Below are 113,570 nucleotides of genomic sequence, written 5' to 3'. Positions count from 1 at the left end.
AGTGCGCTGAACTCCACACCTGAAACTCCACACGAACCAAACCGCAACCCCAGGAGCCACTATGAACACCACTTCCACGTCTCTTTCCGTCGACTGGCAGGGCCGGGCCGATGCCCTGTTGATTGACGGACGGGCCTTCATCGAGGGGCGTCGAACGTCCGCGCATGAACAACTCACGCGTCCGACCGTCAGCCCCATCGATGGCCGCGTGCTGACTGCGCTGTCAGCGTGCGGGCCGTCCGACGTCGATACCGCCGTTGCCGCTGCGCGGAGCGCCTTCCCGGCCTGGTCCCGTCTCGGTGCCGAAAAGCGGAAGGGCGTGCTCCTGGCGTTGGCTGCCCTCATGGAACGGCATGCCGATGAATTGGCGCTGCTGGAAACCCTGGACAGCGGCAAGCCAATCCTGCAAACCACCACCGTGGACGTACCCGGAGCCATTTCCACGCTGCGCTGGTATGCGGAAGCGGCCGACAAACAAAGCGGCGAACTGCCTGCTGTCCCGCCCGGTGCAACAGCGCTGGTCACCCGCGAACCCCTGGGCGTCGTTGCCGCAATCGTGCCGTGGAACTTCCCCCTGGAGATCGCCGTCTGGAAACTGGCACCTGCGCTCGCCGCCGGTAACACGTTGGTACTCAAGCCCGCCGAACAGACCTCATTGAGCATTTTGAGGCTTGCCGAGTTGGCAGTTGAAGCGGGGCTTCCTGATGGCGTGCTCAACATCGTTACTGGAACCGGGCGGGAGGTGGGCGCCGCCTTGGCGCGACACATGGACGTGGATGCGTTGGCATTCACCGGCTCCACGGCCGTTTCCCGGACCCTGCTGGAAGCCTCGGGGCGCAGCAACCTCAAGCGCCTCAGCCTTGAGGCCGGCGGCAAGAGTTCCAACATTGTTTTTGCGGACACTGCGGACCTGCCCACGGCGGCGGCCAAGGCCGCCTTCGGGGCTTTCTATAACCAGGGCCAGGTGTGTTCGGCCAACTCGCGGATCCTCGTCCAGCGCGCGGTTCATGACGAGTTCGCCGGGTTGCTGGCTGAAGCTGCCGCGGACTACCGGCCTGCCGATCCTCTGGCGGGTTTGGGCGGCAATGGTGCGTTGATCAGCCGGGCGCACACTGACGACGTCGAACGCTGGATCGTGCGTGGACGCGCCGAAGGGGAGGTACTTTTCGGTGGTGACCGGCGGGAAATCCGGGGCTCCGATGCCTATCTGGAGCCAACGCTGCTCGGCGGCCTCGGGGCCGGTCACGACGTCCACCGGGAGGAGATCTTCGGGCCCGTCGCGGTCCTGCAGGCTTTCGACACAGAGGACGAAGCGGTGTTCCTTGCCAACAATACGGACTACGGCCTGGCAGCGTCCGTGTGGACCTCGGACCTGTCGCGGGCACACCGGGTAGCGGGCGACTTGCTGGCCGGAACAGTATCCGTGAACACCGTGGATGCCTTGGGGAACACCACGCCCTTCGGGGGTTTCAAGCAGTCCGGGTTCGGCCGCGATTTGTCATTGCACGCTTTCGACAACTACACGGCGCCGAAGACCACGTGGATCCAGTTCGGCTGAGCCGGTGCATCAAAAAATCCGTTGAAGCACATCAGGATTCCCTACTTTACGTGATGCAGTTCACAAGCCTACGCTGAGCCTGACAGCAGACCGGGTCCACGACCCGATGGAATGTGGGGAATTCCACCAGCCTGCCGGCATCTTCAACCGTCATAAGGACACCTCAATGAAACCGATGCTCCGCTCCCGCATCTTCGAAATCGAACAAGAGTCCATCGCTCCGATCCCCGCCGAGGCGCGGCATGGGCGGTCCCGGGAACTCTTCACCATCTGGTTCGGCATGAACATGACTCCCCTCACGGTGGTCACCGGCGCCACTGCCACCACGCTCCTGGGCCTTCCCATGGTCAGCTCAATCATCGCGATCCTCATCGGACACGCCGTCGGCGGCATTGGGATGGCTTTGCATGCAGCCCAGGGTCCGCAGCTCGGCGTCCCCCAGATGCTCCAGGCCCGTGGGCAATTCGGCTCCCGGGGTGCCAGTCTGATTGTCCTCGTGGCGATCCTGATGTTCGTGGGGTACTTCTCCTCCAACCTGATTGTTTCGTCCGATTCCATTACTGCGCTGTTGCCGGACGCAAGCGGAACGGCCATGATCATCGGCTGCGCAGTCCTCAGCTTTGTTATCGCGGCCTTCGGCTACAACCTGGTCCGCAAGGTGACAGCCATTGGCGCGTACGTGGTGGGGGCGCTGGTTCTGGTGTCCTTCGTCGCGCTCCTTGCCACGGGTGACTTTTGGGCACAGTTGAACCATGGGGAGTTCACTTGGACCGGCTTCCTGGCGATGGTGGCCATCGGCATTGTTTGGCAGTTGACCTACGCGCCTTACGTTTCGGACTACTCCCGCTACATGCCCGCAAAGTCGGGGACAAAGGGAGCGTTTTGGGGAACGTACCTGGGCTGCGTGCTTTCCAGTGCACTGCTGATGGTGCTTGGCGCAGGAGTCGGAACTGCCGTGGCCGGAGTGGACACTATGACCGGCCTCCACGGGATCCTCGGGCCCGGGCTTGGTGCCGCCGTCCTCGTGGGGTTCGCGTTGGTGGCAGCTGCCGGAAATTCCGTGAACGCCTACTGCAGCGCCCTCTGCGCACTGACCCTGGTGGAAACGTTCTTCAGCGGCTGGCGGCCCGCAGTCAAGGCGCGTTTGGTGACGTCAGTGGTGCTGCACGTGCTGGGCGTGACCCTGGCCTTGGCCGCAGCTACCAGCTTCGCGTCCTCCTACTTCAGCTTCCTGAGCGTGCTCCTCTACGTGTTGATCCCGTGGTCCGCCGTGAATTTGGTGGATTACTACGTGATCCGGCACGGTTCCTACGCCGTGGACGAGTTCTACGCGGCGGACGGCGGGCGCTATGGTCGCTGGAACGCCGGTTCCTTGATCGTCTTCGCCATCGGCGTCCTTGCCCAGATCCCCTTCATGGCCACCCCCTTCTATACGGGTGCAGCGGCTGAGGCCATGGGCGGGATCGACATCGCCTGGCTTGTGGGTCTCGGGGTCAGCTCGCTCATCTACATCGTGATCGCCAAAGCCGCTCCGGCGCTTGTGCGGCTCAACACCGGATCCGCCGAACCCCATTTCCTTGGAAAGTGATGACATGACCCACGCAGACTGGATTTTTCACGGCGGGCCCGTCCACACGATGGATCCCGCCCAGCCCCTCAGCGATGCGGTGGCCGTAGCCGGAGGCAGGATAGTGGCTGTCGGAGCCGATGCTGCACAGTGGAGGGGCCCGGCCACCGAGCATGTAGACCTCGATGGTAAAGCCTTGCTTCCAGGTTTTCAGGATGCCCACGTCCACCCCGTCGCCGGTAGGTTGCAGATGCTCGGCTGTGACCTCTCAGGCGTCCATTCGCTGGACGAGTACCGCTCGGTGATTGGCGACTTTGCCAGGGCCAACCCGGCTGCGGACTGGATAGCAGGCGCGGGTTGGTACGGTGACGTTTTCGACGGCGGATTCCCGCACCGCTCGCTGCTGGATGAACTGGTTCCGGACCGCCCGGTCTTCCTGATCAGCCATGACGGGCACGGTGCTTGGGTAAATTCCCGGGCGCTGGACCTCGCCGGAATCACGGATAACACTCCCAACCCGGACGGTGGCATCATTACCCGGGATGGTGCGGGGAAAGCCACCGGAATGCTCATAGAGCACGCTGCAGACCTGGTCTCCTCGCTGATTCCTGAACCTGACGAACGGCACATCCGCCGAGCCCTTCTGACCGCCCAGACCTACCTGCATTCCCTCGGCGTGACCGCGTGGCAGGACGCAGCTGTGGGCCAGGCCCTTGGAATGCCTGATTCCTTCGAGCACTACCTCGCCCTGGAATCAGAGGGGTTGCTGACGGCCGCAGTGACCGGCGCCCTCTGGTGGCAGAGGGACCGTGGCCTTGAACAGATCGAGCTGTTCAAGGCCCGCAGGGAGCGGGCGCAGGGTCGCTTCCGGGCCACGGCGGTCAAGGTCATGGTGGACGGTGTCTGCGAAAACCTCACGGCCGCGCTGACAAGGCCGTACCAGGGGCATCCCCATGAGCTGGGAATGTCGCTGATCTCCCCGGAGGAGCTCGCCCGGATCACTCGAGCGGTGGATGCCGAGGGTTTCGACCTTCACCTGCATGCCGTGGGTGACCAAGCCGTGCGCGACTGCATCGCCGCGCTGCAGTTGCCGGAACGCGAGGGATGGGACCCGCGCCATCAGATCGCGCACCTGGACCTCGTGGACCCGGCCGACGTCTCCCGGTTTGCCGACACCGGAGCAATCGCCAACATCCAACCCCTCTGGGCGCGCCTGGATCCGGTGCTGGTGGAGACCAAGCTGCCGTACCTGGACGAAGCCCACCAGCAAGTGCACTTTGCCTTCGAAACTTTGCGCCGCGCCGGCGTCGAACTTGCCATCGGCAGTGACTGGCCCGTCTCCAGCCCGGACCCGATGTGGGGCATTCACACCGCTGTGAACCGCACCGCGCCATCGGGCGACCCCCACGCCCGCGACCGCCGCTCACAATCCGAGCCGCTGCTGCCCGCGGAGGCGATCACCCTAGGTGCTGCCCTCGCCGCCCAGACCACCGGGGCCGCGCGCGCCAACCGGCTCGACGGCGGACGTGGTGCCATCCGCGTGGGCATGGCGGCCGACCTGGTGGTGCTCAACGCGGACCCGTTTGCCGTCGAAGCCACAGCCCTGGGGGACATCAGCGTCGAGTCCACCTTCGCCGACGGCAAGCCTGTCTACAGCCGCGCCCACAACGTCGCACTTCCCACCGTTCTTGCTCAATAGCAGACTTAAGCCGTAGCAAAGGATCGATCATGGATCAGCCAGTAGCCCCAACGCGCCCATCCCAAGCCCAATCAGCCCAAACTCAATTAGCGCAGGAGCAAAGCAAGCATCTGCAGAAATCCCTCGGCCGCTTCGACATCCTGTTGTTGGTGGTTGCCGCCGTCATCTCGGTGGAGGTCCTGGGGCAGGTTTCGGGCTTCGGCGGGGAGACCTTTACCTGGACCCTCATCCTCGCCGTTACTTTCATGGTGCCTTACGGGCTCATTTTCGCAGAGACCGGCGGCGCCTTCACCGAAGAGGGCGGCGTCTACGTCTGGACGAAGATGGCGTTTGGCCGCGTGGTTGCTGCCATCACGTCCCTCTTCACCTGGGTGACACAGCCCGTCTGGGTTGGCGGTGCCATGGCATTCGTGGCCGTGGAAACCTGGTCCGAATACGTGGGCCATGTGGAAGCCGGCAGCGTGGGCGACTACATTTTCAAGCTGCTGTTCATTTGGATCACCGTGACCTCAGCCATTGTCAGCCTGAAGCACGGAAAATGGTTGCCCTCGCTTGGGGCCATCCTCAAAGTGGTGTTCCTGACCTTCTTTATCATCGTCACACTGGTCTACGGATTGCAGCACGGCTTCAACGGATTGGACCTCGGCTTCTTCTCGCCCACTCTGGCAGGCTTCCTCGGAGTTACTCCGCTGCTGCTCTTCTCGTTCCTCGGCTTCGAATCCGGAAACAGTGCGGCGGGCGAGATGAAGAACCCGGCGAAGGACGTTCCCATTTCCGTGGCCCGTTCCTCGATGATTGCGGCCGCAAGCTACCTCCTCCCGGTTTTGGCGATCCTGTTGGTGGTCCCGCTCGACCAGATCACCGGCATTGGCGGGTTGTTCGGCGCCGTCGCCACCGTGTACACGGTGTTCGGACCCGCGGCCGAGGCCATGCTGGCCGTGTCAGCCATTGTGTTCTGCTTTGTCTTGGTTTCCCAAGGCGCTGCGTGGATGATCATCAGCGACCGCATGCAGGCCATGGCGGCAGCCGACGGTTCCTTCTTCGGCGGCTTCTTTGGACGCTTCCATCCGAAGCTGGGCACGCCGATCCGCGTCAACACGCTCTCCGGCATTGTGGCCACGCTCTTCATGCTCGCGGCAATGCAGCTCAGCGGCACCAGCAGTGCACTGTTCGGCGTGGTCCTCTCCATCGCCATCTCCACGTTCCTGCTGAGCTACCTCTTCGCCATCCCGGCTGCGGTCAGGCTACGGAGCAAGTACCCGAGTGTTGAGCGGCCGTTCAAGGTCCCGGTTTCCGATGCCGGCTTCCGCATCCTCGGCGTCATTTGCTTCGTGTGGATCCTCATCGGCTCATGGGTAGCCATCTTCCCGGGCACCCTGGATGTGTTGTTCGGCCTTGAGTACGACTTCGAAGCAACCTGGGGCGTCTCCCAGTTCACATTCGAAGCCTTCGCGCTGGGTACGCTCGGCTGCATTCTTGCCCTGGGCCTTGTTGGCTATGCGCGCGGCAAGAAGGTCCGCGACGTCGTGGCGCCCGTGAACGCGACGGCTGAACTGATCAACGACTAACGCTACGGAAAGCACGACGGCGGCAGGTCGCCCGGGTTCCGATGGAGCCTTGGGCGACCTGCGCTTTCTTTGTTGACAACCGCCGGAGGTAGGCGTTTCCTGACTCTTGAAAGCTGCTGTTCGGAACTGCAGCCACTCCGGGTTACTTCAGCCGGAGCCTTTGAAGGAACGCGCCATGAAGAAGACCATCGCAAAGATTCAAACCACTGCTGTCGGGGTGGCCCTCCTGTTGGCCTTGAGCGCCTGTAGCGGACCTGCGACCGGCGGTCAGGCCACAGACATCCCGAAGACACAAAACACCGCTGACATCTCAGAGGGCGTCCAGCCCGACCAGGCTGCGGTGGACCTGTTGCCGCAGTCCTACAAGGACAAAGGTGAACTGATTGTTGCCATGGACCTGCACAGTCCGCCCACAACGTTCCTTGCCGAGGACAACGTCACTCCGATCGGCGTTAACCCGGACATCGCCCGCCTTGTTGCGAGGAAGTTGGGGCTGAAACTCAAATTCGAAAACACCGCATTTGACACGATCATCCCTGGCATTGACGGTGGCCGCTATGACTTCACCGCCACCACCATGGCCGCCACTCCCGAGAGGCTCAAGGTCCTCGATATGATCGATTACCTCAAGGGCGGCTCGTCCGTGGCCGTTGCCGCGGGCAATCCGCTCAAGCTGAGCAACGACACGCTGTGCGGTAGGAATATTGCCGTAACCCAGGGTTCCACCCAGCAGTTGAGACACCTGCCGAACGTGTCCGAGTGGACGTGCACATCCCAAGGCAAACCCGCCATCAACGGTGTGACCCTTCCAAATGTGCAGGACGCTCTCACGCAGTTGGCGTCGAAAAGGGTCGACGGTGTCTTTTATGACGCCGGTGCATTGGCTTGGGCGCAGATCCAGCAGCCCAACGCCTTCACTGTTTTGGAACCACGGGTAGACACCCGCACGAACACCACTGTCGCCATCGGCCTGAAGAAGGGCTCTGCCTTGACGCCGGCTTTGCAGAAGGCCATTCAGTCGGTCCTTGACGGCCCTGAGTACAAGAAGTCGCTCGAATACTGGGGGTTGGGGGAATCAGCCATTACCGAGGCGAAGATCCGCGAGTAGCAGGGAGTGAACATGTCAGGCAGCAATCCCGACCCCTACGAGGACAAGATCACGGGCCTGGAGCCCGGCGGGGGAGTGCCTCCGGGGGAAACTCCTCCGGGCGAAGCTTCCACCGCCGGGCCGCAGGGGCACGACGAAGGCGGCCCGAGGAAAGGCACCCAGGTTCTCTGGATGGCGATCATCGCAGTCTTCGTCCTGCTGTCCTTGCTGTTCTTCGTTGGCTACATCGTGGGCTTCTTTGACTAGGACCACGACGGGCGAGCGACGTAGTTACAACACGTCAATGAACACCGGGTTCGCGTAGAACCACGTGTCGGCCCATGGATCGGCGTCGCCCAGGTTGTTGCCGTGGCGGATCGGGCCTGCCGGGTCCACGGACGCACCGTAGTAGCCTGCCCCGTGACGGTTGCCGTCGCTGCCGCGGAGCCGGAAGTAGCAGGATTCCTGGACGTCCTTGATGACGTGTTTTACCGTGAACGTTCCGGTCCGGCCCGACACGTCAATCTGCTCCCACACCTTCGTTTCGGGCGCGCGCAGGGCATCGCGATCAGCAGCCGCTCCGGTGACCGGGCCGCCGATGACGTCCACGTGTGCCAGCTTGGGGAGGATGCCCGCGAAGTTGCGGTAGCCCGTCGTCGTAATGCTGATGGAAATTTCGACGTCGGCGCCTCGCCTGACGCTGAGTCGCGAACCCAAGGTGACGCCGTTACGGCCGTTGCCGTCGCCGCGCTGCTCGCGGACACGCACCTCCAAGCCCTGTAGCAGGTGTCCGTGGTCAACCCACATACGGCCGTTTCGCATAGCTTCGAGCACGCCGGTGTATGAGTGTTCCGTGACGCCCGTGTGCAGGCGGCTGAACTGCCCCGGCCAGTAGTCGCTGCCGCCTTGGAGTTCGCCGGTGTTGAACGGGTCGGGGCGCTTGCCGGTGACGGACCAGCGGTCGAACTCGTTGGGCAGGCTGAGGTAGGGCTCCTCAGCAGGGTAAGGGCCGGTCTTCCACGTGTCTTTGACCGTCAGGTGGTTGTCGGAGTTGGACGTGATCCAGAACGGCAATCCCTCAGCCAGCATGGAATCCCATACCCCGCCCACCGTGGCCGTGGCCCAGTCGAAGCCGCCGTAGGGGCGGAACGCGTCGGCAGGGTAGCCGGGGAAGCTGTACTGGGTGGGGTTGTTGGTGTATTCGCCGCGCTGATCGCCGGCCCGCGCAAAGGTGCTGACGCCCGAGCCCTGTGCCCCCGGCGCGCCTTCCATGCCGATCATGATCTCGCGGGCGGCATCGCGCCAGGCCCGGAGTTCATGGGGTGAATCAATGCCAAGGCGCATCGGATGGTTGGCGAGGGCCACGACGTCGTCGATGTAGCCGGTGTTCCGCTGCTGGGCGAGCCAGGCAATGGCTTCCACTGCCTTGCGCTCGAAGGTCTCAACCTGGGCTGTTCCGGGCGTCGGCTTTTCCCACTGGTTCAGCTTCCCATCCCACACGAGTTCAAAGGTCCGCAGGAGGTTCACTTCATTGGGCCCGGGGGCCACGAGCACGGTTGCGTGTTCTGCGCCCGGGATGTACCACTCAAGCCCTTGGAAAATCAGGAGATCCGGGCGCGCGGCGCGCTGCGCCTGGATCTCCTTGTTCGAGTTCACGGCACCGCCGTTGTTGGCGTGGCCGAAGTTGCTGTGTTCCGTCAGCGCGAGCCAATCCACCCCGTAGGAACGGGCCGCGTCCAGTTGCTGCTTGATCAGGTACTTCGCATCATGGCTGTACTGGGTGTGAACGTGGTGGTCCCCAACGAGCCATGAGAGTTGCGGGTCGTTGCCACCCGGGTTGGCCACTGCGGGCCGCGCCATTGCTGCTGAAGTTGCTGTGCCTGCGGCGAGGATGCCGGCTGACTGCAGGATGCGTCGCCGACTCAAACCCATGGTCTTCAGCTCAGCGTCAGCCAGCTTCACGCTTTGGCTGTGGGTGCTCGTGGTGTCTTCTCCGGTGCACATGGCGCCTCCCTTTATAGATATCGATCCCCCAGCCGGACCACCGTAGGGAAGCGGAATGGCAGGGAGGTTAACCGTGCGGGAACGATTGGGTGAGGCGGCACGTCGCCCGGGGTTCCGGCCTGGAACCATCGAGCAGAATCGGAGAAGCCCTGCGCAGCGGCGGCGTCCTATCGTTGGAGCATCCGCAAAATATCCAGCAGCGAGAGGGGCCTGCCATGGCTGAAACTGAAACCACCGCTAAGACCAAGTCCTACGACGGATTCACGGATGATGAACGCGCTGCGATGAAGGAACGGGCCCAGGAGCTGAAGAAAACCAGCCGCAAGAAGACCTCCAAGGCGGACGGCGAGGCCGACGTTCTCGCCAAAATCGCCGAAATGCCCGACGCTGACCGCGCCATGGCCGAGCGCATCCACGCAATCGTGAAGGAATACGCGCCGGAACTCGCTCCGAAAACCTGGTACGGCATGCCCGCCTACGCCCGGAACGGCAAGAACATCCTCTTCTTCCAGAGTTCGCACAAGTTCAAGGCCCGGTACGCCACGCTCGGTTTCGAAGAGAACGCGAACCTCGACGACGGCACCATGTGGCCTACGTCCTTCGCCCTCACGGAACTCACGCCCGAGGCCGAGGCGCGGATTATCCACCTCCTGAAGAAGGCAATCGCCTGACTTCCTGGAACGTTCGACGGCGGTGCGTTGCCTACGCGAGGCAACGCACCGCCGTCGGGCTTCAAGTTCTAGGTGGGCTGGCTGTTGGGCGGCGGCAGGTCCGGATTCATGGGCTCGAGGTCCGGATCCTCGGCTGTCCACACCTGGACAATGGCCCACGCGACTGCTGCCAGCGGTACTGCTAGAACCGCGCCGATGATTCCGGCGAGGATGGTTCCGGCCGTCAACGCCATCAAGATCACAAGGGCGTGCAATTGCAGGGACTTGCCCATGACGATCGGTTGGAGGAGGTCGCCCTCCAGTTGATTCACGGCGATCACGACGGCCACCACAATCAAGGCCACGATGGGCCCGTTGGCCACCAAGGCGACCAAGGCCGCCAATACACCGGCAACTGTTGCGCCAACAAGCGGAATGAAGGCGCCGATGAAGACGATGATGGCCAAGGGAATGGCGAGCGGAACCTGCAGAATGAGGAGGACAGCGCCAATGGCCACTGTGTCCACCAGCGCAACGACGGCTGTGCCGCGGACGTAGCCGCCCAGTACTTCCATGGTCCGCTTGCCGACGCGGCGGAGCTTCTGTTCCCGGGGGCCTTTGAACGGCCGGAGGAAGAAATCCCAGATTTTCGCGCCGTCCTTGAGGAAAAAGAAGAGGATGACGATCATCAGGCTGGCTCCGGCCAGGAACTCAGCCACCACGGAAAGGCCTGTCACCGCGCCCGAGCGCACCTGGCTGCTCTGGGCGAACTCCACCACCGAAGCCCTGGCTTGGTCGAGTTGTTCACGGTCCAGGGGGAAGGGACCGGTGAGCAGGAAGTTCTCAAGCTCGTCCAGGCCTGCTGCTGCCTGGCCGATGAGCTCGTCCCATTGGCTGCGCACCGACACGACGATGATGGTGATGACACCGGCCAGTAGGACGAGCAGGGCAAGGAAGGCCACGCCGGTGGCGAGCCCGCCGCGCCAGCCGCGCCGGCGCAGCATATTCACGAAAGGCCCGATCGCCGCGGCGAGAATCAAGGCAATAAGGACCGGAATCACGAGTAGCCGGATCTGCAGCAGCGCATAGATAACCACAACCGCCACCGTGAGGATCAGAAGGACCTGGGCCGAGCGGATCGCGGTCCGGCCCAGGGAGTCGGCCCAGATGTTGCCTTTGTATTTGTATTGCCTGCGTAGGCCTACTGCCGTTGTGTCTTCACGTGGCGCCATGTCAAGCTCCTGTTCGTTCGCATCGGACAGCCGAGGTGATCAAACATAAGCCTACTGACTATTTCCTTTGGCGGCAGGAACCGCTCAGCGGCGGGGACCGTTCAGCGGCGGGGGTCGGAGCTAGCTGGGCGGTTGATCGGGATTGTGCGTGGGATCCGGGTGCGGCGGCGGAACCGGCCCGGGATCGGGAACCGGTAATGGTCCGGGCGTCGGATTGGGGTCCGGGATGGGGCTGGGCGGAAAAGGCGTCGTCGGATCGGGCGGCGGCTGCACCGGGCCTGGCTCCGGCGGGAAGGGCTCAGGTTCGTGAGTTGGAGGAAGCGTCATGATCTCTCCTTTTGTCCACTGGTTTGGTGGTAACTCGGACGTCGTGGTTTCAGCCTAACGACTATCGCCAAGCAGTAAAGGGGCTCAGTCGGATGGGTTACTCATCACGGTGGTGGGCTACAACCCGGACCGTTTCCATCGCGGGGTCGGCAGGATCCGGGAGGACCATGCCGGCTTCCGCGCCGCTGCGCAGGTACTTCAGGACCGCTGCGTTGATCTTCTCCCCGGGCAGGATGGCAGGCACTCCAGGCGGGTAGGGCGTGATCTGCTCCGCGGCAATTCGGCCCGCAGCCTCCGCGATGGGGACGTTTTCCACCGGACCGAAAAACGCATCGCGGGGAAGCATGACGGTTTCCATCTCCAGATCCTCGGGCGTCGGCAGGTGGACCGGCTTGGGCGCCGGCATGTCCGGGGCGGCCTCCACCAGTTGGCGAAGGCTTGCGAGGAGGCGCTCGCTGCTTTCTTCGTCGTCTGACTGCGAGAGCGTCGCTTCAATCCTTCGGTGATCGTTCAACCCCACATCGACCAGGCAATTGCTGCGCAGCCAGTCGGCCGCTTGATAGCCGCTGATTCCAAGTTGCTCGACATCGATGAGGACATGCAGGGGATCGAAGTCGTGGGATGCTTCGGCGCGGATGAGTTCCTTGCCAAGGACGTGCAACCCGTCCATGTCGTCGATCTCTCCGCGCACGCCGTCCGCGAGATTGAGCACCTTGTCCAACAGTTCATGGCCGTCCCGGACCATCTGCCGGCGCCAGCCGTCAATGGCAGCGTAGATCATGACATTGGCACTGGTGGTGGACAGCAGGTCCGCGCACTGGCTGAGCCTGACCGGGTCCACCAGATTGCCCTGGAGGTGGTAGATGGAACCCTGTTCAAAGCCCATGCCCATCTTGTGGACGCTCACCACGCAAATGTCTGCTCCGGCGTCCATGGCCCACGTGGGCAGGCGGTCGTGGAACGGCAGGTGGGCTCCCCAGGCTTCGTCGATGATCAACGGCTTGCCCCGCGAATGGCAGATTTCCGCGATCTTTTCGATGTCGGCGCAGGTTCCGTAGGGCGTCGGGCTGGTGATGAGAGCCGCCGCGGCGTCCGGGTATCGCTGCCACATCTTCTCCACCTCGTCAGGGGATGGGGGATGGGCAATATGGAGGTCCCGGTCCCATTGCGGTCGAATCCATCGTGGCTGCAGCCCGGACAGGATGATGCCTGCCACCACTGACTTATGTGCGTCGCGGCCTATCAGCAAGTCGCCGCTTCCGCGGGTGACGGCCAGAATGGATGCCTTGACGGACAGGGAGCTGCCACACGTGGAGAAGAAGGCCTTGTCGGCACCGACTGCATCGGCCATGAGTTCCTCCGCGCTGCTGAGATAGCCTGCGGAGGATTTTCGGTCGTCAAGGCCGGCGGTCGAGAGCACGTCCGATCGAAAGGTGTCCGCGCCGAGCACATCCACCGCCAGGGAGTCGGCACCGCGTCCTTGGCGATGCCCGGGAGGCGTGAAGCCGTAGCGATTGAGCCGGTGGTATTCGGCAAGGGCATCAAGCAGGGGCGCTTCATTCTGATCCATGACGACCTCCTCGGGGAGCTCTAAAAGTAAGTAGACTTATAATTTCTTTCATTGAACTCTTCTTCCCTGTACCCATCAAGAATCCAGGTGAACCGCACATGGAGCTTCCGGCAAGGCTGCATCAGGCAAACATTGAGGCGATCACCGCGGCCGTCGATCAAGAACTCGGTGAGCACCTTGATATCCTTGCCCGGCTGGTCGCCGTGCCGGGAGTGGCGTGGCCCGAGTACGACCAACAGCCGCTGGAGCATGGTACGGAGATCGTCCGCGAGCTGTTGGTGGCTTCCGGATTTCCCGGCCCGGCAATCATCCGTCCCTCGGTCAACCCTGATGTGGCGGGCTCCCCAGGTGTGCTCGCGAGCCGGCCCGCGGCCGAGGGGTCATCCACCGTGCTGCTGTACGCCCACCATGACGTACAACCGGGCGGCCCGCGGGAAGCCTGGGATAGAGAGCCCTTCTCCGCGGTCGTGAAGGGGGAGCGCCTCTTCGGGAGGGGCGTTGCCGACGACAAAGCCGGAATCGTCATGCACTTGGCCGCCATCCGGGCGTTGGATCGCGTCCTGGGGCCCGGCCACGGTTTGGGCCTGACGGTCTTCATCGAAGGAGAAGAGGAATCCGGGTCTCCGAACCTGGCGGCCCTCTTCAATCAGTTTGGACAGGAACTTCGTGCCGACGCGGCCATCGTTGCGGACTCCGGGAGCTGGACAGTGGGGACTCCCGGTCTGACCACCAGCCTCCGCGGACTGGTGGACGGGACCCTTCACGTTCGCGTGCTGGAACACGCCCTGCATTCGGGAACCTTTGGAGGGCCGGTCCTGGACGCGCTCACCGCCCTGGCCCGGCTCATGGCTACGTTCCACCACGACGACGGCTCCGTTGCGGTGGAAGGGCTGGTCGAGGCACGCGCGTCAGGCCTGGCCATCGACGAAGACACCTTCAGGGCCGACGCGGGAGTGCCCGATGGAGTACGACTAGCCGGCACGGGAACCTTGGCGTCCCGGCTGTGGAGCAAACCTGCACTGTCCTTCATCGGCCTGGACGCCCAACCCATCGCGACCGCAGCCAACGCGCTGCTGCCGGAAGCGACCGTGAAGTTCAGCCCGCAGCAAGCCCTTCACTGCCACTGCGAATGACCCGGTCATAGCCGCAGGGCTCTGGTCCTTGGAAACGGCATGGGGTGCCAAGGCCGTCACCATGGGCGCCGGGGGTTCCATACCGTTTGTCGCCGCGCTCGGGGAAGCCCACCCACAGTGCTCCATCCTGATCACAGGCGCGGAGGACCCGGATTCCCGGGCGCATGGAGCCAACGAATCCGTGCACGTCGGCGAACTCCGCAACGCCATCGTGGCCGAAGCCCTCTTCCTGGCCACCCAAGCACAGACGACCCAAGCGCGGACGACCCAAGCGCGGACCGAAACCTAAACCGCCGTCACCTCAAGGCCTCGCGACCACCTCGAAATCCAACGAAAACGTATTCAGATTCCCCGGCAGCCGTCGCTCAGGTGCAAGGCGGTGCGGGTCCATGAGCTGAAAATCGTGGTCCTTTAAAAGGCGAGCCAGCATTGCGCTCGTCAGGAGCAGCACAAGTTGGCGGCCGGGGCAGCGTGCGGGCCCTTCACTGAAGGGGACGAGGCCCCAGTCATCCACGGCCTCCGGGTCGTCGCGCAGCCATAGCTCCGGGTTGAAGGCGTCGGCCTCCCGGAGGCGGCTGCCATCACGATGGAAGTACGGCGCAAAGACCAGCACGCCGCACCCGGGCGGCATCACGCCGTCGGGCCATTGAACCTGTTGGGTCGACTGCCGCAAGATCATCGGCGTCGTGGGCCACAACCGCAGGGACTCCAGGACGCAAGAGCGCAAGTAGGGGAGGTGCTTTCCGTCTGACGTGTCCCCGGCGATCTCAAGGCGGGCTTTGCGCTGCTCGTCCGGGTGGGTGGAGAGAACGGCCAAAGCGCGGAAAGTGGCCATGCCTGCGGGCTCGAACGCGAAAAGCCACTGGGGGATCTGGTCGGTCGGCGCGGCGTTCGCGGATGGTTCGTGGGCTCGCATCGTATACGCGAGGCTGCCGGGCCCGGCTGCCAGCATTCGCCGGTGGACCCGGTCCAGGAACGCCGCCCGTGTCCTGCTCCTTACAGGCTTCAGGGCGGACCAGTTGGCGTCCTTGCGGAGCCGGGCGAGCATGTCCGTCAACTGAACGTCGTCCCTGGCGCCGTCGCCGAAAACCACGCGGCGGACGGCGCGGTGCCAGGCGGCCGTGAAACGGCTCCAATCCAGTTGGCCGACGGCCCGGACTTCTGCGAGGAGAGCATCGGTTTCCTCAGCGATGATGGGGAGGAAGTGCCCGGAAAAACGATGTACAGGGCTGTCCGTGTCGAGCGCCTGTTCCTGCAGTGCACGCCGGGCGGACCGCTCCAGGCCGGTGGAGATCAGCACATTGCGGGGCTCAAAGTGCGCCAGGGCGCCGCGTTTTTCGCTGCTTGCGGGGGAGAAAGGCTCCGGCGTGTTCCGGAGGACAAAGTGGAGCTCCGATGGTCGCAGCACCACGGCTTGGTTGCGGAGCGGCAAGCGGAGGAGCAGGGGACCCTGGGGGTACTTGTGGTCAAGCTTTCGCATCCGGGCAAGCGCCCGTTCGTCCAGCCGAAGACGTTCGGCCAACTCCTCAACGCGCGGACGTCTCTTGATGGGCCCTTTTGCCACGGTAGGCACGAAAACGTCGAGGAGGAAAGTGATGCTGTCCAGCGCCGAAGCTGTGGGGAGTGCGGCATGCGTGGTCATTTCCTCAGCATACTGATTTGATGCATGGGAGCCGAGGCCCTCTGCGCCCGCAGCTAACCTTGACTCAACCTCTCGACTCAACCACGCCCACGGCAGGAGTCCCGCAGTGCCCAACCTCGCCCCCACCCAGGCCCAACTCGACTGGCAGCATCTCGAATTCGGCATTTTCATCCACTTCGGCATCAACACCTTTGCGGGTAAGGAGTGGAGCGACGGCACCATCCCGGCAGCCACTTTCAACCCGATAGAGCTCGACGCCGACAGCTGGGTCGGCATCGCCAAGGAAGCGGGCGCGAGGTACTTGGTCCTCACGGCCAAACACCACGACGGCTTCTGCCTCTGGCCTACGGCAACCACGGACTACTCGGTGGCCGGCTCTGCGTGGCAGGGTGGTGGTGGAGACGTGGTGCGGGAGGTAGCGGACGCGTGTGCCCGGCAAGGGATCGGTCTTGGACTCTACCTTTCGCCTTGGGACCGCAACGCCGCCTGCTACAGCGACCCTGCGGCTTACGATGACTTCTACATCCAGCAACTCACGGAGCTTTGCACGGGCTACGGTCCGCTCATGGAATTGTGGTTTGACGGTGCAGGTTCCGTAGGCCGTAAGTACGACTGGGGCCGGATCATGTCCGTAGTCCGGGAGCACCAGCCCGACGCCATGATCTTCAATATGGGGCACCCCACCATCCGCTGGGTGGGCAACGAGAACGGGCTCGCTGAAGACCCGGTCAACTACGTCGTGGATCGCACGGCCGATACCCAATACACGGAATCGAGCTCGGAACTCGGAGCCGCCGCCTACCTGCCGCCCGAGTGCGATGTCTCCATTCGCCGCGGATGGTTCTGGCACCCAGCGGATGAGCCGAAGACCACAGAGCACCTCCTTGCCATCTACTACCAATCAGTGGGCATGGGGGCGAACCTCCTGCTGAACCTTCCACCGGACTACCGCGGACTCATTCCGGATGAGGACCAGGAGAGGCTCCGCGAATGGAAACGGGAACTTGACGGTCGCCTTTCCGGCCGGGTTGAGGCATCGCTGGAACATCACGACGGCGGAGCCACTTTGAGCTTTCCGGCGGCGGTCACGTTCAACCACGTAGAACTCGTTGAGGATTTAGGGGCCGGCCAGCGGATTGTCCGGCATAGAATCGCGGCCTCCACGACCGCGGATGGCGGTACCGAGATTGCTTCAGGACTGACAGTCGGCAGCCGGCGCCTCCACCAGGTTCCCGTCACCACAGCGGAAAGGCTGACGGTGGATTTGGCAGGCGATGGTGCCCGGCTGGCCGCTGCCTGCGTCTACACGGGCGCTTTGGATGCTGGAGTTCCGCGGGTTCCCGCGGGATACGAGGCTCCCACCGATGCCCCGGAGTAGCCCGGAAACCGTCCGCGGCGAGGCCCGACAAAAAAGTTCTCAAAAAATCCGTACCTCGCGTAACCCTTTGCCGTACCCGGACGATTACGTCATTGAAAGGGCCGAGCTGGAATTTGTCCCCCATCATGTTCCAGCTCGGCCCTTCCTTGTCCCACGGAGATTTCCACGGGACATGGCGGGCTGTCCTTGGGACAGCCCTGCAGAGCAGATACCCTTGGTGGGGTCGCCCGTCGAGCAAAGGCGGATGACCTTGGCTCCCAGCCACGGACCTGCCGCCGATCGAAAGTCTCTTCTGTGACCGACGCATTGACCGACGAAGCGCTTCTAGCACTCAAGGGCAATAACGCGGAACTGTTCAGTGCCGTCTATCAGGCCTACGCGGGTCCGGTTCTCGGCTACCTGACGGCCAAAGGCGTGTCAGATCCGGAAGCTGTGACCCAGGATGTGTTCCTGGCAGTCCTGCCCCGCATTGATGACCTCAGCGGCGGCACGGCCGGACTCCGGACTTTCGTCTTCTCGGTGGCGCACGCCCGCATGGTGGATGAGCATCGAAAGCAAAGCAGGGCACCGGAACACCACGAGTACGAGCCCGAACGCGACACCCGCGAAACGGGATCTGCCGAGTCTGAAGCGATGGGCCTGCTGGCACCACGGGAGGTCATGAAGCTGCTGGACTGCCTCTCCGACGAGCAACGCGAGGTCCTGGCACTCCGCATCGTCGCCGGACTAACGGTGGAGCAGGTTGCCGGCATCATGGGGAAAACTGCCGGGGCAGTGAAGCAACTGCAACGGCGGGCTTTGATCACGCTCCGTGAGCATTCGGTAGTAAAGGAATACGTGTCGTCATGACATACAGGGACAGCGAACGCGAAGCAATCGTGGATGAATTGCTGCTCGACGCCAATCTCACAGGCACTCACGACGTCCAGAGGACGTTGCTTTCACTCGGCTCCTTGGCCCATGCTTCTGCGCCCGCTCCTATGGGAGAGTTGGCGGCCATGTTGGCCGGACCGCACGATGAACTGAGCAAGCGCCGCTGGCGCAACAAGCACCGCACCGCCGTCATCAGCGTGGCCGTAGTGGCGGCCATGGGGCTCGGAGCCAGCGGCGTCGCGGCGGCGAGCTCCGGTTTTACCCGTACCCCTACATTCATCGATCATCTGTTCAGCAACCTGGCGCCGCAGTGGTCTGCCGCTCCGGCTGTCCTGCCTGTACCGGATGCACCCCAGGTCGGCACCGAACCGGCACAGGCAAGCGACCCTGCCGCAATACCGCCGGTTTCTCCGACGGGCGGAGCGGAAGATGCCGACGCACCCGGTCCGGAATCACCAGTTCAGGGGCAGCAAGTTCCTGGCACGAATTCCGTCCTGCCTGCACCGGCTGCGCCCCGGGCCGATGACGCCCAGGCGGACCGAAATGCCCTGACCCGGAACACTTCGCCCCAGGGCAACGCGGGCAACTGGGGAGCGCCGGGCACAGCGTCCGGCGATGAGACTGAACCCACGGAGCAACAGCCCGGCAATTCCCAGTCCAACGCCCAAGGCAAAGCGCAATCGGACAAGTCCCAAGGCAGCACGCCCCAAAACTCCAAAGCCCAGGCCAACAAAGCCCAGCCGACCCTCCCGGCGGTCGCGGGGCCGGGCATTGCTCCCGCCAAACCGGCTCCGTCGGCACCAGGGTCGCCGGACAAGTCACAGGGCAACAAGAACGGCCACTTCTTTCCCGCCCTGACCGGCGACCGTGCCGGCGGGCAGGTCCCGTCCTTCGTGGACAAGCTCCAGCAGTGGCTTAAGCGCGCCCAACCGTAACTCGAAACCCGGCGTCCCTAACCCCAGCCCGCCCAACCCCGGAAACGCCGTAGGGGTAGGCTTGCGCCATGATGCATGTCAACGATCCCGCAGTGGTGGAGCGGCTGATGCGGTCCAAAGGCTGCTGGGCCATCGTGGGCCTCAGCAACAACGAATGGCGCTCCGCTTACGACGTCTCGCTCTACGTCCGCGACCGCATGGGCATGGAAATCATCCCCGTGAACCTTAAAGGCGAGGACGTGCATGGCGAGAAGGGATACAAGTCCCTCCTGGACATTCCGGCCGAAAAGCACCCCATTGACGTGGTGGATTGCTTCGTTAATTCCCAGCGTGTGGGCGCCGTCATCGACCAAGCGATCGAGATCGGCGCCAAGGCCGTGTGGCTTCAGTTGGGCGTCTTCGACGACGAAGCCTGCCAGCGCGCCAGGGACGCCGGACTCGACGTCGTCGTTAATTCGTGTCCGGCACGTGAAGGCTGGCATTACGGCCTGTAAGGCGGGACCTGATTCCTCTGCTAAATTGCAGCTGAATCATTCTTTGAGCCTTGGGGGACGGCCATGTGCGGCGACCATTCTGCTACGCCCTTTTCAGCACCCAGCAGGCGGGCCGTTGTCAGTGCTTTCGGCGCTTCGGTCTTGGCCGGACTGACCTCGTGCAGCACAGGCCCGACGACGGAGCTGCCGCCCAGTCCTGCGGTCGCGTCCGGCGGGGTGCCCGCTACGGGAGCTTCGGTTCCCGCGTCCGGTGAGGTGCCGCCGTCGTACGCGGGGTCCGCAACCCCGACGCCCACCGCCACCAAGCGGATCCGCCGGAGCTTCATTCCTGACTATCAGCTGCCGCCGATTGCAGGCGGTCTTGCGCCGGTGATCACCAAGATCGAGACGAAGCACCCTGTGGTGTTCCTGACCATCGACGACGGCAACATCAAATCACCGGAGTCCGTCAGCCTGATGACGGGGTACGACTATCCCGCTTCGCTGTTCCTGACCAAGGACACCATCGCGGATAACCCGGCTTTCTTCAAGGCATTCCAGAAACAGGGCAGCCTGGTGGAGAACCACACCGTAACCCACAACATCAACATGGTGCGGCAGTGGGGATACCAGCAGCAGTTGAACGACATTGCGGACATGCAGGAGTATGCGTTCCAGCAATACGGCCGCCGTCCCACGCTGTTCCGTCCGCCGGGAGGAGCGTACTCCAACGTGATGCGGCAGGCCGTGGCGGATGCAGGGATGAAGGCGATCGTTACGTGGGAGGCCAAGGCCAATGCCGGGAAGATGGACTACCAAGTGGGCAACTCGCTCCGGCCCGGCGACATTGTGCTGATGCATTTCCGGGCGGAGTTCGCGGCTGACCTTGCGGCCTTTAGGGCTGCACAACTCGCCGCGGGCTTGGAAGTGGTGCTGTTGGAAGACTTCCTGGGTGTGGCCTAAGCCGGAGTACCCTCGAACCATGGATGTTCCCCGCCTGCGAGAGATCTGCCTGGGTTTTCCCGGCGCCTATGAAGACTTCCCGTTCGGACCGGAACTATCTGTGTTCAAGGTGCGTGCCGCCGTCGCTGGAGGGGCACGCCAGGAGGCCAAGATGTTCGCGCTCTCCGCGATGGATCCGGACAACTGGTCCGTCAGCCTCAAGTGCGAACCTGCGTTGGCGGTACAGCTGCGCGCCGCCAATCCGGAGATCACGGGCGCCTGGCACATGAACAAGACCCACTGGAACGGCGTCCGCCTGGATGGCTCCCTGCCCGATGACATGATCCGGGACATGGTGGAGGATTCCTACGACCTCGTGGTGGCAACGCTCAGCCGGAAGCAACAGGAGCAACTCGGGTGGGCGCGGCTCGCCAATCGCCGGGGCAACTGAAACGCCACGCCTGAGTCCCCGCTGACACGCCCCCGCACCCTCTCCCCACGCCGCTGACATGGGGCTAGATTGATTAGTGCAAGCCAACGGGCGCAGCCGGGAGCTGGTCAGGAGCGGGTTGATGCTGGATCAGGGAACTTTGGACCATCTGTGGAACTTTGGCGATCCGGCAGCGTCCGAGGCCCGGTTCCGCGCAGCCATGATCGAGGAAATCTACGACGCCGATGAGCGGGCTGAGTTGGCAACCCAGCTTGGGCGGGCCATCAGTTTGCAGGGCCGCTTCGAGGAAGCGGACGCGCTGTTGGACGGCATCGACGGAGACGAACCCACGGTGGGCGTTCGCGTGCTCTTGGAGCGCGGGCGGGTCTTGAACGCCGGCGGTCACCCTGCCATGGCGGTGCCGCTTTTGGAACAGGCCGCGGAGTTGGCGGACCATCTTGGTGAGGAATTTCTGGCGGTTGACGCCCTCCACATGCTCTCGATCGCAGACCAGGCCCATGCGGAGGCCTGGCTCCGGAGCGGCCTCGAGTACGCATCCACCGCGCATCATGAGCGAACCAAGCGATGGATGATTGCTTTGCACGCAAACCTGGGCTGGTTGTTGCACGGAAACAAGCGCTTTACCGAAGCCCTCGTGGAGTTCCAGTTGGCCGAGCAATGGGCGGAAAGACTGGGAACCGAGCGGCAGAAGGAGCTCGCCCGGGAGGCGATCACGGAGTGCGGCAAAGCCTTGGCGGAGGGTCCGTAGAAAGATCACGCTTTGACAAATGTTGATCGAAACTGCCAAGAAATATTGATTTTCGATCATTCGTGGTGAAGTATGTCACACGAAGGTTGGCGCTGCAGAACGCCGGCCCAGACTGTCCGACTTTCCGGCCGCCTGCCGCAACAGTCGACATTACGAGTCACTGGAGGGTTTTGAAATGAACGTTCAGCACCAGTCCCTTGGTCGCCGCGGATTCCTCCGCGGGGCACTCGCAGCTGCGGTGCTCGTCCCCATGGGCGGAACCATTGCGTCCTGTGCAGCAGGCGGTGGCGGTACCACCGCGGGTCCCACGGGCACCGTCTCCGATACCAACCCCTTCGGCATGGCGGACAAGTCCACCGTTGATGCCGTGATCTTCAAGGGCGGCTACGGCATCGACTACGTCGAGTTCGCCGGCAAGACCTTCGAGAAGACCCATGAGGGTTCCACCGCCAAGATTGCCCCGTCCACGGACATTGCGCAGGAGCTCCAGCCGCGCTTCGTGGGCGGCAACCCGCCGGACCTGATCGATAATTCCGGTGCCAAGGCCATCGGCTTCAGCACCATCCTTGCCCAGCTTGAGGACCTCACCAGCGTGGTGGAGGCCAAGAACCTTGAGGGCAAGGTCATCAAGGACACCCTCTACACCGGCGTCCTGGCTCCGGGTACGTTCGACGGCAAGCTTGCCGCCCTGAACTACGTCCTCACCGTCTTTGCCGTCTGGTACTCGGATGCCTTGCTCAAGGAAAACGGCTGGACCGTGCCGAAGACCTGGGACGAAATGTACGCGCTGGGCGAGCAGGCCAAGGCGAAGGGCAAGTACCTCTTTGTCTGGGGCAAGGAAGCCGCTACCTACTACCAGGAACTGGCCATCGCTTCCGCCATCAAGGAAGGCGGCGACGAAGTCCGGCTCGCGCTCGAGAACCTCAAGGAAGGCTGCTGGTCGCACCCGGCCATCCAGTCTGTCTTCACTGCTTTGGACAAGATCGTGAAGGCCGGCTTCTTCAAGCCGGGCGGTTCCGGCACACAGTTCACAGCGGCGCAGGCACAGTGGAGCAACGCCCAGGAGGCAGTGTTCTACCCGTCCGGTTCGTGGATCGAGAACGAAATGAAGGACCAGACCAAGGCCGGCTTCAACATGATGGGCGCCCCCGCACCTTCAGTGAGCAGCAGCCCGAAGATGCCGTACGAATCCTTGCACAGCGCGGCCGGCGAGCCGTTCATCGTTCCGTCCCAAGGCAAGAACGTGGCCGGTGGCAAGGAACTGCTCCGCGTCATGCTCTCCAAGGAGGCCGCCACCAACTTCGCCAAGACCAAACTGGCGCCCACCATCGTCAAGGACACTGTTCCGGCAGATGGTTTCGGCTCCACGGCACTGGTCTCCCAGACCAAGCTCCTCGCCGACGCAGGCGACAACATCTACACCTGGAACTTCATCGACCTTTACGGCACCAACAAGGACCAGCTGGTCGTGTGGAACACGTTCCTGGACGGTAAGTCCGATGTCGCAACCCTGACCTCCGCCCTCCAGGCCATTACCGACAAGGTCCGTAACGACAGCTCCGTCAAGAAGATCGAAGTGAAGTGACAGTAGTGAAAACGCAAGCGAGCCGGAACGATGACGGCCAGGTCGCCGCCGTCGTTCCGGCCATGGCGCCCCCACAAGTGGTCAGGCGACGGCGCAAGCCGCTGACGTGGGACAAGGTCAGTTTCTTCGCAGTGTTCCTTGGACTGCCGCTGGCAATCTACCTCATCTTCGTGATCTCACCGTTCGCGCAGGCGTTCTACTACTCAATGACAGACTGGACGGGCTTCTCGCCCACCATGAACTTCACGGGCCTGGAGAACTACCAGAAGATCTTCACGGACGACATCTTCATGAAGGCCATGGGGAACAACATCCTCCTGGTGATCTTCCTGCCAATCATCACCATCATCCTGAGCCTGGTCCTCGCCACCCTGGTGACCGTGGGTGGAAGCAGCAAGGGCCAGATCAAGGGCCTCCGCAATTCCAGCTTCTACCGCGTCGTTTCCTTCTTCCCCTACACGATTCCGGCGATCGCCATCGGCATTATGTGGGGCCAGATCTACGATCCTTCCGGTGGCTTGCTCAACGGCATCCTCACCGGGCTTGGCTTTGACCAATTCAAGGATTTCGCGTGGCTGGGCGATAAGAACACGGCCATGATCGCCACGATGTTCGTGATCGTGTGGGGTTTCGTTGGCTTCTACATGGTTCTGTTCGTCGCGGGCATCAAGGGCATCCCGGCCGAGTTGTTCGAGGCCGCGAGGATCGACGGCGCAGGCCGTTTCCGCACTGCCGTATCCATCACCATTCCGCTGATCCGGGACAACATCCAGACCGCCTACATCTACATGGGCATCCTGGCGCTCGACGCCTTCGTCTACATGGCGGCCCTGAACTCCGGCGGTGGTCCGGACAACTCCACGCTCGTCATGGCTCAGCAGTTGTTCTTCACGGCCTTCAGCAAGGGCCAGTTCGGCCTGGCAAGTGCCATGGGCGTGGTGCTGGCCATCACCACGTTGATCTTCTCCGGCCTGGTGTTCGTAGTTAATCGGCTCACCGGCGGCGACAAGGATGTGAGCGCCTGATGACAACCAAAGTCGCAACCCCCGAAAGGAAGTCGCTGCACTTCCAGCCGCGTACTCCGGCCACCACGCCCGGAGACAAAATGGTGGGCGCCATCTCCCATACGGCTTTGACCATCTGGTCCCTGATCGTGATCCTCCCGCTGCTGTGGACGTTCATGTCCTCGTTCAAGTCGTCCAGCGAAATCTTCGCCTCGCCGTTCGCCTTGCCGTCGCAGTGGCGTTTCGATAACTACGTCAAAGCCTGGTCCGAGGCCGGCATCGGAAGCTACTTCCTGAACTCCGTCATAGTCGTGGGTGGGGCGTTGGTGATCGTCATGGTCCTCGGTGCCATGTGTGCCTACGTACTGGCCCGCTACACCTTCCCAGGCAGCAAGGCGATCTACTACCTGATGCTCGCCGGGCTCACCTTCCCGATCTTCCTGGCCATGGTGCCGCTGTTCTTCATCATGAAGAACATCGGCCTCCTGAACACCTTGCCGGGCCTGATCATGGTGTACGTCGGTTTCGCGCTGCCTTTCACCGTGTTCTTCCTCTTCTCCTTCTTCAAGTCACTGCCGCACGAAATCACGGAAGCGGCAGCGTTGGACGGGGCAGGGGAGTGGCGGACCTTCTTCCAGGTCATGTTGCCGATGGCCAAGCCGGGCCTTGCCTCGGTTGCCATCTTCAACTTCCTCGGCTTGTGGAACCAGTTCCTGATTCCGGTGTCCATCAATGCCGCCGGACCACGGGTCCTGTCACAGGGCCTCGCAGCCTTCGCCGGCCAGATGGGTTACGCCGTGGACTTCGGCGCACTGTTCGCGGCTGTCACCGTCACGGTCATCCCGGTGCTGATCGTGTACGTGATCTTCCAACGCCAGTTGCAGGGCTCGGTTTCACAAGGAACATCCAAGTAGCCCGGGCGGGCTGAAAAGCCTCCCGTAAACGCTCGACGGCGGTACGCACCTTAAGGTGCGTACCGCCGTCGAGCGTTATAGCCCAGGTCGGGCTTTTGTTCAAAACATCCAGGGGATCTCGGCGTGGCCGAAGTCGCTGAACGAGCCGAAGCGGCCCGCCTTGAACGCGAGCACCTCGCCGTCCCGATCCCGGCACGTGGTCACCTGTCCGAAGAAGACCTGGTGATCACCGACGTCGTACTGTTGCACCACCGTGCAATCCGCCTGGGCGAGGGCGCCCTTAATCACCGGCAAGCCGCTCTCGGTGACGTCGAAGTCGCCCTCACCGAAGCGGTCGCCGCCCCGCACCGCGAACCGACGTGCCACCGACTCCTGCTTGGCCCCCAGGATGGACACGGCGAACTTGCCGCTCTCCATGAGGGCCTCGCCGGTCCGGGTGCCGAAGTTCAGCGAGATCATCAGGATGGGCGGCTCCAGGCTGATGGAGGTGAGCGAGCTGATGGTCATACCGTACAGTTCGTCGTCGTGCTTGGTGGTGACCACGGCCACCCCGGTGAGGAAACGGCCCATGGCCCGGCGCATTCCCATGGCGTCCGGAACGGTGAAAAGCGGTGCGAGGCTCATGTCAGTTGCTCCGCCCTGTTTGTGCCGGATCGGTGTAGTAGCGGACCTCGAACATCTTGGCGCCGTTCTCGGAAACCCACGGCCCGTGTTCCATGCCCGGCGGGCGGGTGGCCCAGTCGCCGGCCTTGAAGGTCCTGCCGAGGCGCTGGTCCACGAACGAGCCCTCGAAGATGAAGACCTCTTCCCAGAAATCGTGGGTCAGGACGCCGTTGGGGGAGGTGTCAGTGCCGGGCTCGAACTTGAGGATCCGGGTCACGGAGTCGTTGTCCGAATCCCGGGCGAGGATGGCCTCGGACAGGCCGTCGATGTGCGGGTTGCAGGGGGTGAAGTCCACCGAGGATACCGGTGTGAACTCGAACTCGGGCTTTGCCATGGCTAGATCTCCTCCTCGCTGTTGACGGTGCCGTTGATGCTGTAGGAACCAAGGAACGTGTCCAGTTCCGCCACCAGCGCGTCATAGCCGTAGTTCCGGTAGGTGTAGGCACCCCGGACCACGAACGGTGCACCGGCATAGAACATCTCGTACTGCTGGTGCCGCCCTGCGAACTCGGAGCCGATGATGTCCCACGCGAGCTTGAACAGCTTCACCCGCTCTTCGCTGGCAACGCCCGGCGACTGGACGTAGCGCTCCATGTCCGGGCGGGTCACGCTGCTGGTCATGTCCGCGATGCTCGAGGGCAGCTGCAGCACGCCGCCGCCCACCAGGTCACGCAGGATCGAAATTACGCGGGGGTACGTCTCGGACTGCAAGCCCATGGCCCCGTAAAGGGCTGCTTTCCCCGGAACCACCATGCCGGCGTCGTCCGTTGTTGCGGTGTATTCAGCGGCGAGGACCGCCGACTCAACCGACTGCACGATCGCGGCCAGCTCGCCGAGCTTCTCCTGGACTCCGGGGATCTTGTCCGTGCCGTTCACCTGAGTTACCTTGCGGGCCACCGAAGCGATGAACTTCAGCTTGGTGGAGAACCGGATCTGCGCCTGCCAGTTGCCCAAGGCGTGCGCGCCGGTGTCGAAGAACTGGCGGCGGAGGGTCTCGATGTTCCGGTTGATGAACACGCGGTCCCAGGGGATGAGGACGTCGTCGAAGACAACCAGGGCATCCGGCTCGTCGTAGTGGCTGGTGAGCGGGTAGTCGAAGTCACTCGTGGCGGCGGGTGCGAACGGCCTGCGGCAGTAAAGCTTCAGGCCGTCGGTGGCCACCGGGACGGCGAAGCTGACCGCGAAGTCCACATCGTCCGGTCCCAACGGCTTGATGCAGGTGACGAACACTTCGTCCGCAATGGCAGCACCCGTGGCCAGCATCTGCGAACCGCGGACAATGATGCCCTCCTCGGTTTCACGCACGACGCCGACCTGCAAGTACTCGCCCTCCCAGCCTGACGCCGTGGTCGCCCGGGAGACTTGCGGGGGAATGATGGCGTAGGAAAGGTACAGGTTCTCGGACAGGATCTTCTTGTAGTACCGTTCCACGTTGCCGGCGAAATCGTGGTCGTCATTGGCGAAGACGCCGGGGTGGGAGCCGAATGCGGCGAAGAACGTACCCACGTGGTCGGGGCTGCGGCCCACCCAGCCGTGCGTTTGCTTGGCCCACTTTTCGATGGCGTGGCGGCGGAGGACAAGTTCTTCCTGGCTTCGCGGCGCTGCAAAGGTGCGGTTGGCCGGTCCGCCGATTTCCTCGGAGTGGAACTGCATTCCGTTGGCGGGGTCGGCTGCGATATCGAACAGCTCGGCCATGGTCCGGGCGACGTTTGCGAACGCCGGATGCTCCAAAACGTTGCCGACTACCTCGCCGTCGAGGATCACCGTCCGGCCGTCATTGAGGGACTTCAAATACTGCTTTCCGGTTCTCATCGGAGTGAGCCTTTCTTGATTTTGTAGTTATGTTCGATTCTCGTCCCATCCGGGAACGAGAGCTCCAACTTCCAGGAAGTTCCGTCAACGAACTTTCCGTTCAGCAGCGGCAGAGTGCCGCCGAGGCACATGAAATCGGCGTCGCCGACGTCGGTGCGCGCCAAGAGCTTTTCGACGACGTCGGCCGGCTTGCGGAGGCCGGCCAGGGAACCCTCCTGGTAGAGGGTCCCGTCCACCCAGGACCGTGCGGTGCACTGATCCAGGTCCAGCTTTTCCAGGCTTTCGACGGCAATCACCTCACCGGCCACCGGTTTGGGGCAGGCCCTCTTGGATTCGCCGATGTCCCTGGCTTCGATGTCCCTGTCCGTATGGTCGGAGCCGATGCCCAGGTAGTACTTGCCCTCGTGGCGGATGTACAGGGGTTCGATCTCGCCTGAGGTCAGGTTGTCGGACGTGTCGTGCTCGCCGGAGGTCTCGAACAGGTCAGAGTCCATGCGGTAGAACATGGGCACCTCCGGTGGGGGCGCGACGCCAATGGCCGCCAGTTCGTCAATGTGGTGTTGGACTGCCTTGGGGTCGCGGCCTGTGTAGCCGGCAACCACTGCATGGAAGTCCGAGACTGTGATGGTACTTTCCGTTCCCACCACCCTGAAGGTGAGGGGCACTTGCCTTGTTGTTTCCATTCCGTCTCCTTGGAAGGCTTGGGCGTTCATGGCTTGGCCGTTCATGCGGTCAAGGTGTCGTAGGCGGCGAGGCGATCACCGATCACGGGAAATTCGGAGCGGACCGCGCCTACTTGGCCGGGATCGATGTCCACTATGAGCACGGATTCTCCAGCGCCCGCCTCGGCAAGGACATTGCCCGCGGGGTCCACTACCCGGCTGTGGCCGCCGAGCTCCACCCCTTCCTGGCTGCCGGCAGCGTTGCAGGCAACCACGAAGAGCTGGTGCTCCAAAGCCCTGGCCGTAGTGAGCAGCCGCCAGTGTTCCCTCCGGGCCGCCGGCCACGCAGCAGGAACGATCACGATTTCCGCGCCGCGGGTGCTCAGCTCCATCCACAATCCGGGGAAGCGGAGGTCATAGCAGGTGATACCGGCGGTAGTACCGAACGGTGTCTGGACCACTGGCAGCGAGGATCCCGCCGTCAACAGGCCGGCCTCTTTGGACTTGTATCCGAAGACGTGGATTTTCCGGTATGTGTGGACCACGTTGCCGTCGGGTCCCAACAGGATGGACGTGTTGCTCAGTTGTCCGTCCGCACCGGCCTCGATGATGCTGCCTATATGAAGGTGGACGCCCAGGTCTTTGGCTGCCCGCGAGCACATGGACACCGTAGGGCCGTCCAAGGTCTCGGCGAGGTCCCGGTACTCGTCGAAGTGGAAGTAGCCTGCGCTCCACAATTCGGGAAGGACGATCAGTTCGGCGCCGGAGATGCCTCGAAGGAGGGCCTCCACCCGGTCGATCCGTTCCTGGCGGGATTCGTTGTCCGGGCTGGCTACTTGGACCAGGGCGACCTTCATGCGCGTTCCTTATCTGCCGGGGCTTGGTCTGCCGCGGGTTGGTCCACTGCGGGCTTGGGGCCCGCCGCGACCTGCTCGTCAAGATCGCTGAGCCGGAGGTTCTTGGTCTCCTTTGCGAACATCACCGAAACCATGGAGATCAACCCCATCGCGGCGAGGTAGATCCCGATTGCGTACCCGGTACCGAACGCGCTGTACAGGGCAAGTGCAATGATCGGGGACAGGGAACCGGCAATGAGCGAGGCCAGGTTGTAGGCCACTGATGTGCCGCTGTACCTGACGTCGGTGGGAAAGAGTTCCGAGAAGAAGGCACCGATCACGGAACTGTAGGCGGCAAAGATCAGCAAACCACCCACGGCTGCGGCGATGATGCCCCAGACCTGCCCGGTGTTCAGGAGGAAGAAGAACGCGAACGCCCACACAACCGTGGCAACCGAGGCGCCAATCATGATGGGCTTGCGGCCCACCTTGTCCGCGTAGAGGGCAAGGATGGGAATCGCGATAACGGCCACTGCCTGGCCGATCATGACGGCGGTAAGGCCGGTCTGCCGCTGGAGTCCCATGATCTGGGTGACATAGGTAATGATGAACAGCGAGTAGATGTAGAACCCGGCGTTTTCGCCCATGCGGCTGCCGGTCGCGATGAGGATTTCACGCCAGTTGCGGCGGAACAGGACTGCCAGCGGCATCTTCCGTTCCTTGTTGCCCTCCGCTTCGCGCTTCCGCTGTGCTTCTTTGAACAGCGGTGTTTCCTGGACATAGAGACGCAGGACGAGTCCGATGACCACCAGCAGTGCTGACAATCCAAAAGCAATGCGCCAACCCCAAGCGAGGAACTCGCTCTCCGGCATGGTGGCGGCCAGGATTGCCAGGACGCCAGCGGCCATGAGGTTGCCGAGGGGCGGGCCCATGTTGGGCCAGGAGGACCAGAACGCACGGCGGGCACTGTCATTGCTGTGCTCTGAAACAAGGAGGACTGCGCCACCCCATTCGCCGCCCAGGGCGAATCCCTGAACCAGGCGCAACAGCAGGAGCAGCAACGGTGCTGCGATGCCGATGGCTGCGTAGGCGGGGATGAACGCGATGAGGGTGGTGGCGACGCCCATCAGCATGAGGCTCGCGACCAGCGTTGCGCGGCGGCCGTGCTTATCGCCCAGGTGGCCAAGCACGATGGCGCCGAGGGGTCGTGCCAGAAAGCCTGCCGCGAATGTTCCGAGCGCCAGCATGGTGCCTACGAGCGGATCGTCAGTGGGAAAGAAGAGCTTATTGAAAACCAATGCTGCGGCGGTGCCGTAGAGGAAGAAGTCGTACCATTCGACGGCCGTTCCGGCCAGGCTCGAAGCAGCTACCACGGGCAAGCTTGAGTGCTTTTGCTGCCTTAGTTCTGCTTTCTTCAAATCGGTCATGGTGGGGATCCTTTTGCGGTTGGGTGTCTTGCCTTCGACTGGGTCAGGCTGCCGATCCCAAGTATTTGAGGGGTTCCAATTCGTGAGCGGAGTCACTTCGGTGTTGCTGATATTTACTGTAGACCAGTTGTATACAACCCGTCTATAGTTGAAGAAGAAGATTTTCGCAGCGCATCCGGGACCGTCCTGAATGCAACTCGTATACTGGGCTTCGCGAGAAAGGCTCTCCATGATCCAGATGACTCCCACTGCGCTGTCGCAGCCCGAAGTGGCCTACCAGTGGATGAAAAGCTACATCGCAGCCCTGCCCAGGGATGAGGAAACCTTCCTTAACGAGGCGGTGCTGGCGAAGTCTACGGGGACTTCGCGCACGCCCGTCCGGGAGGCGCTGCTGCGGCTTGAGGCTGAGGGATTCGTCAAGCGCATTCCACACAAAGGCGCGTACGTGCCCCCGATTTCCGACCCTGACGTGCGGGCCATCCTGCAAGCGCGGTCGGTCGTGGAGAAGTGGGCCGTTTCAGACCTGGAAAGCATGCCGGACAGCCAGATCGAGGCCTTCCAGCGCATCATCGACCAGCAACAGGGAGCCAAGGAGGATCCTGCCCGGTTCATCGAGCTGGACACGGAATTCCACACGCTCATGGTCCGGGCCGGCGGCAACCCTATCCTCGCCGATTTCTACGCGTCTCTGAGGCAACGGCAGCTGCGGATCGGCGTGCGGGCAGTGACCCAAGGAGTCGACCGCGCGGACGACGTCCTCCGTGAGCACCAGTTGATCGTGGACGCCCTCCGTAGCCGAAGCCTCGAAGCTGCCCATCAAGCGATCGACGCCCACCTGGACTCGACTCGCGCGGCGGTCATCGGCTACTGACGTCAGTCTTCGCTGTGCAGTTCCCGCTGCCGGGCGCTCAGCAGCTCAAGCTCAGGCCGGGCAGCCACGAACCGTTCAACGGCGTCGAGCACCTCCCTCAAGTGCGTGTGGTCCGTCGCCACCAAAGCCGCACCAATCATCGTCCGGCGGTACTGGTCCTGGAGGCCGGTCTCGGCCGCCGAAACATCGAAACGGCGTTTAAGTTCGGCCACCAACGGCCTCACAATCGAGCGCTTCTCCTTGAGGCTGTGGACATCGCCCAGGAGCACATCGAATTCAATCCAGCCGATCCACATACCCCCATCTAACACCCGGATGGCAAGACCATAGGGCTTCCCAATACCCTGCATAGCTTTTTTGTGTCTGCCGGGGCCGGGCATTCCCCAACATGCTTGTACTCATCAGTTGTGAACACGCCCTCCGGTGCGAACCGCGACGGCACACTCGAGAGTAGGAAGCCCTATGTCACCTGCGGAATTTTCAGTCAACGGTCGTAGCTACGCGTTCTCCGACGCGCCTGTCGTGGTCATTTGCATCGACGGCAGCGAACCCGCATATCACGAGGAAGCCATTGCTGCCGGACGGATGCCGTGGTTGAAGGAACTTGTGGCTTCGAGGGGCAGCTCATGGCCCGCACACTGCGCCGTACCTACGCTGACAAACCCAAACAACATGTCCATCGCGACCGGGCGCCCGCCGGCTGTCCACGGCATCTGCGGAAACTACATCCTGGACCCGGAGACGGGCGAGGAAGTCCTGATGAACGATCCCAAGTTCCTCCGGGCGCCCACGATTTTCGCTGCGGCTGCGGCCGCCGGGCTGTCTGTGGCCGTAGTAACTGCCAAGGACAAGCTCTCGCGCCTCCTTGCGGCGGGTCTCACCCAGCCAGGATTGGACCCCGCCGGGTCCGGCAGCATGGTGGAGCCTTCCAACAAGGGAATCTGCTTCTCGGCAGAGAAAGCCAACGAAGCCACCCTCGAGCGAAACGGTATTGAGTCCGTTATGGAGCTGGTGGACATGGATCTTCCGGGAGTCTATTCGGCGGAACTGAGCGAATTCGTCCTGGCCGCCGGCGTGCGGCTGCTTGAGCAGCGTACGCCCGACCTCATGTACCTGACACTCACCGATTACATCCAGCACAAGAATGCACCGGGGACGGAGACTGCCAACGATTTCTACGCCATGATCGACCACTACGCCGCCGAGCTGGACAAGCGCGGGGCCGTCGTCGTGATTACGGCGGACCACGGCATGAGCCCCAAGCATCAGGACGACGGCAAGCCCCGGGTCATCTACCTTGAAGAAGAAGTCAACAGCCTCCTGGGACTCGCCGGCGACACACCCGACGGCGGCAGCCGAGTCATCCTTCCCATCACCGACCCCTACACCGTCCACCATGGTGCATTGGGATCCTTCGCCAACATCTTCCTTCCCCCTGGCGCGGATCGCGCCGCTGTGCTTGCTGCATTGAAGGGCAGGGAAGGCATCACGGACGTGCACTTGTCCGAGGACGCCGCGAAGCTTTTCGACATGCCGTTGGATCGAATGGGCCACCTGACCGTCCTGTCCGACAAGCACACTGCGCTAGGCCGCTACCGGGCTTGGCACGACTTGAACAACCTGGAGGTCCCGCTCCGTTCCCACGGCGGGCTGGGCGAACTCAACATCCCGTTCTTTATCAACCGGGTGCTGCCTGCCCCCACCGGAACCGCGGGTACGGCTCCCAACGGGGAGCGCGCTGTGGCCCACAACTATGACGCCTTCTGGGTGGCAACCACCCATGCAGCACTCAACCTTGTGGCTGTCAGCTGACATTGCTGTCGTCAGGGCCCGCCTCGCCTTCCCAGGCGGGCCCAGCAAGCTCCGGCCCCGATGGGCACCCCCAGTTGATAGGTTTGCATGACGAGAGGACTCCCCAATGTCCGATTTCAAGTTCCCCCAAACGCAGTCACTACCACCAGGCGCTACAACCAACGGTCCTGCAACTCCCAGCAAGCGGCAGGAACTCTTCAAATGGCAGGTGCGGATCTTCGCCCTGTCGTGGCTGGCTTATGCCGCTTTCTACTTCCCCCGCTCAGCTTTCTCGGCCGCCAAAGTGGGCGTGCTCGAGGAAGGCTTCCTGACCAAGCAAACGCTCGGGCTCCTCGATTCTGCCTACTTGGCGGCCTACGCCATCGGCCAGTTCGTCTGGGGAGCGTGTGCTGAGAAATACGGCACCCGGGTAGTGGTTGCGGGCGGCATGATCATGGCCGGCGTGGCTTCATTCCTGATGGGCGTAGTCCCTGCCGTTGCATTGTTCCTTCCCCTCATGATTGCCCAGGGGCTAGCCCAGTCCACGGGGTGGGCGGCGCTCAGCAAGAACATTGCATCATTCTTCACCATCAGCAAGCGCGGACGCGCCATGGGCTTCTTTTCCACCAGCTACGCTTTTGGCGGCCTTGCCGGTGCTCCCGTCACGGGTTGGGTTGCATACTCGCTTTTCGATAGTTGGCGGTGGGCGTTCATCGCCGGAACCGCAGTCATCCTTTTCGCTTTCGTTTTGTTCCTCATCTTCCAGCGGAATTCTCCCCAGGAAGTCGGGCTGCCCGGGATCGATGAAGATCCTTCGTTGCTCGATGCGGAACATCGCAAGGACTCAAAGGCTTCCGCCGTGCCGAAGCGGGCCAGGTTCGCCCTCCGTGATCTGCTGGCGGCTGTCCGGTACGAGCCCATGGTGCTCCGCCTGGGATTGGTGTACTTCCTGATAAAACCGGCCAGGTACGCGGTCCTTTTGTGGGGACCGGTCCTGGTGCTGGAGGCCATGCCGAACCTTAGTGCCATGACGGCAATCATGGTTCCGGTGGCCTTCGGCATCACGGGAATGGTTGCTCCCATCCTCGCCGGCTGGATGTCCGACACTCTTTTCGGGGCCAGGCGGGTACCTCCCAGCGTGCTAAGCCTGTTGCTGTTGGTTGCGGCGCTCGGGCTCTGGCAGGTAACTACCCAGACAGGCGAAATCGCGCTCATCGTGCTCCTCCTGTCATTCATCGGATTGACTGCCTATGCCTCCGACGCAATGGTTTCCGGCGTAGCCGCAGTGGACTTCGGCACCTCAAAGTACGCCGCGGGCGCTACCGGATTCATCAATGGCTGTGGCTCCGTCGGTGCCATCCTGGGCGGACTCCTCCCCGGATTTTTCTCAGGGACGGTCATCTTCTACACCTTTGCAGGCGCAGCTTTGCTCGCCGCAGCATTGCTGATTCCATCGTGGAACAAACGTCCCGTCAGCGCCTGACCCAAACAATGATCCAGCCTCCAAAGAACACCAGCAGAGGAATCATGAACGTCATCAACGACCCCAACCTGATGTTGAACTTCATCGACGGCCAATGGCGGCCGTCGTCCGAAGGCAGCACCTTCCCCAACACGAACCCAGCCGACACCCGGGATGTCATAGGACTCTTCCCGGATTCCACGGCCCAGGATGCGCTCGACGCGATCGAGTCAGCCGCGAAGGCGCGGCAACCGTGGGAGTCGCTCGGCAGCATCAAGCGCGGCGACATCCTCTTCAGGGCAGCTGAAGTACTTTCCCGGCGAAAGGAAGAACTGGCCTCCGCGGTCACCCGGGAGCAAGGAAAGTGCCTGCGTGAATCGCGTGGCGAAGCCCAGCGAGCCATCGACATCCTCCGCTACATCGCAGGAGAGGGCCGCCGTCTTTCGGGCTCCACGCTTCCAGCCGATGAGGCGAGGAGCATGGCGCTCACCTGGCGCAAACCCATCGGTGTGGTCGCGCTGATCACGCCATGGAACTTCCCGCTCGCCATCCCCGTCTGGAAGGTGGCACCGGCATTGCTGTCGGGGTGTACTGCCGTCCTTAAGCCCTCACCGCTTGCACCTCTGACAGCTGCCTTGCTGGTGGACATCTTCACCGAAGCCGGAGTGCCGGCAGGAGTGCTGAATCTTGTCCAAGGCGACAAGGCCCCGGGCGAAACGCTCAGCAACCATCCCCTGGTCCGGGGTATCTCCTTCACAGGATCGCTGGGTGTGGGTCTGGCTATCCAGCAGGCTGCCGCCCCAAGGCTTGCCCGGACCCAGCTGGAGTTGGGCGGGAAGAACGCGCTCATCGTGTTGGCGGACGCAGACCTCGACCTAGCAGCGGACGCCATCCTTCACGGAGCGTTCGGTCAGGCGGGACAGCGTTGCAGCGCCACCAGCCGCGTGGTGGTAGAGCGCACCGTGAGGGAGGAACTGGTGGGCAAGGTCTTGTCCCGGATCGGGGAGCTGACCATTGGCGACCCCACCAAGGAATCCACAAGGCTGGGGCCGGTGGTGAACCTGGATCGCCTCACCGCATGCGTCCGTGCCATTGAACAAGCTTCGGACTCCGGGGCAGTCATCCGAACGGGCGGGAAAATCGCCGACGAGGGCGGGCTGATCCATGGCTTTTACATGGAGCCGACGCTTCTGACCGACGTGGCGCCCGACTCCGAGTTGGCCATGGAGGAAGTCTTCGGGCCGGTTCTTGCCGTCATCGATGCCGAGAACTTCGCGCATGCCATGGCGATCTCCAACTCGGTCAAGTACGGCATGTCGGGCACCATCTTCACCAACAACCGCGCCCACATCTATGACGCCCTGGAGTCCTTTGAAGCGGGGATGCTCCACGTCAACAGGCCCGGCGTGGGAGCGTGGCCGCACATGCCCCATATGGGGGCCAAGCTCTCCCAGTACGGCGCACCGGAATGTTCTCCCGAGACCTGGGACTTCTATATGGAGTGGCGCTCGGCATGCATCAGTTTCCTTGCTTGATCCCGAGCGCCTAGGTTCAAGACATGAATCTGAGCATCCACAGCCTGCGGATATTCCTGGCGGTCGTTGAAACCGGAAGCTTTTCAGCGGCGGCACGCCGGCTCTACATGAGCCAGCCTTCCGTCTCCGCGCAGGTCAGGAGCCTCGAAACGTCCTTGTCTGCGCACTTGCTGGACCGGGGGCCGGGCGGTGCCAAGCTCACTCCGGCCGGCGAAGTGCTGGCCCGCCACGCGCGCTCCATCTTTGCCGTCATGGACAAGGTGGACGCGGACGTGGCCGCGGCCCAAGGCATCCAAGACCTGAAGCTCTCCATTGCAGGCACCACCACGCTGGGGTCGTACCTGTTGCCCAGGGCGCTCAGCCGCTTCCTGGCACAGAACCAGGGTCTGCGGACGGAACTGCGGGTGGGCAACACCGAGGCTGTGGCGGACTGGCTGATCAACCGGGAGATCAGCTTGGCCATCTGCGCGGGGGAAGTCGACTTTGAACAGCTTGAAGCGAAAGTTATTTTCGACGACGCGCTGGTCCTGGTCGCAGGCAGGGCCAGCCCGTTGGCTGGCCGCGACCTTGTCCCTGCAGATCTGGAAGGCCAGCGCTTCCTGTTGCGGGAAATCGGATCGTCCACGCGGTTCGACCAGGACCAAGCCTTGGAGGAGTGGAAGCTCACCGACGCCGAGCAATGGACCATCTGGTCTTCTGAAGCAGCCCGGGAATGCGTACGCGCAGGATTGGGGCTGGCCCTCATATCGGAGCACGTCGTCGCACCGGACTTGCGCTCCGGCGAATTGGTGCGGCTAAAGATCAGCCCTGGACCACGCCGCCGGGCAGTGTCCCTGGTGCGCATGGCCGGCCAGGTCCTGACCCCAGTGGAACAGTCGTTTGTCGAGATGCTGCAAAGGATGCACGCCTGGCCCTAGCCGGCGGGAAACGTGCCATGGATCATCCCGGCCGTACATCACTAGAGAGGCAGAAAAACCATGAACAACCGCTCAACATCACACGATCCGCTCAACGGTGAACGGACAGACCTGATCATTATCGGTGCCGGGATCATCGGACTGGCCCATGCATTTGAAGCGCAGCGCAACGGCTACTCGGTCAGGATCATCGAACGCGACATGCGGCCCAACGGGGCATCCATCCGCAATTTTGGCCATTGTTGCATCACGGCGCAGGACGGACTGTATCTCGACACCGCGTACCGTTCCCGGGAGGGCTGGCTGTCCGCGGCGAAAGCGGTGGGCTTCTGGGCGCCCGAGGCGGGTGCCGTCGTCGTCGCGCGAAGCGCCACCGAGCTGGCCGTGCTCGAACAGCTCAGCGAACAGCGGGGTGCAGACTCCGTCCAACTGCTGACCGCCCGGGAAGTTCGCTCGCGACTCAGCCCGGAAGCAGACCCGGCCATCTGCGGCGGCGCTTTCCTGCCCGCAGACCTACGGGTGGATCCCAGGACGGCTGCGCCGGACATCGCGGATTGGCTCCAAAACCAGCGCGGCGTCCAGATCCACTGGGGAACTACCGTGAAGGACATCCGGACGGGCACCGTGGATACAAGCCGGGGCGAATTCCATGCCGACAAGGTCCTGGTCTGCGTAGGGCATGATCTCGATGACCTGTTTCCCGAAGTTGCCGCCCGGTACCAGGTCCAACGCTGCGCGCTGCAAATGGCCATGGCACCGGCGCCGACCGGCTACGCCTTGGACTCGGCCGTCCTGACAGGAACGTCCATGACGCGCTACGACGGATTCACCACCATGCCCGGAGCTGACGCGGTACGGCAGGAAATCTTCGGCCACAGCCCCGAACTTATCGACATGGGCGCAAACGTCATGTTCACCCGCCGCCCCGACGGGACCCTGCTTCTGGGTGACAGCCATGTCTACGGACAGACCATCGGGCCCTTCCAGGACGAATGGATCACCACGCGCCTCGTATCGGAAATCGGGAAGATCCTCGGAACCCGCCTGAACGTGACCCAGCGTTGGCAAGGAATCTACGCCTCGAGCCCGCAAACATCCCTCGTGGTCGAAGACCTCGATTCCACCACTACGGCCATTTCCGTGACGTCGGGAATCGGTATGACCCTCTCGTTCGGCATCGCCGCAGAAACCATCGGCCAGCTGTGAAGCCCGGTCGAGGGGCGAAGCAGGGGCAAGGGGTGAATCCGGGGCAAGGGGTGCAGCCGCAAACAGCCCCGGTTGCCGCAGCCCAACCCTTCGGGACCCTGTTGACGGCCATGGTCACGCCCTTCACCGCTGAAGGGCACGTGGACTTTGCTGCTGCCGGTGAACTGGCTGTCTACCTCGCAGGGCGCGGATCCGACGGGTTGGTGGTCTGCGGGACGGCCGGGGAGTCCTCATCGCTGGGCTGCGACGAGAAGGAACAGCTGATCCGCGAGGTCAGGCACGCTGTGGGCGGCAGGGCCAAAATCGTCGCGGGCACGGGCACCAACGACACCATGCGTTCCGTCGCGATGGCCCGGCGCGCAGCGCGTGCGGGAGCAGATGGCCAACTCGTGGTCACTCCCTACTACAACAAGCCGACACAGGGCGGACTCGTCAAACACTTCACTGACATAGCCGCGTCTTCAGAGTTGCCCGTCATGCTTTACGACAACCCCGGACGCACCGGGCTCGCGATCACGACGAGCACGCTCCTGCGCTTGGCGGAAAATCCCTCGATCGTAGCGATCAAGGATGCCAAGGCCGATTTTGCTGCCACCACGGTTGTCCTCGCGGAGACCGACCTTGCCGTCTATTCGGGGGACGATGCGCTTGCTCTGCCCTGGCTGGCAGCTGGTGCCGCAGGCCTCGTGAGCGTTTCGGCCAATGTTGCTCCGGACCTCTTCCGGCGACTTGTGGACGCTGTCCGGGCCGGTGACCTTCCGTTGGCGCGGCAGCTCCACTTCGTGCTCGCTCCTTTGGCCAGGGCCGTCATGAATCACATCCCGCCGGCAGCCGCAGCCAAGTACTTGATGGCGGAGCAAAGGGTGCTTGAGAGCCCTGCAGTGCGGGCTCCGCTGATGACACCCACCCCGGACGAAGCAGCGGCCATTCGAGGAGAACTGGGCGAGGCCGCCCTCCCGCTTGATCCCGGGCGTCGGCACGCCCTGGGAGCATCAGAATCTTGAGCCAATCTTGAGGGAATCCTGCATGGGAGGTTGAGCCAGGCTGGCAACACTGAAACTACAGCCCGGACAAGCAGCACCGGAAGCACGGAGCAGCTTTGATGGGCGCGCGAACGTGTTGCAAAGTGGCTGGGACCTAGTGACAGGAGCGGAACATGGTGCTTGATGCATTTTCCGTGAGGGTTGCACTGGGCGTTGTCACGTTGACCCTGTTCGTGTTGTTTTGCACGTCCTACCGCCGAACTCGATCACCCTACGCGGGGTGGTGGAGCGTGGCACTGCTGCAGTTCATGATGGGTAACTCCGCGTTCCTGCTCAACGGCACACCGTTTCAGCTCTGGGCCAACCCGACGGGAAATGTCCTGGTGGTGGCAGGAGCGTTCAGTGTGTGGGCCGGCGCCCGTACTTTGCGGGACATGAAGGCGGCTCCTTGGCAATTGGCCGTGGCGCCCGTCATCACGGCCGGTGCTTCCGTCCTGGAAAACCCCGCTTCCAACGTGTGGTCCGGCGGATTCGTGTACCTCGCCATGATGACCCTTGGCATCGCGTTGGCCGCCCGCGATCTCTGGTTCATTAAAGCGACGCACGCCCAGGTCCATAAGGCCCTTTCCGTCGCGGCGGGCCTGTTGGCGGTCTACTACCTGGGGCGTTGGGTGGTCTACGCCGTGGAAGGCCCGGGCAGCGCAACGTTCCGTACATACTTCGGCCCCGCGCCATCGGGATTGGTTTCCTTGGTACTCCTGGTCACTGTGTCCTTCAGCATGACGGCGCTGAGCAGCGACCAACTGATCAAGGGGCTCCGCGAGCGCGCGACGCGGGACCACCTCACGGGTCTCCTCAACCGGGGTACCTTCCTGGACCTTGCCACTACCGAACTCAACCGGTTGCGTTCAACCGACTCGGGTGCGGCTGTGGTCCTGGCAGACCTGGACCACTTCAAGACGGTCAACGATGAACACGGTCACCGGGCAGGTGACTCTGCACTCAAGGCTTTCGCTGAGGCCTGCACGGCCTCCGTCCGTTCCACGGACCTGATAGGCAGGTATGGCGGCGAGGAGTTCATTCTTTTCCTCCCCGGCGCCACACAGGAACGGGCTGAAAGTATCGCGACTGAAATCAGCCGCCGCATGGCTTCCACGGATGTGCCTGAGGGCGTCTTCTTCCCCACGATCAGTTACGGAGTAACGTCGAGCTTTCCCGCCGACCAAGACCTCCATTCCATGATCGAGGCGGCAGACGCGGCCCTCTACAGCGCAAAATCGCAGGGAAGAAATCGAATTGTCGGAACAGACCGCCTCGGGGCGGCCATAATCGCTGATGGGGCACGATCATGACCAACAAGCAACTCACCACGAGGATCCAAGTCCAGCACAACCAGGAACTCAGCGAGTTCCGCCGTGACATCACCAGCCCGCCGTACCAGGCCGGCACTCCTACTGCACTGAATGCCGCCCGGCGTTCCGTCCGGATGGGCTCGGTGCAGTCCATGGAGGACGTCAACGCAAACCTGACCATCGTGGCCGACGTCGAAGGGCTGGCCTGGTTTACCGCCGACAAGGGCCTCCTGGGCAGTTGCATCACGGTGTCCATCGCCGGGCATCGTCGCAACACCGGCACGCGTGTGCACCTGCCGCTCGCTGAATGCGACGCGTGGATCGAAGCGATCATGGGTGGCTCATGGCTTGCCCACGTGTACCGCTCAGGACCGTCGGTGGAACGGGACGGCAGGCTGGACGTTGCCTCTTACCGGCTTTTCCTCGACGAACGGAGCAACCCCGTTGCTAAGCCGAAGGCAGTAGTGGACGATAACCTGCGGCGGTTGGATCTCTCTTGAGCGCGCTGGAGCCGGAACCAACACAGCCGGGCTGCGGTCCGGCTGACGTTGATTCGCGGGTTCGCGAGCTGGAACGGCAGGTTCACGCCCTCATGGCTGAACTCCACCTTTCCCGCCGGAAGCACTGCACCGCGCCGGTAACGGATCCACTGACCGGCGTGGGCAACCGCCTGGCTTTTGTTGACGCTTTCCAGGCAGCCCGGGAATCGGCTAACGCGGGCGGCGCTCCGCCGGCTCTTCTCCTGCTGAACCTCGACGGTTTCACCGCGCTCAAGAAGTCCGCCGGGCACGCCGCCGCGGACCAAGTACTGATGACCGCTGCGGTTCGTATTCGCTCGGCAGTGCGGGAGAACGACGTCGTAACCCGCCTGGGCGGCGACGAGTTCGCGATACTTCTGCCCGCCACGCCGCTCAACCGGGCCGCCGCCGTCGGGAACCGGATTTTGGCGGCGCTGGAGCCGAACATCGACCTCGGTGGGAACAGCGTCCGTTGCGGCGCGAGCATGGGCCTGCGGGTCGCCGAACCGCACCACACCGTTGAGGACCTCCTGCTGGAAGCCGATATGGCAGTGGAGGAATCGAAGGTCGAGGGCCGGAACAAACTCAGGATGTTCGATCCCGCAACGCTGCACGCACGGCAATTGCAGCGGCACATTGCCGGGGAACTGCGCGAAGCCATCCGCTCGGACCAGTTGGTTCTCTTCTACCAGCCCATCGTCGAGCTGGCGACGGGGCGCATTGAAGGCGCCGAGGCGCTGGTCCGCTGGAACCATCCCGTTCACGGACTCATCATGCCGGACCAGTTCATCCCGGTCGCGGAAACCACCGGGTTGATCGCCGAGCTGGGCCGGTGGGTTTTGCGCACGTCGGTTCGGCAACTCCGTTCATGGCGGGACAGCCCGGCCACGGAGGATCACGACTTCACCATGCGGATCAACGTCTCGGCGGCGGACCTCCAGAGCCTGGCGTTCGTGGATGACGTCCGGGAAGCCCTTGCCGGGGCCGGAATCGAGCCCGCTTCGCTCGTCCTGGAACTGACGGAAAGCGCAGTCATCCAGAACAACGAGCTTGACCGCTATACCCTGGCGAGCCTCCACCGGCTGGGTGTCGGGCTGGAGATCGACGATTTCGGTACGGGCTATTCGTCCATGGGTTACCTCAGGAAGCTTCCTGTGGACCGCGTCAAGGTTGACCGGGAGTTCGTGCGCGAGGTCGGCAAGGACCCCAGCCAGCTGGATTTCCTGGCCGCCATCCAGCAGGTCATCAGATCATGTGGCCTTGAGGGGATTTGGGAAGGGATCGAGACGGCGGAACAAGCCGAAGCCCTCCGAAGCATCGGCTGTTCAAGCGGCCAGGGTTACTACTTTGGCAGGCCCATGCCCGAGGCGGAGTTCACCGCCCGGTTGTCCCGGCAGCTGACCTGGCCGGCCTAGCAGAAACAAACACACGGCAGTTTAAAGCACAGGGCCCCGGTACTCCGGGAAGGAGTGACCAGGGCCCTGCGTTTCCGGTTGGACGCTTTAGCCGAAGTACTTCGGCAGCGTGGCCTCGTGTGCTTCGCGGAGGGCGTCCAGGGACAGTTCGTCCACGCCGTTGATCTCCAGCTTGCCGCCGGCAGCGTCAACAACACCGATCCGGAGGTGGGCGAAACCGCGGGCGGTGCACATGTCCTTGAAGCGGACTTCCTCGGAGCGGGGCACGGAGACGATCGCGCGGGCCTGGGACTCGGAGAACAGGGCCGTGAACAGGTCCACGCCGTCGCGCTCCATGAGTTCCTCAAGGGCGATCCGTGCGCCAACGCCGTAGCGCAGCGAAGATTCCACCAGGGCGGCCGCCAGACCACCTTCGGAGAGGTCGTGTGCTGCGTCCACCATGCCGTCGCGGGAAGCGTTGATCAGGATCTCACCCAGCGCACGCTCGGCCGCGAGGTCAACCTTCGGCGGCAAGCCACCGAGGTGTCCGCGCAGGTTGGACCATTCCGAGCCATCCAGTTCTGCCGCGGTGGTGCCGAGCAGGTAGATGGCCTGGCCGTCCTCGCGCCATCCCGACGGCGTGCGGCGGGCGACGTCGTCGAGCTTGCCCAGGACTGCCACCACGGGCGAGGGGTGGATCGGCGTGGTACCGGTCTGGTTGTACAGGGAGACGTTGCCGCCGGTGACCGGAACGCCGAGCTCCATGCAGGCGTCGGAAAGGCCGCGGATGGCTTCGGCGAGCTGCCACATGACGTCGGGGTCCTCGGGGGAACCGAAGTTCAGGCAGTCGCTGACAGCCATGGGCACGGCACCGGAGGTGGCCACGTTGCGGTAGGCCTCGGCCAGTGCCAGCTGTGCACCCTTGTACGGATCCAGGTACGTGTAGCGGCCGTTGGCGTCGGTGGCCAAGGCAACGCCGAGGCCGGTTTCCTCGTCAACGCGGACCACGCCGGCGTCATCCGGGAAAGCCATGGCGGTGTTGCCGCCAACGTAGCGGTCGTACTGCTTGGTGATCCAGGACTTGCTGCACATGTTCGGCGATGCCACCAGCTCGGTGACCGCAGCAGCAAGCTCGGACGGAGCCGACGGCCGGCCGGCGTCCTCAACGGAGCCGGTGAAGGTGTTCGCCTGAAGCGAGTCCTGCCACTCGGGCCGTGCGTACGGGCGGTCGTAGACGGGGCCGTCGTGCGCTACGGTGCGGGGATCGACGTCGACAATTACGTCGCCTTCCCACGTGATGATGAGGCGGCCGGTGTCCGTAACCTCACCCAACCAGGAGTACTCAACAGCCCACTTGTCCATCACGGCCTCGAACGCTTCCACGTTCTCCGGCGTGACGATTGCCATCATGCGTTCCTGCGACTCGGACATGAGGATCTCGCCCGGGGTCAGGGTGGGGTCGCGCAGCAGGACGGAGGTCAGTTCAACCTGCATGCCGCCGTCGCCATTGGAAGCGAGCTCGGACGTGGCGCAGGAAATACCAGCGGCGCCGAGGTCCTGGATGCCTTCAACCAGGGAGCCCTTGAAGAGCTCCAGGCAGCACTCGATCAGCACCTTCTCAGCGAAGGGGTCGCCCACCTGGACGGCGGGGCGCTTGGACGGCTTGGTGTCGTCAAACGACTCGGATGCCAACACGGAAGCGCCGCCGATGCCGTCGCCACCGGTACGGGCGCCGAACAACACAACCTTGTTGCCCTTGCCGGAAGCGTTGGCCAGGCGGATGTCCTCGTGGCGCATGACGCCAACAGCCAGGGCGTTCACCAGCGGGTTGCCCTGGTACACGGAATCGAAGACCATCTCGCCGCCGATGTTCGGCAGACCCAGGCAGTTGCCGTAGCCACCGATGCCTGCCACGGCACCGTGCATGACGCGTGCAGTGTCCGGGTGGTCGATCGCGCCAAAGCGGAGCGGGTCCATCACTGCGACCGGGCGGGCGCCCATGGAGATGATGTCGCGGACGATGCCGCCGATGCCCGTTGCGGCACCCTGGTACGGCTCCACGAACGACGGCGAGTTGTGGGACTCGATCTTGAACGTCACGGCCCAACCGTCGCCAAGGTTGGTCACACCGGCGTTTTCGCCGATGCCCACCAGCATGTCCTTCTTCATCTCCGGAGTAACCTTCTCGCCGAACTGGCGGAGGTGGTTCTTGGAGGACTTGTAGGAGCAGTGCTCGCTCCACATCACGGAGTACATGGCCAGTTCAGCGCCGGTGGGGCGGCGGCCAAGGACCTTGACGATCTCGTCGAACTCGTTCTGCTTCAATCCCAGTTCAGCCCACGGCAGTTCCGTGTCCGGCGTCTTGGCAGCGTGCTCAACGGTATCGATGTTGAACTTCTTGGTGGTTTCCGTGGTCACTTGTCGCCTCCCACAATCTTGGTCAAAACGGAGGTGAAGAAACCCAGGCCGTCGGTGTCGGAGCCGGCGCCATCAAGGGCTTCGGGACCGAATCCGGCCTCGACAGCGTGCTCAGGGTGTGGCATGAGGCCCACTACGTTGCCCGCAGCGTTGGAGATACCGGCGATGTCGCGGCGGGAACCGTTCGGGTTGAAGCCCACGTAGCGGAACACCACACGGCCCTCGGCCTCAAGGGCGTCCAGGGTCTTCTCATCGGCGATGTACTGGCCGTCCTGGTTCTTCAACGGAACCGTGATTTCCTGGCCCTGCTGGTAATCAAGGGTCCAGGCGGTGTTGGCGTTCTCGACGCGCAGCACCTGGTCCCGGCAAATGAACTTCAGGTGGTCGTTCTTGATCATGGAACCGGGCAGCAAGTGCGACTCGGTCAGGATCTGGAAGCCGTTGCAGATACCCAAAACCGGGAGCTTCGCATCGGAGTTGGCAGCATCGATGATCTTGGACATCAGCGGCGCGAAGCGGGAGATGGCACCCGCCCGGAGGTAGTCACCATAAGAGAAACCGCCGGGGATGATGACGGCGTCAACATCTCCGAGGTGGTCGTCAGCATGCCAGAGCGACACCGCCGTGCCGCCTGCAAGCCGTACTGCACGGGCGGCGTCGCGATCGTCCAGGGTTCCGGGGAAAGTGACGACGCCGATCCGGGCACCCGCGAGGCGGGGCTCAGCGGCGACGGCGACGGCCTCGCCAATCAGGGGGAGTGAAGTCATCTCAGGCCTCGACGACCTCGACGTTGACAACATCCTCGATCACCGGGTTGGAGAGGAGGGTTTCGGCAGCTTCGCGGGCCTGGGCCAGGATAGCTTCGGTCACCTCGCCGTCGACCGTCAGTTCGAAGCGCTTGCCTTGACGGACTGCGCTGAAGCTGTTGAAGCCGAGGCGGGGCAGTGCACCCACAATGGCTTTCCCCTGGGGGTCCAGAATCTCGGGCTTGGGCATGACGTCAACGACGATCCGGGGCATCCGGTAACTCCTGTGCGTGAGTTGGGTGAACCTTTAAATAAGGCTGCCGCGGAGGTGCCGTCTCACGCCGTTCAGCCGCATTCAACAGTGTCCTGAACACAGAGTTAGACACAGTCTCGAACTGCAGTGTTTGATCGGCATGGGAGGCGCTCCGCGAGCTTGCATCCCTATTCTACCGGGAGCGGCGCACATACCCTATTCAGCGGGATTCCGCGAGGAGCCCCCGCCGGTTCCCGGCAAATTGCTGCTGTTGGAGCACGACGGCGGCACTCGCCAGTGGCGGAGCGCGTCACTAGGATTGCCGCATGGCTGAGAAACCGAAGTCAATGGTGTTGGGCGTTGTGGCGGCGGCGGTCTTCGCCGGACTGGGCCGCATGGTGATCCAAAAGGTCAGGGCTGACAGGGCTGCACGAAACCATCGCGTGACCGGACCCTTGGACAAGGAAACCCGTGCCCGAATAAGCCGGGCCTTACGCACTCCGAACAAATAGGGGATGGATCAAACAGGCAATGGATTAGCGCACGTACAAATGCGCTAATCAACCGGGTTAATTCGCGTGAATCCGGCGTATTTTGGGTAGTACACGCGGGGCCAGGCCCCGGTACTGTTCAAGATCCAACCAGGAGGAACGATGACTGACCACATTGCCGAAGTATCCGCCTGTAGCGTTGGCAGCTGCGGATTCAACCACGATGGCTGCACCGCCTTCGGAATCACCATCGGTGGAACCCAGGACCACGCATCCTGCGCCACGTTCATCGACACCACCCGGATGGGTGGTCTTCCCAAGATCCTTGCCCACGTTGGTGCCTGCCAGCGTTCTGAATGCATCCACAACAACAACCTCATGTGCGAAGCCCATGACGTCAAAGTCGGTCCGGGGGCAGAAGCCGCAGACTGCCTGACGTACGAGCACGCCTGACAATATTCGCGGAAAACATTCAACAGAAAAGCGGGCGCATCCTTCCGGATGTGCCCGCTTTTCTGTGTGCGTCGGATCCGGAACTCGCTACTTCCGGCCGGCTTCCTGGGGGCTGTCGGCATCTTTGAGCTCTTGCTCGGCGGTCGCCTGGATCAAAGCAAGGAGTTCGGGGTCCAGGCCCGGGGCGAATTCTTCCTTGCGTTCCGGTGACATGGTGATGGGGAACCCGTCAGGCATGACATCGGTGGTCAACTCGGTCCCGTCGTTGGACGGCGAAGCTCCCCGGAAGACCTTTCCCGCCTCGCTCAGGTTGTCTGCGCTGAACGTGTATTGGATGCTCTGGAGTCCCATGTCCAGAAGCCGCTTCACTTCGGGGAACTGCTCGGCGTTGGTCTTCGGAATCGGCAGCACTTTGCCCCAATTGACCCCGAGGCTTTCGAGCGCCTTGGCGTAGGCGTTCTCGTGCGCCTGGTCCCGGACGATCAGGTAGGAGATGGTTGACCGGGCCGTCTTGTTGTCCGTCATCTCGTAGATGCGGCACTTCTGGAGCCTGCCGGTGGACTCGAGCATGAGGTTGTACAGCAGGTCCAGGACGAGGTTGCCGCTGTTGTAAACGTAGGAGCCGCTCCATGGGTTGCCGGCCGCGTCCACGGGCAAAGCGCCTTGCGCGCCGACCAGGTAGTGGTGGATGTTGCTGGTGTCCAGTGCGATATTCAGGGGAGTGGCTCCCTTGGCGCCTGGCTCGTCTACGGGATCTGTCTTCTTGCCTTGGTATCTCGGTGAGCCATCCAGAAGCTGCGAGATGGTGGTACCGATCAGTTCCACATGGCTGATCTCCTCTGTCCCGATCCCTTGAAGGAGGTCCTTGTACGGCTTCGAAGCGGGATCTCCGCGGAAGTTCATGCTTTGGAACAGGTATTGCATCATGGTGCGCATTTCGCCGAACTGTCCGCCGAGGCCTTCCTGGAGCGCGTTGGCTGCCGCGGGATCCGGCTCGTCGGCGGCGATTTCATTGATGAGAAGCTGGGTATGCAGGTACATTGCGATTCCTCACGTTGTCTCATGCTTTCCGTGGGATGGAATCCCTCTGCTGGCCACCCCGGACCCGCCTACCATAAGCATGCTTACTATTGGGATGCAATGGTCGAAGGCAAGACAGCCGGAGCATTCCGGACGCCGGAAACGCGGAAGGCTCTCAGCCTGCCACCTGATTGGTGAGGTCCCTTCCCTCGCGGAGGGCTGCGACGTTGGCCAGGACCAATTGTGCTGAACCTTTGGGTCGGTTGCCTGCAACGTGGGGAGTGATGATCAGGTTGGGTGCGGACCAGAGTTTTGAATCTGCCGGCAGCGGTTCCACCTTGGTGACATCCAATGCGGCAGCCCGCAGGCCGCCGTCGTTCAGGGCTGCGAGCAGGGCGTCCTCGTCAACTGTGGCACCGCGTCCTACGTTGATGAAGACGGCGGTATCCGGCAGTGCCGACAGGATGTCGCTGTTCAAGGAGTTCTCAGTCCCGGGGGTCGCAGGGAGGATCGAGACCAGGACGTCCGTTGCAGGCAGGATTTCCGGAAGGTCCTGCGTCGCGATGACGGGGAATCCGTAGCGCTCGCCAGCGGAGTTTGCGACGCCCGTGACCTTGGCGCCAAGCGCCGCAAGCAGGGGAGCGAGTTTGCCCGCGATGGAGCCGAAGCCCCAAATGGTGACGTTGGCGCCGTCGAGCGTGTACTGCTGTTCCGTGGCGGCAGCCGACTGCGCCACGTTGTAGGCACGGTCCCAGGTTGCGGTCTTTTGCGCATCGTGAAGCGAATCGAGGCGCCGGACGGTAGCGAGGATCAACGCCAGGGCGTGCTCGGCAACCGGGCCGTCGTGGAGTGAGCGGCCGGAGGTGATGGCGATGTGGTCCGCGAACCCTGCTGCGAGTACAGAGTCCGGGCCGGCCGCCAGTGTCTGCACGAGTTTGAGGTGAGTCATCCGCTCCGCTGCGTCCGCGAGGTTTGCGCCGGTGTTCTGCCAAACAACCAGGACCTCCGCGTCGAGGTGTTCCTCCGGGAGCGGCTGGTCTGCGCGGTAAGAGGCCACCTCCGCTTCGGAGGCCGACAGGTCCAGGTTGATCGTGTGGGGGACGAGGATCTTCACGGGAGCTCCATTGCTGGGAAGGGTGGCTGGTACGTAACCGAGGCTACCGGTTGGTGGTGGCCGTTGCCCCTTGGGAAGTCGCCCCTAGCAATGTGACGGTCAACACTTTATGGTTGTAGGACGTTCGACGTCGCACGTGGCATGAGAAGGTCACGTGACGTCGTTCGACATCATTGGCATCCCGGAAGGAACAAAGGATTTGAGATTCCCTGCATCCCCGCTCGCCCGCATCACTGCAACAGGATTCCTTGGTTGTGCCCTGCTTGCCGGACTTGGTCTCCCTGCGACGGCAGCCCCCATCCCCCCGAATACGCCCACCACGCCCCCAGGTACCTTCACGGAAGCCAACCTTGCCGCCGACAGGACGGCAGCCAATTTCTTCTACCGGATCCCCGCGCTGGCCTACCTGGGCAACGACGTGGTCCTGGCCGCGTGGGACGGCCGCCCCGGCAGTGCCGCGGATGCGCCCAACCCCAACTCGATCGTCCAGCGCCGCAGCACGGATGGCGGCAAGACCTGGGGCCCTGTGCAAGTGATCGCCGCCGGTCACGTGGCGGATGCCAGCGGGCCGAAGTATGGCTACAGCGATCCCTCGTACATCTATGACGCCGAAGCCAAAAAGGTCTTCGCTTTCTTCGTCTACTCCAAGGACCAGGGTTTCGGCGGCAGCCAATTCGGCAACGACGATGCTGACAGGAACGTCATTTCCTCGGCGGTCATCGAGTCCATGGACGGTGGCGTCACCTGGAGCCAGCCGCGCCTCATCACCAACGTCACCAAGCCCGGAACCAGCAAGACCAACCCGGTGGCCGGCGATGTGCGGTCCAACTTTGCCTCGTCCGGCGAGGGCATCCAGCTCAAGTACGGCCCGTACAAAGGCAGGCTGATCCAGCAATACGCCGGCGATGTCCGGCAGGCCGACGGCACCAATAAAATCCAGGCCTACAGCGTCTACTCGGACGACCACGGAGTGACGTGGAAGAAGGGCGCCAACGTTGGCGACCGCATGGATGAGAACAAGACGGTGGAACTCTCAGACGGCCGCGTACTTTTGAACTCGCGGGACAATGCCAACCAGGGCTACCGCAGGGTGGCCGTTTCCACCGACGGCGGCGTCACCTATGGGCCGGTTACGCAGGACACTGAGTTGCCTGATCCCGCCAACAACGGAGCCATCGCCCGCATGTTCCCTAACGCGGCGCAGGGTTCAGTCGACGCGAAGAAGCTCATTTTCACGAACGCCAACTCCAAGACTGGCCGCGAGAACGTCTCCGCCCGTGTCTCTTGCGACGACGGCGCCACCTGGCCGGGCGTCCGCACCATCCGCCCGGGGTTCTCCGCATACTCCACGGTGACCCGCATGGAGGACGGCAAGTTTGGCGTGCTCTACGAAGGTAACTACACGGACAACATGCCGTTCGCGAAGTTCGACGACGCCTGGTTGAACTACGTCTGCGCACCGCTCTCCGTACCCGCTGTCACCACAGCCCCCGGCGCGACGCAGCAAGTCCCGGTGACCATCACCAACCAGGAAGCCACCACGCTCTCCGGCGCGACCGCCAGCATCTACACTCCCATTGGATGGTCGGCCACCACGGTTCCTGTCCCGTCCCTGGCGCCGGGTGCCTCTGCCACGGTCAGCGTGGCGCTCACCGCACCCGCCAACGCCAGCGGACCGCAAAACCTGAACGCAGTATTCACTGCCGCGGATGGCCGGGTTTCACAGTTCACCTTCACTGCCACCGTGCCGGTAGCACCGCAGGTGGGCCTCACGATCACCGGCAGCGCACCGGCCCGCGACGTCGTCGCCAGCCCTTACCAGGCGGGCGAAGTCCTCAACTATTCCTTCACCGTCAAGAGCACGTCCACCGTCACGGCCAACTCCGTTCCCGTCTCCGGCACGTTCGACTCCGGCTTCCTGCCGCCGTCGGCCCCCAACTGCCGGTACAACAACCTGGCCGCAGGTGCCAGCTACACCTGCACCACCGCCAAGCACGTGATCACGGCCGCCGACATCGAGCGCGGGTACTTCCTCCCGGAAGCCACCTTCAGCATCACGTCAAGCACGACGCCGTCACTCACCAAGACGGTGCCGTTTAGCGGCGCCGCGGTCGCCTTGCGTGACGGCCTGGTGGCAGCCGACATCAGCGGGGCGCGTGCCGACGTCGGGCGTGACCTCGCGAGCCAGCCCTACGCTGCCGGTGACCTTGTCCCGTATACCTTCACAGTGAAGAACACGAGCCCCCTGACGGAGAAAGTGGTTCCCACGGCAGGCAACTTCACCCCCTTCCTCCCTGACGGTCCGGGCAACTGCAGATACCTGTCGCTGCCGGCCGGCCAGAGCTACCAGTGCGCGACGCCGCGCCACACAGTGACCGCCGGCGAAGAGGCCCAGGGGTTCTTCGTTCCATCCACCACGTGGGAGGTCAGTGCAGCCGGCCAGGGCATCAGGACGTACGAGGTCAACGGAGGTGAGGTGGACCTGAAAGTCCGCGACGCTGCGCTCAGCGCCACCGTGACCGCCGAGTGGAAGGACGCCGACGGGGACCGCTACGCGAGTGCGGGCGACCCCGTGACCTACACCTACACTGTGGGCAACGCAGGGAATGTGGCGGTGTCCGGAGTTGAGGCCCCGGAAGCGGGCATCTCCGAGGATCTCCTTCCGGCCGGGGAAACTGTATCCACAACCAGCGAGCATGTGCTGACAGCTGCCGACGTAGCGGCGGGCGGCCTGAATGCTGTGTCCTTCGAAGCGACGGCACGCAACGGCTCCAAGGAAGTTGCTGTCGCTGCCGAGGGCGAGCCGCTGGTCCTTGATGTGCAGCCCGAACAGCCAACGCTTGAGCCCCGGCTAATTGTCCAGGACTTCGAGGAACGGGTGGCACCGGTTGATTTCGGCACAGCGGACAAGTACCGCAACGGCCAAAAGGTGACCTTGGAGGGCCTTGAATATGGCCAGTGGTACTACGTGTACCTGAACAAGACCAGCTATCGGCTTGGATGGATCTTCCCCACCACGGATGACACGGTGGAATTCATCCTTCCCGCGGACGTAAACAACGGGCGGGACGACGTTGTGGTGCTGGATAAGGACGGCGCCGAGGTGTCCTTTGATCGCTTGCAGGTGACGCCGAAGGGCTGACGCAAGCTGTGCCGCGGATCCGGTCCGGGTGGGCTAGCCTGCCCGGACCGCTGCGCCTGCCCGGACCGATGCGCCGAGGGGGATGACGTGGGGTCGCCCGTCGGTTGGTTCATTGATGACGTGGGCATTGAGCTCAAAGACCTGCTGTAGCAATTCGGGGGTGACCACGGCTTCCGGTGTTCCCTGGGCGATGATCCTGCCGTCCTTCATGGCCACCATATGGTCGGAGTACCGCGCGGCGAGCGAGATGTCGTGCAGGACCATCACCACAGTCCGCTGGTGTTGGCGATTGAGGCGGCGGACGAGTTCCAGGACGTCCACTTGGTGGGCCAGGTCGAGGTAGGTGGTGGGCTCGTCCAGCAGCAGGATGCCGGTTTCCTGGGCGAGGGTCATCGAGATCCAAGCGCGTTGACGCTGACCTCCGGAGAGGTCCTCCAGCGGAGTATCGGCCAGTTCACTGATGTCCGTGGCTGCCAAGGCCTCTTCGACGACGGTTTGGTCTGCAAGGGAAAACTGTTGGTACCACTTTTGGCGGGGGTGCCGTCCACGCGACACCAGGTCCGCCACGGTGAGGCCTGAGGGTGCCGTAGGGGTTTGCGGCAGCACGCTGATCTTGGTGGCGATGTGCCGTGTGGACTGCCCGGCCAGCGGCCCTCCGTCCAGAAGCACCTGCCCGGAGCGTGGCTGAAGCAGCCTCCCGAATCCGCGCAACAGGGTTGATTTGCCGCAGCCGTTGGGCCCGATGATGGACGTGACCTGGGCATCGGGGATCGCGAGGGTAAGATCCTGGATGATGTCACGCCCGTCGTAGCCCAGGGTGAGGTTCTGAGCCTGAAGGCGGCCCTGGGACTGTGGGGGGTTGTTCAACTTAGCCTCCGTTGGTACTTCAGGAGCAGGTGGATCAGGAATGGGGCACCGAGCACTGCGGTGGCGACCCCGACCGGCAGCGGTGCACTCAAAAGGTTCGCGGAGGCTGTATCGGCCAGCAGTACGAAAACGGCTCCGACAAGGGCAGAAACACCAACAGGGGGAATGACGCTTCCGGTGAGGGATCTGGCGATCTGTGGGCTGGCAAGGGCTACGAAAGCGACGGGACCGGCGATCACAGTGGCGAGCGATGCCAGGAGAACCGCGATGGTCAGGACCGACAACCGTACCGCGCCAATACGGGAGCCCAGGCCTACGGCGGTATCTTCGCCGAGGCTGGTCAATACCAGCCAGCGTCCGCTGACCATGGCGGCCGCAATCAGGACGACGGCCGCCAGCGCCATCGGCTGGACGGTTTCCCAGTCCTTTCCGTTGAGTGATCCCATCATCCACGTCAGCGCCTGCGCAGCGCTTGTCACGTCACCAAGCGTGAGGATCCATGTAGTCAGGCTTGCTGCGAGGCCCGATATTCCCAGACCGGAGAGCACCAAACGGTAACTGTCCAGGCCGCGTCGGTACGCGAGCAGGTAGACAGCCACACCGCTGACGATGCCGGCCGCGAAAGCTGCCACGGGCATGCCGATGGTCGCTGCGACACCGCTGAGTCCTGCATGGCCGCCACCGGCAATGACGAGCACCGCGACTGCACCGAATGAGGCTCCAGCCGTAACGCCGAGCAGGTCCGGGCTTGCCAAGGGATTGCGGGCAACAGTTTGCGTGATGGCGCCGGCAGCCGCGAGTGCTGCTCCAACAACTACGGCTGCCACCATCCTTGGCGCCCTGAACTCCGTCACCGCAAGGTGCGTGCGCGGATTGCCCGCATCGCCGAACAGGGCTCGCAAGACGTCGGGATAGGGCAACGGGGTTCCGCCGAAGGCGACGTGCAGCGCCATCGCTGCAAGGAGGGCCAGCGCCAAGGCGCCGGCCACCATCACGATGCGCACGTTCAGCCGGATGGACACCGGCCCCATCCGCAGTGCCCTGATGGGCACTGTGCGGGGTGGAGTCTTGGTATCGGTCAAGGTCATAGCGTTGCCAACCTGCGTTTGCGGGCCAAATGAATGAAGAAGGGCGCCCCGATGACAGCCAGGACAACCCCTACCGAGAGTTCGCCGGGCCTCGCGATGATCCGCCCGGCCGTATCTGCCAGGAGAAGGACAGTGGCGCCCGTTACGGCTGAAACGGGCATCAGAAGGCGGTAGTCCGGACCGGTCAGCGCGCGGGTGAGGTGCGGAACCAGCAAGCCGGCGAAGGCAATCGGACCCGCCAGTGTGACTGCCGACCCTGCCAGCAACGTGACTGCCGCAATCCCGGCGGCACGTGCCCTGAACACGGAGATTCCCAGCGAAACCGCGGTATCCGCTCCGAGAGCCAAGGCGTTCAACGGGCGGATGTTAAAGACAGCCAAAGCCGTTCCCACGACAATGAACGGCCAGACCATGGAAGCGACATTTCCCTGTCCAGCCAGGGAACCCACCTGCCAAAACCGCAAGGTGTCCAGGGCTTCATCATTGAGCAGGACGATCCCGGCAACCAGTCCGGAACACAAGGCGGTGACCGCGGCTCCCGCCAGAACCAAGGTCACGGGAGTGGAACCATGGCGGGCTGCGGAACCGATGGCGAAGACGAGGATGCTGGCGGCGAGCGCTCCGACGAAGGCAAGGCCTGCCTGGGTCAACACCGGTACATCCCCAACCAGGGCCGTCGCCGCCACTATGGCCAACGCGGCGCCCTGATTGATTCCCAGAAGCCCGGGATCAGCAACGGGGTTCCGCGTATGCCCCTGCACCAAGGTCCCTGCCAGTCCGAGGCATATGCCGGCTACGATGCCCAGGACCGTCCGCGGCCACCGAAGCTCGCGAATGGTGACGTCCATGACGCTTCCGTCAGGGGTAAAGACGGCATGCCACGCGTCCTGGAGCGAAGAAGGCTGACCGCCGATGCAGATACTCAAAACAACGGCCGCCATGAATGCAGGTACTGTTGCCGCGACCCACCACCCGGCACGTCTGCGGCTGCTGCGAGCACCCTGCGCCGGTGCCGTCCGCCGCGTCACTCCCGGGGCAGGGGCGGTGTCCAGTGTCTTCACGTCTTCCTTCTATTACGTCAAGTAATCATGCGGTAATTCCCCAAGTGCTGCTACAGTCTACGGCAGGCACAGGTAAGGCTTACCTAAATGTCCGATCTTCGTCACATCTTTTCGAAAGTGATTCCGTGAAAACACGCATCCTCAAGCAGCTCGGTGTCCTCACCGCCGGGCTCGCCCTCATGGCCACATCGGCTTGCGGCGCCCCGGCCGCCTCCACCCAGCCCGCCACCACACCGTCCGCGGAAGCCGCAGGTTTCCCGCTGACCATGGAGCACACCATGGGCTCCACCACCATCGAATCGGTGCCCAAGCGCGTCGTTGCCCTGGACCCCAGCTACATTGACGCGACGCTCCTGCTTGGTGCCGACCTGGTGGGCTACGTCCAGTACCGGCAGGACCCGAAGTCGCCCTTCGCTCCCTACCTCGGCGATGTAGCGGATGCCACCAAGGATTCAGTCAACGTCGGCACCCTGGCCGAGCCCAATCTGGAGAAGATCCTCGAACTCCAACCGGACCTGATCGTCTCAGCCAAGGTGCGCCACGAAGCGTTGTACCCGCAGCTGTCCAAGATCGCTCCCACCATCTTTTCTGTCAGCACAGGGCCTACGTGGAAAGAGAATGTCGTCTTCCTCGGTGAGGCGTTGGGCAAGAAGGACAAGGCCGAAGAGCTCGTCAAGTCCTACGAAGAACGTGCGCAGAAAGTTGGTGAGGCCATCCTCGCCAAGAAGCCTGACGCTACCTATTCGCTGATCCGGTTCACCGGCGGGGACACCGCGCGCTTGTACTCGTCCAACTCCTTCATCGGCGAGATCATGTCCGACATGAACATCCCGCGCCCGAAGGATGCCCCTGACAGCGAGAAGGAAATCTTCGTCCCACTGTCCTCCGAGCAGATCCTTGAAGGCGACGCACAGCTGGTCTTGGTCAGCGCTTACACACCGCCGGGGGCCGAGGGTGACAAAGCCCGCGCACAGCAGGAAGCCTTCCAGTCCAACCCGCTGTGGCAGCGGCTGCAGGGTGAGGTCAAGCAGGTTGACGACGGAACGTTCCTCGCCTCCGTCAGCATCCAGGGTGCCCACGCTGTGATCACTGAACTGGCCAAGCACTACGGCGTTGACCCGCTAGAGCCGTAACCGTCCGGCCATCCGCTGAATCTCCTTGCGCCCTCCGGCGCACCACGATCGCGGCGCACCACGCATCCCGGCGTCCTATTTGGACGTCGGGATGCGTTCTTTTGGCTGCATTATGACAAGACAAAATTCACAAAGTGTGCTGTATGTCATATTTTCCTCTCACTCTGTACTCTGTGACTCGGTTGGTTGCTTAGTTTTGACAGGACCTGTCAAAAGGCAACCAACTCCAGTTGACAGGCCACGGCGATGGAGCCCTGGCCTTACTCAGTGAAAGGTGCAAGCACTCGTGAACTCACAAGGAAAGAGCTTCGTCAGAAGCGGGGGGCTTCGAAAGGCAGCGGCACTCGCCGTTGGGTTGCCTTTGCTGCTCTCTTCCATGGCGTTGCCGGCCCAGGCCTCCCCGGCCCAGGAGAATGCGCCCGGGAACGTTGCAGGCGTGGCCAAGAAGAACCTTGACCCCAGCGCCTATAAGGACGGCCGCTACATGGTTGTCCTCGCGGAAAAGCCTGCGGCTACTTACGACGGCGGCACCCCGGGTCTTGCGCCGACCAAACCGGAGGAGGGCAAGAAGCTCGACGCTGACAGCACCGAGGTGAAGGAGTACCAGGTACACCTTCAACAGCAGCAGCAGGAAGTGGCGAAGCGGGAAAACGTCACGATTGAACGCGACTTCACCACCGCCGTCAACGGCTTCAGCGCCAACCTGACGGCGGACCAGGCCATCAAGCTGGCCAAGGACCCCAAGGTCCTGCTGGTAGCACCTGACACCCAGTACGCCCCCGACTACTCCACCACCGACTTCCTGAAGCTCAGCGGACCCAACGGCACGTGGGCCACCCAGTACGGTGGGCAGGATAACGCCGGCAAGGGCACCGTTGTTGGCGTGATCGACACCGGTTACACGCCGTCCAACCCGTTCTTCGCCGGAGAGCCCGTCGGCCCGCTGACAGGCAACCCCGAGGTCGGTGTCCCGTACCGCACCGCCGACGGCAAGATCGCCATGCTGAAAGCCGACGGCGACACCTTCATCGGTGAATGCCAGCCCGGCACGGGAACCGGCGCGGACTATGACGGCAGCGCGTGCAACTCCAAGGTGCTCAGCACCCACTACTTCGCCGACGCCTTCCTCGAAACCGTTCCCGAGGAAAACCGTGCCCCCGAGGAAGTCATCTCCCCGGTGGACGTGGACAGCCACGGCACGCACACCGCCAGCACGGCCGCAGGCAACGCCAACGTGGAAGCCACGGTGGACGGTCGAAGCTTCGGCATCACCAGCGGCGTCGCACCGGCCGCCAAGCTCTCCATCTACAAGGTGTGCTGGGAAGACACCGATCCTTCCACCGGCGGCTGCTACGGCTCCGCTTCAGTTGACGCGATCGAACAGGCCATTCTGGACGGCGTTGACGTGCTGAACTACTCGATCTCCGGCTCGGCAACGTCCACCACCGATCCCGTTTCGCTGGCGTTCCTTTCCGCCGCGTCCGCCGGGATCTTCGTGGCCACGTCCGCAGGCAACTCCGGACCCACGGCCAGCACCGTCAACCACGGTGCACCCTGGCTGACCACCACTGCCGCCACCTCGTTCTCGCAGGAACTTCAGGGCACGGTCGAATTCTCCGATGGCAGTAAGTTCCGCGGAGCGAGCATCATGAACCGCGAGGTGACCGGTGCCGGCGTCGTGCTTTCCACGAACGCTGCCAGCGGAGAAGGCGACGCTGCGCTCTGTGCCCCCGGGTCCCTGGACCCTGCCAAGGTGGCCGGCAAGGTTGTTGTCTGTGACCGTGGCGTGGTGGACAGGACCGCCAAGAGCGCCGAGGTGCTCCGCGGCGGTGGCGTGGGCATGATCCTGGTGAACCTGACGGAATCGTCGCTGGACACCGACAAGCACGCCGTTCCCACCGTCCATGTGAACCCGCCCGCGACGCAGACCATCAAGGACAAGGTCTCGGCCAACCCCGCTGTTACCGTTTCCCTGCTGAACCGCGACACCACGGGCCTCCCGGCCGAAGCCCAGCCGCAGATCGCCGGTTTCTCTTCCCGCGGGCCTCTCCTCGCCACCGACTCGGACCTGCTGAAGCCTGACGTTTCCGCCCCCGGGGTTGCTGTTCTGGCGGGTGTGTCGCCCATTGCCACCGGCGGCGAAAACTTTGGCTTCCTTTCCGGAACGTCCATGGCATCACCCCACGTGGCCGGTTTCGGTGCCCTCATCCTGGCAAAGAACCCGCAGTGGTCCCCGGCCACGGTGAAGTCGGCCATGATGACCACCGCCGGCCAGGTGAAGCTGGCCAACGGTTCCCCGAACAAGGACGTCTTTGCCACGGGTGCAGGCCAAGTGGACCCCGCCAAGGTGCTGTCGCCGGGCCTCGTGTACGACGCAACCACGGAGGACTACCTCAAGTTCATCCAAGGCACAGGCATGGATCTGGGCATCGAAGGACTGGGAACCACCCAGCCGAGGGACATGAACGTCCCGTCCTTCGCGCTCGGTAACCTGGCCGGCAAAATCGAGGTCACCCGCACCGTCACCGCGCTCACACCAGGCATGTACCGCGCCACCGTCAACGTTCCCGGCGTCAACGTCAAGGTCACACCGTCTGTGCTGAACTTCGGTGCTCCGGGCGAAAAGAAGACGTTCAAGGTGCAGTTCGAGAACAACAACGCCGCCCTGGGCAAGTTCGCCATGGGATCGCTGAGCTGGCAGGGCGCCAACACGACCGTTACTTCGCCCATCGCCGTCCGTCCGCAGTCCGTCATCGCGGACAAGGCGCTGGCCTTCACCGGCACCGGCCCCAACGGTTCGGGCACCATCAACATCGTCTCCGGCACCAACCTGCCCGTGGGAGTAACGGTTGATGGTTTGTCCAAGGCGGATTCCTCGGCCATTGAACTGGTCCCGGGCCCCTTTGCCGGCGAAACCAATGCATCCAACTTCGTGAAGAAAGTGACGGTAGGGGAGGGCAGCGCCTTGGCCAAGTTCTCGGTCATCTCCTCTGACGAGGCCGCGGACTTCGACATGCTCGTCCTGACCCCCGCCGGTCAGCAACTCCCCGCAGCCACACCATCGGCAAGCGAATCGGTGACAGTCCCCAACCCGGCCCCCGGCGATTACTACGTCTTCGCCAACCTGTACGCCAGCCCCACCAACCAGCCCACCAAGGCAACGGTTGATGCTGCGGTCCTGGGAGCCAACGAGGGCAACGCCACCGTGACCCCGAACCCGATCCGCCTCGCCAACGGCAAGGCCGGCACCATCTCCTTGAACTGGACCGGCCTGGAACCGGGCTCCTACATTGGTCGCCTGACCTTCGCCGGAACAAGTGAACCGAGCTTCGTCACAGTAGTGGTGAGCCCGGGGGGAACCGCCGTCATTCCGGACGCGGAAGACCCGAAGAAGGAGAAGAAGGACAAAAAGGACCACGGCAAGATCCGCGGTGACGAGCCCACGCAAAGCAACAACGCCGGCTAGGTCCATCTCCTCGCGCTACGTAAACGGCAGTGGCCGGCGGAAGATCCCGCCGGCCACTGCCGTTTCGTGTACTCAGGAGGCGCCGGTTGAACCGCCTGTGCCGCCCAGGAGCGGGGAAATGCTGCGCCAGCGGGCGATCTCGCAGCCATCGGTCCGGCTGAAGGTGCTGTCTACCCTTCGGCCGCGGAACCACCCCGTCACCCGGGCGACCTGCGGACCGCCGTACTGTTGCGTGCAGGTCCGGTCCGGCCGTGGAACCGGAAAGAAGGCTTCCTCGCCAAACTGCTCGACGGCGGCCAGCGCCGCAGGCGCGTCCGGAAGGTTCGACTGAATCGAACCCGGGTCCGGCGAAAGTACGCCGTCTACCGACCGGAGGCGGAACTCCCGTGGCTCAGCGCCGGGTGCCTCTGTCAGCGCGACCGTCAGGTCGACGTCGTACTCGCTGTTCTGCGTGGAATCCATGGTGACCTTTCGCTGGTGGCGGCGGGGTGCCCGGGCAGTCCACGCTGGGCCGGATCAGCCCGGCTGCAGCGCTTCCAGGAGCGGCTGAACTGCCTGAAGCACGCGGGCACGCAGCTCTTGGGATTCTGCTGCGAAAGCCCTCTGGTATTCAACGTACTCGGCTTTGCCCTGCGGTGTCTCGATCCTGATGGGCGGGTAGCCCCATTCTTCGAGATCGTAAGGGGAAGCCTGCATGTCCATGGTGCGGATCCGCCACGACAGTTCAAAGCAGTCCATGACAAGCTCGCCGGGCAGCGCCGGAGTCAGCTTATAGGCCCACTTGTACAGGTCCATGTTGGCGTGCAGGCAGCCGGGTTGCTCCATGTTGCGCTGGTTTTCCCGGGTGGGCGCGAGCTCGTTGAGGGGAACGGCGTCCGGCGTATAGAAGCGGAAGGCATCGAAGTGTGAACAGCGGATGCGGTTCTGCTCCACCACCTCATCCGTCCCCTCGCTGCCGAGCCGCAGCGTGAGGTACTCGTGGCGGAGGTCGAACTTCTCCTGCCGGTACACCATGGCCCATTCGTGCAGGCCGAAACAGCCGAACTGTGCCGGCCGCTTCGCCGTGCCTCCCAGGATGATTCCGGCAAAGCTGACGGCTTCGGCGCGTTCACCCAGGAAGCGTGACCGGTCAAAGGTGACGGCCGGCGTACCCGGCGGCAGGCCGACGCCGGCGAGGTCGCCGTCGTCGAGCAAGCGGTAGAACTTCCAGTGTGCGCGTTCCAAGGCACGTTCGCCGCTGAGCACCGTCCCGTCGCCCGGGTGCCATCGCAACAATTGCCCCGGTTTCTGAGTGTAGTACGTGAAAAGGAAGTCCTCCACGGGGTGTTTCTTCCCCGCCGAGCGGCGCGCAAGATACGGATCCGCGTAACGCGCGACGCGGGCATGATGGGCAGCCTCCAACCCGAGCCATTGCTCCTGGGGGAGGTGCTGCGGCCTACGCTGCTCCACCGCTGGAACCCAGGATGCTGCTGACCGCGTCCCACATGGCAATCCGGCAGCCGTCGGTGCGGCTGAATTGAGCCGCCACCTCCACGCCGTTCACGGCGCCGGTGACTTTGGCTGTTTGGGGGCCGCCGTACTGCTCCGTGCAGGCCTGATCTGTCTTCACGGGTGCAGGGTTGAGCAGCGACGGATTGTTCTTCAGGGCAGTGCAGGCTGCCGCCGCCGTTGGGTGCTTGGACTCGGCGGCCGGTGCGCCGTCAACGCACACGAGCGTGAAGTTCCTGGGTGTGGCCTCGGGCGACTCCAGCAACGTGATGGACAATTCGGCGTTGCCCTGCCCGGGCGTCGGAGCCGTGCCGGGGAGGCTGGGGTTGGGGCTGGTGTCCTCCGGGCCGAGCGTGGTGGGAACCTGTGTGGGTGTGTTGCTTGGGCTGGTTGGGCCACTGGGGCTGGCGGACGACGGCGGCGTGGACGTTGGGCTGCCCGTCCCGCCTGGCGCGGGGGTGCTCGAGCAGGCAACGAGTCCACCGCCCGACAGTCCGGCCACGGTCAGGACTACCAGTGCGGAACGAACGAATCGCGATCGCATCGAAATCTCCTTGGTTGCCGTCCATTTTACGCTGTGGGATCAGCCCTGCCGCTCGGAGCCCCGGAGGACTAGCCTGTTGCTCGGGTGTTGCATCGGGTGTGGTCGCTGGAATTCGGGCGACCGGAAGCACGGAGGAGGATTCGGGTGGAACAGTGGGCGCAGGATGCGGAACAGCGCGCGGGGCATGATCCCGCGACGGGATATGCCCCCGTCAACGGACTTCAGATGTATTACGAACTGCATGGCGACGGCGGTACGCCGCTGTTGCTGCTGCATGGAGGCTTGTTTGATATCGAGCAGCAATTCGGCCCTTTGATCCCCGGCTTGTCGAAGGGCCGGAGGGTTATCGCTACGGACTTCCAGGGTCACGGCCGGACCAACGACATCGAGCGGCCTTTGAACACCCGGGATCTTTCATCGGATGTCGTGGGGCTTTTGGATCATTTGGGGGTGGGTCAGGTTGATGTCTTTGGGTTCAGTGTGGGCGGGGCAGTCGCGCTGCACCTGGCCATCAATCATCCGGAACTGGTCCGCAAGCTTATCGTTTCCTCGGTGTCGTTCCGGCCGGAGGGCGACAGGGGTGAAAACACCGATGCGGTGGCATCGATGACCGTTGACATGATCGCCGGCACGCCTATGGAGTCACGCTATCTCGCTGTCTCTCCCCATCCCGACCGCGAGCACCTGCAAGGACTGCTGGACAAGCTTGGAAGCTATGACTCAGGTGGTGGCGGATGGAGCGACGATGAAATCCGGGGCATCGAGGCACCTACATTGATCACCGTTGGCGATTGCGACATGGTCAAGCTCGAGCACGCCGTGCGGTTCCTCCAGCTTCGGGGCGGGGACGTGAACGGTGATTTTGAGGGTGTGCCGGCGTCCCAGCTCGCGGTCTTTCCCGGCACAACACACTTCTTCGGGCTGGCAAGGACAGCCCTGGTGCAGGATGTCGTGACAACTTTCCTGGACGCGCCTCCAGCGGCTGGATACCAGGACGTTCAGGGCCAGGACTAGCCATCCCGGGAATAGTGAGTCGTTCAGGGAGCAGTAGCTACGAACCGTTGCTGCCTCTTTGTGTGGCCGCGATCAGTCCAGTCATGGCTTGGTGGAGTTTGGCGACTTCTTCCCGGCTGAGCTGCAGCCGTTCGCGGATCTCGCCCGGGACTGCCAACGCCTGCTCACGCAGGGCTGCCCCCTTGTCCGTGAGCATGACGGCCAAGGCGCGCTCGTTGCCGGGCACACGCTCCCTCGTGATGAGCTCAGCCTCTTCCAGCCGGCGGAGCAGGGGAGAGAGCGTTGCGGGCTCGTGAAGGAGTGCCTCGCTGATGTCCTTGAGCGTCCGCGGGCTCCGTTCCCACAGTGCAAGCATCACCAGATACTGGGGGTGCGTGAGTCCCAAACGCTCAAGGACCGGCTTGTAGACGCCAACCACGGTGCGTGAGGCAACCGTCAAAGCGAAGCAGAGTTGCCGTTCCAACAGGAGATCGTCGGTTTCCTGCGTTGTATCGCTGACGGTGGTCATTGCCGTTCTCCTGTTGCTTGGCCTCTGTTGCCGGTGATTAGTTAGTGCACTAATTATTAGCGTACTATGGAGGTGTTGAACCGTCGAAATTGTTGATTCGAAATAAGGAGCCAATCCGGTGGCAAAGGAATCCTTCGCCCAGAAGTTCATGCGTGCAACAGGGAAGCTGCGGGTCATTTTTGGCCCGGCGCACAGCAGCTCCATTGACCATGAGATGACGGAGGACAACCGCAAACTCCTTGCCCAGCGCCAGGCCGAGACGCAGCAGTGGGAAACCCTTCGACGCCCGGACGGCAGCACTTACGTGGTTCCCCGCAATCCGGACGACAAGTCGCTGCGGTAGGGCGGCCCTTCCCTTCGGGACAACCGGGTTTCCAAGGCCTGTTGCCCAGCGCCTTTTTGCCCCTCCGGGCGTAAAATTGCCTCACTAGAACGGCGCGTATGCGCCCTGCCGATTTTTCTCTCTCCCGTCGGAAGGAGGTGAAAAACATGGGACGCAAGTTGGAAGGCTTCCAGCATGTGACCGAGAGGCTGCAGTCCGTCTTTGGACCGGCAACCCACGGCGACACCGACACTCCTGTGGTGCACAAGCATGATGAGTTCGAGACCGCTTCCGAGGCTGACCTGAAGAACTTTGATGTCGAGACGGATTCCGAGGGGCACCATTACGCCGTCCGGAACAATGATCCCGGACCGACCACCACCGACTACTCTTTGTGACCAAGCGTGACCCCGGCCGCCGGTTGCCCGCAGTGGCACTGTCGTGCAGCTAATCAGCATGCTTATCATGTGAAGTGCACGGATGTTTCCGGAACTGAGGGGGCCGTCAATGAGTACTCACGATGACGCTGCAATGGCGCAAGGGGGCCAAGGGCTGCAGGGAGGTCCAGCACAACACAGAGGCCCACAGCGGCCGGACTACACCCAACAGCAGTACCCGACAGCGAGTTCACGGCCCACCCGTACCGCAGCCGTGTGGGCGGCGGTAGCCGTTGGACTGGTGGTCTTGGTCCTGCTAATTGTGTTCTTCGTCCAGAACCAGGACATGGTCACCGTGAGGTTCTTTGGGCTCGAGGGCTCTCTTGCCTTGGGAACCACGCTCTTCATAGCGGCCGTCGGCGGCGGCGTGCTGGTGGCTCTGGCCGGGGGTGCGCGGATCCTTCAACTGAGGATTCTCAACCATCGGCGCCAGCGCTCCATTACCGAGCCGGGTGTTCAGCCGTGACCGACACCCCGGCTGACGACGAGCCCGGCCTCGATGAAGGACTTGACGCGGGAAAGGGGACGCCGGGCCGGCTGGGAGACGCTCTTTCGCCGGTGGTGGCCCCCGAGGATACCGACGAGGAGAGGCTCTCCGAGCCCGGCTCGGACTCTGACGTCGACTCTGATGCGAACAACAAGGAGTAATTAACTGCGGAAGGACCGGAGCACGTGCTCCGGTCCTTCCGCAATTAATCCCGACGGCGGCACTCCCTGACGACGTTCAGACCGCCCGGGTGGTGGTCGTCTTAGCCTTCGCAGTCAGTGCAGTAGGCGACGCCGTCTTTTTCGCGTGCGATCTGTGAGCGGTGACGCACCAGGAAGCACGAGTTGCAGGTGAACTCGTCACTTGCCTGCGGGATGACCTGGATGACCAGTTCTTCAGCGACGATCTCGCCGCCGGGTCCGCTGGCATCAAGGCCATCGGTCTCGTCAAGTTCCAGCACAACACTCTTGGCTGTGGGGGCGCTGGCGGATTGGAGCGCCTGGAGCGACTGCTCCTGGTTCTCTTTAACATCGGTACGGAGTTCGTCGTAATCGGCTGCCACTTGTTTTAATGCCTCTTCGTATTAGGGGAGTTACCGGCTATGCAACGTACAGCATGCCATGAAAATTCCATACCATACCGTAAACAAGACATATGTGGTGAAAACCACGGTAACGCGAGGGAAAAAACGACCACACTCACGGGGGTTTCGTTCCCATCCCTGCCGGCCCGGCATCGGAGGCTTTCGCGCGATGGCCTGGTAGGCGCGGCGCACTTGATCTGTACTTCCTCTTAGCGGGAGTCACTACTTCCAACATATGCCTGCCCGCACTCGGGAGGGTCTTTGCTGACCAGCCTGCGTTTTCCTTGGTGTGATTGCAGGCTTCGCACAGGCCCGCACCGTTTGCCAGGCTGGTGGGACCGTCATTGTGCCAAGGGAGCACATGGTCGATGTGTCGGATGGGCGCATCGCAGTAGGGGGTCCGACAGGTGTCGTCCCGAACCTCTATGAATCTCCGCAAACTCCGCGGGAATAACCGGGCGCGGGAGTCCATTCCTACCAGCTCACCCGTATCCGGGGCAGTGTAAAGGCGACGCAAGAGGACTTTCAGTTCGTCCTGCTGCCCGGGGCCGATACCACCGCCCTCAGCAAGAAGGTCGCGGGCCAAGCCTGCGGGGACGATTCCGTACCCGGCCAGGCGGGCTGGCTCGCTGTCACCTTGGAAAAGGGTCCGGTCAGTCATGACGAGTTGAACTTCCACGCCAGTGATCCCTGGACGACTGCCAGTGATCTGCTCCACCAAGGCATCCGCCATAATCTGTCCGCGGGAGCGGGGGTCCCCGCTCGACCGCAGCCTATCCGCGCGCCGTGTTAGCGCTGCATGCACAGCGACCCCCTGTGCCACCGGCAGCAGGGCCGTCAGGCAAGTCATGGTGTCCGGAACCGGGCGCAGACTTACATGCCGTTCCGATGCAGCGCGGCTGGCGCGCTGGGTTACCGAGCGTGGATCCCGGCGGTACGCGGCCGACTTGGCTGCCGTGATGATGGTCCGGTCCCCAAGGCCTTCAAAAGCTCCACTGTCGGCTGCCAGTTCCTCATCGACGGCGCACCGGTCCTCAGCCGACAAGCAGGCGGTCTCCTTCACCAGGAGGGTGGCCCGCCATTCGTTAAGTTGCCCGGCTTCCAGCGCGGCCATGGTGTGCGGCATCTCTGTAACCAACGCCTTCGCTAGCCCGAGCAAACGCGCGCCCTTAGCCGGCGATTCGCGCCGCGCCAGGGCAATTTGTGCGCCGACACCCTGGCCTTGTTCCGTCACAGGAACGCCGGCCGCGGCCTGGGCTTGGCGCTGTGAGGCATCAAACGCGACGGCGATTCGCGCTTGAGTGCCGGCGATTGCGGATTTCAGTTCCTCAAGTGCCCGGAGCTGATCGATCTGCATGCCGCCGTCCGAGGACACCCGCAGCGATCGCACGGCGGCAGTCATCTCCTGGACGGCAAGCACACCCGAACCAAGCGTCTGCCCGGCCACGCGAGGCTCCTGTACTCCGTCCATGAACCAAGTCTTCCAAGGCGGCCCGCCTATTCCGAGACCCCAAGTGACCTATGTGGATATCCAAGCAGCAAGACCTTCCGAGCGACTGCAGCCTTGGGATGGTCAACGCAGTCATTCAGCGGTTCAACGAATCCGCCATCATGACGAACTTCATCGAAAACGTCTGGCGCGGCTCACAGAACGGGGGAACTGCCGCCCCGCCGCGTGTGCCTGACGATGCCAAGCAACAGCAGAAGGCCTCCGAGCGGTACTAATGCCAATGCGCCGTAAAACAACGCCTTGTCAGCGGGGGCCGCGGAGACGATTTGCCGGAACAGCTCAGGACTGACCGTGGGATCTACGTCGAGACCCAGATCCTCGAACCACATATATCGAGCAAAGGAAGATACTCGGAGAGTGGCTGCGACAGTAAGCCCGACAAAGGCAAGTAGACCGCAGATGAGCGATTTCTGGCAATCGAATTGGCCACGTCATACCTCCCCGAATTGATGGCTATGACGCTACCTTCCGTCCGACGATTTCACTGAATGCAGGTCAGTACGCCCTGGAGAAAGAAGTCCCCGTCCCACAGGGGACGGGGACTTCGTCGAAGGTACTCTCCGTCCTCCAAGCCGTGCCTAGCGGCCGGTACCGCCGTAAACGGTAGCTTCAGCCTCGCCGTCGAGCTCGAAAGCGGCGTGAATGGCGCGAACGGCGTCATCCAGTGCGTCCGCGCTGGTGACCACAGAGATGCGGATTTCCGAGGTGGAGATCATGTCGATGTTGATGCCGGCGTCGGAGAGGGCCTTAAAGAACGTGGCCGAGACGCCCGGGTGGGAGCGCATGCCGGCGCCGATCAGCGACAGTTTGCCGACGTGCTCGTTGTACTCGATGCTCTCGAACCCGATCTGGCCCTCCGCAGCACGCAGGGCGGCCAGTGCGTCAGCACCTTCCACGATGGGAAGGGTGAACGAGATGTCCGTGCGGCCGGTGCCGTGCGTGGACACGTTCTGGACGATCATGTCGATGTTCGAGTGGGCATCGGCGATCACCTGGAAGATCGCCGCCGCCTTGCCCGGGATGTCGGGGACGCCCACCACGGTGACCTTGGCTTCGGACCGGTCGTGTGCAACGCCGGAGATGATTGGCTGCTCCAAGGCAACTCCCTCTTGAATCGTGAACTTTTCATCGGCGCCGGGGATGACCCAGGTGCCCTCGTGCTGGCTGAATGAGGAACGGACGTGCAGCGGCACACCAAAGCGGCGGGCGTACTCCACACACCGGAGGTGCAGGATTTTGGCGCCGGAAGCGGCCAGTTCAAGCATTTCCTCGCTGGAGATGCGGTCGATCTTCTGGGCGGATGACACGACGCGCGGATCCGCGGTGTAGATGCCGTCGACGTCCGTGTAGATTTCGCATACGTCGGCCTCAAGCGCCGCGGCCAATGCCACCGCCGTGGTGTCCGAACCGCCACGCCCCAGCGTTGTGATCTCGTTGGTGCTGCGGCTCATTCCCTGGAATCCGGCCACAATCGCAATGTGTCCCTTGTCCAGCGCAGTGCGGATGCGGTGCGGGTCGACGTCGATGATCCTGGCCTTGCCGTGGATGCCGTCGGTAATCATGCCCGCTTGCGAACCCGTGAATGACTGCGCGGACGCGCCGAACTTGTTGATGGCCATGGCCAGCAGTGCCATGGAAATTCGTTCGCCGGCGGACAACAGCATGTCCATTTCACGGGCGGGGGCCGAGTCCGTTACCTGTGCGGCAAGGTCCAGAAGCTCGTCCGTGGTATCGCCCATGGCGGAAACGACAACGACAACCTCATGGCCGGCCTTCTGCGCATCCACGACACGCTGTGCGACCCGTTTGATGCCATCCGCATCGGCAACCGAGGACCCGCCGAACTTCTGAACGATGAGCTGCTTGGTAATGGCAGCCCCTTCGGACAGCTCGTCGATTTTCACTTCGGTAGTGGGCATAGTCATGCGCGCACCCTCACTGCATCAATAGGGTTCGAACGCGGCACGCCAATTCGGGCACGCCTGCGTAGCTTATTTGGCAAGTTTATCGCCGCGAAGTCTCCTCTCAGGAATTGTGACCACATGGCGGCCAACATTCGCCGTTCCGGCGTCATGCCGCCCGGCGTACCATCCCTCTATGAGCATTGCGTGGTGCCATGGCCAGGGTTCCTGACGAGCCCGCCGTCCCCGGGCCGGCAACGAGCGAAACCGAATATGAAGTCATCGGCGGCGGCATGATCGACGACCGGTTTCCGAGGCACGAGGGAAGCGTCGGGGAGGGCCACGGCTCCCATCCACAGCCCGCGTTTCGCGTCGCGTTCCCTGCCGCGTGGACGGATGCCCGCAGGTCCTTCAGTTCGTGGAAGTTTTGGATAGCCTGCGCTTGTGCCTTGGTTCTTTCGTGGGCGTTGGCTGCTGCCGTGGTTGCTTTCGGCGAAGCCAACGGTTGGTTCGAAACCACCATCCCTAGCGCCATCTACATGCTGACGGCTGCGTGGCTGGCCATAGCCTCTGCCGTTCTTGGTGCAATCTGGGGTTTCCGGAACCCGGCCATCTCACTCCTTGCCGCGGTCATTGCAGCGGCATTTCGCGCGGCTGCCCTCGCAGTGCCGGCAGCGGTTGTATTAGTCGTGGCGGGTGCCAACGTCGGCGGGCCGCTCGCCTTGGCCGGGGCCGCCGTCGTGGTTGTTGTCCTTGAAGTGGTCCTGTTCGGGCTCATTGGCGCCGGCTCCAGGGGAACAGTGAAGCGCACCGTGCCCGCAGTTGTCCTGGTGACGCTGATTGTCGCCTTCCTCTGCGTCGGCAATGTTGTGGCCACCATCATGCTCATCCCGGCCACCATGGGGACGGGACAGGCTTCCGTCCCCGTCAACGTTGAACGCGACGACTCCGGAAGGGTTGTTGCGTACGAATGTGTCGGCCGTCTCCGCCCTGTGGAGGTGGCACACACGGAACGCGTCGCGTGGATGGCCGCGTCCAACCCGGCCCTGCTGTTTGGCAGCCTCGCCGCGGACATAGTCCCCAGGGAACATGACCTCGCTTGGGTGCTGTCGGGGCTTCAAATGGCGGCAGACGGTCCGGACCGCGAGGTCCCGTGCCTCGGCGGCGAGTCAAGCGACGGGCTGGCGCCGCCGGTGCCTGTGGCACTAACGGGCACGGCCGTCCAGATCGGTGTCGCTGCCTTGCTGCTCGTACCAGGGCGTTTGCGATCCTCCCGGCGGATGCCGGCGAAGCCTGCTGCCTGACGCGTTACGCCAACGCGTTGCGGCGGCCCTCGAAGGCCCGTCCCAAGGTGACCTCATCGGCGTACTCAAGGTCTCCGCCAACAGGAAGTCCCGAGGCCAAACGCGTCACGGTGATGCCGATGGTCTTGAGCATGCGGGCCAGGTACGTGGCAGTGGCCTCGCCCTCTAGGTTGGGGTCCGTGGCGATGATGATTTCCTGGATGGCGCCATCATTGAGGCGTGTGAGCAATTCCCTGATTCGCAGTTGCTCCGGACCGATACCGGCAATGGGGTTAATAGCCCCGCCCAGCACGTGGTACCTGCCGCGGAACGTCCGGGTGCGTTCTACGGCCAAGACGTCTTTCGACTCCTCCACGACGCAGATGACCGAAGGATCGCGCCGTGGGTCGCGGCAGATGTTGCAGGTCTCCTGTTCGGTGACGTTGAAGCACATGGAACAGAATTTCACGCGCTCCTTCACCGTGGTGATGGCTGCAACCAGGCGCTTCATGTCCTCGGGATCGGCCTCGAGGATGTGGAAAGCCAGGCGCTGCGCCGACTTTGGGCCCACGCCGGGAAGCCGGCCGAGCTCGTCAATCAGCTCTTGAACTGCACCTTCGTACAAAATGTCCTCGTTTGTTCGATATTAACTTCAGTGCGACCCACCGTGCGGGCTCACAGTGCGCATTCGCGGAAATCAGCGCATCTGCAGCGGCGAACCGTCCAAGGCACGCTCTTCGATCAGCTTTCCGCCCAGAATACGCTCCACTGCGGCACGCCCAAAGACCCGCGATTCCTCAATGGTTTCGTCCTCGGGGCTGGGGATGTCCTCTGGTGTATTGTCCGGTTGCGCCGGCGTCCGCGCGGGTGCCTGCACACGCCCCATTTGGGCTTCGGGGCTGTTGGTCAGCCGCTGATACAGGCTCTGGCGTCCGGAAGGACTGCCCGACGGCGCGCCCTCCTCAAGCGTCGCGACGGAGCCTCGCGCTTCCGGGGCAGCAGTAGCTGCCGGCCAGGCCGACGGCGCAGGTGCGGTAGCCGGCGCGGTCCCGTGGGCTGGTGCAGTTGCCGGCCAGCTCGACGGCGGTGCGACGTCCCAGCCCGAGGAACCGTTCTGCTCGGCACTGGTCGGGCGGCCGTAAGTCGTCGCCGGATTCCGGGCCGCGATTGCTGCCGGTGCCGTGCCTGTCGCCTGGGCTGTTCCAGGAACTTGCGCAGCGGCTGGTTCGTAGTCAGCTTTCGCGGTTGTGTCCGCGTCGGTTGTGCTCGGCGCGTCAGCCGGGCGTTTGCCGACGTTTGACTCCGTGCCCACAACCCAGGTTCCGGGTGCCTGTTCAACTGCCCGGGACCATGGGTCATGGGAGGTGTCGGGGGCTTGGCCGGCGGATTGGAAGGGTTCCGGAGCGGGGGTCTCGCCGGATGGGGCTGCTGGGGTCGCGTACGCTGTTGCCGCACGATTGCCGGTAGCGGGACGCGACTGCTGAGTTGCCTCCGGGTATCGGGGCGACGGCTCCCAGTCTGCCGGCGGTTCCTCTTCCAGTGGTGGAGCGTCTTCGTCGAGAGGAGGGCCCCAATCGTCATCCGGGTACGAGTAGTCACCCTGAGACTTCAGCGCCGGTTCCGGTGCTTGGGCGTTTTCCTGCTGCAGAGGCCCTCCAGCCGGAGCGCGTCGATCCGCTGATGGCGCGGCGGCCGCTGAGGGCCCCGTGGCCGGTGGGGTTGCCGCAGCCGGTTGGGTTGCCGACGAACCAGGCTGTGACGAACCAGACTGTGATGCCGCTTGCGGCGCGGTTTCCTGCGGAGCTGGTGCCTGCGGTGAAGCTGTCACATCCGCTGGCCACGGAGCCGCTCGATTCGTCTGTTCCGTGTCTGCCGAACCAGCCACGGCGTGCGGTGACACGCCAGCGGCTGGGCGTGCCGCCGTCGGGGGTTCAACTTGGGAGGCAGCGGATGCCGGAGTACTTCCGGCATGCGCCGGTACAGCCGGCGCCAAGCCCCACGCAGAATCAACCGATGACACGCGGTTGGGCGATTGGGGTGCTTCGGCGGGCGATGTTTCGTTCGGCGTAGCCGGGGCATTCCGGCTAGTAGGTGCTTTTGGGTTTGGCTCAGAGCTCGCTGAGCTGTTGCCGCCCGCCACTGCGACTATCTGGCAATCGATGCCGATGGTCTTGTGGATTGCCTGTCGAAGGTTCTCGGAGTGGTCCGCACGCCCGAAGGCACCAGCCAACCCGGCAGTGGTGAAGGCAAGGGTGAGAACCTGGCCGTCGAACTGTGCAACTTGCGCGTTCGGCTCGACCAAGGCCCAGGTGCTGCGTTTGATTTTGGTCAGCGTCTGGAGAATCTCGGGCCAGGCACGCCGGAGTGCCTCAACGTCCCCGCCGCCTGCCGGAGCCGCCGTGGGGGCAGCTGTGGGCGGTTGCTGCCCAGGCGCTATGCCAGGTTTACTAACGGCAGGTTGAGCAACGGCAGGTTGCGCCACGTCAGGTTGAGCCATGGCAGGTTGCGCCGCCGCGGGTTGAGGCGCGCGCGGCGACTCCGCCTGCGCAACTGGGGGAGCGGCCTGCCGTGACGGAGCCGTTGCCTGCGCGGCAGGGCGATCTTCAACGGGCCAATCGTTGGTCGAAAGGCGCGGAGGTGTGAGGGCCTCGCGGGAAGCAGCGGCTGTCGCCGTCTCCTGCACTGGGCCTTGTTCCTGCGCTGGGCGCTGTTCCTGCACAGAGGAAGCCGGAGGAACCGTCGCAGCCGGAGGCTCTGGTGCGGCTTGGCGAACTGGTGCAACAGCCGCGGGTGCCGCCCCGGCAGAAGAACCTGCAGCCGGCGAAGAAGCCGCAGCTGCAGGAGCGGCCGCAGCGGTAACCGGGGTGCCGGCGTCGCCCGCGTAATTCAGGCGGCGTTCCACACGATCAATACGTGCAGCGATACCCCGCTCTGTTTGCTCGGAACTGGGCAGCAGGATCCGTGCACAGAGAAGTTCCAGGTGCAGCCTCGGTGAGGTTGCCCCGGTCATTTCCGTGAGGGCAGTGTTGGTGACGTCTGCGGCACGGGAGAGTTCAGCCGCACCCAGGTTTGTGGCCTGGTTACGCATGCGGGCGATCTGGTCCTCCGGCATGCCGCGGAGGATTGCCTGCGCGCTTTCGGGCATCGCCTGGACGATGATGAGGTCCCGGAATCGCTCCAACAGGTCTTCAACGAAGCGCCGAGGATCGTGGCCGGTCTGGATCACTCGGTCCACGGCACGGAAAACCGTGGCCGCATCCGCGGCAGCAACGGCGTCCACGACATCGTCCAACAGGGAAGCGTGCGTGTAGCCGAGCAGGGCCACGGCGAGCTCATAGTCGAGCCCGTTGGGCCCGGCACCTGCCATGAGCTGGTCCAACACGGAGAGGGTATCGCGGACCGAACCGCCACCGGCCCGGATAACGAGGGACAGCACGCCCGGAGCTACGGGAACGTTCTCCTGGCGGCACAGCAGTTCGAGGTAGTTCATGAGCGGCTCGGGCGGGACCAGCCGGAAGGGGTAGTGGTGCGTGCGCGAGCGGATAGTGCCGATGACTTTGTCCGGCTCGGTGGTGGCGAAGATGAACTTGATGTGTTCCGGCGGCTCTTCGACGATTTTCAACAGCGCGTTGAAGCCCGCGGACGTGACCATGTGGGCTTCGTCGATGATGAAGATCTTGTAGCGGTCCCTGACAGGGGCGAACGTTGCGCGCTCGCGGAGGTCACGGGCGTCGTCAACGCCACCGTGGCTGGCGGCGTCGATTTCGATGACATCCAGGGAGCCCGAGCCGCCGCGCGCGAGCTCGACGCAACTGGGGCACTTGCCGCAAGGAGTGTCCGTGGGGCCCTCGGCGCAGTTCAGGCAGCGGGCCAGAATGCGCGCGGACGTCGTCTTTCCGCAGCCACGAGGTCCCGAAAAGAGGTAGGCGTGGTTCACGCGGTTCTTGCGGAGCGCCGTCATCAGCGGCTCTGTGACGTGTTCCTGCCCGATAACGTCCGCGAAAGAGTCCGGGCGATACCTTCGGTACAGGGCAGTAGTAACAGTCACAGGGGAAACCTACCTATAGGGACTGACATTTTAAATAAGAGACCCCTCATGCACCCGCCAGAGCCCATCTACCCTTGCTACCTTCCGGTCCTGGGGGAGTTCAACAGGATGACGCCACATGAGGGGCCGTCGACAAGCTTACCCGAACTTAGTTCGGGGTTCGAATCGGCTCCTGAGGCTGTGGAAAACGCTCGACGGCGGGTGGCGGGGTTGGGTGCAGGCCCTTGAGATGGATCACCGCCACCCATTCACCGCCCACGTCATGAAGGCCGGCTCCTCATAAGGGTGCGCCGCCCGCAAAGCCAGCACCACGCCGTCGAGCATGTCTCCGGCAACCACGCACTCAACCCGGATTTCCGGAACCTGCTCCTCACTGCCTACGTCACCGATGAAGGGCGAAGCGCCCGGCAGGGGAGTGAAATGACCCGTTCCCGGCGAGGTGAACGCGCAGTGCGAGTAGTCCCCGATCCGGCCCGCGCCGGCGTCGCCGATTGCCTTCAAAACCGAATCAACATGATCGACGGGCACGTAAACCACCAGGGCATGCAGCTGCGTCATGGAAACATCCTGTCAGTAACTTGGGCCTAAAGACGCTTTGACCATTGCATATCCGCCAACCACAGCGGACCATAAGTATGTACACCGATTGGGGCAATCTCCAGATTGTGAGCTGCGGGGCCTGGGCAAGAGGGGCCGGACCCGGCAGCTCAACGGTGATACCGCAAGAATGGGCGCGTTGGGGGCGTCCATTTTTCCGTTAAGGGCAGCGCCTTTTTTGAAGGTGCGCCGGGGATGAATCCGTGCGATTGGGCGATGCTGAAATTCTCAGGTACAGTAGTATCTGCTTTCGATTCGGAAGCAAGGAGAATTCGCCTAGCGGCCTATGGCGCACGCCTGGAACGCGTGTTGGGTTAACGCCCTCGGGGGTTCAAATCCCCCATTCTCCGCGGTTGGCCCCGGTCCTCGGACCGGGGCCTTTTGCATTCCCGGGGACACTCGCGTTCGGTGTCGCCAGGGAGATGGACTGGCGACACCCAAATCCGGGAGTCCCGCACGAATTTGCGCGTCGCCAGCCAGCCGAGCCCGCCTAAGCGTCGGCCTGTTGCGCTCCCGCCACCCGTTCCAGCACCTCGCGGCAGGCCAGGATCGCGGGATGGATGCGGCCGGCAGTGCGCGTTGACGTGAAGACTGTGCGCTTGGGAAGGCCGGGCAGATCCAGCAGCTGCACGGGTCGTGACATGCCGGTCCACACGAGGTCCGGCATGAGGGCGACGGCGTTCCCGGATTCAATGAGCCGGATTTGGGCTTGGAGGTCAGCTGTTTCGTAGCGCACATCGGGTTCGAAGCCGGCGGACCTGCAGGCCTGCTCGGCCCAATGACGTGAAGCTGCGCCGCGGGGCTCCATCACCCAGGGCATGGAGGCGGTGTCAGCCAGCGTGGTCACGGCCTCGCCGCCGAGACCCACGGGAGGGGTGGCCAGCCGGATGGCGTCGCTCGTGAGGGTGGCACGGTCCAACCCGGGGTGGTGGGGTGCCGCGTGTCCCGGGTATTGCTCCGCCACGACGATGTCGAAGTCGCGTGCCCAGGTTTCGTAGAGCGCCGTCTCGGGCTCCCGCTGGGTCATTTCAACCCGCACTTCCGGATATTCAGCCCGCATGATCGTCAGGAACTCGGGCAGCAGCGCCAGTGCCGCGGACTGGAACACCGCCAGCCGGACTGTTCCAGTGACCATGGACAGTGAGGCGGCGAGGTCGGTTTCTGCACGTTCCAAGGTCTCAAGCAGGTCCGCCGTATGAGCCACCAGGATCTCGGCCTGGGGTGTCAATTGCACCCGACGGCCCGCTTTTCGCAACAGTTCCACCCCGGCTTCCTTCTCCAGGAGGGTTAGCTGCTGGGAAACGGAAGAAGGGCTGTATTGCATCGCGTCGGCCACCTCGGCGAGGGTTCCCCGGATCTTCAATTCGTGCAGTAAACGCAGTCTGCGGACGTCCAGCACGGCGGCCTCCAAAACATCGGGATGAGTAATGAATATTCGTCAGAAAAGATCGCTTTTCCTAACGTGATTGTAGATCCATACTGATGGAAAGAAACAAACTTCTCCGTCCCAGAAGGAGCCCCCCATGACCAGCACCCTCCCGGATGCGACCTCCCCGCGCACCCAGGATTCCGGGCAGTTCGACGCTTTGGCCCAGGAAGCCATTGCCTTGGTCCGTCACTGGCTGACCGAAGCCGGCAAGATTCCTGTTGATGTCTCGGCCCAGCGCCTTGCCGGCGTCCTGAAGGACCCGAACGGCCTGGACTTCACTGTCGGATTCGTCGACGGCGTCATCCGCCCTGAGGACCTGGCCGTCGCCGGCCGTAAACTCGCCGAGCTGGCACCCAAGGTGCCGAAGTTCCTGCCGTGGTACATGCGCAGCGCTGTCCGGGTGGGCGGTGTCATGGCGCCGATCATGCCGCAGGTTGTCATCCCGATTGCCCGCCGCGTGCTCCGCGAGATGGTGGGCCACTTGATCGTGGACGCCACCGACGCGAAGCTGGGTCCGGCGATCGCGAAGATCCGCCAGGACGGCGTGCACCTGAACGTCAACCTCCTGGGCGAAGCGGTTCTGGGCGAGCATGAGGCACAGCGCCGGCTGGACGGCACCCTGAAGCTGCTGGCCCGCGAGGACGTGGACTACGTCTCCATCAAGGAATCCTCCACGGTGGCCCCGCACTCTCCGTGGGCTTTCGACGAAGCCGTCGACCACGTGGTGGAGAAGCTCACGCCGCTGTATCGCCTGGCCGCGTCCTTCCCCAAGCCCAAGTTCATCAACCTGGACATGGAGGAATACAAGGACCTGAGCATGACCATCGCCGTGTTCAAGCGGATCCTGGACATGCCCGAGTTCAAGAACCTGGAGGCCGGCATCGTCCTCCAGGCCTACCTCCCCGACGCGCTCGGTGCCATGCAGGAACTCCAGGAATGGGCCACGGAACGCCGTGCCCAGGGCGGCGCGCCCATCAAGGTCCGCGTAGTCAAGGGTGCCAACCTGCCCATGGAACAGGTGGAAGCCTCCCTGCACGATTGGCCGCTGGCTACGTGGGGCACCAAGCAGGACTCAGACACCAGCTACAAGAACGTCATCAACTACGCCCTCACCCCGGAGCACGTTGACGCTGTCCGCATCGGTGTTGCCGGCCACAACCTCTTCGATGTTGCCTTCGCCTGGCTGCTGGCCAAGCAGCGCGGTGTCACCGAGGGCATTGAGTTCGAGATGCTTCTGGGCATGGCGACCGGCCAGGCAACGGCTGTGCGCAAGGATGTCGGCAGCCTGCTCCTTTACACGCCGGTGGTTCATCCGGGTGAGTTCGACGTCGCCATCGCGTACCTGATCCGCCGCCTTGAAGAGGGCGCCAGCCAGGAAAACTTCATGTCCGCGGTCTTCGAACTCAGCGAGAACGAGGCCCTGTTCAAGCGCGAACAGCAGCGCTTCCTGGACTCGCTCGCGAACCTGAGCGAGGAGGTTCCGGAGCCGAACCGCAAGCAGGACCGCCGCCTCCCCGCCGAGCCCGCCCCGACCGAGGGCTTCCGCAACACCCCGGACACGGACCCTGCCCTGCCGGCCAACCGTGCCTGGGGCCGCGACATTCTCAAGCGCATCCCCGGTTCCACCGCGGGCAACAAGATCGTGGAGTCCACCAAAGTCTCCGACGCTGCCGAACTCGAAGGCATCATCACCACCGCCGTCGAAGCAGGCAAGGCCTGGGGTGCCCGCCCCGCCGCCGAGCGCGCCGCGATCCTGCACCGCGCCGGCGAGGTCCTCGAGGCCCGCCGCGCCGAGCTCCTTGAGGTCATGGCCTCAGAAACGGGCAAGACCATCGACCAAGGCGATCCCGAGGTCAGCGAAGCAATCGACTTCGCGCACTATTACGCCGAGCGCGCCAAGGACCTGGAAACGGTCGACGGCGCCACGTTCGTCCCAGCGAACCTCACCGTGGTGACCCCGCCGTGGAACTTCCCGGTGGCGATCCCCGCCGGCTCGACCCTTGCGGCACTCGCCTCAGGTTCCGCCGTCGTGATCAAGCCCGCAAAGCAGGCCCGCCGCTCCGGTTCCGTCATGGTCGATGCGCTGTGGGAAGCCGGAGTCCCCAAGGACGTGCTGGCGCTCGTTCAGCTCGAAGAGCGGGACCTCGGCACCCAGCTGGTTTCGCACCCGAGTGTGGACCGTGTCATCCTCACCGGTGGTTACGAAACCGCGCAGCTGTTCCGTTCCTTCCGCCAGGATCTGCCGCTGCTCGCGGAGACCTCCGGCAAGAACGCCATCATCGTCACCCCGAGCGCCGACCTTGACCTCGCCGCCAAGGACGTCGTCTACTCGGCATTCGGCCACGCAGGCCAGAAGTGCTCCGCCGCGTCCTTGGTGATCCTGGTGGGCTCGGTGGCGAAAAGCGCCCGTTTCCACAACCAGCTCATCGATGCCGCCCGCTCCCTGACCGTGGGCTACCCGGAGAACGCCACCACCCAGATGGGCCCGATCATCGAGCCCGCCAACGGCAAGCTCCTCAACGCCCTCACCACCCTCGGTGAAGGCGAGGCTTGGGCCATCAAGCCCGAACGCCTGGACGACACCGGCCGCCTGTGGTCCCCGGGCATCCGCTCGGGCGTCAAGCGCGGCTCGTACTTCCACCTGACCGAGTTCTTCGGTCCGGTCCTGGGTGTGATGACCGCCGAGACCCTCGAGGAAGCCATCGCCATCCAGAACGAGATCGAGTACGGCCTCACCGCCGGGCTGCACTCCCTGGACTCCGCGGAGATGGGCGTTTGGCTGGACACCATCCAGGCCGGCAACCTCTACGTCAACCGAGGCATCACCGGCGCAATCGTCCAACGCCAGCCGTTCGGTGGCTGGAAGAAGTCCGCAGTGGGCGCCGGAACCAAGGCCGGTGGACCGAACTACCTGATCGGCCTGGGCAGCTGGGTCCCCGCCGAGGCCAAGGCCAAGCGCGGCACCACGCTCCAGGGCCCGGCCTCGCAGATCCTCACCGCCGCCAAGTCCGCTGACGTGACTGCCGAGGAACTCAAGACCCTTGAACAGGCGCTGTTCAGCGACGCCGCCGCCTGGGAATCCGAGTTCGGCACCCGCAAGGACGTCTCGGCCCTGACCGCCGAGCGCAACGTCTTCCGCTACCGTCCCATCCCGGTCACCATCCGCCTCTCCGAAGGCGAGCGGCTCGCTGAGCTTCTCCGGGTCGTAGCAGCCGGCGCCGTGGCGGGCTCGGCCCTCAAGGTCAGCTCCGCCGTCGCACTTCCAGACGCAGTGGTGAGCGTGTTCGCGAACCTGGGCGTCAGCGTCCGGATCGAGGACGACGCCGCGTGGCTGACCCGCGCAGCAACGTTCGACGCCGGCCGCATCCGCCTGATCGGTGGCGACTTCACCGCGCTGAGCGCGGCCATGGGCGGACGTCCGGACGTAGCGGTCTACCACGGCGCCGTGACCCAGGCCGGCCGCATCGAGATGCTCCCGTTCCTCCGCGAACAGGCCGTCTCCATCACCGCGCACCGCTTCGGCACCCCGAACCACCTCTCGGACCACCTGATCTGACCTTCGGACCACGTAATCCAAACCCACGAAGCCGGGCAGGGCGGGCATTCGCCCACCTGCCCGGCTTCTTCCTTGTTCGGCCTGTACCTCCACGACTTACTTTGGCCGGGAACAACGCCGAAACGCCGAGGATTATGGCTTGTAGACGGGTTTTCGAGCTCAAAGTGGGTCGTGGCGGTACACGTGGCCAGAGCAAACGTGAGTTCGGCTGGCCCAGCCGTGTGGGCCAAGGTTGAAAGCCGACCCCGCTGCTGGCGGAAGTGCCCCCTCTAAACCGCGTAGCCCAGCCTTTGCAGCCGGCGCCTGGCCGCTAGCTCGCTCGGTCCGTGCGAGCCCAACGCTAGCCGGACCATGCCCAGCACAAGCCGTGCCGCGGAAATAGCCGGCAGTGGCACCGGGCCGATGTGCGGACTGCGCAGGCCCAGCATGTTCCGGTACTTGGGTTCGAGGCTTGCGACGGCGGCGGCGAACAGGATGTTGTATCCGGGCTGCAGCAGGGGGCTCAGGGGCGGACGGCGAAGGAACGCAATGGTCTCCGCCAGTCGCTCATCGGAGCGCAGCACGCCGGAATCGAACCAGCGTTCCAATTCCGCCCGCACGTCCGCTTCAGTGAGTGGGGGATTTTCCACGCCCATGAGCCGGCCGGCCTGGGCCCACTCGCGGACGTACGCATCCGGACCGCCGGGAATGGGGCGGCCCCAGATGCGGTTGGCCGTGAGGAAGGAATCTGCATAGGTCACGTGGACCCAGCCGAGCAGTTCGGGGTCGTTGGCGGAATAGCTCCGTTGGGCCCCGGTTCCGTCGATGTAGGTTCCCTTGACATGCTCATGGATTTTCCGGACGCGCATGGTCGCGGCCTCTGCGGCTTCCTTGGAACCATAGGTGACGGTGAAGATCCAACGCACCGTACTTGCCAAGCGTCCCAACGGGTCTTCCTTGAAACCGGAGTGTTCGTAGACCCCGGCCAGGGCTCCCGGATGCAGCGACTGCATCAACAGGACGCGGATGCCGGCCACGATAGTGGCCATGGAACCGTGGACCGCCCAGACGGCCGATCCCGGAAGGTGATATCCGGCGTCGTTCCCTTCAGCCAGCCGCGGGACCCACTCAGGCGGGGTTCCGGACGTTCCCGTGAACGTCCGTTGGAGATCATGCCTGTACTCAGTGAGGAAATGCCTCATAGTCCATTCGACCCCGCAAAGGAGTTTGTGTACAGATCCCGCCCTGTAATCGGCCGATTGATGACGGGCAGGACCTGCACACCGAGCCGCGGGTCAGGCGCGGGTCCTCCGGCGGGCCGGGGCGGCAGCCACCAGCAAGGCGGCAATGGCGACGACGGCACTCAAGATCAGTCCCGGACGGTACTGTTCCAGCATGGTTTGGGCGCTGACGGTCCCCGCTGCGTGTCCATGACCGCTCACCAACGCGGTGGTGACCGCCAGGACCAGTGCAGCTCCGACCTGCGTGCTGGTCTGGATCAGTCCGGCCGCCAGGCCTTGCTCGGAATCGCGGATGCCGGCCGTGGCCTGGACGTTGATGGACGGGAAAGCCAACGCGAAGCCGATGCCCAGGAGGATGACCGAGGGCAGGATGTCCAGCGCGTAGTTCGGTGTTGTGCCCACGCGGAGGAACAGGACGTAGCCCAGGCCAAGAGCGGTGAGGCCGGTGAGGATGAGTTGCGTCGCCCCGAACTTCTCGATGAGCCGGTCCGCGAAGGGCGCACTCGTTGCCACGAGCAGGCCCGCCGGCAGCAGGGCCAGAGCCATACCCAGCGGCGTCCAGCCAAGGACGGACTGCAGGAACATCGTCACGATGAACTGGAAACTGAGGTAGGAGCCGAAGAGTCCCACGGCGCTGAGGTTGGCGCGCGCCACCCAGCCTTCCTTGAGGATCCCGAAGCGGATCAGCGGGTGCTTGACCTTGTTCTCAATCACCGCGAAGGCCGCCAGCACCGCTGCTGAGGCTGCGAATCCGGCGATTGTTGCCACAGATCCCCAGCCCTGCTCGGGTGCTGATACCAAGGTGTAGACAAGGCCGAGCATGCCCACAGCGAGGGTTACGGCGCCCCAGATATCGTGCCCGCTGTTTTCGGCGGAGGGCTTGTCCTTGGGAATGAACTTGATGCCCAGGAGGACCACCACCACTGCGATCGGTACCGATACAAGGAACGTCCAACGCCAGCTCAAGCTCGTCATGAGGCCACCCACCACCAGCCCCAGCGAGAATCCGCTGGCGCCGAAGGTGGTGAAGATGGACAGTGCCTTGTTGCGGGCACGCCCCTCAGCGAAGTTGGTGGTGATGATGGAGAAACCCGTGGGTGCTGTGAAGGCGGCGGCGAGGCCCTTCACGAAGCGGGTGGCGATCAGGATCGCTGGATCGTCAACCAGCCCGCCGAGGAGCGACGCTGCGGCAAAGACCGCCAAGGCGATGAGGAATATACGACGGCGGCCCAGCAGGTCCGCAAGCCGCCCACCCAGGAGCAGCAGGCTTCCGTAGCCAAGGACGTAGGCGGAAACGATCCACTGCAGTGAATCGGTACCCAGGTTGAGTTCTTGTCCGATGGAAGGCAGGGCAACGCCAACCATGGAAACGTCCAGCCCATCAAGGGCCAGGACGGTGCAGACAACCAACAGCAGCAGCCACTGGGCACGTGTCCAGCGGACCGCTGAAACCAAGGGTTCGGCAGGGTTTTTGAGGGTGGTGGGTGATGTCATGCGATCAATCTATATGACACGTCATTCAATGACAAGGAATATGACATGGAATATTATGACGTGGATTCAAAGGTCTCCATGAACTAGAATCAGGACATGGCAACGACGCGTGACCGCCAGCTGGTTGAGCAGTGGCGCAACATCCAGGACTCCTACTTCCGCACAGCGGGAGCCATCGATCGCGCCCTGGAAGCGAAGTTCGACATCGGGCTGAACGAGTTCGAGATCCTGGACCTCGTAGCCGAATGCAGCGATGCTTCGTGCCGGATGAAGGCGCTGGGGGAGCGAACGCCCATGACCCAAAGCGCTGTGTCAAAGGTGGTGGATCGGCTCGAAAAGGCGGGACTGGTTTCCCGGCAAACATGCGCTGACGACCGCAGGTCCCTGTTCTTGGAGCTCACCGAGGCTGGGCGGGAGCTCCATGCCAATGCCGCCGTAGAGCATCGTGCCTTGCTCAAGGCGAATTTGGGGCTCAAAGCGAATTTGGGCTAATACGACTTTCTCAAGATTCTTGAGCAAAAACTGAGGCAACCTTTGGGCTAGGAGCCTGCTGAAAGCCTTTATTTTCACTGTGATTACCGCAAGAATGGAGCTTGCACGCCAGGCTGGGGTTTGGTGACGCTGGCTTTTGGGGAGTGTTTTTGTGGGCAAGCATCATGAATCAGACCAGGTTGTAACCCTGGTGCGTACTGAGGGTTTCCGTCGCGTCTTCATCGCCGGCGGCCTCGCCGTCCTGGCGTTCTTAGCGTTCGGCTTCCAACCCTTGACATCCGCCTCCACGGGACAAGCGGGCGGCTCGTTGGCGCAAGGTGTCGTGGCGCCGGCAGCGCTGGGCAGCCTTGTGCCGCCAGAGGCCGAAACCATGGTGATCGACACCCTGCCTGAGCCTCCCGAGCAACAGCCCGGCACGCCCATGGTCTACTTTGACCGCGCTTTGGTCAGGACGGTAGCCAAGGACGGCTCCACCGGACTCACCGTCGCTTCGGCCGGACTTTCCCGCCCGCCTGCCGGCAGCCTCTACTCACCGCTTGAAGTCCTCTACGCGAGCTCCTCCTACGGTTACAGGATCAGCCCGTTGACCGGACTACCGGGCGAATTCCACTGGGGCCAGGACTACGCCGCAGCGTGCGGCACAAGGGTGTACGCGGCCGACGCCGGCGTGGTCCGTGCCGTTGGGTGGCACGTGTGGGGCGGCGGCAACCGTGTCGAAATCGAGCACGGCAATGGCTTGGTCACCACCTATAACCACCTTCGGGCCATCGGTGTAACCCAAGGGCAATCCGTTCGCGTCGGCGAAGTCATTGCCGAAGTCGGTACTACGGGCTGGTCCACCGGATGCCACCTCCATTTCGAGACGATCGTGAATGGCCTGCATACCAACCCGGCCAACTGGACGCTCCTGCCGATCCGCCAGGTCGATCCGCTGCAGAACATCACCATGGTGAACTACCAGCCTGGCGTTGGAACGGGTACATCGGCTGCACCTCAGTGGGCCGTCCCGGTTTCCGACGGCGACCAGCGCGCCGTCATCGGTGGCGAGCACGAGCACGATGAGCCAGTGGCGCCGCCCGCCGCACCAAGCACTGCGGGCACTCCGACGTCGACCACTCCGCCCGCTGCGCAGACACCGCCGCAGACCACGACGCCCGGCACCTCAACGACGACGCCCGGCACCTCAAGCCCGACGCCGACTCCCACTGAAACCGTTACGCCGACGCCAACCCCGACGCCGACGGAAACCGTTACGCCGACGCCAACGGAAACCGTGACGCCGACGCCTACAGAAACGGCAACGACGACCCCGCCGGCAACCTCCACCACGCCGCCACCGGCAACATCCACGACTACGACGCCGCCAGCCACCACCAGCGTGGCTCCGCAGTTGACGACGCAGACGGCACCTAGCCAGGATGCCGCCGTCGTAGCTCCGGCAGCACCCGCCCCCGCGGTTGTTGAGCCCGCGCCTGCGGTTGTTGAGCCCGCGCCCGCGGTCGTTGAACCCGCACCGGCAGTTGTTGCACCGGCTCCCGTAGCGGTAGCGCCGGCTCCCGTCGTGACCACCCAAGCCGTGGCCCCTGCCCCGACAGCACCCGTTCCGGCCGCGCCTGTCCCTGTGTCGACGCTTGCTGCAACGCTTCCAGCGGTGGTTCTTCCGCCTGGATACGTCCTCATTGCACCCGGCCTCGTCCAGGCGCCCGACGGCTCCACCCTGCCGTTGACCGCGTTCATCATCCCGACACCGTAGGCTGGCGAAACGTAGGGACCCCTGCGTTTCACGGTCTTGGCAGCTCCCGTAAACTCGATGGCGGCACTTCCGCCAGCCGACGTCGTCAGGAAGCGATCACAATGTCCCCGCTGTACAGCATTCCCCTCACGTTCAACGATGGCTCCGAATCAGACTTCGGCAGGTTCGAGGGGAAAGCGGTCCTGGTGGTGAATGTGGCCTCCAAGTGCGGCTACACCCGTCAATACTCCGGACTGGAAGAGCTGTACGGGAAGTATCGTGGGGAAGGCTTGGAAATCCTGGGCGTGCCCTGCAACCAGTTCGCGGGGCAGGAACCGGGCTCCGACGAGGAAATCGCCGAGTTCTGCGAACGTAACTTTGGCGTCTCCTTTCCGCTCACGAGCAAGGCCAATGTATTGGGCAAAGAGCAGCATCCACTGTTTGCCGAGTTGACCCGGGACGAGACCGGCCAGCCGGTAAAAGTGAAGTGGAACTTCGAAAAGTTCGTCATCAGCCGCGAAGGAAAACTGGTGGCAAGGTTCCCATCCGCAGTGGAGCCTGACTCCGAAGACCTGTTGAAAGCAGTGGAAAAGGCGTTGGCCTGAACAGCGAACGCCGGAAAGAGGAACGTAATTTTCCAACATTCCGCCGGAAATTAGCCTGTTGTTGGCTTGTTGTCTGGTTGGATTGGTCGTACTGGAAGGAAGCGGGAGGCGCCGTCTCCCACCAAACGCTAGGGCAGTCATGGAGCTCATCGAGGCCGAGTACCCCAGACCAGGTCATGTGCTTTTGCACTTGAGCGATCTTCATTTGGTGGGTGGTTCCGGCACGCTCCATGGCTCCGTCGACAGCGCTGCCAGGCTGCAGGAGATCTGCGACCAGATCGTCGCCTCCAAGATCAGGCCGGAAGCGATCATTTTCACCGGCGACCTCGCGGACAGGGGCGAATTCGAAGCCTACGAACGTTTGCGGGACATGATTGAGCCGGTCTGCGACGCGCTCGGGGCCAAGGCAATCTGGGCCATGGGCAATCACGACAACCGAGCCAACTTCCGTTCCGCTTTCCGCGATGCTTCCGAGAAGAGCAAGCCGCAGGATCCTGTGGACCGCAGCTACTTCGTCAATGGACTCCGGATCATCACCCTGGACACCACAGTTCCAGGCCACCACTACGGTGAACTGTCCGGGGCACAGCTCGACTGGCTCGCTGCAGAGTTGGCAACTCCTGCTCCGGACGGGACCATCCTTGCCCTGCACCACCCGCCGGTCCCTTGCGTCCAGGACCTCGCCGTGCTGGTGGAGCTGCGCGGCCAAGCCGCGTTGGCCGACGTCGTACGCAATACGGACGTCCGCACCATCCTCGGCGGCCACCTGCATTACTCCACGACGGCGGGCTTCGCCGGCATCCCGGTGTCAGTCGCCTCGGCGACGTGCTACACGCAGGACCTCGCGGTGAGCGCCGGAAGCCAGCGCGGGCGCGATGGAGCGCAGTCGTACAACATGGTGCACGTCTATGAACACACGATCGTGCACTCGGTGGTGCCGATGTCCGGCGGGGTTACCGTCGGTGAGCCCGTGTCCGCGGCCGAGGTTCAGCGGCGGTTGGCTGCAGCTGGCATCACGATTCCTGAGCGCTCCCGCGTGGAAGCAAACAGGAAGGCCCAGGAACTGGTTTCGCCGTCCAACAGTCGGGGCTGAGGGGTCGACAGCCGGGCTGAGGGTTCAACAGCCGGGCTGAGGCCGCAGTCACGCCCCAACGATCCTGCTTCTCCCAGGGCCCTACTTCTCCCAGGGCGCCTTGACGGGGAAGTACTTCTCAAGGAAGTCCGTCACCAGCTCAGCGCGTTCGTCGGCCTCCACCTCCGGGAAACTGCCGTCGTTGAGGCAGAACAAGTCCATGTGCCGCTTCGCCAAAAGCTTGGGCAGGTAGTGCAGGCCGGACCATAGTGTGGTGTCCACGTACCTGACCCTGGCATTGGTTTGGGTAACCGCGCGGCCCGTGAGCAGCGCGTAGTAGTGGTAGAACGAGTTGGTCACGGAGATGTTGTCCGCAGCACGGAATCGGCTGGCCGCGGTCTTGGTGAACTCGTTCGGGAATTCCTTCTCCATTTCGGCCACCACGCTGCGGCGTATCGGGGCAGCCGTGTGCTCCAGGTGCCTGGTGGTGATCCGGCCGAAGCGTTCCCAGAGCAGCTTGCGGTTCACGCGTGCGGCGTTCTCGAAACCGCTGCGCTCGGCGTCGTTCTCGCCCAGGCCGATCCGGGTGTCAGCTTCGATGAATTTGGTGATACCGCCGGGCGTGAAGAACATATCCGGCCCCACGGGGCGGCCAAAGAACATGTCGTCATTGGAGTAGAGGAAGTGCTCGGAGAGGCCCTCAATGTGGTGCAGCTGGCACTCCACGGCCTGCGAATTGTGGGTGGGCAGGACTGAGGGGTCGGTGAAGAACTCCTCGCTGCGGACGATGGTTACCGAGGGGTGGTCCGCCAACCAGGCCGGCGTGGGCGAGTCGGTGGCAATGAAGATCCGCCTGATCCACGGCGCAAACATGTGCACCGAACGCAGCGCATACTTCAGCTCGTTGATTTGCCGGTACCGGGCCTCGTGGTCGTCGCCTTCGCCCAGGACTGCGCCAGCCTGCTGCTGACGACGGGCTGCGATGTAGGCGGGGTCGGTGCCGTCCACCCAGGAGAAGACGATGTCGATGTCGAAGTCGATGTCGCTTGCATGGTCCGCGAACATGTTCTCAATGGTCGGCCAGGAAAGACCGTGCCGTTGGACTGTTCCCCGCACGGCGTCCTGGCGCATGAGGGTGCGACGCGTCAGGGAGTTTTCCACCGGCAGCTCAAGGTGGTCGCCCTCGAACCTCCACAGTTCCAGCTGGACGCCGAGGCCAGGGCCGTAGGCGAGGCCGCCTGAGGGTTCCACCCGTGGGCGGTACAGGCGGAAGATCCTGGCCTTCCGGTTGGCGGACAACTCGCCGTCGGCCACCAGCACCGAGGCCTTCTTTTTCGCGTCCACGGTCATGGAGTAGAACGGCTCGTTGCGGAACGCGGTCACCAATGCTTCACGGACGTCCTTGCGCGACTCCCAGTCAACGGCGATCACGGGCCGTTCGTCGTTGCCGCGAACCAGGATGAAGTCCACCCCGGCTGCGTCCAGCGCGGCACGGACCGCAAGGAGGTCATCGACCATCGCCTGTTGCGGGGTGAGGTCGGCGTTAAGCAGGGCGTACCGCCCGCGGTGACGGACGACGTCGGGCCTGTGCTTAAGGTGGGCAACAACGGCAGGCGAGACCGCCTCGGCGATCGCATCTTCCTCTACGGTAGGGCTGCCGTGGTAAATCGGATCGACCTGTGCTTGCGTGATGGCTGTACTCCGTACTGTTCTTGCTGTTCTTGGATGGAGGGGTTTTGCTAGATGGCGAGTGCCTCGCGCCAGCTGCGAAGGAATGCTCCGCCGGCGTCGTCGTGGATGACGTCGTCCGCCAGCTCAAGGTCTGCTGCGGTGAGGATCGTGTAGGGCTTCACCGGAACGCCGTCCGCGGGCCGGACGTCTACGTGTTTGACGTCGTGGTCGTTGTGGTGAAGCCAGTCTGCCATGGCGTAGTCCGTCCGGGAATCGCCCACCGTCCGCCAGGAAAGCGGCGTGATGCCTTGGGCTGCGAGCATTTCCACTGCCCGGCTGGCACCAAGGTCCTTGCCAAGCCGCACGGATTCGATGTCCGTGGAGATGATGGTGGGATCAAGGCGGTAGTCCACGGCGTCATCCGACTCGGGTGAGTGGTGGTCCAGCATGGCCGCGTTGAGGCCGTGGCGTCCCATGATTTCCAGGGCGTCGGCGTCGAAAAGCTTCTGCTCGGCCAGGTAATCCTCGCTGGCAACGTCCACGTGCTGTTCCACGGACACCATGGCCCGCTTGGTCTCATCGAAGAACATGTGCCCGGAGTAATCCTCGGCCACGAGCCTGCGGATATCGTCCCCGTAGGCTTTGGGTACGGCGAGTTCGTGGTCCACATGGATGGGGCCGGGACCGGCCGACGTGTAGCTGAACCACACCGCACCCTTCTCACAGATGGCGTGGATGATGGTGTCCGAGGGCATCCCGGCGGCGATCATTGGCTCCATGACCTGCTCGCTGATGAAGGTGTCCGAACGTCCGGTGTTGAAGATGACGGGGATTCCGGCGGAGGCCAGTGCCACGAGGTCCGCAATGATGTCCGGTTTGACGTCGCGCGTCACAGGGCTGGCGATGGGGCCGTCGACGTCCAGCAGCAGCGCGAGGGCTGGAGCCGTATGGGCAGCGGTCCGGCGGGTACCTTGGAGCGGTTGAGTCATGCCCCTATTCTGTCAGTCCCCGGGGGTTGCATCACAGCTATGACGCCCGGGGTCGATAGTCACCTTTTGGCCACAACCTGCCTGTGCCGGGGGTCACAAGTTCCGTTAGCGCGGCAACTTTCATAGGCTTGCAAGGTGATCTTCAAAGCTGTGGGCGAGGGACGCCCGTACCCTGACCATGGATACTCCGCGCCACGGGATTGGGCTGCCCTGCCCCCGCGACCGGTCCGCCTGGATGAACTTGTGACCACAAAGAGGACCTTGGACCTGGAGGCATTGTTGGCTGAAGATTCCACGTTTTTCGGGGACCTTTTCCCGCATGTAGTCCAGTACCAGGGCGTCATGTACTTGGAAGACGGCCTGCACAGGGCGGTCCGGACGGCCCTTCACCAGAGGACGGCCATCCACGCGCGCGTGCTGGTGATCGATGGCTAGTCCCTCTGCTCCCGAGCACGAAACGCCCCAGCCTCCCGGGGCGGGGGGAGCGCCTGCGGATTCCACGGAGCAACCCAAGCCACGCCCAAAGAAGCGCAAGCATCCCAAGGATGTGACGCAACTCCACGGCCACCACGTGGTGACGGGTCCGGAACTTCGTGCGACGTTCGCGGAGGATGCCCGTGCGCACCGCGGTCGTTTCGGCCGCCGCGTGCTGCATGCCATTGTGCTGGTCCTGCTGGTCGGGGTGATCGCCGCCGGGGCAGTGGGAGCGTGGGCCATCATGAACAACGTCATCAAGATCCCCACCACGATTGCCAGCAAAGCGCCAACCAGTCTTTGTCCCACCACCACTTTCGACTACGTGCCGAATGAAACGGTGAACCTCAACGTCTTCAACGGGACGTCCCGTGGAGGCCTGGGGCGCACCGTGGCGGACCAGTTCGCGGCGCGTGGACACAAGGTGGGTGCCGTGGACAACAGCGATACCGCCTATTCCGGAATCGGTGTGGTGGTGTCGGGCATCAAGGGACAGGCGGCGGCGTTCAACGTCCAGCGGAACCTTGCCGGGACGGACTACTTCCAGGACAACCGCGAGGACGAGTCCGTGGATGTCATCATCACCTCGAAATATGAGGGCTTGGTGGAACCGGAGTTGGTGGACCAGACACCGGGAATGCTGAGCTGCCCGCGGGAAAACCTGAGGATTGCCGACGACTCCAAGTGGCCGATCGTCCCCACCCTTCCGGCGGACCAATAGGCCCGGCCGGACAAAAAGGCCCGGCGGAGCAATAGGGGTCGCCTACACCTGGCTCTTGGGAGCCGTCTCCGTACTCAAATGCGATACCTCGTCGAGTCGTACGGGCCGGTCCGCCTCATCGAACTGCGCGCCGGCGCCGAGTTGGATGAACCGCACCGTCTGCGCTGTCTGGGTCTCGACGTCGGAGGCCGGGGCCGACGGGTGGGTGTCGCCGTCGGGCGTTCGGTTGCGTCGTGCGGCGCTGGCGGAAAGCGTGCCGTGGATGAGCCGCGCCAGCTGGGCGACGTCGACGTCCGGGAGGTAGTTCTGGCGGACGCCGTCGTTGAGGATGTCCTGGAGCAGGATGTTGAGGTCGCCCACATGGTCTGCGAGCTTGGAGAACGAGACGGGGGACAGGACGGCCGCCATGGCGGGGCCGGGCGGCAAATGACGGCGGCTAAGGTCCTCCACCTGGGCGCGGACATACAGGGCAAGCCGGTCAACGGGGTTTTCGAGGGCGGCCAGCGAATCGCGCAGGTCCACGATGAAGCGCTCGGTTTCGTCCAGCGCGTACGCGATAAGCAGCTGTTCCATGTCGGCGTAGTAGTTGTAGACGGCTGTCCGGCCCACACCGGCGTGACGCGCGACGTCGGTCATGGTGAGCCCGGGAAGTCCGTGGGTGAAAAGCAGTTCACCGAAGGCAGTCAGGATCCGACGTTGGGTCGCGGCGCGTTGGGCTGCATTCGTGGGGGCCGTGATCCTGGGCATATAGACACTTTACAGCGATCTGTCACCAAGTCCCGTGAGTTGACGCCTTGCCCGTGCGCTTGTGGCGGCATCCCACGGGCAGCCTGGCCGCAAACTCGCGTAACATCGTGGGAACCGGACGAAGACTCAATAAGGGGGACTGTTGCGGGCAACGGTCAAGGATGTGGCGCGCCGCGCCGGGGTCTCGCCGAAGACTGTCTCGAACGTCATGAACGGGATTGTTCCGGTAAGTGGTCCCACGCGGCTGCGGGTCGAGCAGGCCATGCAGGAGCTCGATTACGTGCCCAACCTTTCCGCGCGCGGCCTTCGGAACGGGCGGTCTGGCGTGATCGGCTTGGCCCTGCCCGACCTGGCGACCCCGTTCTCGGCAGAAATTGCCCAGAGCATCGTGGAAGTGGCCCACGAGCAAGGCTGGAGCGTTCAGATCGAGGAAACCGGCCTGGACCCGCAGCGTGAGCAGGACTTGATGACGCGCGCGCGGGCCAACCTCATCGACGGGCTGATCCTCAACCCCGTGGTGCTGGACGAGAGCGCGGTAAAGGTTGGCGTTGCCTTGCCGCCGGTGGTGTTGCTGGGAGAAGTGACACAACAATTGGCCGACCGTGTCTACGTGGACAGTTTTGGCGCCGCCCGGGACATGACCCTGGCGCTGGCCAGGCCCGGACGCCGGAGGATTGCCGTTCTGGGAATCAACCGTGGGCGTCACTCATCCACCGCGATCCACCGTGCTGCCGGGCACGAGGCAGCACTGGAATCACTTGGCATCGAACCTGACGATGACCTCCTGATCCGCTGTGAGAGGTGGACGTCGGAGTCGGCCGCCAAGGCACTTGATGAATACTTGGATTCCCACCCTGTGCCCGAAGCCCTCTTCTGCTTCACGGACTCCATGGCCCTGGGCGCGCTCAACGTCCTGTGGAAGCGCGGAATCCGCGTTCCGGAAGACGTTGCTGTTGCCGGCTTTGATGACATCGCAGACGGCCGGTTCGCGGTTCCGCCCCTCACCACGGTTTCCTTCGACAAACGCACCATCGCCACAGAAGCGCTCCGCCTGCTGACTGAACGCATGTCCGACCGCGGGCATGCGCAGAGGGTAGTGACGGTGGACTACAGCATCGTGGAACGGGACAGCAGCAGGGGTTAAGCGAGAGCTTTTGAATAAATTGTGTGCGCTAACATTTAACTCTTGCCCTCCGTTTTACATCGATGTAATGTGAGACCTGCGTCACCGCGGGGCCACCCTTTACCCGACAATGTGGACGCACCGGAGCCGGATTTTCGCGCAATGTGCAGTGACCTTTCAGCGGACCCATCCAAAGGAGTGACGGGTGAAGCAGTTTGAATCTTTGACCGGGAGAAGTCTGTCCCGGAGGCAGTTATTGACAGGATCAGCGCTCCTGGGCGGTGGGCTTCTGGCCGCAGGCCTCACCGGTTGCGGCGGACCCGCCGGAGCAGCATCCATGCGGACCATCAACTTCTGGCATCTCCTCTCCGGCGGTGACGGCGCCAAGATGCAGGCCATGATCGCCAACGCCAACAGCGCCAACCCCGACTTCAAGGTGCACCCTACGGTCCTGGCCTGGGGGCCGCCGTACTACACCAAGCTCGCAATGGCGTCGGCAGGCGGACGGCCGCCGGAAGTCGCCATCATGCATGCCAGCCGGGTTCCCGGCTACGCCCCCGGTGGGCTCATTGAGCCCTGGGACCTGGATCTCTTGGCGGAGAACGGCATTACGCCGGAGGACTTTGCTCCGCGCATTTGGGAAAAGAGCCAGCAGGACGGAAAAGTGTTCTCCCTCGCCCTGGACTCCCACCCGTTCATCATGTTCTACAACACGGACATAGCCGCCAAAGCGGGGTTGCTTGAAAGCAACGGCCGTTTGCAGGAAGTGTCGTCGCCGGACGGCTTCAGGGACATGGCACTGGAGATGCAGAAGGTCACCAAAGCCCACGGCCTCTCTTTTGGATACCTGAACCTGGGGTCCCAGATGTGGCGTCTGTTCTACACGCTCTACAAGCAGCACGGAGTGGACATCGTCCTCACCCCAGGCCAGCCGATGCAGGCCGATCGGGACGCTGCCGTAGAGTCGCTGGAATTCATGGCCTCGCTCTTCGACGACACCATTGCGGCCAAGAGCGGTGACATCAATACCGGCATCGCGGAATTTGTCCGGGGCGACTCGGGAATGCTGTTCAGCGGCGGCTGGGAACTGCCCACCATGAAAAAGGCGAAGCTGCCGGTTGACGCGGTCACCATTCCCACTCTCTACGGGACGCCCGCTTCATACGCCGATTCACATTCCTTTGTCCTTCCACGGCAACTCGTGGCTGATGATGAAAAGCGCAGGGATGCCTACAAATTCGTCAGTGATGTCCTTAAGGGCTCGCTGTCCTGGGCCGAGGCCGGCCACATCCCGGCATACCAGCCCGTAGTGCGATCGCAGGCCTACCGGGAACTCACCCCGCAGGTCCACTACGCCAATGCGGCCGACATCATCGCCTACGACCCCGAAGCCTGGTTCAGCGGCTCGGGCTCGGATTGGCAGACCTACTTTGCCGAGTACATCCAGAACGTCCTTCTGGGGCGCACCAAGGCAGCAGCAGGATGGGACGGCTTCGTGGACCGCACCAACGACCTTCTGTTCCGGCCCAACCCGGTCTGACCGGCACCAGCACACCGAGCGACAAAGGAGTCCTTTCATGAGTTCCTCTACACTGTCCCGGCAGGCCCGCCAAGCACTGACGACACCTGCACCCGGCGCCAAGGGCGGCCCCTCCCTGCGCAGAAGCAGGGATAACGTGAGCGGCTGGGCGTTCTCGGCCCCGTTCCTCGTGTTCTTCCTGGTATTCCTTGTATGGCCCATCCTGTATGGCTTCTACATGAGCCTGACGGGTAAATCACTCACTGGGGCCAACGACACCCTCATAGGTTTTGCCAACTACTCCGAGGCCTTTGCCGATGCCGGGATGTGGCGTTCCCTCGGCAACACCCTCTATTTCACCGTAATCAGCACGGTTCCCTTGGTGCTGGTTGCGCTGGCCATGGCAGCACTCTTGAACATCGGCCTCCCGGCACAGTGGTTGTGGCGGCTGAGCTACTTCGCACCCTTCCTCCTGGCCTCCACCGTGGTGTCCATGTTCTTTGTGTGGATGTACAACCCGCAGCTTGGCCTGATCAACGATTTCCTGTCCAAGTTCGGCATCCCGAAAGTCGGGTGGCTCAACGATCCCAATGTGGCCATGTGGTCCATCGTGATCGCAACGCTCTGGTGGACCGTGGGATTCAACTTCCTTCTTTACCTGGCTGCTATGCAAAACATCCCCGCCCAACACTATGAAGCGGCATCGCTGGACGGCGCCGGGGCCTGGCGGCAGTTTTTCTCAATCACCCTGCCCCAGCTCACACCCACCACAGTGATGATCGTGCTGCTGCAAATCCTGGCTTCCCTCAAGATCTTCGACCAGATCTACCAGATGACGGCAGGCGGCCCGGGCGGATCCACCCGGCCCGTGGTCCAGTACATCTTCGAAACCGGATTCACCGGGTACAGGCTGGGATACTCCGCAGCCATTTCCTACATCTTCTTCGGACTGATCGTGATGGTGTCCGTCATGCAGTTCTTTGTCGTCCGCCGCAGGAGTGCATAACCATGGCAACCACTACCCTCTCCCGTTCCGCCGCGCGTGTCGCCGATGACCAGGTCATCCGGCAACCTCGCAAGAAGCCGACCATCGGAAAGACAATTGCGGTGGCCGTCGCAGCGGTCCTCGCTGTCCTCTGGTTGATTCCATTCGCGTGGGCGGCGGTGACCGCCTTCAAAACCGAAGCGGATGCCTCGGCGTCGAAAGTAAGTTGGATCCCGCCGTCGGGCTTTACCTTCGATGCCTTCGCCAACGTGTTCCAGGCCGGCAACATCCCGCTGTGGACGTGGAACTCGCTCTACACCTCCGCGGCAATCACGCTCATCACGCTGGTGATCTCCTCACTTATGGCGTACGCATTGTCGAGGATCGAGTTCAAGGGCAAAAAGGTGCTGATGGCGGCGATTATCGCCAGCATCATCGTGCCGCCACCGGTGCTGATGATTCCGCTCTTCTACCAAATGCTCGCCTTCAAGATGATCGATACCTCGTGGGCCATCATCCTCCCGCAGGTGATCCACCCCGCCATGGTGTTCGTGCTCAAGAAGTTCTTCGACCAGATCCCGCGTGAACTCGAGGAAGCAGCCGTGATGGACGGCGCCAGCCGGCTCCGGATTTTCCTGCAGATCATCCTGCCGTTGTCCCGGCCCATCCTGGCCGCAGTCGCGATCTTCACGTTCATCGGGGCCTGGAACAACTTCCTCTGGCCGTTCATCTCCACCAACGACGATTCGCTGCTGACCCTGCCTGTGGGCCTGCAGACCATCAAGAGCGCCTACGGCGTCCAGTACGCACAGAACATGGCATCCGCCCTTCTCGCGGCGCTCCCGCTCATCCTCGTCTTCCTGTTCTTCCAACGCCAGATCATCAAAGGCGTCGCGACGACGGGACTCGCCGGAACCTGACCCCGCACCTCATCGACCCATCACCTGACTTAGGAGAACCATGTCCCGCGCACGCATTACCCTGGACCGCGATTTCACTGTCGGAGAAGTACCCCGGCGCCTCTTTGGCTCTTTCGTGGAGCACATGGGCCGCTGCGTCTACACCGGAATCTACGAACCCGGCCATCCAGAGGCCGACGAGAACGGCTTCCGCCAGGACGTCCTGAAACTCGTCAAGGAACTCGGTGCCACCGTGATCCGCTACCCCGGCGGCAACTTCGTCTCCGGATACAACTGGGAAGACGGCATCGGCCCCCGGGAAAACCGTCCCCGCCGCCTCGACGGTGCCTGGCACACCGTGGAAACGAACGCGTTCGGCCTGCACGAATTCGTCGACTGGTCCAAACAGGCCGGCACGGAAATCATGGAAGCCATCAATCTCGGCACCAGGGGAGTAGACGCCGCCCGCGAGATCGTGGAGTACGCAAACCATCCCGGCGGAAGCTACTGGTCTGATTTGCGCGCGAAGAACGGCCACAAGGATCCGTTCAACATCAAGCTCTGGTGCCTCGGCAACGAGATGGACGGCCCGTGGCAGATCGGGCATAAGACTGCCGACGAGTACGGCCGACTGGCACAGGAAGCCGCCAAGGCCATGCGCTTTGTGGATCCGTCACTTGAGTTGGTGGCTTGCGGCAGCTCCAATTCCCGGATGCCGACGTTCGGTGACTGGGAGCAGACGGTCCTCACGCACACCTACGACGAAGTGGACTACGTGTCCCTCCACGCCTACTACTACGAGCACGAAGGCGACGTCGGAAGCTTCCTGGCTTCCGCCGTCGACACTGACTACTTCATCGAGTCAGTGATCGCCACCGCGGACGCTGTGCGCGCCAAGGGCAAGCACAAGAAACACATCAACCTGTCCTTCGACGAGTGGAACGTCTGGTACCAGCGAGGCCTCGACACCGAAGACCAGCCGCACAACGTTGCCAAGGCCGGATGGCGTGAGCATCCGCGCGTAATCGAGGACAAGTACAACGTGACCGATGCCGTGGTGGTCGGAACGCTCCTCAACTCACTGTTGCGGCACGGCGACCGCGTTCACATTGCCAACCAGGCGCAGCTGGTGAACGTCATCGCCCCGATCTTCTCGGAAGAGAACGGGCCGGCGTGGAAGCAGACCATTTTCCACCCGTTCGCCCGCATGGCCGAGCTCGCCAAGGGGGAGATCCTGCGGCTCTCGGTGGACTCGGACAAGTACTCCAACAGCCGCTTCGGCGACACGGACCTGGTGGACGTCAGCGCCACCTGGAACGAGGAAACAGGACGGGTTGCCTTGTTCTTCGCGAACCGCGGGCTGGAAGAAGCGGCCGACGTCGAGGCCGCTTTGCGCGGTTTCGACGCCCGGCAGGTAGTCCGCGCCGAAGTTCTGGAGATTCCCGAGGGCGGCGACCGTTTCACCATCAACACTCAGGCCCAGCCGGATCGCGTCGGCCTGACCCCGCTGGAAGGCGTCAAGGCGACCGGTTCGGAACTCCGCCTGACGTTGCCCGCCCTCTCATGGGCCGTCGTCGAGCTTGACGTGGCAAAAGCCTAGCGCCGCGCCCAACTGGGTCGCAGTTAAGCACGTTTTGAGCGCTCAAAACGCGCACTACTGCGACTCAGTTGGGTTGAATGGACGACGGCGGGGGCTACTAAACGCTGCAGCCGTCCGGGCCGCAGGCCTCGGCGTCGGAGGCGCCGACGGGGATCAGCGGATTAGCCTCCTGCCACGCCTGGTTGAGGGCTTGGCTGAACAGCTCGGCCGGCTGGGCGCCCGAGATTCCGTACTTGCGGTCAATGACGAAGAACGGCACGCCCGTTACACCGATGGCCCGGGCCTCGTTGATGTCCTCGGTGACGGCATCGGCGTATTTGTCAGTGGTGAAGAGCTCTTCCACCTCCGCGGCGGGGAGTTGAAGGGCGGCACCAAGCTCCGTCAGGTACTCTTGGCTGCCGATGTCCTTGCCGTGCTCAAAATGGTCGCTCAGCAAACGTTCCTTCGCTGCGTCCTGGCGGCCGTGTGCTGCGGCAAGGTGGATGAGGCGGTGGGCCGTGAAGCTGTTGGCGACCACAACCTGATCGAAGCGGTAATCGAGGCCTTCGCCCTTGGCGGCCTCGGTGACGTGCGCGAACATTTGCTTGACCTGCTCAGGGGCGATGCCCTTGCGCTTGCTCAAATAGTCCAGTTCCGTGCCGTCGTAGTGTTCCGGGATTGAGGGGTCCAGTTGGTAGCTCTTCCACTCGATTTCTACGGAATCGCGGTGGGGGAACTGTCCCAGTGCGGTCTCAAAACGGCGTTTCCCGATGTAGCACCACGGGCACGCGACATCTGACCAGATCTCAATCTTCATGTTGTGGGCAACCCTATGACGCGTGGAGCCATTCCGAATTTGACCTGTTATTTTCATCACCCCGCGCCTAGCCTTAGAAAGGGTTATGAAGTCAGCCCGTGGTTTGGGGGTTGTGCGCGCGGAGGCCCCAGTATGCGCATCGGACTCATCGTTGGACCATGGTTTCCTGTTCCGCCCGAAAGATACGGCGGCACCGAACGCGTCGTGGACGCGCTCGCCCGGGCATTGACCGCTGCCGGGCACGAGGTTCTCCTGGCGGCGGCGTCGGACAGCACCTGTCCCGTCCCGCAGATGCCAGGCGCAACAACCAGTGAACCGGAAGAAATCGGGCTCACTCTCAGCGAGTTGTCCCACGTCATCAAGGCCTATCGGGCCATGGACCACGTGGACATCATCCACGACCACACCTTGGCCGGCCCGCTCTATTCGCACCGCCCACGCGGTGTGCCGGTCGTGACCACCGTGCACGGGCCGCTCACCCCACAAACAGCGGAGCTGTACCGGGATATGGCCCAGGACACCGGCGTCATCGCAATCTCCCGGGACCAATGCAGCCGGGTCCATGACCTGCAGGTGTCAGCCATCATCCACCATGGACTGGACCTCTCCACTGTTTCCGTCGGTGACGGCAAGGGCGGGTACGCGTGCTTTGTTGGCCGGATGTGCCCGGACAAGGGACTGCTGGAAGCAGTCGCCATCGCCAGGGAAGCAGGCGTCCCCTTGCGGATTGCAGCCAAGATGCACGCAAAAGATGAACAGCGCTTCTTCCATGATGTGGTGGAACCCGTCCTGGGCCCCGACGAGGAATTCCTGGGAGAACTGTCCGATCCTGAGAAATACGAACTGATGGGCGGGGCGATGGCAATGATCAACCCCATCCAGTGGCATGAGCCTTTCGGGCTGGTGATGATCGAAGCGTTGGCAACGGGAACTCCGGTGCTTGCGACTCCCATGGGTGCAGCCCCGGAAATCGTCAGGCACGGAGTGACCGGATTCCTGGCCGGCAGCCACCAATTGGCCGGGTACGTAGAGGCAGCAGCAAGCCTGAGCCGCGCCGAGTGCAGGCGTTCCGTGGACGAGCATTTCAGTGCCGAACGCATGGCCGCGGACCACCTGACGTTCTATGCCGACGTCATTAAACAATTCAGGTCACGGGGGCTTCCCGCTGAGGGCGTGTTGCAAGAGAATCAAAGCCAGGCCATGTAGTCCACGGCCCACACATCCAAGGAAACCCTCGTGGAGGAGGCCGGCCGGCCATGACTGCTTGGAACGCCGATACAGAAGCCGGGGCCTCCGAGCTCGGTGCCGTCACCATCGTGGAAGGCTCGTCCTTCTGCATCTCCGCGCATTCGGGCGACATCCACGGCGGCGGCTCCCAAGGCACCTACTACCAGGACACCCGGATTGTTTCCCGTTGGGTACTGCGGATCAACGGGGCCCTCCGGGAACCCTTGTCCGCCCGGAACCCCACCGCTTTCCAGGCCGAATATGTGGGCCGGGCGTGTTCCGCCGATGGACGGTTCGACAGCCCCTTAGTGGTCCAGCACCAGCGCCACGTCGGGGCCGGGCTGCGGGATGACCTGACCATCAGGAACTACTCCGGCCAGGCAGCGCCCTGCGACATCGAGCTGCTCATCGACGCCGACCTCGCCGACCTTTTTGACGTCAAAGGCGGCAGGACGGGCAAGGCGGGGGCTGTCGAAAAAACAGCCCGCAAGAAAGAGCTCCACATCGAGTCCGTCCACAGCAATGGGGAACGCCGGGGCGTCGCGTTCAGGGCATCCGGCGCGAAGGCCAACCCGCAAGGGCTGACTTTCCACATCACCATCCCGGCACGCAGCCAGTGGACCACCAGTGTCATTGCCATTCCGCTGATCAACGGGAAGGGTCCGGACGAACCATTCACGGAAACCACTGCCCTCCACCACACCACGGGCGTCCGCCGGCACATCGCCTGGGCTGAACACGTGCCCCGGATCGCTGTCACGGACAGGAACGTGGAAGACGTACTGGAACGCAGCCAGAACGATCTTGGTTCGCTGCGGATTTTCGACCCCGAGCATCCCGGCCGGGCAGCGGTGGCTGCGGGAGCGCCGTGGTTCATGGCACTCTTCGGACGCGACTCGATCCTCTCGTCATACATGTCGCTCATGGTTGATCCCGGCCTCGCGGCAGGAACCTTGCAGACCTTGGCCGCACTTCAAGGCAGCAAAGTGGACCCGGACTCGGAAGAAGAACCGGGCCGGATGCCCCATGAAGTCAGGCTAGGCGTCACGGCGGGGCTCTCATTGGGCGGAACTGCCTACTACGGAACGGCCGACGCGACACCCTTGTTTGTGTCCCTGCTCGGCGAACTGAGCCGGTGGGGACTGGGGTCGGACATCATCGAATCCCTCCTGCCACACGCCGACCGCGCCTTGGAATGGATTGAAAAGTACGGAGACCGCGACGGCGACGGGTTCGTCGAGTACCAGCGGCCCAACGTCCACGGGCTCGTCAACCAGGGGTGGAAGGACTCCTGGGATGGCGTCAACTTTGCCGACGGCACCATCGCCGAGACGCCCATCGCGCTGTGCGAAGTCCAGGCCTACGCCTATGCCGCCTACGTAGCACGTTCCCTTTTGGCGCGCGCGGCGGGCGATACCGCCGTCGAACGCCGTTGCGCGGACCGGGCCGAGGCGCTCAAGGAGGCGTTCAACGAGGCCTTCTGGCTGCCCGATAAGGGCTACTTCGCCCTGGCCTTGGACAAGGACAAGAAGCCCGTGGACTCCTGCACGTCCAACATGGGCCACTGCCTGTGGGTGGGCATCGTGGACGAGGACAAGGCGCCCCTCGTGGCCGAACGGCTGATGTCGCCGGAGCTCTTCACCGGCTGGGGCATCCGCACCCTGGGTTCCGACATGGGCGCGTACAATCCGGTCAGCTACCACAACGGTTCAGTCTGGCCGCATGACACCGCGCTCGCAGCTACGGGACTCATGCGTTATGGCTTCGTTAAGGAGGCCAGCCGGGTGGCGAGCGGATTGTTCGACGCCGCCGAACACTTTGGCGGTCAGCTTCCGGAGCTGTTCTGCGGCTTTGACCGCTCGGACTTTTCGGAGCCGGTTCCGTATCCGACGGCGTGTTCCCCACAAGCGTGGGCGGCTGCGGCACCGATTCAACTCGCCAGGATCCTGCTGCGCTTCGATCCGGATTTCACCCGGAACGTACTGCACCTGGCACCGATACTTCCCGACCCGCTGGGGGAGTTCAAAGCCGAAAACGTCCTGCTGGGCCGTTCACGGATCACCATCCAGGCATCCGGTTCTTCCGGCAGCGTGACGGGTCTGCCCGCCGGGCTGCAGTTGCGCACCGACCCCCGCCCGCCGCTCACGGGGGACCTCTTCGGCTAGAGCCGGTGCTCCATGACGAAGTCGTGCTCCACGGTGTCACCGAGCTTGAAGGACTTGGTTCCTACCTTCCGGAAGCCGCTCTTTTCATAGAAACGGATGGCCTTCGCGTTTTCACTATTGACGCCCAGCCAGACTCCTGCGGCACCCTTGTCTGCCGCGTTTGCAAGTGATGCCTTGATGAGGCGCGATGCTGCGCCTTGGCCGTGGTGATCGGGGTGGACGTAGCATTTGCTGAGCTCCGTGGAGGGGAGCGCGGACAGCACGGAGGCGACGGCGTGGTCGCTCGGGGCCTTGGCGATCAGCATCGTGTACCCGCTAAGCTGCCCGCCGTCGTCGAGCACCAGGACGGTGATGTTCGCATCGGCCAGGTACTCCACAAAGTTGGCCTCGCTGAGCGTCCGCTCAAGGTGGGCTTGGATGTCCGCCGGCGACGCGCCGGGCGGGCAAGCCAGCGGAAAGGTGACCGCAGCAAGCGCGGCGAGCTTCCCGGCGTCGTTGGCTGTTGCGGTGCGGATTGTCGCGGTCACGCGGCCCCCTTTGGAGTGTGGATACAGGTAATGCCCCTAAGAACGAATCTTAAGGGCATTAGCTGTCCACGAACTCTTAGTCGGCTTTGACCGCCAACACCGGGCAGTCGGCCTCCAACAGGATCCGCTGCGACACGCTGCCCATGATGAGCTTTCCAACAGGGCTCCGGCGACGCAGTCCGATCACGATCAGGTTGGCGTCGTGTTCGTCGGCTGCATCCAGGACCTCCGCGGCGGCATCATGTCCACGGACCGGCTGCTTGATCACGTGCTGGATGCCTTGGAGGGCCAACCGTTCCTCTATGGTGTGGATCTCGGGCTCCTGGGCGTACCGGTTGTCTACCAGGGCGTCGCCTTTGGAGGAGTTGATGACCAGCAGTGTGTCGTTGCTCTTCTTGGCTTCGGCGATGGCTTGGGTCAGGGCCGCTTCGCCTTCGGGGGTTGGGACGTATCCCACCACGATGGTCATGGTTTCTCCTGGTTTTCGTGAAGGGGCTGGGTTTCAGTCGCTGTCGTGGGCGCGCCCGAATTTGCGGCCAGCAACGGTTTGGCAGGGCGGTTGCGGCGGATGAGCTTGAACACGAGCGGCCACACCAGGATCAGAGCGATGATGATGTAAACCGCGACGGCGATCGGCTCACTGAACAGCCCCGCGGGGTCGCCCGCGCTGAGCTGGAGGGTCTTGCGAAGCTGTCCTTCGATGCGCGGGCCGAGGATGACACCGAGGATCAGGGGCAGCACGGGCAAACCGAAGCGCCGCATCATGAAGCCCAGCGCGCCGAGGACCAACAGGATCACCAGGTCGAACGCCTGCAGGTTCACGGAGTAGGCACCCAACGTGGCGAAGAAGAGGATGCCTGCGTAAAGGTACGGGCGCGGAAGCTGCAGCAGTTTCGCCCACACGGGTGCAAGCGGCAGGTTGATGAGCAGGAGCAGCAGGTTGCCGATGAAGAGGCTCGCGATGAGCGCCCACACCAGGGGACCTTCGCTGGAGAACAGTTGCGGGCCCGGTTGGATGCCGTAGGTGGTGAACGCCGCGAGCATTACGGCGGCAGTGGCGTTGGTGGGCAAGCCCAGGGCGAGCATCGGCGTGAGTGTTCCCGCAGCGGCAGCGTTGTTCGCGGCTTCAGGACCGGCCACGCCCTCGATGGCGCCCTTGCCGAATTCCTCGGGGTGCTTGGACAGGCGCTTCTCCGTCACGTAGGAGAGGAAGGTCGGGATTTCGGCGCCACCAGCCGGAAGGGCACCGAAGGGGAAGCCGAACGCGGTGCCGCGGAGCCAGGGCTTCCAGGAACGACGCCAGTCCTTCCTGCCCATCCACGGACGGCCCACGGGAATCACGTGCAGCGGTGTCCGCCGCAAGTGGGCAGCGACCCACAGCGCTTCACCCACGGCGAAGATTGCCACCGCCACCACGACGATGTCCAGCCCGTCGGCCAGGAGTGGTTGGCCGAACGTCAGGCGTCGTTGTCCCGTGACGGAGTCGATGCCCACGAGCCCGATGGCCAGGCCAAGGGCCAAGGAGGCGAAGCCGCGGAGCCGGGAGGACCCGAGGACGGCCGTAACTGCCAACAGGGCAAGGACCATGATGGCGAAGTAGCTGGGGGCGCCCAGACTGACTGCGAAGTCCACCACAATGGGTGCGCACACCGCCAGCAGTGCGGTGCCGATGGTGCCGGCTACGAAGGAACCGATGGCGGCGGTGGCAAGGGCCTGCGCAGCCCGCCCCGCTTTGGCCATCTTGTTGCCTTCGATGGCTGTCACCACGGACGACGATTCACCGGGGGTGTTCAGCAGGATCGATGTTGTGGAACCGCCGAACATGCCGCCGTAATAGATGCCGGCGAACATGATGAAGGCGCTCGTGGGTTCCAGCGCATACGTGACGGGAAGCAACAACGCCACGGTCATGGCCGGACCCAGCCCCGGCAGGACGCCGACGGCGGTGCCCAGGAGAACGCCGATGACGGCGAACATCAAATTCATGGGAGTCAAGGCGGTCGCGAAACCGTCCATGAGGGAGGACCAGACGTCCATCAGAGGATTCCTTCCAGGAGCCCGGCCGGCAGTGCGATGCCGAGTCCGAGGTAGAAGCCATAGAAGGTCAGCAAGGACAGGGCAATGGAGATGAGCCCGTCACGGATGTAGCGGCGGCTGCCAAGTGCCCACACGCTGCCCCAGAACAGGATGGTCCCGGAAATGACCCACCCGGCCCAGTCGATCAACAAGATGTTGAGGATGAAAGCACCAGCCAGTGGCAGGACTGTCTTCCAGTCTGCGGGGTGGGCCAGGTCCACGTCCTCGCCGCCTTCCGCTTCGCCCTTGCCGCCCCGGAGGACGTTGATGGCAAGCAGGACGGCACAAACCAGCAGCAGGCCCGCAACAATGTAGGGAACTGTCTTCGGGCCAACCGGGTCCGATTGCGAATACGGGGTGACCAGGCCGTTGGCGTCAAGGAAGACAAGGACGCCGGCCGCGCCGAGCAGGAGGGATACCCCCAGTTCGGCGCGGCCTTTCAAGCCTGTTGCTGCAGTGCTCACGCCAAGCCAAGCTTGGTGAGGACGTCCGCCACCCGCTTGTCCTGGTCCGTCAGGAACGTTTGGAACTCGTCGCCGGTGATGAAGGCGTCAGTCCAGCTGTGGGTCTTGAGGGCTTCTTTCCACGCGGCGGATGCATGCATCTTCTCCAGTGCGGCGATCAGGGACTTCTTGTCGTCGTCGCTGATGCCCGGAGGGGCAACGATGCCGCGCCAGTTGGTGAAGACCAGATCGATGTTGGACTCTTTGAGGGTTGGGGCGTCAACACCTTCGATCCGGTTCTCGCCGCTCGTGGCCAGGACGCGGACCTCTCCGGACTTGATCTGCTGCAACAACTCGCCAACGCCGGAAGCGGCGAAGCCGAGCTTGTTGCCCAGGATGGCCGGCAGAAGGTCACCGCCACCGTCGTACGAGACGAAGTTGACCTTCGTGGCGTCGATGCCAACTGCGCCGGCCAACTGCATCGGCAGGAGGTGGTCGGGGCCACCGGGCGAGGAGCCGCCGCCAACTGAGATGGAAGCCGGGTCAGCCTTCCAGGCCTTCACCAGGTCATCGATGGTCTTGTAAGGAGAGTCCTTGCTGACCATGATGGCGCTGGGCTCTTCAATAAGTCGCGCCAGCGGCGTCGTTTCAGTCAGCTTCGATTCCGACTTGTTGGTGTAGCTGGCACCAACAACGCCGAGGCCCATAAGCATGGTGAGGTCGCCGTTGCCCTTTTCGTTGACAACGCGGGCAAGCCCGACGGTGCCACCGGCGCCTGCCAGGTTGAAGACCTCGGTGTTGGTGGAGATCTTCTCGTCATCGAGGACCTTGGCGGCCGCCCTCGCGGTGGTGTCGTAACCGCCACCCGGGGTGTTGGGAACCATGATCTGGAGTCCGGTGATAGGACCGGCCGCGCCGGTGCTTTCAGAACCCGTGGAGTTCTTTCCCGTGGCACCGCAACCGGTGGCCATCAGGGCGATGCCGGCAGCAACGGCGGCGACTCGCAATGCGCGGATCTGGCGCATGGTCTTCCTCTTCTCAGTGTTGACACTTGGTGAGGGGCAGCGGTGCCCCGTGAATCGATGCTAGGTCCAGGCGTGATGCCGATCACTCTTGTGTTCGCAGTGATCTTTAAGTTCATTGCGTTCACGGCTCCAGCCGGCTTCCGGGGGTGCGTGGCATGGTCTGGGGTATAGTGCCGGTACGCGAGGCGGGCAGCCCCTATGTGCCCCGGTAACGCCCCCAATCGGCCCATGAAGATCACCAAAGGATCCACGCAGTGACTCGACGAAGAGGAATGTCCCTTGCCGGGCAGTACCTTGTGCTGCAGTTGCTGATCGTGTTGGCCGTCCTTGTGGCGGTCGCTGCCATCTCCCTGGCCGAATCCGCCGCCGCTTTTGAGCGGACCGAGGGACGCCGGGCCTTGTCCGCCGCGGAGGCACTGGCCAGCAATCCCACGGTTCGGGCCCTGCTTCCCACCGCGGAACCACGGACCGGTGCAGCCCTCCCGGCCGTGGCTGAATCCGTCCGAACGGTGTCAGGGTCGTCCCAAGTGGCCCTCGCAAAGCTCGACGGCACGGTGGTAACGTCCTCGGACCCGGGCTTGTTGGGGAATCCACTCCCGCTTGGTGACAGCAAGGTCATGGATGGCCGGGCGTGGACAGGCGTCCTCGGCAGTGGCAGCGCGGCTGTTCTCTCCGCCCACGTACCAGTGCTGGATGATTCAGGAAAGATGATCGGCATCGCGTCGATCAGCAGGAACTATCCCTCCACTCTGGAAAGACTGAGCGAGGCCGCCCCCAACCTCCTCACGTACCTCGGCGTCGCCAGCGTCCTTGGTGTTGCGGGATCGCTGCTCCTGTCACGGCGCGTCAAGCGGCAAACACTGGGCATGGAACCACGGGAGATCACCGGGCTGGTGGAAAACCGTGAGGCCATGCTGCAAGGCCTTAAAGAGGGAGTCGTAGCGCTGGACCCGCACGAGCGCATCACGGTGGCCAACGACAGCGCCCGCCAGCTCCTCGGATTGCCCGCTGATTGCATCGGACGCAAGCTCGGCGCCCTCCACGTAGACCCTGCCTTGAAGGTGGTCCTTACCCGCGAGCAGTCCAATCCTGACCAATTGGTGCTGGTGGGGGACCGTTTGGTGGTCATGAACAGGGTGGCCCTGCGCTCGCGGGGACGCGATATTGGTTCTGTGACCACTTTGAGGGACCGCACTGAACTCTCGTCCTTGGAGCGGGAGCTTGGCACTACCCGCACTGTGACGGACACGCTCCGTGCCCAGGCCCACGAGTTCGCGAACCAGTTGCACGTCATTTCGGGACTCATCCAAATCGGGGAATACGATTCAGTGGTGCAGTTCGTCAACGGCGCAACCGTGGACCGGACCCGGCTCAACGAAGAAGTCACCAGCCGCATCGAGGACCCGGCGCTCGCGGCCCTGCTCATCGCCAAGGCAAGCCTCGCCGCCGAGAGGGGCGTGGAGCTTCAGCTGGACCCCCAATCCGCGCTGCCGCGCGTCAAGGATGAACTCTCCCGCGACCTCACCACGGTGGTTGGGAACCTGGTGGATAACGCGTTCGACGCCGTCGCGGGCCTTCCGGATCCGACCGTTCGGGTTCTGGTGGACAACAGTAAGGACCGGGTGACCGTGACCGTCCGCGATTCAGGCCCGGGTGTGCCGGAAGACAGCACCGAGGACATCTTCCGCCAAGGATTTTCCACCAAGACGTCGCGTCCCAGTGACGCCCGCGGATTCGGCTTGGCCATCTCGCGTGTGGTGTGCCGCCGGTCCGGCGGCGACCTCACAGTAGCCAATGACCATGGGGCGGTTTTTACAGCAACATTCAACAAAGGGGCAGCGTAGCCGTGATCAAGGTTCTGATCGTCGATGACGACTTCATGGTAGCCAAGGTCCACGCCGGATTCATCCAGCGGACCCCGGATTTCGGCGTGGTGGGCGTCGCGCACACGGGAGCGCAGGCCATCGCCGAAACCGAACGCCTCCAGCCGGACCTGGTGCTGTTGGACATCCACCTCCCGGACATCAACGGCCTTGACCTCATGCACCAGCTGCGGGATGTGGCGCCTGACCTCGACGTGCTGGTGATCAGCGCAGCACGGGAGGTGGAGACAGTCCGGAAGGCGTTGCGCGGCGGTATTGTGCACTACCTGATCAAGCCCTTTTCGCAGTCCGATCTGCACGAACGCCTGGAGCATTACCGCAGTGCTTACCAGGGTCTTGACGCGTCGAAACAGGAGGCCGAGCAATCGGACGTCAACCGCGTGTTCGGCTTGGGCGCTTCCGAACGGGCACTGCCCAAGGGGTGCAGCGTGGAAACGCTCGAGCTGGTGGAGGCCGCACTCAAATCAGCCCAAGGGGATGTCTCCGCTGCCGAAGTCGCCGAGCAGCTGGGGACCTCCCGTGTCAGCGCACGCCGCTACCTTGAGTACCTCCACGACGAAGGTGCGCTGGAGGTCCGACTCAAGTACGGCGTCGGGCGTCCTGAAAGGCGGTATGTCCTGAAGGGCCGCTAACCGGCATGCGCGCCCGTGTGTCTGCGGCCCTAGGCGCCCACCGTCTTCAAGTACCCGCGAATCCCGTCCACCACCAGCTGATGATCCTCGTCGGAGGCCAGCCCGGATACCGTGACCGCCCCGATGACGCCGGCTCCGCGGACCCGGATCGGGAACGAGCCCCCAGCCAGGGTGTAATCACCGTGGTCGAGCCAACCGCCGCCCAACGGACTGTGGCCACGGGCGGAAAATTGCTCCGACAGCAACGCGGTGCTGTGCTCGAAACGCAGCACCGAAGCGGACTTGCGGCGGATCCACTCCTCCTGGTCAGCCGTTGCGCCGGGCAGGACACAGCGGAAGAGCACGATGTTGTGGCGCCGGATGTCTATCGCAACGCCATGGCCCTCGGAAATCGCGTGGTTGGCGATGAGTGAACCGAGGCGCCAGGCGTCGTGGTGGTCGAAGCTCGTGAAGACCAGGTCTTCTTCCTGCTGGCGGAGCTCGGCCAGGCGCGGTGAGTCGGTCATTTGGCACCTGCCACAAGATCGGCGTCGTAGCTCAGTCCGATCTGTCGCCGTATCTCGTCCATGGCTGCCATGACGGCCACGCTTCCGTCCGGGGGCAGGATGGTTCCGGCTGTTTCTCCGGAGCGGATCAAGCGCTCCAACTCCGCCGCCTGGAACTGCATGCCCCTGCTCTTGACAGGTTCGTCGAATCGCTCAATAACGCTGCCATCGGAAGCGAACACCGTAAACGGCACGGGGTTGTACCAAGTGTGCTCGATGTCGATCCACCCATCCGTCCCGATCACCATGGCACGGTTGGCGCTGGCAGCATCCAGTTCGCAATCGACGATCGCCTGCGAGCCGCCGTCGTAATCGAAAATCGCCGCCGTCTGGCGGTCGACGCCGGTTGCCGTCATGGCGGCGCTCGCGGTGATACGCGAGGGAGTGCCCAGGATGTCCAAGGCGAAAGAGACCGGGTACACGCCAAGGTCCAGCAGCGCGCCGCCACCCAAAGCTGGATCATTCAAGCGGTGTGCGGGATCCTTGGGCAGGTTTTGGTTGTGGCTGGCCACCACCTTGCGGACCTCGCCGATGGTTCCCGCTGCGATGATCTCCCGGAGCCGGACCATGTGGGGGAGGAATCGAGTCCACATGGCCTCAAGGGCCACAAGGCCCTTGGAATCGGCCAGGTCAAAGACCTCCTGCGCTTCGCGGGCGTTCATGGTGAACGCCTTCTCCACCAGGACGTGTTTCCCGGCGTTGAGGGCAAGCAGCGCATTCGCGTGGTGGAACGGGTGGGGTGTCGCGATGTATATGACGTCCACTTCGGGGTCGGCGGCCAGTGCTTCGTAGCTGTCATGGGCAGTCGGGATGCTGTATCGCTCGGCGAACGCCTTGCTCGATTCCAGTGCACGCGAACCCACGGCTTGTACGGTGAAGCCGTTCTCGATCAAGTCCTGCGCCTGAAGACCCGCGATGAAGCCGGTCCCGAGGATTCCCCAGCGGATGTGTCCGTCGGAAGTGCCATTGTTGTGGGTCAAGGTTCAGTCCTTTGGTGAGTCAGGCTCTGCGTCCGGGAGCGGGTACGCCGCAAACGCAAAACGCCCTGAGTCCGGCGACCAGCTGCTGACGTTGAGCGTACCTTGGCCGCCGAACAGCGGCCATACATGGAGCGGTGTGGCCCAGTCGTCCGTGGAAACCAGTACGACGGCGACAGGCAGGTCCGCGGGGTGGCCTTCGGTTCCGCTGGGGAACCTGATGTAGCTGGCGTAGCTGCCATCGGGGGACAGATGCGGGAACCAGTCGACTGTGTTGGATTCGAGGAGTCGCTCGAACCCGCTTCCGTCGGCTTGGACGCGGGCGAGCTGGGCGTGCCCCTTGGCCGTGCTGAAGGATTCCGTGTTCAGGTAGAGCCACTTTCCATCGGGCGAGTACTCCGGCCCGTCGCAGTGGCCGGAGCCGACGTCAGCGCTGGCGGTAGCGCCGCCGTCGGACGCTATGGTCATGAGGCGACCTGGCTGCGTGGAGTCGCCATCCGCTCCCCATCCCCGTTCACAGTTCTGATTCCCCGGTCACCGACGCGATCCACACCTCGCAACGCTGGCCGGGCTGAAGCGTGCGGTTCACGTCGGTTGGCACCTAGTCTTTGCTGCTGAAGGCGGCGTCGAAGCTGGTTTGGGAGGCGGGGAAGTCGAACTTCTTCAGGGCGGCGAGGGCTTCGGGGGCGCCGTGGAGGCGGTCCATGCCGGCGTCTTCCCATTCCACGGAGATCGGGCCGTCGTAGCCGATCGCGGACAGGGCCCGGAAGGATGCTTCCCAAGGCACGTCGCCTCGTCCGGCGGAGACGAAGTCCCAGCCGCGGCGGGGATCGCCCCAGGCCAGGTGGGAGCCCATGACGGTGTTCCGGCCCGTGAACCGGAGCTTGGTGTCTTTGCAGTCCACGTGGTAGATCCGGTCTTTGAAGTCCCAGATGAAGGACACGGGGTCGATGCCTTGCCACATCATGTGGGACGGGTCCCAGTTCAGTCCGAACGCTTCCCGGTGCCCGATCGCTTCCAGCGTGCGCTGAGTCGTCCAGTAGTCGTAGGCGATTTCGGAGGGATGGACTTCGTGGGCGAACTTCACACCCTGTTCGTCGAAGACGTCCAGGATGGGGTTCCAGCGGTCGGCGAAGTCCTGGTAGCCGGCGTCGATGACCTTCTCGGGGACGGGCGGGAACATGGCGACGTATTGCCAGATGGAGGAGCCGGTGAACCCGACCACGGTGTCCACCCCTAAAGCGCGGGCGAGGCGGGCGGTGTGTTTCATTTCTTCGGCGGCGCGTTGGCGGACGCCTTCGGGGTCCCCGTCGCCCCAGACCTTGGAGCCGACGATCGCTTCGTGGCGGAAGTCGATGGGGTCATCGCAGACGGCCTGGCCCTTGAGGTGGTTGGAGATGGCCCAGACTTTGAGGTTGTACTTCTCCAGGAGTTCGAGTTTGGAGTCGACGTAGCCTGGTTCGTCCCATCGCCAGGCGTCGAGGTGGTCTCCGGAGACGGCGATTTCCAGGCCGTCGTAGCCCCAGCCCGAGGCAAGACGCGCGACTTCCTCGAGGGGGAGGTCGGCCCACTGGCCGGTGAACAGGGTGTACGGGCGGGGCATGTCAGGCTCCTTCGGTGTGGGTCTGCAGTTGGATCAGTGAGCTCTTTGCGGCGGCAGATTCTTCGATGCCAGCCAGGATGTGCTGGACGGTGAGGCCCTCTTCAAACGACGGCGACGGCTGGCTTCCATCGCGGATAGCCAACAGGAAGTCGCGGATCTGGTGGGTGAAGGTGTGTTCCCAACCGATAATGTGCCCTTGCGGCCACCACGCCTCGAGATAGGGGTGTTCGGGTTCGTTGACCAGGATCCTGCGGAAGCCCTGCTCCCGGACAGGAACGGTTGCATCCATGAAGCCGAGCTCGTTCAGGGCCTCGAGGTCGAAGAGGATGGTGCCTTTGTCGCCGTATATTTCCAGCTTGAGCGAGTTCTTCTGGCCGGTTGCCACCCTGCTGACTTCAACAGAGGCGATTGCTCCGGAGGCGAGGGTCAGCGTTGCCCAAGCGGCGTCGTCGACGGTTACCGGCTCCGGACCGTCAGGGCCGGGGCGCTGGTCCACGAAGGTGTGCAGGCGGCCGGTTACTTCTGTAACGGAGTCGCCGAGCAGATAGAGGACTTGGTCGATCGCGTGCGAGGCGATGTCACCGAGCGCGCCGGAACCGGCGGTTTCCTTGCGCAGCCGCCAGGTCATGGGGGACCCGGCGTCGGAGAGCCAGTCCTGCAGGTACGCGGCGCGGATGTGCCGTACGGTGCCGAGCCGGCCTTCGGCGATCAGTTCCTTGGCCAGGGCCAGGGCGGGGACCCGGCGGTAGTTGAAGCCGATCATTGACTGGACGCCGCGCTGTCTTGCAGCGGTCGCGGCTGCGGTCATGCCCTCGGCTTCGGCCAGGGTATTGGCCAGGGGCTTTTCGACGAGCACGTGCTTTCCGGCTTCGAGCGCGGCGATGGCGATTTCGGCGTGCATCCAACCCGGGGCGCAGATGTCGATGATGTCGATGTCGTCCCGTTCAATGACGCTTCTCCAGTCCGTTGCTGATTCGGCCCAGCCGTACTTGGCTGCCGCTTCGGCAACGGATTCGGCGTTCCGGCCTACGAGTACTTTCTGCTCGAAGGCCGGGACGTCGAAGTAGCCGGCCACATTCCGCCACGCATTCGAGTGGGCTTTCCCCATGAACGCGTAACCGATGGCGGCCACGCCCAGTGGGCGCGATGCCGGCGAGGGTGCTGGTCGGTCCTCTGGTGAAGGCCGCTTCGATCCCTGATTGTTGCCTGTCCGGGCAGGGGTGGTCATGGTAGTTTCCTCGCTGATTCTAGAGAGTGGCGGATTCCGGTGCCCAGTCCTCAGGGACTGCTGCCGAAGCGGGGGCGTTGCTGGTCACGTCCACGAACGTGCCTGATTCGACGGACTCGGCGATCGAGACCATCGTGTCCAGGACGTGGTAAGCGAGGTCGCCGGTGGCTCGGTGCGGTTCGCCGGCGCGCAGTGCCCGGGCCATGTCCAGCACACCCAGGCCGCGGCCTTGGGCGGGGCCGGACGCGGCTATGATTTCCGGTTCTTCCGCGCCGGGCCGCCACAGCCTCACCTCGCCGTCGAAGTAGTTCGGATCCGGCAGCGAGAGCGTGGCTTCCGTGCCGGTGATCTCGACAAACCCCATCCTCTGGCGTGGGGACTCGAAGCTGAACACGCTGTGTGAGGACTGCCCGCCTTCGAACTGTGCCATGGCGGACACGTGCGTGGGGACCTCGACGGCGAACTCCTCGCCTGCCTTCGGACCGGAACCGATCACGCGGGTCTTCTTCGCGGCAGAGCCGACCGCTGCCACCTTGCGGACCGAGCCAAAGGTCTGGACCAGCGCGGTGAGGTAGTACGGGCCCATGTCGAACAAGGGGCCGGCACCATGCTGGAACAGGAACGCCGGGTTCGGGTGCCAGGACTCAGGACCGGGGGTCTGGAACGTGGTCATGCCGGTGAGCGGGGTACCGATGTCGCCGCGCTCGATGATCCTGCGTGCCGTCTGCAGGCCGGCACCGAGGAAGGTGTCCGGGGCGGTGCCAAGGCGGATCCCCGCCGCATCTGCAACTTTCAGCAAGCCCAGCCCGGATTCGCGGTCCAGCGAGAATGGCTTCTCGGTCCAGACGTGCTTGCCGGCGTTCACCGCGGCCGTGGCCACCTCGACGTGCGCCGCCGGGATGGTCAGGTTAACGATGATTTCGACGTCGGGATGGTTCAGTGCCAGCTCTGGCGCACCCCACTCGGCGATGCCGTATTCCTTGGCCCGGGCCTCTGCGGTCTCGACGAAGAGGTCCGCGATCACGTGGACCTTCAGGTCCGGGAAGACTGTGAGGTTGTCCAGGTACTGCTTGCTGATATTGCCTGCGCCGATGACGGCGACGCCGACTGGACCCTTGCGCTGGGATGGGGAAAAGCTCATGCTTGTGCCTCTTTGGAAAGGTGTCCTTCTGCGGCCTGGACGCTGGCTGCAGCGGTCAGGTACCGCAGGCTCTCGGTGATGCCTTCGAAGATGTCGCCGGAGTAGTCGTCGAATTCCACCACGCCAACTTCCAAGGATTTCGCCGCGGCGATGACGTCCAGTACCGGTATGGTGCCCTTTCCGGCAGGCAGTTGGGCCTTGGTGTCGGCAGTGCCCGGGCCGTCCTTGATG

At 63.5% G+C, this 113,570-nt stretch carries 106 protein-coding genes, 1 tRNA gene and 1 other RNA gene (1 of these 108 cut by a window edge); 58 read left to right on the top strand and 50 right to left on the bottom strand.

The features are described from left to right. Positions 1-61 precede the first annotated feature (61 nt). From AB0N65_RS01060 to AB0N65_RS01035, 6 genes are all read left to right on the top strand, one after another. Positions 62-1,558 (top strand): aldehyde dehydrogenase, encoded by a 1,497-nt coding sequence (locus AB0N65_RS01060; RefSeq protein WP_364156473.1) that lies wholly within the window; start codon positions 62-64, stop codon positions 1,556-1,558. Between the two features lie 166 nt (positions 1,559-1,724). Beyond that, positions 1,725-3,146 (top strand): cytosine permease, encoded by a 1,422-nt coding sequence (locus AB0N65_RS01055; protein WP_364156470.1) that lies wholly within the window; start codon positions 1,725-1,727, stop codon positions 3,144-3,146. A 4-nt stretch (positions 3,147-3,150) separates the two neighbouring features. After that, positions 3,151-4,824, top strand: a complete 1,674-nt coding sequence (locus AB0N65_RS01050; RefSeq protein ID WP_364156467.1) for an amidohydrolase — start codon at positions 3,151-3,153, stop codon at positions 4,822-4,824. A gap of 29 nt (positions 4,825-4,853) precedes the next feature. Then, on the top strand, positions 4,854-6,392 hold the full coding sequence (locus AB0N65_RS01045) for an APC family permease (protein WP_364156464.1): 1,539 nt from the start codon (positions 4,854-4,856) through the stop codon (positions 6,390-6,392). 175 nt (positions 6,393-6,567) lie between these two features. After that, entirely contained in the window at positions 6,568-7,500 is a 933-nt protein-coding gene (locus AB0N65_RS01040; protein ID WP_364156461.1) for an ABC transporter substrate-binding protein, read from the top strand. A gap of 12 nt (positions 7,501-7,512) precedes the next feature. Continuing rightward, positions 7,513-7,746: a DUF6480 family protein gene (locus tag AB0N65_RS01035; protein WP_364156459.1), complete on the top strand. Its 234-nt coding sequence runs from the start codon at positions 7,513-7,515 to the stop codon at positions 7,744-7,746. A 24-nt stretch (positions 7,747-7,770) separates the two neighbouring features. Here the strand turns inward: AB0N65_RS01035 and AB0N65_RS01030 are convergent, their stop codons facing one another. Continuing rightward, positions 7,771-9,483, bottom strand: a complete 1,713-nt coding sequence (locus AB0N65_RS01030; protein ID WP_364156457.1) for a PHP domain-containing protein — start codon at positions 9,481-9,483, stop codon at positions 7,771-7,773. 215 nt (positions 9,484-9,698) lie between these two features. Between AB0N65_RS01030 and AB0N65_RS01025 the strand changes: the two genes are divergently transcribed. Continuing rightward, complete coding sequence (locus tag AB0N65_RS01025) at positions 9,699-10,154, top strand: DUF1801 domain-containing protein (protein ID WP_364156454.1); 456 nt, start codon at positions 9,699-9,701, stop codon at positions 10,152-10,154. A gap of 68 nt (positions 10,155-10,222) precedes the next feature. On the opposite strand, the gene AB0N65_RS01020 is transcribed toward AB0N65_RS01025, so the two are convergent. Then, the gene (locus AB0N65_RS01020; protein ID WP_364156451.1) at positions 10,223-11,365 is read right to left on the bottom strand and encodes an AI-2E family transporter; all 1,143 of its coding nucleotides are present in this window, start codon (positions 11,363-11,365) and stop codon (positions 10,223-10,225) included. A gap of 424 nt (positions 11,366-11,789) precedes the next feature. Next, the gene (locus AB0N65_RS01015; protein ID WP_364156448.1) at positions 11,790-13,262 is read right to left on the bottom strand and encodes an ornithine decarboxylase; all 1,473 of its coding nucleotides are present in this window, start codon (positions 13,260-13,262) and stop codon (positions 11,790-11,792) included. Positions 13,263-13,360: 98 nt separating this feature from the next. Between AB0N65_RS01015 and AB0N65_RS01010 the strand changes: the two genes are divergently transcribed. Together AB0N65_RS01010 and AB0N65_RS01005 are read left to right on the top strand one after the other, a co-directional pair. Next, on the top strand, positions 13,361-14,395 hold the full coding sequence (locus AB0N65_RS01010) for a M20/M25/M40 family metallo-hydrolase (RefSeq protein WP_364156445.1): 1,035 nt from the start codon (positions 13,361-13,363) through the stop codon (positions 14,393-14,395). A 28-nt stretch (positions 14,396-14,423) separates the two neighbouring features. Continuing rightward, positions 14,424-14,684, top strand: a complete 261-nt coding sequence (locus AB0N65_RS01005; RefSeq protein ID WP_364156442.1) for a hypothetical protein — start codon at positions 14,424-14,426, stop codon at positions 14,682-14,684. Between the two features lie 12 nt (positions 14,685-14,696). Here AB0N65_RS01005 and AB0N65_RS01000 read toward each other — a convergent pair whose 3' ends face one another. Beyond that, complete coding sequence (locus AB0N65_RS01000; protein ID WP_364156439.1) at positions 14,697-16,037, bottom strand: cytochrome P450; 1,341 nt, start codon at positions 16,035-16,037, stop codon at positions 14,697-14,699. 106 nt (positions 16,038-16,143) lie between these two features. On the opposite strand from AB0N65_RS01000, the gene AB0N65_RS00995 reads away from it, so the two are divergent. The 4 genes from AB0N65_RS00995 to AB0N65_RS00980 all read left to right on the top strand — a co-directional run bounded on the left by AB0N65_RS00995 (position 16,144) and on the right by AB0N65_RS00980 (position 19,717). Then, positions 16,144-17,415, top strand: coding sequence for an alpha-L-fucosidase (locus tag AB0N65_RS00995; RefSeq protein WP_364156436.1), 1,272 nt, complete (start codon positions 16,144-16,146; stop codon positions 17,413-17,415). 294 nt (positions 17,416-17,709) lie between these two features. After that, positions 17,710-18,264, top strand: a complete 555-nt coding sequence (locus AB0N65_RS00990) for a sigma-70 family RNA polymerase sigma factor (protein WP_364156434.1) — start codon at positions 17,710-17,712, stop codon at positions 18,262-18,264. Beyond that, positions 18,261-19,223 carry a hypothetical protein gene (locus AB0N65_RS00985; RefSeq protein ID WP_364156432.1) on the top strand — a complete coding sequence of 321 codons (963 nt, stop codon included), beginning with the start codon at positions 18,261-18,263 and terminating at the stop codon, positions 19,221-19,223. The genes AB0N65_RS00990 and AB0N65_RS00985 overlap by 4 nt, the downstream gene beginning before the upstream one ends. Before the next feature lie 68 nt (positions 19,224-19,291). Beyond that, entirely contained in the window at positions 19,292-19,717 is a 426-nt protein-coding gene (locus AB0N65_RS00980; protein WP_364156430.1) for a CoA-binding protein, read from the top strand. 20 nt (positions 19,718-19,737) lie between these two features. Here AB0N65_RS00980 and AB0N65_RS00975 read toward each other — a convergent pair whose 3' ends face one another. Continuing rightward, positions 19,738-20,043: a hypothetical protein gene (locus AB0N65_RS00975; RefSeq protein WP_364156427.1), complete on the bottom strand. Its 306-nt coding sequence runs from the start codon at positions 20,041-20,043 to the stop codon at positions 19,738-19,740. A 43-nt stretch (positions 20,044-20,086) separates the two neighbouring features. Here AB0N65_RS00975 and AB0N65_RS00970 point away from each other — a divergent pair, with 43 nt between their 5' ends. The 6 genes from AB0N65_RS00970 to AB0N65_RS00945 all read left to right on the top strand — a co-directional run bounded on the left by AB0N65_RS00970 (position 20,087) and on the right by AB0N65_RS00945 (position 25,340). Then, a complete protein-coding gene (locus AB0N65_RS00970) occupies positions 20,087-20,659 on the top strand; it encodes a polysaccharide deacetylase family protein (protein WP_364156424.1) in 573 nt (190 codons plus the stop codon). 19 nt (positions 20,660-20,678) lie between these two features. Further along, complete coding sequence (locus AB0N65_RS00965) at positions 20,679-21,089, top strand: MmcQ/YjbR family DNA-binding protein (protein ID WP_364156421.1); 411 nt, start codon at positions 20,679-20,681, stop codon at positions 21,087-21,089. 121 nt (positions 21,090-21,210) lie between these two features. Further along, positions 21,211-21,837, top strand: a complete 627-nt coding sequence (locus tag AB0N65_RS00960; protein WP_364156418.1) for a hypothetical protein — start codon at positions 21,211-21,213, stop codon at positions 21,835-21,837. A 175-nt stretch (positions 21,838-22,012) separates the two neighbouring features. Beyond that, positions 22,013-23,422: an N-acetylglucosamine/diacetylchitobiose ABC transporter substrate-binding protein gene (gene ngcE / locus AB0N65_RS00955; protein WP_364156416.1), complete on the top strand. Its 1,410-nt coding sequence runs from the start codon at positions 22,013-22,015 to the stop codon at positions 23,420-23,422. Continuing rightward, a complete protein-coding gene (locus AB0N65_RS00950) occupies positions 23,419-24,447 on the top strand; it encodes a sugar ABC transporter permease (RefSeq protein ID WP_364156413.1) in 1,029 nt (342 codons plus the stop codon). The genes ngcE and AB0N65_RS00950 overlap by 4 nt, the downstream gene beginning before the upstream one ends. Further along, complete coding sequence (locus AB0N65_RS00945; protein WP_364156411.1) at positions 24,447-25,340, top strand: carbohydrate ABC transporter permease; 894 nt, start codon at positions 24,447-24,449, stop codon at positions 25,338-25,340. The genes AB0N65_RS00950 and AB0N65_RS00945 overlap by 1 nt, the downstream gene beginning before the upstream one ends. A gap of 99 nt (positions 25,341-25,439) precedes the next feature. Here the strand turns inward: AB0N65_RS00945 and AB0N65_RS00940 are convergent, their stop codons facing one another. Genes AB0N65_RS00940 through AB0N65_RS00915 form a run of 6 tightly spaced genes read right to left on the bottom strand, consistent with a single transcriptional unit; the run spans position 25,440 to position 30,740 of the window. Beyond that, the gene (locus tag AB0N65_RS00940; RefSeq protein ID WP_364156408.1) at positions 25,440-25,964 is read right to left on the bottom strand and encodes a flavin reductase family protein; all 525 of its coding nucleotides are present in this window, start codon (positions 25,962-25,964) and stop codon (positions 25,440-25,442) included. Between the two features lies 1 nt (position 25,965). Continuing rightward, complete coding sequence (locus tag AB0N65_RS00935) at positions 25,966-26,337, bottom strand: cupin domain-containing protein (RefSeq protein ID WP_364156405.1); 372 nt, start codon at positions 26,335-26,337, stop codon at positions 25,966-25,968. A gap of 2 nt (positions 26,338-26,339) precedes the next feature. Continuing rightward, positions 26,340-27,815: a 4-hydroxyphenylacetate 3-hydroxylase N-terminal domain-containing protein gene (locus AB0N65_RS00930; RefSeq protein WP_364156402.1), complete on the bottom strand. Its 1,476-nt coding sequence runs from the start codon at positions 27,813-27,815 to the stop codon at positions 26,340-26,342. Beyond that, the gene (locus AB0N65_RS00925) at positions 27,812-28,498 is read right to left on the bottom strand and encodes a DUF2848 family protein (protein ID WP_364156399.1); all 687 of its coding nucleotides are present in this window, start codon (positions 28,496-28,498) and stop codon (positions 27,812-27,814) included. Before AB0N65_RS00925 ends, AB0N65_RS00930 begins: the two co-directional genes overlap by 4 nt. Positions 28,499-28,539: 41 nt before the next feature. Beyond that, complete coding sequence (locus AB0N65_RS00920; protein WP_364156396.1) at positions 28,540-29,334, bottom strand: carbon-nitrogen family hydrolase; 795 nt, start codon at positions 29,332-29,334, stop codon at positions 28,540-28,542. After that, on the bottom strand, positions 29,331-30,740 hold the full coding sequence (locus AB0N65_RS00915) for an MFS transporter (RefSeq protein ID WP_364156393.1): 1,410 nt from the start codon (positions 30,738-30,740) through the stop codon (positions 29,331-29,333). Before AB0N65_RS00915 ends, AB0N65_RS00920 begins: the two co-directional genes overlap by 4 nt. 229 nt (positions 30,741-30,969) lie before the next feature. Between AB0N65_RS00915 and AB0N65_RS00910 the strand changes: the two genes are divergently transcribed. Next, entirely contained in the window at positions 30,970-31,611 is a 642-nt protein-coding gene (locus tag AB0N65_RS00910) for a GntR family transcriptional regulator (protein WP_364156390.1), read from the top strand. A 2-nt stretch (positions 31,612-31,613) separates the two neighbouring features. On the opposite strand, the gene AB0N65_RS00905 is transcribed toward AB0N65_RS00910, so the two are convergent. Beyond that, positions 31,614-31,907, bottom strand: coding sequence for a DUF503 domain-containing protein (locus tag AB0N65_RS00905; protein WP_364156387.1), 294 nt, complete (start codon positions 31,905-31,907; stop codon positions 31,614-31,616). A gap of 166 nt (positions 31,908-32,073) precedes the next feature. Here AB0N65_RS00905 and phnA point away from each other — a divergent pair, with 166 nt between their 5' ends. The 9 genes from phnA to AB0N65_RS00860 all read left to right on the top strand — a co-directional run bounded on the left by phnA (position 32,074) and on the right by AB0N65_RS00860 (position 42,790). Then, positions 32,074-33,423 carry a phosphonoacetate hydrolase gene (gene phnA, locus AB0N65_RS00900; RefSeq protein ID WP_364156384.1) on the top strand — a complete coding sequence of 450 codons (1,350 nt, stop codon included), beginning with the start codon at positions 32,074-32,076 and terminating at the stop codon, positions 33,421-33,423. A gap of 106 nt (positions 33,424-33,529) precedes the next feature. After that, positions 33,530-34,885 carry an MFS transporter gene (locus AB0N65_RS00895; protein ID WP_364156381.1) on the top strand — a complete coding sequence of 452 codons (1,356 nt, stop codon included), beginning with the start codon at positions 33,530-33,532 and terminating at the stop codon, positions 34,883-34,885. 44 nt (positions 34,886-34,929) lie between these two features. Next, positions 34,930-36,399: an aldehyde dehydrogenase family protein gene (locus AB0N65_RS00890; protein ID WP_364156379.1), complete on the top strand. Its 1,470-nt coding sequence runs from the start codon at positions 34,930-34,932 to the stop codon at positions 36,397-36,399. A gap of 23 nt (positions 36,400-36,422) precedes the next feature. Then, positions 36,423-37,316, top strand: a complete 894-nt coding sequence (locus AB0N65_RS00885; RefSeq protein WP_364156376.1) for a LysR family transcriptional regulator — start codon at positions 36,423-36,425, stop codon at positions 37,314-37,316. Positions 37,317-37,376: 60 nt separating this feature from the next. Further along, positions 37,377-38,522, top strand: coding sequence for a TIGR03364 family FAD-dependent oxidoreductase (locus AB0N65_RS00880; RefSeq protein WP_364156373.1), 1,146 nt, complete (start codon positions 37,377-37,379; stop codon positions 38,520-38,522). Between the two features lie 50 nt (positions 38,523-38,572). Beyond that, positions 38,573-39,526: a 4-hydroxy-tetrahydrodipicolinate synthase gene (gene dapA, locus AB0N65_RS00875; RefSeq protein ID WP_364156370.1), complete on the top strand. Its 954-nt coding sequence runs from the start codon at positions 38,573-38,575 to the stop codon at positions 39,524-39,526. A gap of 152 nt (positions 39,527-39,678) precedes the next feature. After that, a complete protein-coding gene (locus tag AB0N65_RS00870) occupies positions 39,679-40,857 on the top strand; it encodes a GGDEF domain-containing protein (RefSeq protein WP_364156367.1) in 1,179 nt (392 codons plus the stop codon). Continuing rightward, on the top strand, positions 40,854-41,357 hold the full coding sequence (locus AB0N65_RS00865) for a hypothetical protein (RefSeq protein ID WP_364156364.1): 504 nt from the start codon (positions 40,854-40,856) through the stop codon (positions 41,355-41,357). Before AB0N65_RS00870 ends, AB0N65_RS00865 begins: the two co-directional genes overlap by 4 nt. Continuing rightward, on the top strand, positions 41,354-42,790 hold the full coding sequence (locus AB0N65_RS00860; protein WP_364156362.1) for a bifunctional diguanylate cyclase/phosphodiesterase: 1,437 nt from the start codon (positions 41,354-41,356) through the stop codon (positions 42,788-42,790). Before AB0N65_RS00865 ends, AB0N65_RS00860 begins: the two co-directional genes overlap by 4 nt. Positions 42,791-42,877: 87 nt before the next feature. On the opposite strand, the gene purL is transcribed toward AB0N65_RS00860, so the two are convergent. The 3 genes from purL to purS are packed head-to-tail and all read right to left on the bottom strand — an operon-like array spanning position 42,878 to position 46,207. Continuing rightward, positions 42,878-45,187, bottom strand: coding sequence for a phosphoribosylformylglycinamidine synthase subunit PurL (purL, locus tag AB0N65_RS00855; protein WP_364156359.1), 2,310 nt, complete (start codon positions 45,185-45,187; stop codon positions 42,878-42,880). Then, a complete protein-coding gene (gene purQ / locus AB0N65_RS00850; RefSeq protein WP_364156356.1) occupies positions 45,184-45,954 on the bottom strand; it encodes a phosphoribosylformylglycinamidine synthase subunit PurQ in 771 nt (256 codons plus the stop codon). The genes purL and purQ overlap by 4 nt, the downstream gene beginning before the upstream one ends. A gap of 1 nt (position 45,955) precedes the next feature. Further along, positions 45,956-46,207, bottom strand: a complete 252-nt coding sequence (purS, locus tag AB0N65_RS00845; protein WP_364156353.1) for a phosphoribosylformylglycinamidine synthase subunit PurS — start codon at positions 46,205-46,207, stop codon at positions 45,956-45,958. Between the two features lie 305 nt (positions 46,208-46,512). Here purS and AB0N65_RS00840 point away from each other — a divergent pair, with 305 nt between their 5' ends. Both AB0N65_RS00840 and AB0N65_RS00835 read left to right on the top strand, forming a co-directional pair. Next, positions 46,513-46,698 carry a hypothetical protein gene (locus AB0N65_RS00840; protein WP_364156350.1) on the top strand — a complete coding sequence of 62 codons (186 nt, stop codon included), beginning with the start codon at positions 46,513-46,515 and terminating at the stop codon, positions 46,696-46,698. A gap of 141 nt (positions 46,699-46,839) precedes the next feature. Further along, on the top strand, positions 46,840-47,130 hold the full coding sequence (locus tag AB0N65_RS00835) for a DUF1540 domain-containing protein (protein ID WP_364156347.1): 291 nt from the start codon (positions 46,840-46,842) through the stop codon (positions 47,128-47,130). 87 nt (positions 47,131-47,217) lie between these two features. Here AB0N65_RS00835 and AB0N65_RS00830 read toward each other — a convergent pair whose 3' ends face one another. Next, positions 47,218-48,171 carry a manganese catalase family protein gene (locus AB0N65_RS00830; RefSeq protein ID WP_364156344.1) on the bottom strand — a complete coding sequence of 318 codons (954 nt, stop codon included), beginning with the start codon at positions 48,169-48,171 and terminating at the stop codon, positions 47,218-47,220. 154 nt (positions 48,172-48,325) lie between these two features. Continuing rightward, a complete protein-coding gene (locus AB0N65_RS00825) occupies positions 48,326-49,264 on the bottom strand; it encodes an NAD(P)-dependent oxidoreductase (protein WP_364156341.1) in 939 nt (312 codons plus the stop codon). A 199-nt stretch (positions 49,265-49,463) separates the two neighbouring features. Between AB0N65_RS00825 and AB0N65_RS00820 the strand changes: the two genes are divergently transcribed. Next, positions 49,464-52,406: an exo-alpha-sialidase gene (locus AB0N65_RS00820; protein ID WP_364156993.1), complete on the top strand. Its 2,943-nt coding sequence runs from the start codon at positions 49,464-49,466 to the stop codon at positions 52,404-52,406. Positions 52,407-52,439: 33 nt separating this feature from the next. Here the strand turns inward: AB0N65_RS00820 and AB0N65_RS00815 are convergent, their stop codons facing one another. From AB0N65_RS00815 to AB0N65_RS00805, 3 genes are read right to left on the bottom strand one after another with little or no spacing between them, the layout of a single operon-like run. Then, entirely contained in the window at positions 52,440-53,273 is an 834-nt protein-coding gene (locus AB0N65_RS00815; protein ID WP_364156338.1) for an ABC transporter ATP-binding protein, read from the bottom strand. Further along, positions 53,270-54,361, bottom strand: coding sequence for an iron ABC transporter permease (locus tag AB0N65_RS00810; protein ID WP_364156335.1), 1,092 nt, complete (start codon positions 54,359-54,361; stop codon positions 53,270-53,272). Before AB0N65_RS00810 ends, AB0N65_RS00815 begins: the two co-directional genes overlap by 4 nt. Next, positions 54,358-55,422, bottom strand: coding sequence for an iron ABC transporter permease (locus AB0N65_RS00805; protein WP_364156332.1), 1,065 nt, complete (start codon positions 55,420-55,422; stop codon positions 54,358-54,360). The genes AB0N65_RS00810 and AB0N65_RS00805 overlap by 4 nt, the downstream gene beginning before the upstream one ends. 125 nt (positions 55,423-55,547) lie before the next feature. Here AB0N65_RS00805 and AB0N65_RS00800 point away from each other — a divergent pair, with 125 nt between their 5' ends. Beyond that, positions 55,548-56,555 carry an iron-siderophore ABC transporter substrate-binding protein gene (locus tag AB0N65_RS00800; protein WP_364156329.1) on the top strand — a complete coding sequence of 336 codons (1,008 nt, stop codon included), beginning with the start codon at positions 55,548-55,550 and terminating at the stop codon, positions 56,553-56,555. Between the two features lie 376 nt (positions 56,556-56,931). Then, complete coding sequence (locus AB0N65_RS00795; protein ID WP_364156990.1) at positions 56,932-60,021, top strand: S8 family peptidase; 3,090 nt, start codon at positions 56,932-56,934, stop codon at positions 60,019-60,021. A gap of 72 nt (positions 60,022-60,093) precedes the next feature. On the opposite strand, the gene AB0N65_RS00790 is transcribed toward AB0N65_RS00795, so the two are convergent. From AB0N65_RS00790 to AB0N65_RS00780, 3 genes are read right to left on the bottom strand one after another with little or no spacing between them, the layout of a single operon-like run. Further along, positions 60,094-60,483 (bottom strand): serine protease inhibitor, encoded by a 390-nt coding sequence (locus AB0N65_RS00790; RefSeq protein ID WP_364156326.1) that lies wholly within the window; start codon positions 60,481-60,483, stop codon positions 60,094-60,096. Positions 60,484-60,537: 54 nt separating this feature from the next. Next, entirely contained in the window at positions 60,538-61,422 is an 885-nt protein-coding gene (locus AB0N65_RS00785) for a 3-methyladenine DNA glycosylase (RefSeq protein ID WP_364156987.1), read from the bottom strand. Between the two features lie 34 nt (positions 61,423-61,456). Further along, the gene (locus AB0N65_RS00780) at positions 61,457-62,053 is read right to left on the bottom strand and encodes an SSI family serine proteinase inhibitor (protein WP_364156323.1); all 597 of its coding nucleotides are present in this window, start codon (positions 62,051-62,053) and stop codon (positions 61,457-61,459) included. Between the two features lie 144 nt (positions 62,054-62,197). Here AB0N65_RS00780 and AB0N65_RS00775 point away from each other — a divergent pair, with 144 nt between their 5' ends. Then, positions 62,198-63,067, top strand: a complete 870-nt coding sequence (locus tag AB0N65_RS00775; protein ID WP_364156320.1) for an alpha/beta hydrolase — start codon at positions 62,198-62,200, stop codon at positions 63,065-63,067. 37 nt (positions 63,068-63,104) lie between these two features. Here the strand turns inward: AB0N65_RS00775 and AB0N65_RS00770 are convergent, their stop codons facing one another. Then, positions 63,105-63,575: a MarR family transcriptional regulator gene (locus tag AB0N65_RS00770; protein ID WP_364156317.1), complete on the bottom strand. Its 471-nt coding sequence runs from the start codon at positions 63,573-63,575 to the stop codon at positions 63,105-63,107. A 118-nt stretch (positions 63,576-63,693) separates the two neighbouring features. Here AB0N65_RS00770 and AB0N65_RS00765 point away from each other — a divergent pair, with 118 nt between their 5' ends. The 4 genes from AB0N65_RS00765 (at position 63,694) to AB0N65_RS00750 (ending at position 64,982) form a co-directional block, all read left to right on the top strand. Further along, a complete protein-coding gene (locus tag AB0N65_RS00765; protein ID WP_364156315.1) occupies positions 63,694-63,918 on the top strand; it encodes a hypothetical protein in 225 nt (74 codons plus the stop codon). A gap of 146 nt (positions 63,919-64,064) precedes the next feature. After that, complete coding sequence (locus tag AB0N65_RS00760; protein WP_364156312.1) at positions 64,065-64,295, top strand: hypothetical protein; 231 nt, start codon at positions 64,065-64,067, stop codon at positions 64,293-64,295. A 109-nt stretch (positions 64,296-64,404) separates the two neighbouring features. After that, positions 64,405-64,800 (top strand): LapA family protein, encoded by a 396-nt coding sequence (locus AB0N65_RS00755; protein ID WP_364156309.1) that lies wholly within the window; start codon positions 64,405-64,407, stop codon positions 64,798-64,800. Then, positions 64,797-64,982, top strand: a complete 186-nt coding sequence (locus AB0N65_RS00750; RefSeq protein WP_364156306.1) for a hypothetical protein — start codon at positions 64,797-64,799, stop codon at positions 64,980-64,982. Before AB0N65_RS00755 ends, AB0N65_RS00750 begins: the two co-directional genes overlap by 4 nt. Before the next feature lie 101 nt (positions 64,983-65,083). Here the strand turns inward: AB0N65_RS00750 and AB0N65_RS00745 are convergent, their stop codons facing one another. Together AB0N65_RS00745 and AB0N65_RS00740 are read right to left on the bottom strand one after the other, a co-directional pair. Continuing rightward, the gene (locus AB0N65_RS00745) at positions 65,084-65,383 is read right to left on the bottom strand and encodes a DUF4193 domain-containing protein (RefSeq protein WP_167265137.1); all 300 of its coding nucleotides are present in this window, start codon (positions 65,381-65,383) and stop codon (positions 65,084-65,086) included. 136 nt (positions 65,384-65,519) lie between these two features. Next, the gene (locus tag AB0N65_RS00740; protein WP_364156984.1) at positions 65,520-66,806 is read right to left on the bottom strand and encodes a DUF222 domain-containing protein; all 1,287 of its coding nucleotides are present in this window, start codon (positions 66,804-66,806) and stop codon (positions 65,520-65,522) included. 167 nt (positions 66,807-66,973) lie between these two features. On the opposite strand from AB0N65_RS00740, the gene AB0N65_RS00735 reads away from it, so the two are divergent. After that, on the top strand, positions 66,974-67,129 hold the full coding sequence (locus AB0N65_RS00735; RefSeq protein WP_364156303.1) for a hypothetical protein: 156 nt from the start codon (positions 66,974-66,976) through the stop codon (positions 67,127-67,129). 363 nt (positions 67,130-67,492) lie between these two features. On the opposite strand, the gene AB0N65_RS00730 is transcribed toward AB0N65_RS00735, so the two are convergent. Next, the gene (locus tag AB0N65_RS00730) at positions 67,493-68,839 is read right to left on the bottom strand and encodes an aspartate kinase (RefSeq protein ID WP_364156300.1); all 1,347 of its coding nucleotides are present in this window, start codon (positions 68,837-68,839) and stop codon (positions 67,493-67,495) included. 191 nt (positions 68,840-69,030) lie between these two features. Here AB0N65_RS00730 and AB0N65_RS00725 point away from each other — a divergent pair, with 191 nt between their 5' ends. Further along, a complete protein-coding gene (locus tag AB0N65_RS00725) occupies positions 69,031-70,119 on the top strand; it encodes a hypothetical protein (RefSeq protein WP_364156298.1) in 1,089 nt (362 codons plus the stop codon). Between the two features lie 4 nt (positions 70,120-70,123). On the opposite strand, the gene recR is transcribed toward AB0N65_RS00725, so the two are convergent. The 4 genes from recR to AB0N65_RS00705 all read right to left on the bottom strand — a co-directional run bounded on the left by recR (position 70,124) and on the right by AB0N65_RS00705 (position 74,704). Then, positions 70,124-70,723 (bottom strand): recombination mediator RecR, encoded by a 600-nt coding sequence (gene recR, locus AB0N65_RS00720; protein ID WP_364156295.1) that lies wholly within the window; start codon positions 70,721-70,723, stop codon positions 70,124-70,126. A 72-nt stretch (positions 70,724-70,795) separates the two neighbouring features. After that, on the bottom strand, positions 70,796-74,146 hold the full coding sequence (locus AB0N65_RS00715) for a DNA polymerase III subunit gamma and tau (protein WP_364156293.1): 3,351 nt from the start codon (positions 74,144-74,146) through the stop codon (positions 70,796-70,798). Between the two features lie 34 nt (positions 74,147-74,180). After that, positions 74,181-74,277, bottom strand: an RNA gene (ffs, locus tag AB0N65_RS00710) — signal recognition particle sRNA small type. A 103-nt stretch (positions 74,278-74,380) separates the two neighbouring features. Continuing rightward, positions 74,381-74,704, bottom strand: coding sequence for a hypothetical protein (locus AB0N65_RS00705; RefSeq protein WP_364156290.1), 324 nt, complete (start codon positions 74,702-74,704; stop codon positions 74,381-74,383). A gap of 304 nt (positions 74,705-75,008) precedes the next feature. Between AB0N65_RS00705 and AB0N65_RS00700 the strand changes: the two genes are divergently transcribed. After that, positions 75,009-75,093, top strand: a tRNA-Ser gene (locus tag AB0N65_RS00700). A 140-nt stretch (positions 75,094-75,233) separates the two neighbouring features. Here the strand turns inward: AB0N65_RS00700 and AB0N65_RS00695 are convergent. Beyond that, positions 75,234-76,142, bottom strand: a complete 909-nt coding sequence (locus tag AB0N65_RS00695; protein WP_364156287.1) for a LysR family transcriptional regulator — start codon at positions 76,140-76,142, stop codon at positions 75,234-75,236. A gap of 124 nt (positions 76,143-76,266) precedes the next feature. Here AB0N65_RS00695 and AB0N65_RS00690 point away from each other — a divergent pair, with 124 nt between their 5' ends. Beyond that, positions 76,267-79,728, top strand: coding sequence for a bifunctional proline dehydrogenase/L-glutamate gamma-semialdehyde dehydrogenase (locus tag AB0N65_RS00690; RefSeq protein ID WP_364156285.1), 3,462 nt, complete (start codon positions 76,267-76,269; stop codon positions 79,726-79,728). Between the two features lie 269 nt (positions 79,729-79,997). On the opposite strand, the gene AB0N65_RS00685 is transcribed toward AB0N65_RS00690, so the two are convergent. Together AB0N65_RS00685 and AB0N65_RS00680 are read right to left on the bottom strand one after the other, a co-directional pair. After that, on the bottom strand, positions 79,998-80,909 hold the full coding sequence (locus tag AB0N65_RS00685) for an oxygenase MpaB family protein (RefSeq protein WP_364156282.1): 912 nt from the start codon (positions 80,907-80,909) through the stop codon (positions 79,998-80,000). Between the two features lie 93 nt (positions 80,910-81,002). After that, entirely contained in the window at positions 81,003-82,442 is a 1,440-nt protein-coding gene (locus tag AB0N65_RS00680) for an MFS transporter (protein ID WP_364156279.1), read from the bottom strand. Positions 82,443-82,538: 96 nt separating this feature from the next. Here AB0N65_RS00680 and AB0N65_RS00675 point away from each other — a divergent pair, with 96 nt between their 5' ends. From AB0N65_RS00675 to AB0N65_RS00660, 4 genes are all read left to right on the top strand, one after another. Next, the gene (locus AB0N65_RS00675; RefSeq protein ID WP_364156276.1) at positions 82,539-82,934 is read left to right on the top strand and encodes a MarR family transcriptional regulator; all 396 of its coding nucleotides are present in this window, start codon (positions 82,539-82,541) and stop codon (positions 82,932-82,934) included. 151 nt (positions 82,935-83,085) lie between these two features. After that, positions 83,086-84,687: a M23 family metallopeptidase gene (locus tag AB0N65_RS00670; protein WP_364156273.1), complete on the top strand. Its 1,602-nt coding sequence runs from the start codon at positions 83,086-83,088 to the stop codon at positions 84,685-84,687. 101 nt (positions 84,688-84,788) lie between these two features. Further along, entirely contained in the window at positions 84,789-85,271 is a 483-nt protein-coding gene (locus AB0N65_RS00665) for a glutathione peroxidase (RefSeq protein ID WP_364156270.1), read from the top strand. 139 nt (positions 85,272-85,410) lie between these two features. Beyond that, on the top strand, positions 85,411-86,364 hold the full coding sequence (locus AB0N65_RS00660) for a phosphodiesterase (RefSeq protein WP_364156267.1): 954 nt from the start codon (positions 85,411-85,413) through the stop codon (positions 86,362-86,364). Positions 86,365-86,445: 81 nt separating this feature from the next. On the opposite strand, the gene AB0N65_RS00655 is transcribed toward AB0N65_RS00660, so the two are convergent. Both AB0N65_RS00655 and AB0N65_RS00650 read right to left on the bottom strand, forming a co-directional pair. After that, entirely contained in the window at positions 86,446-88,035 is a 1,590-nt protein-coding gene (locus AB0N65_RS00655) for a stealth family protein (protein ID WP_364156981.1), read from the bottom strand. 47 nt (positions 88,036-88,082) lie between these two features. Next, the gene (locus tag AB0N65_RS00650) at positions 88,083-89,003 is read right to left on the bottom strand and encodes a hypothetical protein (RefSeq protein WP_364156264.1); all 921 of its coding nucleotides are present in this window, start codon (positions 89,001-89,003) and stop codon (positions 88,083-88,085) included. A gap of 135 nt (positions 89,004-89,138) precedes the next feature. On the opposite strand from AB0N65_RS00650, the gene AB0N65_RS00645 reads away from it, so the two are divergent. Together AB0N65_RS00645 and AB0N65_RS00640 are read left to right on the top strand one after the other, a co-directional pair. Then, on the top strand, positions 89,139-89,438 hold the full coding sequence (locus tag AB0N65_RS00645) for a type II toxin-antitoxin system VapB family antitoxin (RefSeq protein ID WP_021471645.1): 300 nt from the start codon (positions 89,139-89,141) through the stop codon (positions 89,436-89,438). A gap of 112 nt (positions 89,439-89,550) precedes the next feature. After that, positions 89,551-90,198: a LytR C-terminal domain-containing protein gene (locus AB0N65_RS00640; protein ID WP_364156261.1), complete on the top strand. Its 648-nt coding sequence runs from the start codon at positions 89,551-89,553 to the stop codon at positions 90,196-90,198. A gap of 42 nt (positions 90,199-90,240) precedes the next feature. Here AB0N65_RS00640 and AB0N65_RS00635 read toward each other — a convergent pair whose 3' ends face one another. Then, the gene (locus tag AB0N65_RS00635) at positions 90,241-90,945 is read right to left on the bottom strand and encodes a TetR/AcrR family transcriptional regulator (RefSeq protein WP_364156258.1); all 705 of its coding nucleotides are present in this window, start codon (positions 90,943-90,945) and stop codon (positions 90,241-90,243) included. Between the two features lie 142 nt (positions 90,946-91,087). Between AB0N65_RS00635 and AB0N65_RS00630 the strand changes: the two genes are divergently transcribed. The 5 genes from AB0N65_RS00630 (at position 91,088) to AB0N65_RS00610 (ending at position 97,071) form a co-directional block, all read left to right on the top strand. Beyond that, the gene (locus tag AB0N65_RS00630; RefSeq protein ID WP_364156255.1) at positions 91,088-92,089 is read left to right on the top strand and encodes a LacI family DNA-binding transcriptional regulator; all 1,002 of its coding nucleotides are present in this window, start codon (positions 91,088-91,090) and stop codon (positions 92,087-92,089) included. A gap of 184 nt (positions 92,090-92,273) precedes the next feature. After that, entirely contained in the window at positions 92,274-93,608 is a 1,335-nt protein-coding gene (locus AB0N65_RS00625) for an extracellular solute-binding protein (RefSeq protein WP_364156253.1), read from the top strand. Positions 93,609-93,645: 37 nt separating this feature from the next. After that, positions 93,646-94,593: a sugar ABC transporter permease gene (locus tag AB0N65_RS00620; protein WP_364156250.1), complete on the top strand. Its 948-nt coding sequence runs from the start codon at positions 93,646-93,648 to the stop codon at positions 94,591-94,593. 2 nt (positions 94,594-94,595) lie between these two features. Beyond that, positions 94,596-95,492 (top strand): carbohydrate ABC transporter permease, encoded by an 897-nt coding sequence (locus AB0N65_RS00615; RefSeq protein ID WP_364156248.1) that lies wholly within the window; start codon positions 94,596-94,598, stop codon positions 95,490-95,492. Positions 95,493-95,532: 40 nt separating this feature from the next. After that, complete coding sequence (locus AB0N65_RS00610; protein ID WP_364156245.1) at positions 95,533-97,071, top strand: alpha-N-arabinofuranosidase; 1,539 nt, start codon at positions 95,533-95,535, stop codon at positions 97,069-97,071. A 97-nt stretch (positions 97,072-97,168) separates the two neighbouring features. Here AB0N65_RS00610 and AB0N65_RS00605 read toward each other — a convergent pair whose 3' ends face one another. Further along, positions 97,169-97,867 carry a DsbA family oxidoreductase gene (locus AB0N65_RS00605; RefSeq protein ID WP_364156242.1) on the bottom strand — a complete coding sequence of 233 codons (699 nt, stop codon included), beginning with the start codon at positions 97,865-97,867 and terminating at the stop codon, positions 97,169-97,171. Between the two features lie 132 nt (positions 97,868-97,999). On the opposite strand from AB0N65_RS00605, the gene AB0N65_RS00600 reads away from it, so the two are divergent. Both AB0N65_RS00600 and AB0N65_RS00595 read left to right on the top strand, forming a co-directional pair. Then, positions 98,000-99,073, top strand: a complete 1,074-nt coding sequence (locus AB0N65_RS00600) for a glycosyltransferase family 4 protein (protein WP_364156240.1) — start codon at positions 98,000-98,002, stop codon at positions 99,071-99,073. A 50-nt stretch (positions 99,074-99,123) separates the two neighbouring features. Further along, positions 99,124-101,259 (top strand): glycogen debranching N-terminal domain-containing protein, encoded by a 2,136-nt coding sequence (locus AB0N65_RS00595; RefSeq protein WP_364156238.1) that lies wholly within the window; start codon positions 99,124-99,126, stop codon positions 101,257-101,259. On the opposite strand, the gene AB0N65_RS00590 is transcribed toward AB0N65_RS00595, so the two are convergent. The 5 genes from AB0N65_RS00590 to AB0N65_RS00570 form a co-directional block, all read right to left on the bottom strand. Beyond that, positions 101,256-101,786, bottom strand: coding sequence for a GNAT family N-acetyltransferase (locus AB0N65_RS00590; RefSeq protein ID WP_364156235.1), 531 nt, complete (start codon positions 101,784-101,786; stop codon positions 101,256-101,258). The two genes, AB0N65_RS00595 and AB0N65_RS00590, sit on opposite strands and share 4 nt — an antisense overlap. A 76-nt stretch (positions 101,787-101,862) precedes the next feature. Beyond that, positions 101,863-102,255 carry a universal stress protein gene (locus AB0N65_RS00585; RefSeq protein WP_364156233.1) on the bottom strand — a complete coding sequence of 131 codons (393 nt, stop codon included), beginning with the start codon at positions 102,253-102,255 and terminating at the stop codon, positions 101,863-101,865. Continuing rightward, the gene (locus AB0N65_RS00580) at positions 102,252-103,823 is read right to left on the bottom strand and encodes a tripartite tricarboxylate transporter permease (RefSeq protein ID WP_364156230.1); all 1,572 of its coding nucleotides are present in this window, start codon (positions 103,821-103,823) and stop codon (positions 102,252-102,254) included. Before AB0N65_RS00580 ends, AB0N65_RS00585 begins: the two co-directional genes overlap by 4 nt. Continuing rightward, a complete protein-coding gene (locus AB0N65_RS00575; RefSeq protein WP_364156228.1) occupies positions 103,823-104,326 on the bottom strand; it encodes a tripartite tricarboxylate transporter TctB family protein in 504 nt (167 codons plus the stop codon). The genes AB0N65_RS00580 and AB0N65_RS00575 overlap by 1 nt, the downstream gene beginning before the upstream one ends. Beyond that, a complete protein-coding gene (locus AB0N65_RS00570) occupies positions 104,323-105,330 on the bottom strand; it encodes a tripartite tricarboxylate transporter substrate-binding protein (RefSeq protein WP_364156226.1) in 1,008 nt (335 codons plus the stop codon). The genes AB0N65_RS00575 and AB0N65_RS00570 overlap by 4 nt, the downstream gene beginning before the upstream one ends. Positions 105,331-105,602: 272 nt before the next feature. On the opposite strand from AB0N65_RS00570, the gene AB0N65_RS00565 reads away from it, so the two are divergent. Continuing rightward, positions 105,603-107,174, top strand: a complete 1,572-nt coding sequence (locus AB0N65_RS00565) for an ATP-binding protein (protein WP_364156978.1) — start codon at positions 105,603-105,605, stop codon at positions 107,172-107,174. A 2-nt stretch (positions 107,175-107,176) separates the two neighbouring features. Beyond that, positions 107,177-107,845 carry a response regulator gene (locus tag AB0N65_RS00560; protein WP_364156223.1) on the top strand — a complete coding sequence of 223 codons (669 nt, stop codon included), beginning with the start codon at positions 107,177-107,179 and terminating at the stop codon, positions 107,843-107,845. A 29-nt stretch (positions 107,846-107,874) separates the two neighbouring features. On the opposite strand, the gene AB0N65_RS00555 is transcribed toward AB0N65_RS00560, so the two are convergent. The 7 genes from AB0N65_RS00555 to AB0N65_RS00525 all read right to left on the bottom strand — a co-directional run. Further along, positions 107,875-108,351 carry a heme-degrading domain-containing protein gene (locus tag AB0N65_RS00555; RefSeq protein WP_364156219.1) on the bottom strand — a complete coding sequence of 159 codons (477 nt, stop codon included), beginning with the start codon at positions 108,349-108,351 and terminating at the stop codon, positions 107,875-107,877. Beyond that, complete coding sequence (locus AB0N65_RS00550) at positions 108,348-109,370, bottom strand: Gfo/Idh/MocA family oxidoreductase (protein WP_364156216.1); 1,023 nt, start codon at positions 109,368-109,370, stop codon at positions 108,348-108,350. Before AB0N65_RS00550 ends, AB0N65_RS00555 begins: the two co-directional genes overlap by 4 nt. A 3-nt stretch (positions 109,371-109,373) precedes the next feature. Further along, the gene (locus AB0N65_RS00545; RefSeq protein ID WP_364156213.1) at positions 109,374-109,835 is read right to left on the bottom strand and encodes a hypothetical protein; all 462 of its coding nucleotides are present in this window, start codon (positions 109,833-109,835) and stop codon (positions 109,374-109,376) included. Positions 109,836-109,968: 133 nt separating this feature from the next. Next, positions 109,969-110,970, bottom strand: coding sequence for a sugar phosphate isomerase/epimerase family protein (locus tag AB0N65_RS00540; RefSeq protein ID WP_364156211.1), 1,002 nt, complete (start codon positions 110,968-110,970; stop codon positions 109,969-109,971). A gap of 1 nt (position 110,971) precedes the next feature. Continuing rightward, positions 110,972-112,198: a Gfo/Idh/MocA family oxidoreductase gene (locus AB0N65_RS00535; RefSeq protein ID WP_364156208.1), complete on the bottom strand. Its 1,227-nt coding sequence runs from the start codon at positions 112,196-112,198 to the stop codon at positions 110,972-110,974. A 19-nt stretch (positions 112,199-112,217) separates the two neighbouring features. Then, positions 112,218-113,339, bottom strand: a complete 1,122-nt coding sequence (locus AB0N65_RS00530) for a Gfo/Idh/MocA family oxidoreductase (RefSeq protein WP_364156205.1) — start codon at positions 113,337-113,339, stop codon at positions 112,218-112,220. Then, a protein-coding gene (locus AB0N65_RS00525) for a sugar phosphate isomerase/epimerase (RefSeq protein ID WP_364156202.1) crosses the window boundary here: on the bottom strand, positions 113,336-113,570 show its final stretch. 542 nt of this gene lie beyond the right edge of the window; 235 of the gene's 777 nt are visible here — the last part of the coding sequence; the start codon falls outside the window, past its right edge — the gene reads right to left on this strand; it ends in the stop codon at positions 113,336-113,338. The genes AB0N65_RS00530 and AB0N65_RS00525 overlap by 4 nt, the downstream gene beginning before the upstream one ends.

This window comes from Paenarthrobacter sp. NPDC089322 (assembly GCF_040684895.1).
Lineage (GTDB): Bacteria > Actinomycetota > Actinomycetes > Actinomycetales > Micrococcaceae > Arthrobacter.
Note: the sequence above shows the minus strand (reverse complement) of the source record. Positions and strands in the feature narration are given on the sequence as shown.

What these genes read in the sequence shown, in the direction of transcription:
- AB0N65_RS00835 (WP_364156347.1), top strand. Translation starts at nt 46,840, where the DNA reads ATGACTGACCACATTGCCGAAGTATCCGCCTGTAGCGTTGGCAGCTGC.
- ngcE (WP_364156416.1), top strand. Translation starts at nt 22,013, where the DNA reads ATGAACGTTCAGCACCAGTCCCTTGGTCGCCGCGGATTCCTCCGCGGG.
- AB0N65_RS00915 (WP_364156393.1), bottom strand. Translation starts at nt 30,740, where the DNA reads ATGACCGATTTGAAGAAAGCAGAACTAAGGCAGCAAAAGCACTCAAGC.
- AB0N65_RS00530 (WP_364156205.1), bottom strand. Translation starts at nt 113,339, where the DNA reads ATGAGCTTTTCCCCATCCCAGCGCAAGGGTCCAGTCGGCGTCGCCGTC.
- AB0N65_RS00685 (WP_364156282.1), bottom strand. Translation starts at nt 80,909, where the DNA reads ATGAGGCATTTCCTCACTGAGTACAGGCATGATCTCCAACGGACGTTC.
- AB0N65_RS00780 (WP_364156323.1), bottom strand. Translation starts at nt 62,053, where the DNA reads ATGCGATCGCGATTCGTTCGTTCCGCACTGGTAGTCCTGACCGTGGCC.
- AB0N65_RS00605 (WP_364156242.1), bottom strand. Translation starts at nt 97,867, where the DNA reads ATGAAGATTGAGATCTGGTCAGATGTCGCGTGCCCGTGGTGCTACATC.
- AB0N65_RS01055 (WP_364156470.1), top strand. Translation starts at nt 1,725, where the DNA reads ATGAAACCGATGCTCCGCTCCCGCATCTTCGAAATCGAACAAGAGTCC.
- AB0N65_RS00545 (WP_364156213.1), bottom strand. Translation starts at nt 109,835, where the DNA reads ATGACCATAGCGTCCGACGGCGGCGCTACCGCCAGCGCTGACGTCGGC.
- AB0N65_RS00870 (WP_364156367.1), top strand. Translation starts at nt 39,679, where the DNA reads ATGGTGCTTGATGCATTTTCCGTGAGGGTTGCACTGGGCGTTGTCACG.
- AB0N65_RS01025 (WP_364156454.1), top strand. Translation starts at nt 9,699, where the DNA reads ATGGCTGAAACTGAAACCACCGCTAAGACCAAGTCCTACGACGGATTC.
- AB0N65_RS00770 (WP_364156317.1), bottom strand. Translation starts at nt 63,575, where the DNA reads ATGACCACCGTCAGCGATACAACGCAGGAAACCGACGATCTCCTGTTG.
- AB0N65_RS00600 (WP_364156240.1), top strand. Translation starts at nt 98,000, where the DNA reads ATGCGCATCGGACTCATCGTTGGACCATGGTTTCCTGTTCCGCCCGAA.
- AB0N65_RS00580 (WP_364156230.1), bottom strand. Translation starts at nt 103,823, where the DNA reads ATGGACGTCTGGTCCTCCCTCATGGACGGTTTCGCGACCGCCTTGACT.
- AB0N65_RS00725 (WP_364156298.1), top strand. Translation starts at nt 69,031, where the DNA reads ATGGCCAGGGTTCCTGACGAGCCCGCCGTCCCCGGGCCGGCAACGAGC.
- AB0N65_RS00840 (WP_364156350.1), top strand. Translation starts at nt 46,513, where the DNA reads ATGGCTGAGAAACCGAAGTCAATGGTGTTGGGCGTTGTGGCGGCGGCG.
- AB0N65_RS00735 (WP_364156303.1), top strand. Translation starts at nt 66,974, where the DNA reads ATGGTCAACGCAGTCATTCAGCGGTTCAACGAATCCGCCATCATGACG.
- AB0N65_RS00880 (WP_364156373.1), top strand. Translation starts at nt 37,377, where the DNA reads ATGAACAACCGCTCAACATCACACGATCCGCTCAACGGTGAACGGACA.
- AB0N65_RS00680 (WP_364156279.1), bottom strand. Translation starts at nt 82,442, where the DNA reads ATGACATCACCCACCACCCTCAAAAACCCTGCCGAACCCTTGGTTTCA.
- AB0N65_RS00570 (WP_364156226.1), bottom strand. Translation starts at nt 105,330, where the DNA reads ATGCGCCAGATCCGCGCATTGCGAGTCGCCGCCGTTGCTGCCGGCATC.
- AB0N65_RS01030 (WP_364156457.1), bottom strand. Translation starts at nt 9,483, where the DNA reads ATGTGCACCGGAGAAGACACCACGAGCACCCACAGCCAAAGCGTGAAG.
- AB0N65_RS00660 (WP_364156267.1), top strand. Translation starts at nt 85,411, where the DNA reads ATGGAGCTCATCGAGGCCGAGTACCCCAGACCAGGTCATGTGCTTTTG.
- AB0N65_RS00975 (WP_364156427.1), bottom strand. Translation starts at nt 20,043, where the DNA reads ATGAAGCTCCGGCGGATCCGCTTGGTGGCGGTGGGCGTCGGGGTTGCG.
- AB0N65_RS00690 (WP_364156285.1), top strand. Translation starts at nt 76,267, where the DNA reads ATGACCAGCACCCTCCCGGATGCGACCTCCCCGCGCACCCAGGATTCC.
- AB0N65_RS00945 (WP_364156411.1), top strand. Translation starts at nt 24,447, where the DNA reads ATGACAACCAAAGTCGCAACCCCCGAAAGGAAGTCGCTGCACTTCCAG.
- AB0N65_RS00610 (WP_364156245.1), top strand. Translation starts at nt 95,533, where the DNA reads ATGTCCCGCGCACGCATTACCCTGGACCGCGATTTCACTGTCGGAGAA.
- AB0N65_RS00620 (WP_364156250.1), top strand. Translation starts at nt 93,646, where the DNA reads ATGAGTTCCTCTACACTGTCCCGGCAGGCCCGCCAAGCACTGACGACA.
- AB0N65_RS00905 (WP_364156387.1), bottom strand. Translation starts at nt 31,907, where the DNA reads ATGTGGATCGGCTGGATTGAATTCGATGTGCTCCTGGGCGATGTCCAC.
- AB0N65_RS00790 (WP_364156326.1), bottom strand. Translation starts at nt 60,483, where the DNA reads ATGGATTCCACGCAGAACAGCGAGTACGACGTCGACCTGACGGTCGCG.
- AB0N65_RS00985 (WP_364156432.1), top strand. Translation starts at nt 18,261, where the DNA reads ATGACATACAGGGACAGCGAACGCGAAGCAATCGTGGATGAATTGCTG.
- AB0N65_RS00615 (WP_364156248.1), top strand. Translation starts at nt 94,596, where the DNA reads ATGGCAACCACTACCCTCTCCCGTTCCGCCGCGCGTGTCGCCGATGAC.
- AB0N65_RS00565 (WP_364156978.1), top strand. Translation starts at nt 105,603, where the DNA reads ATGTCCCTTGCCGGGCAGTACCTTGTGCTGCAGTTGCTGATCGTGTTG.
- AB0N65_RS00585 (WP_364156233.1), bottom strand. Translation starts at nt 102,255, where the DNA reads ATGACCATCGTGGTGGGATACGTCCCAACCCCCGAAGGCGAAGCGGCC.
- AB0N65_RS00895 (WP_364156381.1), top strand. Translation starts at nt 33,530, where the DNA reads ATGTCCGATTTCAAGTTCCCCCAAACGCAGTCACTACCACCAGGCGCT.
- AB0N65_RS00930 (WP_364156402.1), bottom strand. Translation starts at nt 27,815, where the DNA reads ATGAGAACCGGAAAGCAGTATTTGAAGTCCCTCAATGACGGCCGGACG.
- AB0N65_RS00755 (WP_364156309.1), top strand. Translation starts at nt 64,405, where the DNA reads ATGAGTACTCACGATGACGCTGCAATGGCGCAAGGGGGCCAAGGGCTG.
- phnA (WP_364156384.1), top strand. Translation starts at nt 32,074, where the DNA reads ATGTCACCTGCGGAATTTTCAGTCAACGGTCGTAGCTACGCGTTCTCC.
- AB0N65_RS00595 (WP_364156238.1), top strand. Translation starts at nt 99,124, where the DNA reads ATGACTGCTTGGAACGCCGATACAGAAGCCGGGGCCTCCGAGCTCGGT.
- AB0N65_RS01020 (WP_364156451.1), bottom strand. Translation starts at nt 11,365, where the DNA reads ATGGCGCCACGTGAAGACACAACGGCAGTAGGCCTACGCAGGCAATAC.
- AB0N65_RS00925 (WP_364156399.1), bottom strand. Translation starts at nt 28,498, where the DNA reads ATGGAAACAACAAGGCAAGTGCCCCTCACCTTCAGGGTGGTGGGAACG.
- purS (WP_364156353.1), bottom strand. Translation starts at nt 46,207, where the DNA reads ATGCCCCGGATCGTCGTTGACGTCATGCCCAAGCCCGAGATTCTGGAC.
- AB0N65_RS01010 (WP_364156445.1), top strand. Translation starts at nt 13,361, where the DNA reads ATGGAGCTTCCGGCAAGGCTGCATCAGGCAAACATTGAGGCGATCACC.
- AB0N65_RS00935 (WP_364156405.1), bottom strand. Translation starts at nt 26,337, where the DNA reads ATGGCAAAGCCCGAGTTCGAGTTCACACCGGTATCCTCGGTGGACTTC.
- AB0N65_RS00540 (WP_364156211.1), bottom strand. Translation starts at nt 110,970, where the DNA reads ATGCCCCGCCCGTACACCCTGTTCACCGGCCAGTGGGCCGACCTCCCC.
- AB0N65_RS01060 (WP_364156473.1), top strand. Translation starts at nt 62, where the DNA reads ATGAACACCACTTCCACGTCTCTTTCCGTCGACTGGCAGGGCCGGGCC.
- AB0N65_RS00865 (WP_364156364.1), top strand. Translation starts at nt 40,854, where the DNA reads ATGACCAACAAGCAACTCACCACGAGGATCCAAGTCCAGCACAACCAG.
- AB0N65_RS00535 (WP_364156208.1), bottom strand. Translation starts at nt 112,198, where the DNA reads ATGACCACCCCTGCCCGGACAGGCAACAATCAGGGATCGAAGCGGCCT.
- AB0N65_RS00705 (WP_364156290.1), bottom strand. Translation starts at nt 74,704, where the DNA reads ATGACGCAGCTGCATGCCCTGGTGGTTTACGTGCCCGTCGATCATGTT.
- AB0N65_RS01045 (WP_364156464.1), top strand. Translation starts at nt 4,854, where the DNA reads ATGGATCAGCCAGTAGCCCCAACGCGCCCATCCCAAGCCCAATCAGCC.
- AB0N65_RS00960 (WP_364156418.1), top strand. Translation starts at nt 21,211, where the DNA reads ATGCTGGATCAGGGAACTTTGGACCATCTGTGGAACTTTGGCGATCCG.
- AB0N65_RS00810 (WP_364156335.1), bottom strand. Translation starts at nt 54,361, where the DNA reads ATGACCTTGACCGATACCAAGACTCCACCCCGCACAGTGCCCATCAGG.
- purQ (WP_364156356.1), bottom strand. Translation starts at nt 45,954, where the DNA reads ATGACTTCACTCCCCCTGATTGGCGAGGCCGTCGCCGTCGCCGCTGAG.
- AB0N65_RS00795 (WP_364156990.1), top strand. Translation starts at nt 56,932, where the DNA reads ATGGCGTTGCCGGCCCAGGCCTCCCCGGCCCAGGAGAATGCGCCCGGG.
- AB0N65_RS00830 (WP_364156344.1), bottom strand. Translation starts at nt 48,171, where the DNA reads ATGTACCTGCATACCCAGCTTCTCATCAATGAAATCGCCGCCGACGAG.
- AB0N65_RS00730 (WP_364156300.1), bottom strand. Translation starts at nt 68,839, where the DNA reads ATGACTATGCCCACTACCGAAGTGAAAATCGACGAGCTGTCCGAAGGG.
- AB0N65_RS00980 (WP_364156430.1), top strand. Translation starts at nt 19,292, where the DNA reads ATGATGCATGTCAACGATCCCGCAGTGGTGGAGCGGCTGATGCGGTCC.
- AB0N65_RS00635 (WP_364156258.1), bottom strand. Translation starts at nt 90,945, where the DNA reads ATGCCCAGGATCACGGCCCCCACGAATGCAGCCCAACGCGCCGCGACC.
- AB0N65_RS00885 (WP_364156376.1), top strand. Translation starts at nt 36,423, where the DNA reads ATGAATCTGAGCATCCACAGCCTGCGGATATTCCTGGCGGTCGTTGAA.
- AB0N65_RS00890 (WP_364156379.1), top strand. Translation starts at nt 34,930, where the DNA reads ATGAACGTCATCAACGACCCCAACCTGATGTTGAACTTCATCGACGGC.
- AB0N65_RS00940 (WP_364156408.1), bottom strand. Translation starts at nt 25,964, where the DNA reads ATGAGCCTCGCACCGCTTTTCACCGTTCCGGACGCCATGGGAATGCGC.
- AB0N65_RS01000 (WP_364156439.1), bottom strand. Translation starts at nt 16,037, where the DNA reads ATGACCACGCATGCCGCACTCCCCACAGCTTCGGCGCTGGACAGCATC.
- AB0N65_RS00965 (WP_364156421.1), top strand. Translation starts at nt 20,679, where the DNA reads ATGGATGTTCCCCGCCTGCGAGAGATCTGCCTGGGTTTTCCCGGCGCC.
- AB0N65_RS01040 (WP_364156461.1), top strand. Translation starts at nt 6,568, where the DNA reads ATGAAGAAGACCATCGCAAAGATTCAAACCACTGCTGTCGGGGTGGCC.
- AB0N65_RS00760 (WP_364156312.1), top strand. Translation starts at nt 64,065, where the DNA reads ATGGGACGCAAGTTGGAAGGCTTCCAGCATGTGACCGAGAGGCTGCAG.
- AB0N65_RS01050 (WP_364156467.1), top strand. Translation starts at nt 3,151, where the DNA reads ATGACCCACGCAGACTGGATTTTTCACGGCGGGCCCGTCCACACGATG.
- AB0N65_RS00920 (WP_364156396.1), bottom strand. Translation starts at nt 29,334, where the DNA reads ATGAAGGTCGCCCTGGTCCAAGTAGCCAGCCCGGACAACGAATCCCGC.
- AB0N65_RS00910 (WP_364156390.1), top strand. Translation starts at nt 30,970, where the DNA reads ATGATCCAGATGACTCCCACTGCGCTGTCGCAGCCCGAAGTGGCCTAC.
- AB0N65_RS01015 (WP_364156448.1), bottom strand. Translation starts at nt 13,262, where the DNA reads ATGGATCAGAATGAAGCGCCCCTGCTTGATGCCCTTGCCGAATACCAC.
- AB0N65_RS00665 (WP_364156270.1), top strand. Translation starts at nt 84,789, where the DNA reads ATGTCCCCGCTGTACAGCATTCCCCTCACGTTCAACGATGGCTCCGAA.
- AB0N65_RS00555 (WP_364156219.1), bottom strand. Translation starts at nt 108,351, where the DNA reads ATGACCGACTCACCGCGCCTGGCCGAGCTCCGCCAGCAGGAAGAAGAC.
- AB0N65_RS00675 (WP_364156276.1), top strand. Translation starts at nt 82,539, where the DNA reads ATGGCAACGACGCGTGACCGCCAGCTGGTTGAGCAGTGGCGCAACATC.
- AB0N65_RS00740 (WP_364156984.1), bottom strand. Translation starts at nt 66,806, where the DNA reads ATGACTGCCGCCGTGCGATCGCTGCGGGTGTCCTCGGACGGCGGCATG.
- AB0N65_RS01035 (WP_364156459.1), top strand. Translation starts at nt 7,513, where the DNA reads ATGTCAGGCAGCAATCCCGACCCCTACGAGGACAAGATCACGGGCCTG.
- AB0N65_RS00650 (WP_364156264.1), bottom strand. Translation starts at nt 89,003, where the DNA reads ATGACTCAACCGCTCCAAGGTACCCGCCGGACCGCTGCCCATACGGCT.